We start from the raw sequence: 114,219 nt of genomic DNA, 5'->3' as shown, positions 1-114,219 counted from the left end.
CCCGGTCGACGATCGTGACGAAGCCGTCCGCGGAGACCGTGGCGATGTCGCCGGTGCGGAGCCAGCCGTCGGGCAGGAGCGTCGCCGCCGTGTCCTCGGGGCGCTTCCAGTAGCCCTGGAACACCTGCGGGCCCCGCAGCAGCAGCTCGCCCGACTCGCCGGGGCCGCGGTCGACGGAGGGGTCGTCGGGGTCGACCAGACGGATCCGCGTGCTCGGGAACGGGACCCCGACGGTGCCGGGACGGCGGCTCGGGCCCACCGGATTGCCCAGCGCGACGGGTGAGCTCTCGGTCATCCCGTAGCCCTCGACCAGGAGTCCGCGGCTCGCGCGCTCCCAGCGGTCGACGGTCGCGACGGGCAGGCTCATCGCTCCTGAGATCGCGAAGCGGATGCCGCGCAGGTCGAGCTCGTGCCGCTCGGAGGCGCGGGCCAGCGCGTCGTAGACCGGCGGCACGGCGGGCAGGAAGGTGGGCGGCGACTTCTTCGCGGCGGCCTTCACCAGGCCCACGTCGAAGGTCGGGAAGAGCACGACCTTCGCGCCGATGCTGATCGCGAAGGTGAGGCAGAGCGTCAGCCCGTAGGCGTGGAACAGGGGGAGGACCGCGTAGAAGGTCTCGTCGCCCTCGCGGAGCCCGGGTACCCAGGCCTGGCCCTGCAGCGCGTTGGCGCGGAGGTTGGCGTGCGAGAGGATCGCGCCCTTCGGCGTGCCCGTGGTGCCGCTCGTGTACTGGAGCAGGGCCGTGTCGGTGAGCGCCGGTCGCGGGTGCGAGCGGGCGATCCTGCGGCCGCCGAGGAGGCGGTCGAAGGGGATCAGCGAGCGGGTGCGCGGAGCCGTGGTCAGCTTGGCGCGCGCCTCGCGGATCTTCGGCAGTGGCAGCCGCAGGGCGAGGCGCTTGCCGAGCGGGAACGACGCGGTGAGGTCGACCGAGACGACCCGCTCGACGCGGAGGTCGGCGGGCAGGGCGGCGATGACGTCGGCCGTCTTGTTCCAGACCACCGCGACGCGGGCGCCGTGGTCCTCGAACTGCCGGCGGAGCTCGCGGGGCGTGTAGAGCGGATTGTGCTCGACGACGATCGCGCCCAGGCGCAGCACCGCGTAGAACGCGATCACGTGCTCGGGGCAGTTCGGCAGCACGAGGGCGACGCGGTCGCCGGCCTGCACGCCGAGGCGGCGCAGGCCCTCGGCGGCTCGAGCGACCTTCTCGCCCAGCTCGGCGTAGCTCGTCTCGGCGCCGAAGAACTCGAGCGCGATACCGCGCTTGTAGCGGGCCACCGAGTCCTCGAGCAGATCGACGAGGGTCTGCGTGGGCGGGTCGATCTCGGCCGGGACGCCCTCCGCGTAGGAGGTCAGCCAGGGCTTCATCGCCAGGTTCGGGGTTCCGGGGGTCACGCTGCGAGTATCCGGCACCTGCCTCCGGGGATGCTCTGAGCGCTCTCAGGGGGTGCCGCTCGACGAGTGCGACGACGAGACTGGCGGGATGACTGCAGCCATCGACCTCCTCCGCGACGCCTTCGACCGAGTGCACGGGACGGTGCACGCCGTCCTCGAGGACAGCACCCCCGAGCGGCTCGGGTTCCGCGCCGACGCGCAGGCCAACTCCGCCGCCTGGCTCGTCTGGCACCTGACCCGGGTGCAGGACGACCACCTCGCCCCGCTCGCCGACCGTGAGCAGATCTGGATCTCCGGCGGCTTCCACGAGCGCTCCGGGCTGCCGTTCCCGGCCGAGACCAACGGCTACGGGATGGAGCCGGCCGAGGTGGCGGCGCTCGCCGCGGTGCCGGCCGAGCTGCTCGCCGAGTACTACGACGCGGTGCACGAGCAGACGCTCGCCTACCTCGACACGCTCGAGGACGCCGATCTCGCCCGGGTGGTCGACGAGGACTGGGACCCGCCGGTGACGCTCGCGGTCCGGCTCGTCTCGGTGATCGACGACGACACCCAGCACGCGGGGCAGGCCGCGTTCTCAGCCGGCCTCGCGGAGCGCGCCGGGCTCTGAGCCGGCCGGGCCGCCCCTACGGTGGGACGGTGCGGTGGGTGAGGGACATCAGGGCGGAGTCGATCCCGGCGAGCGCGTTCCTCGTCGCCGCGACGCTGCTGACCCTGGTCGGCTCCTGGATCCCCTCCTACTGGAACGACGAGGCCGCCACCCTGCGCCTCGCCCGGCTGCCGCTGCCCGAGCTGCTCGCCTTCGCGCAGCAGAAGGACGCCGTGCACGTCGTGTACGCGCTGCTGATGCACGGCTGGATCGCGATCGCGGGGGAGTCGGAGCTCGCGGTGCGGGCGCCGTCCGCCCTCGCGGCGGGGGCGGGTGCCGCGGGCGTGCTGGTGCTCCTGCGCGCGCTGGGACGGCCGCGGGCCGCGCTGCCCGCCGCGATCGTGTTCGTTCTGCTGCCCAGGACGTCGTTCAACGGGACGGAGGCGCGCTCCTCCGCTCTCGCCACCGCCCTGGTCGTGTGGGCGGCGGTGCTCGTGGTGCGCGCCGCGCGGGACGGCGGGGCACTGCGCTGGGTCGCGTTCGTCGCGGTCGCGGGGCTCGCGAACGCCGTCTTCCTCTACTGCGTCCTCGTGCTGCCCGCCCTCGTCCTGCTCGCCGCGAGTGCCGCCCCGCGGCGCTCCCGGGGCTCCGGTGCCGGCGTGCTCGGCGCGGTGCTGTCGGTCGGCGTCGCGAGTCCGGTGATCCTCACGGCGGCGGGCCAGAGCGGGCAGATCGGCTGGCTCCGCTCGCAGCCGGTCAACGCCTACACGGTGGTCGTCGAGTCGTTCTTCGGCGCGGCGTGGTGGCTGGCGGCGCTCGCCGTGGGGCTGCTGGTCGTCGCGGCGGTGCGCGCGCGGGCGATCCGGCCTCGAGCGACCGAAGCGCGGGCGGACTCGCCGCTCGTCCTCGTGCTGGCCGTCTGGCTGCTCCTGCCGGCCGCGGTGCTGCTCCTGGGCACCGCGCTGATCGAGCCGATGTTCACCCCGCGCTACCTCAGTCTCAGCTCGCCAGCACTGGCGATGGCGCTCGGGCTGGCGCTCGCCTCGTGGCGCCCGGTGACGGCGGGGGTCCTCGTCGGTGCCCTCGCCGTCGCGGCGCTGCCGGCCCTCGTCCTGATGCGCACGGAGACCGGGAAGCCGGCCGGTCAGGATCTCCGCGCCCTCGCGCAGACGGTTCGCGACGGCGCTCTCCCGGGAGACGCGTTCCTGCTCGGCGACAGCGGGACCGTGTCGCTGCGGCCGCGGATCGCCCTCGCGGCCTACCCGAAGGCGTTCGCCGGACTCGACGACGTCGCCCTCGAGCGCTCGTACGCCGAGACGGGCACCTACTCCGACGTCCTGCTCGAGGACGACGCGCTGCGCACCGCCCTCGCCGGCGAGCAGCGGGTCTGGACCGCCGCCCCCGCCGCCGACCCGGGAGCCTTCGACTGGCTCGCGGCGGAGGGCTTCGAGGCCGCCCGGAGCTCGACCGTGCCGACCGCGACGATCACGCTGTGGGAGCGGCGCTGACACGTCCGCGCCGCACCGAGCCGTTACCCTGGTCCCCGGCACCGTCGCTGAGCGGCGGGGCTCGCGGTGCGAAGACCGCGCCACCGGAAGGACCTGCTCACGTGACGCTGCCCACCACCCCCGCCACCTCCGGCGAGACCGGCCTCAAGCGGAAGGGGCGCGACGTCGCCCCCGAGATCGCCCGCTCCTGGCTCCTCGTCAACGCGACCCGCACCGACACCTTCGACGCCGCGCACGCCTCGCGCGCCGACCAGGTCGTCCTCGACATCGAGGACGCGGTCGACCCGAAGGCCAAGCCCGAGGCCCGTGCCGACGTCGCCGCCTGGCTCAGCGGCGAGAAGCGCGCCTGGGTCCGCATCAACGACCACTCCACCCCGTTCTGGTCGGACGACGTCGACGCGCTGAAGGGCCTGCCCGGCCTGGCCGGCGTCATGCTCGCCAAGACCGAGGCCGGCGAGCACGTCACCGAGACCTTCGACCGCCTCGGCGGCGCGACTCCGGTGCTCGCCCTGGTCGAGTCGGCCCTCGGCATCGAGGAGGCGGTCTCGATCGCCCGCGCCCGCGGCACCTTCCGCCTCGCCTTCGGCAGCGGCGACTACCGCCGCGACACCGGCACCAGCGCCGACGACCTGGCGATGGCCTACCCGCGCTCGCGCCTCGTCGTCGCCTCGCGCATCGGCGACCTGCCCGGCCCGATCGACGGCCCGACCGTCTCGAACAGCCACCCCGTGCTGCGCGAGCAGTCGGCGCTCACCGTGTCGCTGGGCCTCACCGGCAAGCTCTGCCTCGACACCGAGCAGCTCGCGGTCATCAACGAGGTCATCAGCCCGACCCCGTCCGACGTGGCGTGGGCGCGCGACTTCCTCGACGACTTCGAGGCCCGCGGCCGGGTCATCCGCGACGGCAGCGACCTGCCGCGCCTGGGCCGGGCGAAGAAGATCGACAAGCTCGCGACCGCGTTCGGCGTCAACCCGCTCTGACCGCTCCGGCCCGCGGCACGGCACACTGGGGATCGACGAGGAGGCCGGCATGGGTGCAGTCAGCACGTTCCTGTGGTTCGACGACCAGGCGAAGGAGGCGGCGGAGTTCTACACCGAGCTCGTGCCGAACTCGCGGATCCTGAGCACCGAGGTGCTGCCCGAGGGCTCGCCCGCGCCGGGCACCGTCACCGTCGTGACCTTCGAGCTCGACGGGCAGCTCTTCCGGGCGATGAACGCCGGCCCGCGCTTCCCGTTCACGGAGGCGGTCTCGATCGAGGTCTCGGTCGAGGACCAGGCCGAGGTCGACCGGCTCTGGGACGCGCTGATCGCCGACGGCGGCGAGGAGAGCCGCTGCGGCTGGCTCCGCGACCGCTGGGGACTGTCCTGGCAGATCGTGCCGACCGCGCTCGCGACCGTGCTCGGCGGTGCGGACGCGGAGGGAGCTGCCCGGGCGCTCCAGGCGATGCTCACGATGACGAAGCTCGACATCGCCGCGCTCGAGGCCGCCTATGCCGGCGAGTGAGCGGGGGCGCCTGCGGCGCTCCTCCGCCTCGCTGCGCGCGGCCTACCTGCGCGACTACCGCTACGCCTACGGGTCGCGCTTCACCCATCTGCGCGAGGGCTGGGACGTCTCGCGCTACGCCTCGGGCGACGGCGCACCTGTCCTGCTGATCCCCGGGATCTACGAGACCTGGCAGTTCCTGCGGCCGATCGCCGACCGGCTGCACGCGGCCGGGCACCCGATCCACGTGCTGCCCGCGCTCGGCTACAACACCCGGCCGATCGTCGCCTCCGCCGCGCTCGGCCAGGAGTACCTGCGCGAGCACGACCTGCGCGGGGTCGTCGTCGTCGCGCACAGCAAGGGCGGCCTGATCGGCAAGCACATGATGGTCGTCGACGACCGCGACGAGGGCCGGATCGACCGGATGATCGCCGTCTCGACGCCGTTCAACGGCTCCCCGCTCGCCCGCATCGCGCCGGCCCGCGCGCTGCGCGAGTTCGGCCCGCACCGCGCCGTGATCCGGACGCTGCTGGCCGAGCGCGACGCCGACCGTCGCATCGTCTCGATCTACGGGATGCGCGACCAGTACATCCCGGGCGGCAGCCGGCTCGCCGGGGCGCACGAGAACATCGCTGTCTCGGTGGTGGGGCACTTCGTGCTGCTGTCGCACCCGCGGGTGCTGGCGCTCATCGCGGCGCGGGTGGATCCGGAGGACGCTCCGGAGACGGACGACGGCACTCCGGAGACGACCGTCGTCGCTCCGGAGTGACGGGCGGCCGGGTCAGGACCAGGGCGTGAGCAGAACGAGCGGGATCTGCCGGTCGGTCTTGGTCTGGTACTCCGCGTAGTCGGGCCAGGCCGCGACCGCGCGCTCCCACCAGGCGGCGCGCTCGTCGCCCTCGAGGACGCTCGCGGTGTAGTCCTTCTTCACAGGACCGTCCTGCAGCTCGACGTGCGGCTCCTTGACCATGTTCAGGTACCAGACCGGGTGCTCGGGCGCGCCGCCCTTCGAGGCGACGACGACGTAGGAGCCGTCGTGCTCGACGCGCATCAGTGCGGTCTTGCGCAGCTTGCCGCTGCGGGCGCCGACCGTGGTCAGGACGATGATCGGCTTGCCGCGGAGGAGGTTGCCCTCCGCGCCGCCGGTGGCCTCGTAGAGCTCCGCCTGCTCGCGGGCCCAGGCGGACGTGCTCGGTTCGTATTCTCCGGTGAGGGGCATGCCTCGATCGTATTGCGCGCAGAACATCAGCTGGGGAGGTCCTTCCTCGGCGATGAGCGATGAGCCCGGCTCTCGGCTGATGTTCTGCAGGGCCGCCGCGTCGTGCGCGCTCGAGGCGTGCACGAGGATGGAGCGGTGCAGCCAGCAGACCAGCTCGACCGAGCCCGCATCGCGCTCCTCGGCGACGACCTCTCCCGTGCCCGCTATCGCGTCGACGCCGTCCGCGAGCTCTGGGGCGAGGCCGCGGGCGAGGCGCTGCACCGCGGCGACCGCGTCCCCGCCCGGCGCGCCCTCGAGCGGGGCGGCGACGGCGGGCCCCTGGCCGCGCTCGCCCGGCTCTTTCTCCTCGCGGATCCCGTCTCGACCGAGCAGGCTGAGGCGGCGTTCCCGTCGCTCGGTCTCGACGGCGCCCTCGAGCTGGGGCTCGTGCGCTCCGAGGCGGGCGCGGTCGTCACCGCCGCGCTCGACCTGCGGCCCTACGACCTCGTCGACCTGCACGGCGCCGCCTCCTGGTGGATCGCCTCCGACCTCGGTGAGCTCGCACTCGGTCGGCCGCTCGACGATGACCACGTGCTCGGCGTCGGCGGCGCGAGCCTCACCCTGGCCGGGCTGATGATCCAGCGGCGGGTCGGCAGCGTGCTCGATCTCGGCACCGGCTGCGGGATCCAGGCGCTGCACGCCTCCCGGCACGCCGACCGCGTCGTCGCGACCGACATCTCGCACCGCGCGCTGGCGATCGCCGCCTTCAACGCGGCGCTCAACGGGATCGACTCGATCGAGTTCCGGCACGGCAGCCTCTACGAGCCGGTCGCGGGGGAGCGGTTCGACCAGATCGTCACCAATCCGCCGTTCGTGATCACCCCGCGCAGCGCGGGCGTCCCCTCCTACGAGTACCGCGACGGCGGCCTCGAGGGCGATGAGATCGTCCGCCGGGTGATCGTCGGCGCCGCCGAGCACCTGGTGCCGGGCGGCGTCGCGCAGCTGCTCGGCAACTGGGAGTACCGGGCCGACGCCGACGCGTTCGACCGGGTCCGCGCCTGGCTGGCCGACGGCCGCAGCCCGCTGGAGCAGGCCCTCGAGCCCGGGCACGCCGGGCTCGCCGCGTGGATGGACGGGACCGCCTCGCCGCTCGACGTCTGGATCGTGGAGCGCGAGCAGCAGGACCCGGCGATCTACGCCGAGACCTGGATCCGCGACGGCGGGACCACCCGCGGCGCCGAGTCCGACGCGCTCGTCGACGCCTGGCTCGAGGACTTCGAGCGGCGCGGCGTGACCGGGGTCGGCTTCGGCTACGTGACCCTGCGGCTCCCCGCCTCGCCCCGGCCGCCGATCCGGCGCCTCGAGCGGCTGGACGGCGCGGTCGCGACGGCCGGGCTGGGCGGGCACCTGGCGCACTGCCTCGAGGCGCTCGACGCACTGTCGGTGCTCGACGACGCCGACCTCGCGCGGCAGGCGCTCGTCGTCGCCGGCGACGTGACGGAGGAGCGGCACTACTGGCCGGGCAACGACGACCCGACCGTGCTCCGGCTGCGCCAGGGCGGCGGCTTCGCCCGGGTGGAGGAGGCGGACACGGCTCTCGCCGCGGTCGTCGGGGCCTGCGACGGCGAGCTGTCGATCGCGGCGATCACGGCCGCGGTGGCCTCGCTCCTGCACGTCGAGGAGGCCGCCGTACTGGACTCCGTGCTGCCGCGCGTGCGCGAGCTCGTCGCGACCGGGATGCTGCGGCTGCCCTGAGCGCGGGGTGCGCCCCCTCGGGTCAGAACAGGGTCGCGGGGGCGTCCTCGGTGTCGACGGCGGGGGTCACGGCGGGGGCGGCTCCCGGCCAGCCCGGACCGGCGTCGACGGCCGTGCGGCGCTGGTAGGCCGTCGCGGCGGCGCGGGCGCGCACGTCGGCGGCCTCGTTCATCCGGTGATTGGCGTGCCCCTTGACCCACTCGAAGGTGACGGCTCGGCCCTGCAGCTCCTCGTCGAGCGCCTTGATGATCTCGACGTTCATCACCGGCTTGCCGTCGGCCTTCCGCCAGCCCTTCCGCTTCCAGCCCGGCAGCCACTCGGTGCAGGCCTTGATCGCGTACTGGCTGTCGCAGAGGATGTGCACGGGCTCGCTCTCCTGCGCCGTGGCGCGGAGCAGCTCGAGCACCGCGGTGAGCTCGCCGATGTTGTTGGTGCCGTGCGACCAGCCGCCGGCCGCCCAGCGCTCGTCGTCGACGTACCAGGCCCAGCCTGCGGGGCCGGGGTTGCCCAGCGCTGATCCGTCTGCGGCGGCGATGATGCTCACGTGCGGTCCTCCTCGAATCGGTGCGCCCTCGCGAGCGCCCTTCGAGGGTAGTCGCCCGCACCGACGCCGGTCGTCGGGCGCAACCGGGTACCCGGTGTCGGGGGCCGCTGGCAGGGTGGAGGGATGATCAGCATCCCCACCCTCACCCTCAACGACGGCACGAGCATCCCGCAGCTCGGGTTCGGCGTCTTCCAGGTCGACCCCGCCGAGACGGAGCGCATCGTCTCCGAGGCGCTCGAGGCCGGCTACCGGCACATCGACACCGCGGCGATCTACGGCAACGAGGAGGGCGTCGGGCGGGCACTCGCCTCCTCCGGGATCGCGCGCGACGAGCTGTACGTGACGACGAAGCTGTGGAACGACGACCAGGGCCGCGACACCGCCGCCGGTGCGCTCGACGCCAGCCTCGAGAAGCTCGGTCTCGACGCCGTCGACCTCTACCTCATCCACTGGCCCAAGCCCCAGCAGGACCGCTACGTCGAGAGCTGGGAGGCGATGCAGGAGCTGCAGGCCGCCGGCCGCACCCGCTCGATCGGCGTCTCGAACTTCCTCGTGCCGCACCTGGAGCGGCTGCTCGGCGCGACCGAGGTCGTCCCCGCCGTCAACCAGATCGAGCTGCACCCGTACCACCAGCAGCCGACGGTCACCGCGTTCGGCGCGCAGCACGGCATCGCGACGGAGGCGTGGGGCCCGCTCGGGCAGAACAAGTACCCGCTGCTCGAGCTGCCGGTGATCACCGGCGCGGCGGAGGCACACGGAGTGACGCCCGCGCAGGTCGTGCTCCGCTGGCACCTCGACCGCGGCCACATCGTCTTCCCGAAGTCGTCGACGAAGGCGCGCATCGTGGAGAACATCGACGTCTTCGGCTTCGAGCTCACCTCCGACGAGCGCGACGCGATCACCGCGCTGGAGCGGGCCGGCCGCGTCGGCGGCGACCCGAACGAGGTCTGACGCGCGGTCTCGACACGCCGCGTCCCCTGCTGATCGAGCAGCCCGCGAAGCGGGCGCATCGAGATCCACGTCGTCCGGAGTGGTGGGTCTCGATACGTCGCTGTCGCGGCTACTCGACCAGCATGTTCTGCGCCCCCTGCCACGCGCGGCTCAGCATGTCCCCCGCCTGCTGCGACGCCCGGCAAAGCAGGAGCGGCATCCCGCTAGGAGGCGCGGCGGGCCATCGTCACGCGGGTCGCGTAGGGCATCGCGACGCGGTCGCCGGGGAGCGCGTCGACGACCTCGGCGACGGCGGCGAGCACCGCGGCGCGCTCCTCCTCGGGCATCGCGATCACGTAGCTGCGGGAGGCGAACATGTCGAGCAGCGCCGGCCGGTCGAGTTCGTACTCCCAGTCGAACTCGGCGTAGGCGACGCGCTCCAGCGCCGAGCCCAGCGGCGGCTGCACCGTCTCGAAGCGCTCGGCGGTGGAGGAGCCGGCGACCTCGCCGAGGCGCCGCACCCACGGCACCGACTCGTCGCGGATGTTCCAGACCAGCGCGAGCACGCCGCCCGGGACCAGCACCCGCGCGACATCCGCACTCGCGCGCTCGGGGTCGACCCAGTGCCAGGACTGCGCCGCGGTGACCAGCTCGACGGAGGCGTCGGGCAGCGGGATCTCCTCGGCCGTTCCCGCGAGTGCCCGCACGGTCGGCAGCTGCGCTACCAGTCGCTCGAGCATCGCCGCGTCCGGCTCCACGGCCGCCACATCGAGACCGCGGGCCACCAGCGATGAGGTGAACTTGCCCGTGCCGGCCCCGAGGTCCGCGACGCGCACTCGGTCGGAGGCGTCCGCGCCGGCCGCCCGTGCGCGCTCGGGCACGAAGGCGCCGGCCACCCGGGCGGGCGCATGCCCGACGAGCCAGTCCACCGCGTCGTCGGGGTAGCCCGGTCGGCCGCGATCGTAGGCGTCGACAGCGGAGCCGAAGGAGCGGCCGAGCTCGGCGGGAGAGGCGGAGGGTGTCGCGTCGGAGGGCGTCATGCACCCGACGGTACGCCCCGGCGACTCGCCCCGGCGCTACGCGTCCGGCGCCGTCGCCCCCAGGGTCCGCGCGAGGACGTCCACCGCGTAGCCGTAGCCCGCGATGCCGGCGCCGACGATCACGGCGACCGCGATGTCCGACAGGTAGGAGTGCCGGCGGAACTCCTCGCGCCGGTGCACATTGCTCACGTGCACCTCCACCAGCGGCAGCTCGGTCGCGAGCACGGCGTCGCGGATCGCGATCGAGGTGTGGGTGTAGGCGCCGACGTTGAGCAGCAGACCGGCGGCCGTGCCGCGCGCCTCGTGCAGGCGGTCGATGATCGCGCCCTCCGAGTTGCTCTGGAAGAACTCGATGTCGACGCCGAGCCGCTCCGCCGCGCGGGTGGCGAGCGCCTCCGCGTCGGCGAGCGTGTCGGAGCCGTAGACCGCGGGCTCGCGGGTGCCGAGGAGGTTCAGGTTCGGGCCGTTCACGACGAGGATCTTCACGCTCCGACCCTAGCGACCCGGGAGTGCCGACCGGTCAGGCGAGCGTCGCCGCGATGCCGACCGGCAGCGCCGGCAGCTCGGCGCGCAGCCGGATCAGCTCGCGCGCGTGCTCGTCCAGCCGGCGGTCCTCGTCGCTCCGCGGCTGCAGCGCCGGCACCGCCTCGGCCGCTCCGTCGTCGCCGCGCACGACGAACACGCTCATGCACTGCGTGGTCAGCTCGAGGGCGCCCGTCCGCGGGTCGCCGGAGCGCACGTGGATCGCGAGGTGCATCGAGCGCGGTCCGGTGTGGATCAGCCGCGCCTCCACCTCGACGAGGTGCCCGATCCGCACCGGCCGGTAGAAGTGGATGCCGCCGGAGTAGACGGCGACCGCGTCGCGCCCGCTCCAGCCCTGCGCGACGGCGTTCGCGGCCTCGTCGATCCAGCGCATCACGATGCCGCCGTGCGCGTTGCCGCCCCAGTTGACGTCGCCGGGCGCGGCGAGGAAGCGGAAGACGATCCGCGGGCCGGTCCCCGCCTCCGTGTACTCCTGCGCGCGCATCACCTCGTGCAGCGCGCGCCGGCCGTCGATGCGGGCCGCGGCGCCCTCGGCCAGGGCGAGGTCCTCGATCGTGCGCGGGGTCCACTCCGGCACCGGGCGCGGCCGCTTCTGCTCGTCGACCGCGACGAAGATGAGGAGGCAGTGCGTCGCGTCCTCGTAGCGCCCGGTGCGCGGGTCGGCCTGAGCGACGCGCACCAGCACGTGCATGCTCGTGCGGCCGGTGTGGATGACCTGCGCGGTCGCCTCGATCAGGTTGCCGACGGCGATCGGCCGGGTGAAGTGCACGTTGCCGACGTAGGCGGTGACGCAGTAGCCGCCGCTCCAGCCGACGGCGCAGGCGTAGCCGGCCTTGTCGATCCACTCGAGCACGCGGCCGGCCTGGGCGCTGCGGCCGTCGGCGGTGGCGTCCTGCGGAGCGGCGAGGAAGCGGAGGGTGATGCGGTCGTCCATGGTGCCCGTCTGGTCGTGCGGTAGGTGAGGATCTCGATACGCCCCTTCGGGGCTACTCGATCAGCATGAGGGTGCGGCGGTCTCTGTTGGTCGAGTCGCCGCGTCAGCGGTCCTCACATGCTGGTCGAGCAGCCGCGGCAGCGGCGTATCGAGACCCACCCGCCCGGAGGGGGAGTGGACCCGCGGAGGGGGATGCGAAGAAGGGGATGATCCCCTCCGCGGGCCACAGGGGGCGCCGGCGCGGGGCCGGCGGGATCGGGGGTCAGGCCGCGTGCGCGGCCGGCAGCTCCTCGGCGAGCAGCCGGAGCCGCAGCGCCCGCAGCTCGGCGGTCAGCTCGGGCGGCAGCCGGTCGCCGAAGCGGGCGAAGAACGCCTCCGTCAGCGCGCACTCGTCGAGCCACGCCTCCACCGGGACCGAGAACAGCTCCTCCTTCACCGCGGCGGAGAGGTTCAGCCCGTGCGTGTCGATCGACAGCGGCAGGTCGCCGATCGCGCTGGGTCGCGCCTGCGCCGACCCCTCCAGCCGCCGGACCAGCCACTGCAGCACCCGGGCGTTGTCGCCGAAGCCGGGCCAGAGGAAGGAGCCGTCGGCGCCCTTGCGGAACCAGTTCACCTGGAAGATCGCGGGCGCCTTCTCGCCGAGATCCGCGCCGACCGCGAGCCAGTGCGCGAAGTAGTCGGCCATGTTGTAGCCGCAGAAGGGCAGCATCGCGAACGGGTCGCGGCGCAGCTCGCCGACCGTCCCCTCCGCCGCGGCCGTCTTCTCGGAGGCGATGGTCGCGCCGAGGAAGACTCCGTGCTGCCACGAGGTGGCCTGGGTGACCAGCGGCACGTTGCTCGCCCGGCGCCCGCCGAAGACGATCGCGTCCAGCGGCACGCCCTCGAAGGCGTCCCACTCCCGCGAGAGCGTCGGGCACTGCTCAGCCGGCGCGGTGAAGCGCGCGTTCGGGTGCGCGGCCGGGGTCCCGGAGGCGGGTGTCCACGGCTCGCCGCGCCAGTCGGTCAGCCGCTCGGGCACCTCGTCGGTGAGTCCCTCCCACCAGACGTCACCGTCGTCGCGGAGCGCGACGTTGGTGAAGATCGTGTTGCCCCAGAGGGTGTGCACGGCGTTCGGGTTGCTGCTCTGCCCGGTGCCGGGGGCGACGCCGAAGAAGCCGGTCTCGGGGTTCATCGCCCAGAGGCGGCCGTCCTCGCCCTTCTTCATCCAGGTGATGTCGTCGCCGAGCGTCTCGACGCGCCAGCCGGGGATGGTCGGCTGCAGCATCGCGAGATTCGTCTTGCCGCAGGCGCTCGGGAAGGCGGCGGCCACGTGGTAGCTGCGGCCCTCGGGCGAGACGATCCGGATCAGGAGCATGTGCTCGGCGAGCCAGCCCTCCTCCCGCCCCATCGTCGACGCGATCCGCAGGGCGAAGCACTTCTTCGCCAGCAGAGCGTTGCCGCCGTAGCCGGAGCCGAACGACCAGATCTCGCGCGTCTCGGGGAACTGGGTGATGTACTTCGTCGGGTTGCACGGCCAGGCGACGTCCTCCCGGGTCGCGCCGTCGGCGTCGCGGAGCGGGAAGCCGACCGAGTGCACGCCGCGGACGAAGGCGGTCTCCTCGGTGAAGGCGGCGAGCGGCTCGGCGCCGACGCGGGCCATGATCCGCATGTTGAGCACCGCGTAGGCGGAGTCGGTCAGCTGCACGCCGAGCTGCGAGAGCGGACCGCCGACCGGGCCCATCGAGAACGGGACGACGTACAGCGTGCGCCCGCGCATCGAGCCGGCGAAGTGCGGCGCGAGCTCGGCCTTCATCGCGGAGGCCTCGCGCCAGTTGTTGGTCGGGCCGGCGTCGGCCTCGTCGGTGGTGCAGATGAAGGTGCGGTCCTCGACGCGGGCGACGTCGTCGGGGTCGGTGCGGGCCAGGAACGAGCCGGGCCGCCACTCCGGGTTGAGCGCGATCAGCTTCCCCTCGTCCACCATCCGGGCGGTGAGGCGGTACCACTCGGCGGGGGAGCCGTCGCACCACTCGATCGCGTCGGGCTGGAGGATCGCGGCCGTCTCGCGCACCCAGCGGCGCAGCGCGAGGGGAGCGGGCGGGACGACCGGTGCGTCGACCGGGGTCGGGGCGGTCATCGTGGTCGTCTCGAGGAGGAGGGTGTTGCTGTAGATGCTCATGCTGGCTCCGCTTTCAGTGCAGTCGTCGTCGACGGGGTGGGGAGTCGGTCCTCGCGGCGGTCGTGTCCGGACTCTCGAGGGGCGCTCTCTGGCGCCTGAAGCCAGGATGGAGGAGGATCGAGGGGTATTCGCGAGGCCAGAGCCGTCAAGAAGTGCGGTTTTTGCGTCTCCGTCACAACCGATCGCTGGAGCTCGCCGTGACCGACACCACCGTCCCCGCCGCCGTCCCTGCTTCCGGGACCGATGCCGCCCTGCTCGGGCAGCGCATCCGCCACTTCCGGACGCGCCGCGGGCTGACCCTGGGGCAGCTCGCCGAGCGCGTGGGCGTCTCGGGCAGCCAGCTCTCGCTGATCGAGACGGGCCGCCGCGAGCCGCGGCTCTCGCTGATGCAGGCCCTCGCCACGGCGCTGGGCGTCGAGCTCGCCGCGCTGCTCTCGGACGAGCCGCCGAGCGAGCGCGCCGCCCTCGAGATCGAGCTGGCGCGCGTGCAGAAGGGGTCGCTCTACCGCTCGCTCGGGCTGCCGGAGTTCAAGGTCAACAAGAGCCTGACCACTCCCGTGCTCGAGGCGTTCCTCGGCGTCTACCGCGAGCTGGCGCGCCGCAAGAGCGAGGCCAGCGCGACACCGGAGGAGGCGCGGCGCGCCAACACGGCCCAGCGGCTCCAGCTGCGCGAGCGCCACGCCTATCTCCCCGAGATCGAGGCGGTCGCCGGCGAGATGCTCCGCACGGTCGGGCACCGCGGGGGAGCGCTGACCCACAGCTCGGTCTCGAAGATGGCGCGGCACCTCGGCTTCGAGATCATCCACGTCGGCGACCTGCCGCACTCGGCCCGCTCGGTGATCGACCTCGCGAACGGGCGGATCTACCTCCCGCCCGCCTCGATCCCCGGCGGGCACGGGCTGCGGGCGCTCGCCCTGCAGGCGATGGCGCACCGGCTGCTCGGCCACGAGCGCCCGGTCACCTACGCCGACTTCCTCCGGCAGCGGCTCGAGATCAACTACTTCGCGGCCGCCTGCCTGATGCCGCTGGAGCCGGCGGTCGCGTTCCTCGAGGAGGCCAAGCGCGAGCGCGACATCACCGTGGAGGACTTCCGCGACGGCTTCGGCGTCACGCACGAGGCGGCGGCGCTGCGCTTCACCAACCTGCTGACCTCGCACCTCGACATCCGGATGCACTTCCTCCGCGTGCTCGGCGACGGCTCGATCCAGAAGGCCTACGAGAACGACGGCCTGCCGCTGCCGACCGACGTCACCGGCGCGGTGGAGGGGCAGATCGTCTGCCGCTACTGGTCGGCGCGCTCGGCCTTCAGCCGCACCAACCGCACGACGGAGTACTACCAGTACGTGGACACTCCGGCCGGCACCTTCTGGTCGGCCTCGCAGACCGGCACCACCGCGACGGAGGAGTTCTCGATCACGGTCGGCGTCCCCTTCGCCGAGGCGCGCTTCTTCCGCGGGCGCGACACCGACCGCCGCGAGCAGTCCCGCTGCCCCGACGAGTCCTGCTGCCGCCGCGCCCCCGCCGAGCTCGCCCAGCGCTGGGACGGCAACGCCTGGCCGAGCGCCCGCCTGCACGCGCACGTCCTCGCCCCGCTGCCCTCCGGCACCTTCCCCGGCATCGACGACGCCGAGGTCTACGCCTTCCTCGACACCCACGCCCGCGAGTCCTGACCCTCCTCCCCAGCCCTGCCCCCTCTCCGCGAGATGCCACTTGGGTACGCCTCCATCGGCGTGTCGCGTACCCAAGTGGCATCTCGCGGAGGGGGCTGTGGACAACGGGAGCGGGGAGGGTGGGGGAGCGGGCACCCTACCGGCATGGAAGAGGAACCCGGCAAGGTCATCGCATCGAGGGACGGCGTGTCGCGTCGGCGACTCGCCGCCGACTATCCCGTCGTCGCCTTCCGCGGGGCTCGCGCGACGGTCGAGCCGATCACCTACGGGGAGCGGATCGCGGCGTTCTCCGCGGTGATGAGGCCGGGCGAGTTCTTCTCGCACGACACCGCTGCGCATCTGCTCGGCCTTCCCGGCCGCACGCCGACGGAGGTCACGCCGCTGCACGTGTCCGTCGCACCGCCGCTGCGGGCGGCACGGCGGGTCGGCGTGCGCTCGCACCACCTCTGGGACGAGGCGGTGACGGTCGTCGACGCGGGGTTCCCGGTCGCGGATCCGGCGTCCACGTTCTGCCACCTCAGCTCCTCGCGGTCGGTCGACGAGCTCATCGTTCTCGGCGACGCCCTCGTCCTTCCCGACGCGGAGGGGCGACGGCGCGGACTGCGCGTCGATCTGGCTCTGCTGTCCGGCCGGGTCGCCGGCTACCGTGGGCGAGGTGGGAAGCGCGCTCGCGAGGCGATCGGCTGGGTGCGCGAGGGGTCGGAGTCTCCGATGGAGACTCTGCTCCGACTGCTGCTGATCCGAGCGGGGCTGCCGGAGCCGGAGCTGAACGTCGAGCTCTACGACGCCGACGGCCGCTTCGTCGCACGCGTGGATCTGCTCTACCGGGACCAGCGGGTCGTCGTGGAGTACGACGGCGATCAGCACCGCACGGACACCCGGCAGTACGAGCGCGATATCGCGCGCAGCGAGGCGATCCAGGCTCTCGGCTACCGCCACCTCCGCATCCGGGCTTCAGGCGTGTACGACCAGCCCGAGGAGACGATCACCCGAGTCCGCCGCGCCTTGACCCACTGACCCCGGTGAAAGCCGCCTCCGCGAGATGCCACTTCGGTACGCGACACGCCGTGGAGGGCGTACCCAAGTGGCATCTCGCGGGAGGGGAAGGGGAGGGCGGGGTCAGCCGGAGATCAGGGCGCGGGCCGTGCCCTCGTCGAGGATGAGGTCGGTGAGGAGGCCGGCGGCGAGGGCGCCGCGCAGGCCCGGGAGCTTCGAGGCGCCCGAGACGACGCAGATGCGGCGGGAGGCGCGGCGCACTGTGGAGAGGTCCGGGCCGCTTGCACGTTCGTTCATGGGGATGTCGTCCCAGGTCCCGTCGGCACGGTAGAACACGGTGGCGACGTCGCCGACGACGCCGGACGCGCTGAGCGAGGTGAAGTCGCTCGGCTCCAGGTAGCCGCCGATGTAGACCTTCGAGGGCACCGCCGCGAACGGCGAGCCGAGGCCGAAGAGCGCGACGTCCATCCGCTGCTGCAGCTCGAGCACCCGCTTGGTCGACCGCTCGCGCCAGACCGCCTTCTTGGTCATCGGGTCGTCGAAGAACGCCGGCACCGGGAACTGCTGCACCTTCGCGGCGTACGCGTCGCCGAAGCGGCGCAGGATCTCGCTCGAGTAGTTGATGCCGGTGGTCTCGGTGTTGCCCGCGCCGTTGAGCTGCACGATCTGGGTGTTGTGGGTCTCCTTGGCGATGAGGTGCCGGCTCATCGCGCTCATCGTCGAGCCCCAGGCGATGCCGACGATCATGTTCGAGTCGATGAACGGACCGAGGATCCGCGCGGCCGACAGGGCGACGCGCTCGAGCCGGTCGATCTCGCTGGTGTGGTCGGGCACCGGGACGATGTGCGCGGTGATGTCGAAGTGCGCGCGCACCTCGGCAGACAGCGCGCTCGCCCGGTCGAGCGGCGAGCGGATCTGGATGTCGACCAGCCCCGTCGCCCGGGCGTGCGAGAGCAGCCGCGAGACCGAGGAGCGCGAGGTGTGCAGCTCGTGCGCGATGGCGTCCATCGTCAGGTCCTGCATGTAGTACAGCTGCGCGGCCCGGAGCGCATCGCGCGTCTTGTCGGGGTGGGTCGCGTGCGTCGTCTCGTCCAGTTCGACGACCGGTCGGACAGGGGTCATAGCCACTCCTTGCACGTATTTCCACCCGTCTTGACCGGATGTGTTGTCGGGTCAAGGATGGCTGTATTCCCTCGCGATATCAACCGTCCATCTGGGGCGGCCACACTCGCACGAGGCACTCGACGCAACACCTACGACACGAAGGCGAGTACGAAGTGGCACAGTCTGTCGGAACTCCCGGAAGCTCCTCTCTCCGCGAGAGCGTCTCCGCCCTGCGGGACACCCCCCGCGCGACCGTCCTGGTGATCGGCGGTGGGATCAACGGCATCGGGACCTTCCGCGAACTCGCGCTCAACGGCGTCGACGTCGTCCTCGTCGAGCGCGGCGATTACGTGTCCGGCGCCTCCAGCGCGTCGAGCCACATGATCCACGGCGGCATCCGCTACCTCGAGAACGGCGAGTTCCGCCTCGTCAACGAGGGCGTGCACGAGCGCAACGGCCTGCTCAAGATCGCTCCGCATTACGTGAAGCCGCTGCAGACCACGATCCCGATCTACTCGACGTTCTCGGGCATCTTGGCCGCGCCGCTGCGCTTCCTCACGCACAAGTCGGGCAAGCCCCAGGAGCGCGGTGCGCTGCTGATCAAGGTCGGCCTCACCCTGTACGACTTCTTCTCCCGCGACGGCGGCGTCGTCCCGCGCCACCAGTTCCACGGCCGCAAGCGCTCGCTGAACGAGCTGCCGAAGCTCGACCCGAAGATCAAGTACACCGCCACCTACTTCGACGCCTCCGTGCACGAGCCGGAGCGCCTGGCGCTCGACGTGCTGCGCGACGCACTCGTCGGCGGGAAGAAGGCCCGCGCGGCCAACTACGTCGAGGCCGTCGGCACCTCGGAGGGCGGCGTGCTGCTGCGCGACCGCGAGAGCGGCGAGGAGTTCGCCTTCCAGGCGGACGTCGTCGTCAACGTCTCCGGACCGTGGACCGACTTCACCAACACGGCGCTCGGCACCACCACGAAATTCATGGGCGGCACCAAGGGCTCGCACATCGTGCTCGACAACCCGGAGCTGGTCGAGGCCTGCGAGGGCCGCGAGATGTTCTTCGAGCACAGCGACGGCCGCATCGTCCTGATCTACCCGCTCAAGGGCCGGGTCATGGTCGGCACCACCGACATCGAGGCCGACCCGAACGAGCCGGCCGTCTGCACCGAGGAGGAGATCGACTACTTCTTCGAGCTGGTGAACCACGTGTTCCCCTCCATCCCGGTGACCCGCGAGCAGATCGTCTTCAAGTTCTCCGGCATCCGCCCGCTGCCCCGTCACGACGACGAGACCCCCGGCTTCGTCTCCCGCGACTACCGCATCGAGCCCTCGACCCTGCCCGGCGGGAAGACCCCGGTGCTGAGCCTGGTCGGCGGCAAGTGGACGACCTTCCGCGCCCTCTCGGAGCACCTCTCCAACGAGGTCTTCAAGCGGATCGGCGTGACCCGCCGCGTCTCGACGGTCAAGACCGCGATCGGCGGCGGCAAGGGCTTCCCCCGCACGGACGCCTCGCGCGCCCAGTGGATCAGCCAGCACCGCTCCGGTCTGTCCTCGGCCCGCACCGGCCAGCTGCTCGAGCGCTACGGCACCCGTGCGCAGGAGGTCATCGAGGCCCTGGCCGACGGCCACGACGAGGCGCTCGACTTCGACAAGGACTTCACCACCGGTGAGATCCGCTACCTCGCCCAGCGCGAGAGCGTCGTGCACCTGATCGACCTGGTCATGCGCCGCACCAACCACGCCTTCACCGGCGGCCTCAGCCGCGAGCTGCTCGAGGAGCTCGCGCAGCACACCGGAGAGGTCCTCGGCTGGGACGAGGCCAAGCGCGCTCAGGAGGTCGACGCGACGATCGAGCACCTCAAGACGTACAACGGCGTCGATGTCGGCGGCACCGCGGTGCAGGCGCCGACGGCGGTCGCAGCCTCCTAGGCGGCAGGCGCGGATCGACGGGAGTCCCGGTTCGAGGAGAGATCTCGAGCCGGGACTTCCGTCGTGACAACGCACAAACGTGCACGCGGCGTTCCTTGTCGCCGGGACAGGGCGCCGATAACTTCACACTCGTCGGGCATCGATGCCCGACGCGGACGCGCTCGCGCGTCCGTCTGACGAAAAGGAAATGGTCAACGTGGACAATCTCGGAGTGGTGTTCCTCGCGGAAGTCGTGGGAACGGCGATGCTCGTGCTCCTCGGCTGCGGCGTGGTCGCCAACGTCGCGCTCGTGAAGAGCAAGGGTCTCAACGGCGGGACCCTGATGGTCAACATCGGCTGGGGCTTCGCCGTCTTCGCCGGTGTGATCGTCTCCTACAACTCGGGTGCGCACCTCAACCCGGCCGTCACGCTCGGCCTCGCGGCCAGCGGAGCGACGGAGTTCGGCTCGGGCGTCCCGGTCAACATCGTCTCGATCCTGATGTACATCCTCGCCCAGATGATCGGTGCCATCCTCGGCGCCGTCTTCTGCTGGCTCGCCTACAAGCAGCACTTCGACCAGGAGCCCGACCCGGCCAATAAGCTCGGCGTCTTCTCCACAGGTCCTGCGATCCGCAGCTACGGCTGGAACTTCGTCACCGAGGTCATCGGCACCTTCGTCCTCGTCTTCGTCGTCATCGGCTTCGGCGGCGGACGCCAGGGCGACGGCGGCCTCGCGGCGCTCGGCGCCCTGCCCGTCGCCATCCTGGTGATCGCGATCGGCGCCTCGCTCGGCGGCCCGACCGGATACGCCATCAACCCCGCCCGTGACCTCGGCCCCCGCATCGCCCACGCGCTGCTGCCGATCAAGGGCAAGGGCTCCAGCGACTGGAGCTACGCCTGGGTGCCCGTCGCGGGCCCGATCGTCGGCGGTGTGCTGGCCGGCCTCCTGTCGACCGCGCTGCTGCCGATCCTCTAGCCGCCGATCCTCCGGGCTCCGGCCCGGGTCGCACTCCACTTCACCCCGTTACGAAGGAGTAATCATTCATGGCTGACTACGTCATCGCTATCGACCAGGGGACCACGTCGTCCCGCGCGATCATCTTCGACAAGAAGGGCTCGATCGTCTCGACCGGGCAGAAGGAGCACGAGCAGATCTTCCCGCGCGCGGGCTGGGTCGAGCACGACCCGATCGAGATCTGGAACAACGTCCGCGAGGTCATCGGCCAGGCGCTCAGCCGCGCCGACCTGACCCGTCACGACATCGCCTCCGTCGGCATCACCAACCAGCGCGAGACCGCCGTGGTCTGGGACAAGACCACCGGCAAGCCCGTCTACAACGCGATCGTCTGGCAGGACACCCGCACGCAGTCGATCGTCGACCGGCTCGCCGGCGACGAGGGCGCGGACCGCTTCAAGTCGATCGTCGGGCTCCCGCTCGCGACCTACTTCTCCGGCACCAAGATCGTCTGGATCCTCGAGAACGTCGAGGGCGCCCGCGAGAAGGCGGAGGCCGGCGACCTGATCTTCGGCACCACCGACACCTGGGTCCTCTGGAACCTGACCGGCGGCGTCGACGGCGGCGTGCACAAGACGGACGTCACGAACGCCTCGCGCACCCTGTTCCTCGACCTCGAGACGCTCGAGTGGCGCGACGACATCCTCGAGGCCTTCGGGGTGCCGAAGTCGATGCTCCCCGAGGTGTGCTCCTCCTCCGAGGTCTACGGGCAGGTCGAGTCCTCCTCGCTGCTGCGCGAGGTCCCGATCGCCGGCATCCTGGGCGACCAGCAGGCCGCGACCTTCGGCCAGGCGGCGTTCGATCCGGGCGAGGCCAAGAACACCTACGGCACCGGCAACTTCCTGATCTTCAACACCGGCACCGAGATCGTGCACTCCAAGAACGGGCTGCTGACGACCATCGGCTACAAGCTCGGCGACGGCGAGGTGCACTACGCGCTCGAGGGCTCGATCGCGGTCTCCGGCTCGCTGATCCAGTGGCTGCGCGACAACCTGGGCCTCATCGGCTCGGCCCCCGAGGTCGAGGCGCTGGCCGCGACGGTCGAGGACAACGGCGGCGCGTATTTCGTCCCCGCGTTCTCCGGCCTCTTCGCGCCGTACTGGCGGGCGGACGCGCGCGGTGCGCTCGTCGGCCTCACCCGTTACGTCAACAAGGGCCACATCGCCCGCGCCGCCCTCGAGGCGACCGCCTTCCAGACCCGCGAGGTCCTGGACGCGGTCAACGCCGACTCCGGCGTCCCGCTGCAGGAGCTCAAGGTCGACGGCGGCATGATCGCCAACAACCTGCTGATGCAGTTCCAGGCCGACATCCTCGGCGTCCCGGTCGTCCGGCCGGTCGTCGCGGAGACCACCGCCCTCGGCGCCGCCTACGCCGCGGGCCTCGCGGTCGGCTTCTGGGAGAACCTCGACGACCTGCGCCAGAACTGGCAGGAGGACTCGCGCTGGACCCCGCAGATGGACCAGGACGAGGCCGCGCGCCAGTACCGCCTCTGGAAGAAGGCCGTCACGAAGACCTTCGACTGGGTCGACGAGGACGTGCAGTAGCACCGCACCACTGAACGACGAGGGCCCGCGCACGCGACGTGCGCGGGCCCTCGTGCGTGGACCTCGTACGACCACTGCGTGGGCTGCTTGATCGACAGGCACGAGGAGCGGCCGCTTCCATGCTGGTCGAGTAGCGCGTAGCGCGTATAGAGACCCGCCCCCGGCGGAGCTCCGTCAGAGCAGCGGGCGCCGACGCCCCGTCGCGACCGCGACGATCGCGAGGGCCAGCAGCCAGGCCGGGCCCGCCAGCACGGCCGCGACCGTGGGCGGCGCGGACGCCGACAGCGCAGCGAGGGGCGCGACATCCGCGAGGGCGGTGCCGCTCGTGAAGGTCGCGGCGCCCAGCGGCACCAGGGCCGCGAAGAGCACGAAGAGCGGTGCCCGGACGATCGTGCCGACCAGCGCGCCCCAGATCGCGCCTCCGATCCCGGCCACGGGCACGAGGGCCACGACGCCGACGTCCGGGGTGACCCTCCCCGCCGAGACGACCGCGACGTCGGCGACTCCGATCGCGACCGCCGCCGTCGCGAGCACCGCACCGGCACCGGCCGCTACCAGGAACCGTGCCACGAGTACGGGGCGGAGCCCCGATGAGAGCACGTCGCGCGCGAGGATCCCCTCCTCGAAGGCGCTCGCCGTCCGCAGTGCTCCGAAGGCCGCCGCCCCGACCCCGCCGCCCTGCAGCAGTGCCGCCGTGATCGCGTGCTCGAGCGAGGCCGCTTCTCCGGGCGGGAGCGCGCCGAGATCGACCTGCGTCACGGCGAGCAGGAGGGGGAGCACGGGCAGCAGTCCGAAGACCAGTCCCCAGAGCGGTGTCCTGCTCGCGACCACGCGCCGGAACTCCGCGGTGACGGCGCGGGTGAGCGGTCCCTCCGTGGCCGCGTCCGTCACCGCGCCCGCCGCTGCTCGAGGATCCGTGCGCCGCCGATCGCCAGGAGTGCCCAGGCGGCCAGGACGACCAGCGCGAGTGGCGCCGGAAGCATCCCGTCGACCGGCGCCCCGGTCGCTCCGGCGACGGCCCCGATCGGGAGCAGCCGCCCGACGTCGCGGGCCACGCCGAGGAGCGGCATGGCGAGGGCGGCCGGCAGGACCAGCACGATCGGGATGCAGGCGTAGTAGTTCCGCACCGCGTAGCCGACGCCCACGCCCAGCACGCCGCTGAGGGCGCAGGCGAGGACGACGCCGAGCGAGGCGGACATCAGAGTGACGTCCGGCGTCAGGCGGCGGCCGGCTGTCGTCAGCACCACCGCGGTGATCGGCCACCAGCCCACGACCGCCACGACCCCGAAGACCGCGCCCGAGACCGCGCCGGCCAGCGCCTTCGCCACCAGGATCGCGTCCCGGCTGCCGAGCAGCAGTGTCCGGTCGAGCGAGTGGTAGTACGTCTCCCGGGTGTAGGCGTAGGACCCGTAGAAGCATGCGCTCAGGGCGGCGCAGGCCGCGAAGCCGAAGACGAAGCGGCTCGCCGGAGCGTCGTCGAGGCCGCTGAGCCGATCCGTGGTGCCCGGCATGTTCAGGGCGAAGACGGGGATCAGGATCGCGTAGGCGAGGAGGACCGGGAACGACGAGCCGCTGCGGGAGCGCAGGATCTCGGCCCGCGCGAGCGCGCCGACTCCGCTCATCGACCGGCCTCGCCGTCGACGAGGTCGAAGTAGCCGTCCTCGAGGCTCCGCCCTCCCGAGCGGGTGAGGTCCTCGAGCGGTCCGTGGAAGAGCATCCGCCGTCGCAGGACGACGACCTCGTCGACGGTGTGCTCGAGCTCGGCGAGCTGGTGACTGGAGACCAGGACCGTCCGCCCGCGCTCGGCCTCGGCGCGGATCAGGCGCCGCAGCCAGCGGATGCCCTCCGGGTCGAGCCCGTTCGCCGGCTCGTCGAGGACGAGGATCTCCGGGTCACCCGCCAGGGCCGTGGCCAGGCCGAGGCGCTGGCGCATCCCTGTCGAATAGCCGCGGACCGGCCGTCGCGCCGCTTCGCCGAGGCCGACCGTCTCCAGGAGCTCGTCGACCCGCGAGAGCGGCGCGCCGACCGCGCGGCAGACGATCGCGAGGTGCCGGCGGCCGGTGATCCCGTTCTCGAAGCCGAGGCCGTCGAGGTGCACGCCGACGACCCGGGCGGGCGCGCGCAGCTCCGCGAACCGGTGGCCGCCGATCCGCGCCTCACCCGAATCGGGACGCAGCAGCCCGACCAGCCCGCGGAGCGCCGTGCTCTTGCCGGCGCCGTTCGGGCCGAGGAGCCCGACGACCGTCCCCCGCCGCACGGAGAAGCTGAGGTCGTCCACGACGCGGCGGCCGCGGAAGGACTTGGTGAAGTGCAGGAAGTCGAGCGCGGTCGGAGACTGGGTACCCATACCGGGACGGTAGCCGGAGTGCGACCACGTCCACGTGATCCGTCGCGGTGGACCGGCGGGGTGGCGCCGGGAGCATGCCATCGTCCTTCCGCCCGAGCGGAGACGGGCGGAGTCGGCTCGATCTGCGGGATCAGCCCGTCAGCTCGTGAGCCCCGCGACCGCGTCCAGCTCGTCCAGCGAGCCGATGCGCCGCACGCCGAGCTCGACGGCCTCGAAGGGCAGCTCGCGCCCGTGCTCAGGCCCGCCGATGCGGTCGAGCCACACCCCGCGCAGCCCGGCGCGCGCCGCACCGATCGCGTCGGTGCCCAGCCGGTCGCCCACGTACAGCGCGTCAGCCGGTGCGACGCCGAAGCGCTCGCACGCCACGTGGAAGATCCGCGCGTCCGGCTTCGTCACGCCGACCTCGCCCGACGCGACGAGATGCTCGACCCGCTCCGTGAGTCCGATCGCGTCCGTCTTGCTCGTCTGGAAGTCCACATCGCCGTTGGTGATGACACCGATCCGGACACCCGCCGCGTCGAGCCGATCGAGCACCGGCAGGGCGTCGTCGTGCAGCGTCCACGCCGCGACGTAGTGCCCCAGGTAGGCGGCGAACCACGCGCTCGCCTGCTCCGGCGTCAGCTCGACGCCGGCGTCCGCGGCGAAGGCGATGGCGCGCGCACGCCGCTGCCCCTCGTAGTCCAGCTCGCCGGCGAGGTAGCGGTGGTAGTGCTCCTCCTCCAGCCCGTACCAGCGGCGCTGCAGCGCGCCCGCCTCGCCCGCGTACTCGTCGCCGAGGGACGCCGCGTACGCGACGATGCCCTCGCGCACCGCGCGGGCGTGCGCGAAGAGCGTGTCGTCGAGATCGAAGAGGGCGAGTCGCAGCACGGTCGGCTCAGCGGCCGCGGCGCAGCAGGCCGACGCGCTCGTACACGGTCGCGAGCGTGCGCTCGGCCGTCTCGGAGGCGCGGTCAGCCGCTCGGCCGAGCATCCGGTCGAGCTCGGCCGGGTCGGCCAGCAGCTCGGCGGTGCGCGCGCGGATCGGATCGAAGGTCGCCGCGACGACCTCGACCAGGCCCTTCTTCAGGTCGCCGTAGCCGCGGCCCGCGTACTCCTGCTCGAGCGACTCGACCGTGCGGCCGGCCAGGACGGAGTAGATCGTCAGCAGGTTCGAGACGCCCGGCTTGGACGCGCGGTCGAAGCGCACCTCCGACTCGGTGTCGGTGACGGCGCGCATGATCTTCTTCGCGGTGACCTTCGGCTCGTCGAGCACGCTGAGCAGGCCGGCGTCCGACTCCGCGGACTTCGACATCTTCGCGCCGGGGTTCTGCAGGTCGTAGATCTTCGCGGTCTCCTTGGCGATGTACGGCTCCGGCATCGCGAAGGTCCCGCCGAAGCGGGTGTTGAACCGGCCCGCGAGGTCGCGGGTCAGCTCGAGGTGCTGGCGCTGGTCCTCGCCGACCGGCACGGCGTCGGTCTGGTAGAGCAGGATGTCGGCGGCCATCAGGATCGGGTAGGTGAAGAGGCCGACCGAGGCCGCCTCCGTGCCCTGCTTCGCCGACTTGTCCTTGAACTGCGTCATCCGGCTGGCCTCGCCGAAGCCGGTGACCGTGTTGAGGATCCAGGCCAGCTCGGCGTGTGCCGGGACGTGCGACTGGATGAACAGCGTCGAGCGCTCGGGGTCGATGCCGGACGCGATGTACTGCGCGGCGGTCGCGCGGGTGCGCTCGCGCAGCTCGGCGGGCTCCTGCGGCACGGTGATCGCGTGCAGGTCGACGACGCAGAAGTACGCGTCGAAGTCGTCCTGCATCGCGACCCACTGCGTGAGGGCGCCGATGTAGTTGCCCAAGTGCAGCGAGCCCGAGGAGGGCTGCATGCCGGAGAAGATGACGGGCTTGGCGCCCGGAGTGCTGGGGGTCATGGTGAGGCCTCGTGTGCGATGGCGGCGCGGTCGGCGCCGGGGGAGGAGGGGGTCAGAGCTCGTAGTCGACGACGACGGGCGCGTGGTCGGACCAGCGGGTGTCCCAGGCGCTGGCGCGGTCGATCTCGTAGCTGCGGGCCAGCGCGGCAAGCTGCGGCGTCGCCAGCTGGTAGTCGATCCTCCAGCCGGTGTCGGTGTCGAAGGCCTGGCCGCGCTGCGACCACCAGGTGTAGGGCCCGGGCACCTCGCCGGCGAAGCGGCGGCCGAGGTCGACCCAGCCCATCCCCGCTCCGGCGTTGTAGCCCTCCTCGCCCTCGGCGCCGACGAAGCGGTCGAAGTAGGCGCGCTCCTCGGGGAGGAAGCCGGCTTTCTTGACGTTGCCCTTCCAGTTCTTGATGTCGAGGGTGCGGTGGCCGACGTTGAGGTCGCCCATCACGACGGCGAGCGGGTTGTGGGCTTGGAGCTGGGGGAGGCGCTCGATCATCGCGTCGAGGAAGCGCATCTTCTCGTCCTGCTTCGGCGTGCCCACGCCGCCCGAGTGCACATAGGTGGAGACGACGGTGACGGTGCGGCCCTCGTCGACCTCGTAGTCGGCCTCGAGCCAGCGGCCCGCGGAGTCGAAGTCGTCGGCGCCGAGCGCGACGCGGTGGATCGTGGCCCGCTTGCGCGAGGCGAGCGCGACCCCGGCGCGGCCCTTGGCGGTCGCCTCGTCGTGCAGCACGTCCCACTCGTCGCCGAGCAGGCCGGTGAGATCGTCGGTGGAGGCGCGGACCTCCTGCAGGGCGAGGATGTCGACGTCGCGGGCAGCGAGCCAGTCGCCCATGCCCTTGCGGAAGGCGGCGCGGACGCCGTTGACGTTGACGGAGGCGATGCGGAGCGGCTTTCGAGTCACCGGAGCAGTCTACGGAGGACCGCCGACAGCGCGCGGCGCACGGGGAGCGGCGGATCGGCGCACCCCGGACACGCGGAAGCCGGCGGCCCCGCCCCGCGCCGCCCCCTCGGAGGAGAGGGGCGACGCGGAGACAGGACCGCCGGCGGGACCGCTCAGGACGGTCGATCGGTGCGGGTCAGACGGCGACGGGGCGGGCCGTGGCCGGCTCCGGGACCTCGGCGACGACCGGCGCGCGCTTGATGCTCTTCGCGATGATGACGCAGACGGCGGTGACCACCATGCCGACCAGGATCGCGACCAGGTAGAGCAGCGGCTGCCCCACCAGTCCGGTCACCCAGACACCGCCGTGCGGGGCGCGGAGCGTGGAGCCGAACAGCGCGACGAGCGCGCCGGTGACGGCCGAGCCGACCATGGCGGAGGGGATCACGCGCAGCGGGTCGACCGCGGCGAACGGGATCGCTCCCTCCGAGATGAACGAGGCGCCCAGCAGGTAGGCCGCCTTGCCGTTCTGGCGCTCGGCATCGGTGAACAGGCGCTTGCGGAGCGACGTGGCGAGGGCGAGGCCCAGCGGCGGCGTCATGCCGGCCGCCATCACGATCGCCATCACCTTGAACTGCACCGAGTTCGGGTCGCCGTCGGCGGGCACGGAGGCGAGCCCCGTGGTCGCGAAGGCGTAGGCCACCTTGTTGACCGGGCCGCCCATGTCGAACGCCATCATCAGGCCCAGGATGATCCCGAGGATGATCAGGTTGCCGCCGGTGAGACCCGAGAGCCAGGCCGACAGTCCCTCGCTCAGCGCACGCAGCGGAGCGCCGAGGACGACGAACATCAGGAAGCCCGTGATGAAGGTCGCGATCAGCGGGATGATGACCACCGGCATCAGCGACTTGAAGGCCGCCGGCAGCTTGATCCGCGAGATGTAGAGCGCCGCGTAGCCGGCGATGAAGCCGGACGCGAGGCCGCCGAGGAAGCCGGCGCCGACGGTGACCGCCACGGCGCCGCCGAGGAAGCCGGGCGCGATGCCGGGGCGGTCCGCGATGCCGAAGGCGATGAAGCCCGAGAGCACCGGCACCAGGAAGGCGAAGGTCGCGCCTCCGATCAGGAACATCACTCCGGCCCAGTCGGTGATGTTCGCGATGTTGAAGCCGTTGTCGATGATCTGCTGCGGCGTGTAGCTGACGATCTGGTAGCCGCCGAAGAGGAACGACAGCGCGATCAGCAGACCGCCCGCCGCGACGAACGGGATCATGTACGAGACGCCGGTCATCAGGTTCTGGCGGATGCGGGTGCCGACGCCGACCTTCTTCGGGGCGGCGGGCGCCGCGGCCGGAGTCGAGCGGGCGGCGGACGGAGCCGTGCCGGTGCCGCGCAGGGCGAGCGCCCGGTCGAGCACCTCGTCCGGCTTCGAGAGCGCCTCGGCGACGCCGACCTGGAGGACCGGCTTGCCGGCGAAGCGGTCCTTGCCGCGGACCTCGAGGTCGGCGGCGAGGATGACGACGTCCGCGGCGGCGATGTCGCCCGCGGTCATCTCGTCCGAGCCGGCGGCGCCCTGGGTCTCGACGTGGATCGGGTAGCCGCGCTTCTTCGCGGCCTGCTCCAGCGCCTCGGCCGCCATGTAGGTGTGCGCGATGCCGGCGATGCAGCTCGTCACCGCGACGAAGCGCGGGGCGCCCGTCGAGGCGGCGGCAGGAGCGTCCTGGACCTTCGCGGCGGCGCGGTCGATGACGTCCGCGGCCTTGGCGAGCGCCTCCGAGGTGCCGACCTCGAGGGTCGGCTTGCCGGCGAAGCGGTCCTTGCCGCGGACCTCGAGGTCGGCGGCGAGGATCACGACGTCGGCGTCGGCGATCGTCTGGTCGGACATCGGGTCGGAGCCGGCCGCGCCCTGGGTCTCGACCTGGATCTCGTACCCCTTCTTCTTGGCGGCCTGCTCGAGGGCCTCGGCCGCCATGTAGGTGTGCGCGATGCCGGCGATGCAGCTGGTGACGGCGACGATCTTCACGAGACGACGACCTCTCGGGCGATGATGTCCGCGACCTCCTGGCCGCTGGAGGCGGCGCGGAGCGAACCGGTGAAGGACTCGTGGATCAGCTTGCGGGCGAGCTGGGCGAGGATCTTGAGGTGGGCCTGGTCAGCGCCGTCGGGGGCGGCGATGAGGAAGATCAGGTCTGCGGGGCCGTCCGGGGCGCCGAAGTCCACGCCGGACTTCGCGATGCCGACGGCGACGCTGGGGGAGACGACGTGGGACGAGCGGGCGTGGGGGATCCCGATGCCGCCGGGCATGCCGGTGGCCATCTGCGACTCGCGGTCGCGGACGTCGGCGAGGAAGCCGTCGAGGTCGGTGACGCGGCCGGCGTCGGCGAGCGTCTTCGCGAGCTGCGCGGTGGCGTCGTCCTTCGTGGCGGCGGTGAGGTCGACGATGACCGTCGACGCCTCGGTGAGAGCAGTCATGCGCTCAGTTCTCCAATCGGGAGGGTGGGGTCGGGGTTCTCGACGACGGAGACGTCGTCGAGGCGGAGGGAATCGGGACCCGGGGCTTCACTGCCCGGGAGGGTGACGGCGGCGGTGCCCCAGGCGACGGCCGTCCGCAGACGCTCCGCCTCCGAGGCGTCGGTCGCCGACAGGTAGCCCGCGAGGGTGCTGTCGCCGGCGCCGACGGTGCTGAGGGGCACGACGGGGGGCGCGCCCGCCCACCACGACGAGGTCGCCGTGACGAGGAGGGCGCCGTGCTCTCCGAGGCTCACGAGCGCTCGCGCGTCCGAGAGGCGGAGGAGTGTGCGGGCTCCGTCGACGACGTCGCCGACGGTCGCGAGGGAGCGGCCGAGGAGCTCCTCGAGCTCCTCGAGGTTGGGCTTCACCAGCGTCGCAGTGCCGGCCGCGATGATCGCGGTCAGCGGTGCTCCGGAGGTGTCGACGGCGAGGGGGACGCCGAAGTGGGTGGCGAGGCGGCCGAGCGCCGGGTAGAAGTCGTCGCCGAGCCCGGGCGGGACGCTGCCGCAGGCGACGAGCCAGCGCGGGGCGGAGACGACGTGGTCGCAGATCAGATCGGAGAGCGCCTTCGCCTCCTCCGGGGTGACGGCCGGGCCGGGCTCGTTGATCTTGGTGGTCCGGCCGGTCGCGTCGTCGACGACGGTGATGTTGGTGCGGATCGGCTCCGCGATCGCGGCGCTGGCCGAGGCGACTCCGGCCGCCTCGAGCATGGTGCGCAGGTCGAGGCCGGTGGAGGCGTCGGCCGGGTAGATCGCCGTGGCCTCGACGCCGTTGCGGGCGAGGGCCCTGGCGACGTTGACGCCCTTGCCGGCCGGGTCGCGCCGCACACCGTGGGCGCGGTTGACCTCGCCGACGGCGAAGCCGCTCGTCGAGAGGGTGACGTCGATGCTGGGGTTGGCAGTGACGGTGACGATCATGCGCGGACGACCTCCGGGCCGGCGGACTCGATGTCGTCGGCGAGCTCGTCGTCGACATCGGTATCGGTGATGACGGTGTCGATCGCGGACAGCGGGGCGACGTGCCCGAAGTCCTGGCGGCCGAACTTGGAGTGGTCGGCGAGGACGACGACCCGGCGCGCGGCGGCGATGAGCGCGGTCTTGACGACGGCCTCGTCGAGGTCGGGGGTGGTGAGACCCCGCTCCCGGCTGATGCCGTTCGTGCCGATGAAGGCGACGTCCACCGAGACGGTGGGGATGACCTGGGCGACCCAGGGCCCGACGGCGGCCTGCGTGACTCCGCGCAGATGCCCGCCGAGCAGGTGGAGGTCGATGTTGGGCCGGCCGACGAGCGCCACCGCGACAGGGAGGGAATGGGTGACGACCGTCAGCCGGCGGTCCAGGGGGAGCAGCTCCGCGAGGCGGACCGTGGTGGTCCCGGCGTCGATGGCGATCGAGCCGCCGTCGGGGACCTCGGCGAGTGCCGCGGTCGCGATGCGGTCCTTCTCGGCCGCGAGGTGGCCCTCGCGGGCAGCGACCTCGGGCTCGATGCCCAGGCGCTCGACCGGGATGGCCCCGCCGTGGGCCCTGCGCAGCAGGCCGCGCTTCTCGAGGCTGGTGAGATCGCGGCGGATCGTCTCGGGCGTGACCGCGAGGGACTGCGCGAGGTCGCGGACCTCGACCCGCCCGTCGGTGCGGGCGCGATCCAGGATCGCCTGGTGCCGCTCCGGTGCGTACATGTGGACTCCGTCGTCTCGCGAGATGCTACGCCTCGTCCGCGGTGTCGGTGCCGACCTCGGATCTGCGTTTACATCTTTTTAGCCCCGTTCGTGTCCGATGTCAACAGAAACGGACATGTTCGACAGTCGTCGTTCCGCCTCGCGCCCGTCGGGGCGCGGGCAGGCTCGACTCGGGAGCGCCGCCGCGTCAGGCGGCGGACTCCTCCAGCTCGTCCTCGAGGCGGGAGAGCTGCTTCTCCAGACGCCGGCGCTTGAGCAGCGAGGCGTCCGGCAGGGCGGCGCGCAGGCGCTCGCGCTCCGCCTCGGCGAGCGTGCGGCGGGCGCGGCGCAGCTGCTCCTCGCGCTCCTTCTCCAGCTCGTCCGGCGTGAGCTTCCGCGCCGAGATGCCCGCGTCGCTCATGCCCACCGAGATCCAGGAGGCGACGATCAGGATCACCTGGCAGACCAGGTTGAACCAGATCAGCAGTCCGATCAGGACGGCGAAGGAGGCCAGCAGCGGGTTGCGCGAGGCGCCGCCGAGCAGCTGCGTCCCGAGCACCTTCAGCGCCCCGAGGGCGATGCCGCCCATCAGCGCGCCGACCCAGAGGTTCTTCCACGGGATCGGGATGCCGCTGAGGATCCGGAACGAGCCGGCGAGCGTCGCGGTGTCGAGCGCGAGCATGATCAGCAGGCCGACCACGGTTCCGGTGACGCGAGCGAGGGTGGAATCGCTGCCGATCCCGAGGACGTCGAACGCGACGTCGACGAACGAGGTCGAGAAGACCGAGAGCGCCGCCGAGACGACCAGAACGGCGCCGAAGACGAGGGCCAGCCCCGCGTCCTTGAGCTTGAGCAGCACGAACAGGACGGTCGGTCCCGGCAGGGAGAACAGGATCCGGACGGCCTGGCGGAGGCTGCCGAGGAAGTTGAGCGCCGTCCAGAGCAGTCCCGCCGCGGCGATCGCTCCGGTCCAGCCGAGGATCGAGGAGTCGAGCAGCGTGTCGATCGAGACCAGCGAGTTCTTCTCGCCGATCAGCCCCGGCACCGAGCTGGTGAGCAGCTGCAGCAGCGAGTCGCGCAGCGCCGCGTTGTCCCGCAGCACGAACCCGAAGACCGCGAAGAACACGAACAGCGCCGCGAAGATCGCGAACAGCGCCTGGAACGCGAGCCCCGACGCGAACAGCGGCCCGCCGCTCTCGGAGTAGTGCAGCATCACCCGCACCGGCCGCGTCCGCATGATCCGCTCGAACAGCGCCGGGATGCCGCGCGGAGCCTCGGTCGCCGCCTCCGTCATGCCCTCCAGCGTAGAGGCGCCGGGCGGCCGTCGTGCCCACCCCTTCCCGCCTCGACGGCCCCGGGGACGACGAACGGCCCGCCGGATCCGAGGATCCGACGGGCCGAACAGGGGAAGAAGGGTCAGGCGCGGCCGCGGATGACGGCCTGCTTCACCTCGGCGATCGCCTGGGTGATCTGGATGCCGCGCGGGCAGGCCTCGGTGCAGTTGAAGGTCGTGCGGCAGCGCCAGACGCCCTCCTTGTCATTGAGGATGTCCAGGCGGGCTCCGCCGGCGTCGTCGCGCGAGTCGAAGATGAAGCGGTGCGCGTTCACGATCGCGGCGGGGCCGAAGTACTGCCCGTCGGTCCAGAACACGGGGCAGGACGACGTGCACGCGGCGCAGAGGATGCACTTCGTGGTGTCGTCGAAGCGGGCGCGGTCGGCGACCGACTGCACGCGCTCCTTGCCCTTGGTGGGCGGCGTGTTCGCGATCAGGAACGGCTGCACTTCGCGGTAGGAGGCGAAGAACGGCTCCATGTCCACGACGAGGTCCTTCTCGAGGGGCAGGCCCTTGATCGCCTCGATGTAGATCGGCTGCGAGATGTCGAGATCCTTGATCAGCGTCTTGCAGGCCAGACGGTTGCGGCCGTTGATCCGCATCGCGTCGGAGCCGCAGATGCCGTGCGCGCAGGAGCGGCGGAAGGTCAGCGAGCCGTCCTGGTCCCACTTGATCCGGTGCAGCGCGTCGAGGACCCGGTCGGTCGAGAACATCTCGACGTCGAAGTCCTGCCAGCGCGGCTCGGTGTCCTGCTCGGGGTCGAAGCGGCGGATGATGAACGTGACGGTGAACGCCTCCGGGGCCGCGGGGGCGGCGGGGGGCTGCTCGAGAGTGGCGGTCGACACGGCTAGTACTTCCTCTCCATCGGCTGGTACCGGGTGATCACGACGGGCTTCCAATCGAGGCGGATGTGATCGCCCGCGTCGGAGGAGTGGGCGTCTCCGGAGAGGTACGCCATCGTGTGCTGCATGTAGTTCTCGTCGTCGCGCTTGGGGAAGTCGTCGCGCATGTGGCCGCCGCGGCTCTCCTTGCGGTTCCGGGCGGAGTAGACGACGACCTCGGCGAGGTCGAGGAGGAAGCCGAGCTCGACGGCCTCCAGGAGATCGGTGTTGAAGCGCTTGCCCTTGTCCTGCACCGAGATGTTGCGGAACCGGTCGCGCAGGCGCTGGATGGTGCCGGTGACCTGCTCGAGCGACTCGTCGGTGCGGAACACCTGGGCGTTCTTGTCCATCTCGTCCTGCAGCTCCTTGCGGATCGAGGCGATCCGCTCGGTGCCGGTCGCGCCGCGGAGCGAGGCGAGCATGTCGCGGATCGCGCCGGCGGGGTTCTCGGGCAGGGGGGTGAAGTCGACGGTCTGCGAGTAGTCGGCGGCGTTGTTGCCGCTGCGCTTCCCGAACACGTTGATGTCAAGGAGCGAGTTGGTGCCGAGGCGGTTCGAGCCGTGCACCGAGACGCAGGCGCATTCGCCGGCGGCGTAGAGGCCGGGGACCACGGTGCTGTTGTCCGAGAGGACCTCGGCCTTGACGTTGGTCGGGATGCCGCCCATCGCGTAGTGCGCGGTCGGCATGACCGGCACCGGCTCGACGACCGGGTCGACGCCGAGATAGGTGCGGGCGAACTCGGTGATGTCGGGGAGCTTCGTCTCGAGCACCTCGGCGCCGAGGTGGGTGCAGTCCAGCAGCACGTAGTCCTTGTGCGGGCCGGCGCCGCGGCCCTCCGCCACCTCCTGGACCATGCAGCGGGCGACGATGTCGCGCGGCGCGAGGTCCTTGATGGTGGGCGCGTAGCGCTCCATGAAGCGCTCGCCCGAGGCGTTGCGGAGGATCGCTCCCTCTCCTCGCGCTCCCTCGGTGAGGAGGATGCCGAGACCGGCGAGGCCGGTCGGGTGGAACTGGAAGAACTCCATGTCCTCGAGGGGGAGGCCCTTGCGCCAGATGATGCCGACGCCGTCGCCCGTGAGGGTGTGCGCGTTCGACGTCGTCTTGTAGATCTTGCCGAAGCCGCCGGTCGCGAAGATGATCGCCTTGGCCTGGAAGACGTGCAGCTCGCCGGTGGCGAGCTCGTAAGCCACCACTCCGGAGGGCTTGTTCACGCCGTCGACCTCGGTCATCACCAGGTCGAGCACGTAGAACTCGTTGTAGAAGTTGATGCCGAGGCGGACGCAGTTCTGGAACAGCGTCTGCAGGATCATGTGGCCGGTGCGGTCGGCCGCGTAGCAGGCCCGGCGCACGGGCGCCTTGCCGTGGTCACGCGTGTGACCGCCGAAGCGGCGCTGGTCGATCTTGCCGTCCTCGGTGCGGTTGAACGGGAGGCCCATGTTCTCGAGGTCGATGACCGCGTCGATGGCCTCCTTCGCGAGGATCTCCGCCGCGTCCTGGTCGACGAGGTAGTCGCCGCCCTTGACCGTGTCGAAGGTGTGCCACTCCCAGCTGTCCTCCTCGACGTTCGCGAGGGCGGCTGCCATGCCGCCCTGTGCTGCACCGGTGTGCGAGCGCGTCGGGTAGAGCTTCGAGATCACGGCGGTCCTCGCCTTGGGCCCGGCCTCGATCGCGGCGCGCATGCCCGCTCCGCCGGCTCCCACGATCACCACGTCGAACTGGTGGTAGTGGACGCCGTCGTCTCCGACGGTCTTGGTGAAGGCGCTCTGTTCTGCGCCGCCGCTGTGGACGTGGCCTGGTGTGCTCACTGGGTGACTGCTCCGTTGAACGGGGTGGAAGGGCGGGAGTGGGGAGGGGCGCTCCCGGGGGCACGACGGTGCCGCGCGGCGGGACCGCGCGGCACCGTCGTGCCTAGGCGGCGCAGAAGGAGGGCAGCAGACTCGGGTCCGCGTCGGTGGGGCACGGGTTGAAGCCGAAGACCACGTAGGTGCCGAGGGCGATCAGCGCGACGACCGAGACGAGGATGCCGCCTTTGAACACGCGGGCCAGCAGCGGCGAGGTCGCGTAGTCGTTGACGAGCGTCCGCATGCCGTTGCCGCCGTGGATGAGCGCGAGCCAGAGCATCGCGACGTCCCACCACTGCCAGAACGGGTTGGCGAGCTTGCCGCCGACGAAGCCGAAGTCGATGGCCTTGATGCCCTCGCCGAGCAGCAGGTTGAAGATCAGGTGCCCGAAGATCAGGACGATCAGCACGACGCCGGAGGCGCGCATGTAGATCCAGCCCCACTTCTCCCAGTTGGTGCCGGAGGAGCGGGTCGGGACGAGCGGAGTCCGCGGTGCGGCGACGGTGCTCAATGGGCACCTCCCTCGCTGAAGACGTTGATCAGGTGGCGGGGCGCGAAGCCGAGCATCAGCACGACCCACAGGCCGATGACGACCCAGAAGAGCACGCGCTGGTTGCGGGTGGCCCAGCTCCAGAAGTCGACCAGGATGATGCGCAGGCCGTTCAGGGCGTGGAACGCGATCGCGCCCACCAGACCCGTCTCGCCGAGGCCCATGATCGGGTTCTTGTACGTGCCGATGACCGCGTTGTACGCCTCGGGGCTCACCGCGATGAGCGCCGAGTCGAGGACGTGCACGAGGAGGAAGAAGAAGATGGCGACACCGGTGATCCGGTGCAGCACCCACGACCACATGCCTTCGCGACCGCGGTAGAGGGTTCCGGCCGGACGGCGGATCTTCCCCTGCTTCCGGGGTGCGAGGGTTTGAGCAGTTGAAACTGACACGAACAACCCTCCCTGGTTGACTGCTCCGTCGGCCTGACCTGACCCGCGACTCGTGGACGCGGGCGGGGCGGAGGAGCGGCGAGAACACTCGCTCGACGATTCTAGGCACCGGGCGGGATCGCCGCGGCTTAGGCGAGCCTTAGCTGCCGCGGGCCATCGAGACGGGTGCGCCGACCGTCGCGTAGTGGGCGAGGAGCTCGTCGGTGAGCGCGCTCCAGGTGCGGTGCAGCACGCGGCGCCGGCCCGCCTCGCCCAGCCGGGAGCGCAGTCCCGGATCGTCCAGCAGCCGCTCGACCTGGCGGCGCAGGTCGGAGTCGCTCTCCGGCGCGTAGAGCAGTCCGTCGACGCCGTGCTCGATCAGATCCGTCGGTCCGCCGGCATGCGGGGCGACGACGGCGGTGCCGGACGCCTGCGCCTCCTGCACGGTCTGCCCGAAGGTCTCCTCGGTGCCGGTGTGCACGAAGACGTCGAGCGCGGCGAAGACCGCGGGCAGGCGCTCGCCGTCGAGTCGCCCGAGCATCCGCGCCCGGGAGCCGAGCGCCGCTGCGACCCGGGAGGAGGAGGGGCCGTAGCCGCCGACGACCAGGTCCACCCCGGGCAGAGAGGAGAGGGCGCCGAGGCGCTCGACCCGCTTCTCGGGCGAGACGCGGCCGATGTAGCCGACGAGCGCGTCGCCGTTGCCGAGCGGCGCCCGCACCTCGGCGGCGTAGGGGGAGGAGCGCATCCGCGGGTGGAAGCGGTCGCTCTGCACGCCGCGCCCCCAGAGCGCGGTGCGCTCGATCCCGGCTGCGGCGAGGTCGTCGAGCGCGCTGGACGAGGGGGCGAGCGTGAGGTCGGCGCCCGCGTGGATCTGGCGGATCACCCGCCAGGCGAGGGCGCGAGCCCCGCGGATGCCGTAGCGGGCGGCGAAGCGGGCGACGTCGGTCTGGTAGATCGCGACGCTCGGCACCCCGAGCCGGCTCGCCGAGGCGATGGCCCGCGCCCCCAGAAGGAAGGGCGAGGCGACGTGCACGACGTCGGGCTCGAAGGCGGCCAGCTCTCGGGTGAGGGCCAGCGTCGGGATCCCGACGGGGAAGTCGCGGTAGGCGATCGCCGGATGCTCCACGACGCGGTGGCCGGCGTAGTGCCCGGGCGCACCCGCGGCGGGGCAGACGACGATGGCCTCGATCCCCCGCGCCGCGAACTCGTCGAGGACCCGGAGGACGCTCGTGGTGACACCGTTCAACGACGGGAGGAAGCTCTCCGTGACGACCGCGACTCTCACCCTCCGGACGCTACGGGCGCCGTGTGAACGCGGGAGCCCACCCGGGTGAACGGACGGACACGTGCGGGCTCCCTTGTATCCTGCGGACATGACATCACCTGAGACCGATGGCCGCGCCCCGCTCGACCGCTTCTACAGCGTGATCCCGGCAGGCGGGATCGGCTCGCGGCTGTGGCCGCTCTCGCGGGCGGACGCCCCGAAGTTCCTGCACGACCTGACCGGCTCGGGCCAGACCCTGCTCCGCGACACCTGGGACCGGCTCGCGCCGATCTCGGGCGCCGACCGCATCATGGTCGTCACCGGTCGCGCGCACCGCGCCGCCGTCGAGCGCCAGCTGGAGAGCCTCGAGGACCTCAACGTCGTCCTCGAGAGCGAGCCGCGCGACTCCTCCGCCGCGATCGGCCTCGCCGCCGCGATCCTCGAGCGCCGCGAGCCCGGCGTGATCATCGGCTCGTTCGCCGCCGACCACGTGATCAGCGGTCAGCACCTCTTCCACGACGCCGTCGCCGAGGCGGTCGTCGCCGCCGACGCCGGCTACATCGCGACCATCGGCATCACGCCGACCGAGCCCGCGGTCGGCTTCGGCTACATCCGCACCGGCGCCCACCTCGGCATCGAGGGCGCCGCGCACACGCTCGCCGTCGACTCCTTCGTCGAGAAGCCCGACGCCGACACCGCTCGCACCTACGTGCAGAGCGGTCAGTACCTCTGGAACGCCGGCATGTTCATCGCCCGCGCCGACCGCCTGCTCGAGGAGCTCGGCCGCTCGAAGCCGAAGCTGCTCGCGGGTCTGCTCGAGCTCGCGGAGGCGTGGGACACTCCGGAGCGCGGCGCGGTCGTCGACCGCATCTGGCCGGGCCTCGAGAAGATCGCGATCGACTACTCGGTCGCCGAGCCGGCCGCCGCGGAGGGCAAGCTCGCCGTCGTCCCCGGCCACTTCTCCTGGGACGACGTCGGCGACTTCGCCTCGATCGCGAAGCTGCACGCGAGCGGCCTGCGCTCCGACCTGGCGATCCTCGGCGAGGACGCCCGCGTCCTAGCCGACTCCGCCACCGGCATCGTCGTCAGCGGCGGCAATCGCACCATCGCGTTGATCGGCGTGAAGGACATCGTCGTCGTCGACACCCCCGACGCCCTCCTCGTCACCACCACGGAGAACGCCCAGAAGGTCAAGGGCGTCGTCGACGCCCTCCGCCTCTCGGGCCGCACCGACGTCCTCTAGCCGATCGTCGAGAGATCCGTCCTCCTGGGACAGGAGGATCTCGAGACGCCCTCTGCGAGGGCCCCTCGATCAGCATGCCGAAAGGCCCTGCGGACCCCGTCATGCCGATCGAGTAGCCGCGCAGCGGCCCATCGAGACCGCCGTCCCCAGCGGGGGAGCTCTGCAGACTGAGGTTCTGGAGCGGGTGGATCTCGATACGCGCGCTCCGCGCGCTGCTCGGTCAGCATGTGGTGGGTGCGCGCCCGAGGGAGTCGTGCCCTCACCTGCTGGTCGCGGAGCCGTCCGGGGGCGCCGCCCCCCCCCGGACGCCCTCGCCCGAAGGGTCGAGGGCCGCGAGCCGGAATCGCGAGCCAGCGATTCCGGTCAGCCCGACGCGACACGCTCTGCGGAACGCACCACTCCTGGTGGCCGACCGCGGGGGAGGAGCCGCTCGCGGCTCCTCCCCAAGATCAACACTGTGTAACGCTTCCTGACCTCGACCCTCTGGGCGGCTGAGGGTTCCGACACCTTGGGTAACGTGAGGTCATCGATGCCCTGCAGTGCCGATCGTGCGCGCGGGGCCGAATCTTGGAGGACGAATCTTGACTATCACCACGCGTAAGGCCGCGTTCGGCGGTCTCGCCGCTCTGGGCGTCACCGCGCTTCTCGCCGGTTGCGCCTCCGCCCCCGAGGAGGGCGGCTCTTCCGCCGCCGCCGGTGGCGACTTCCTGCCCTGCATGGTGTCCGACGCGGGCGGGTTCGACGACAAGTCGTTCAACGAGCTGGGCTACAACGGTCTCGTGAAGGCGTCCGAGGACCTCGGCGTCACCCCGAAGACCGTGACCTCGGAGTCCGAGACGGACTACGCCCCCAACCTGACGAGCCTCGTCGACCAGGGCTGCAACCTGATCATCACCGTCGGCTTCGCCCTCGCCGAGGCCACCTCGGCCGCGGCGGAGGAGAACACCGACATCGACTTCGCCATCATCGACGACGCGTCGATCGACCTGCCGAACGTCAAGCCGATCACCTTCGACACCTCGCAGTCGGCGTTCCTCGCGGGCTACGCGGCCGCGTCGTACTCGAAGACCGGTGTCGTGGGCACCTACGGCGGCCAGCAGTTCCCGACCGTCACCATCTTCATGGACGGCTTCGCGGACGGTGTGGCGTACCACAACGAGCAGAAGGGCACCGACGTCAAGGTCGTCGGCTGGGACGTCGCGGCGCAGACCGGCTCGTTCACCGGAGGCTTCGCGGCCGGTGTCGAGGCCAAGTCGGCCGCGCAGTCGCTGATCGACCAGAACGCCGACGTCATCCTCCCGGTCGGCGGCCCGATCTTCCAGTCGGCCATCGAGGCCATCCGCGACTCCGGCAAGGACATCGCGATGGTGGGCGTCGACGCCGACCTGTACGAGACCTACCCCGACGGCGGCGACCTGTACCTGACCTCGATCCTCAAGGGCATCGAGGCCGGAACGACCGACGTCACCGCCACTGCGGGCGCCGACGCGTTCGACGCGACCCCGTACGTGGGCACGCTCGAGAACGACGGTGTCGGCATCGCGCCGTTCCACGACTTCGAGTCGAAGGTCTCGGCCGACCTGCAGGGCGAGCTGGACACCATCACGGAGGGCATCATCGACGGCTCGATCACCGTCGAGTCGCCGTCCGCTCCCGCCGCGTCCTGATCTCCGGATCGATCGCAGCGCACTGACGAAGAGGCCGGTGGGCCCGAGTTCTGCTCGGGCCCACCGGCCTCTCGTCCGCTGTCCCGCCGGTCCTCGCGCGCTGGCACGCCGCACCGAAAGTTAGATTGGACCCATGAAGCTCGAACTGCGGGGCATCACGAAGCGCTTCGGCGCTCTCGTGGCCAACGATCACATCGACCTCACCGTCGAACCCGGTGAGATCCACTGCCTTCTCGGCGAGAACGGCGCGGGCAAGTCCACGCTGATGAACGTGCTGTACGGCCTCTACCAGGCGGAGGAGGGCGACATCCTGCTGGACGACGTGGTCCAGCGCTTCTCCGGCCCCGGCGACGCCATGAAGGCGGGCATCGGGATGGTGCACCAGCACTTCATGCTCGTCCCGGTCTTCTCGGTCGCCGAGAACGTCATGCTCGGCCACGAGGAGACGAAGTCGGGCGGCCGACTCGACCTGGCCGCCGCGCGCGCCCGCGTCCGCGACATCTCCGACCGCTTCGGCTTCGACGTCGACCCGGACGCGATCGTCGAGGACCTGCCCGTCGGCGTGCAGCAGCGGGTCGAGATCATCAAGGCGCTCTCCCGCGACGCGAAGGTCCTCGTCTTCGACGAGCCGACCGCGGTGCTGACCCCGCAGGAGACCGACGAGCTGATCGCGATCATGCGGCAGCTGCGCGCCTCCGGGACCGCGATCGTCTTCATCACCCACAAGCTCCGCGAGGTCCGCGAGGTCGGTGACCGCATCACCGTCATCCGCCTCGGCCAGGTCGTGGGCGAGGCGGCGCCGACGGCGAGCAACGCCGAGCTGGCCTCGCTGATGGTCGGCCGCGCCGTGGAGCTCACCGTGCAGAAGGAGCCGGCGCGCGCGGGCGACGAGGCCCTCGTCGTCAGCAACCTCACGGTCAGGGACGCGAACGGCCAGGCCGTCGTCGACGACGTCTCGTTCGAGGTCCGCCGCGGCGAGATCCTCGCGATCGCCGGCGTGCAGGGCAACGGCCAGACCGAGCTGACCGAGGCGATCATGGGGCTGCAGGAGCGCGTGGAGGGCACGGTGACCCTCGACGGCCGCCGGCTCGACGGCCTCTCCGTCCGCCGGGTGCTCGAGGCCGGCGTCGGCTTCGTCCCCGAGGACCGCACCGAGGACGGCCTCGTCGCCGAGTTCACGATCGCCGAGAACCTGATGCTCGACCGCAGCGACAGCGGCCCCTTCGTCAAGGGCCTCGGCCTGCAGCTGAAGGCGCTGGAGACGTTCGCCGAGGAGCGGGTGCGCGAGTTCGACGTGCGCGCCCAGGGCATCACCACGCACGTCGGCCGGCTCTCCGGCGGCAACCAGCAGAAGGTCGTCCTGGCCCGGGAGCTCAGCCGCGAGCTGCGGCTGTTCATCGCCGCCCAGCCGACCCGCGGCATCGACGTCGGCTCGATCGAGTTCGTGCACAAGCGCATCGTCGAGACCCGCGACACGGGCGTGCCCGTCATCGTCGTCTCCACCGAGCTCGACGAGGTCGCCGCGCTCGCCGATCGCATCGCGGTCATGTACAAGGGCGGCATCATCGGGATCGTCCCCGCCGACACGCCCCGGGAGGTCCTGGGGCTCATGATGGCCGGGCAGTCGCCCGCCGAGAAGGGTGCGGCCGCATGAGCGACGCGCAGTTGCCCGCCGTCGATCCGGACGCCGAGTCCGAGAGGGCGACCGGCCTGGAGCCGGGCCAGAAGCCGGGTCAGGAGGCGCGGCCCGGTCCGATCGAGAGCGGGGCGTCCCGCGTCCTCCGCGAGATCCTCTCCGGCACCGCTCTGATGTCGGTGCTCGCCGTGCTGCTCTCGCTGATCGCGGGCGGCGTGCTGATCGCCGCGACCGATCCCGAGGTGCAGTCGGCGGCGGGCTACTTCTTCGCGCGGCCGCTGGACACGCTGCAGGCGATCTGGCAGTCGGTCGCGGGCGCGTACTCCTCGCTCTTCCAGGGCTCGGTCTACAACTTCCGCCGCGAGGGCTTCGCGAACGGCATCAAGCCGCTGACCGACACCCTCGCCTTCGCGACGCCGCTGATCGCGGGCGGCCTCGGCGTCGCCCTGGCGTTCCGGGTCGGGCTCTTCAACATCGGCGGCCGCGGCCAGATGCTGATCGCCGCCGCCTGCGCCGGCTGGGTCGGCTTCTCCTTCGACCTGCCGTTCGGCGTGCACCTGATCATCACGCTCGCCGCGGGGATCCTCGGCGGTGCGCTCTGGGGCGGGCTCGTCGGCCTGCTCAAGGCGCGGACCGGCGCGCACGAGGTGATCCTCACGATCATGCTCAACTACGTGGCGTTCTACTTCGTCTCCTACCTGCTGCGGACGCCGGGCGCGCTCCAGGCGCCGGGCTCGAACAACCCCAAGTCACCCGGGATGAAGGACACGGCGGTCTTCCCCGACCTCCTCGGCTCCGGCTACTCGCTCAACCTCGGCTTCGTCTTCGCGATCCTCGCGACCGTCTTCGTCTGGTGGCTGCTCAACCGCTCGAGCATCGGCTTCAAGTTCCGCGCGGTGGGCGAGAACCCGCACGCGGCCCGGGTCGCCGGCATCGACGTCAAGAACAGCTACGTCTCCGCCATGCTGCTCTCCGGCGGTCTGCTCGGCCTCGCCGGCAGCGCCCAGGTGATGGGCACCGTCACCACCGGCTTCACCGCCGGGATCGACGCCGGCATCGGCTTCGACGCGATCACCGTCGCGCTGCTGGGCCGCTCGCGGCCGTGGGGCGTCTTCTTCGCCGGCATCCTCTTCGGCGCGTTCAAGGCCGGCGGCTACTCGATGCAGGCGGCCGAGGGCGTGCCGATCGACGTGGTCCTCGTCGTCCAGTCGCTGATCGTCCTCTTCATCGCCGCGCCGCCCCTGGTGCGCGCGATCTTCCGCCTCCCGACGCCCGGGGTCGCCCCGAAGCGCCGCACGCGCCGCACCACGGAGGTGTCCGCATGACCACCGCAGTCTCCCGTGCCCCCGGGACGGCGTCCCGGGTCGCCGTCCGCAGCTGGAAGGCCCCGATCGCGTTCGGGATCTTCGCGCTGCTGGCCGTGATCCTGTTCGTCGCCCTCGGCCGCGACGGCACCAGCTCGTTCCGCCTCGCCTCCGGCAGCGACTTCTTCGCCCTGCCGGACCTGCCGTTCCCGACCCGCGCCACCGGCGTGGTCGTGGCCGTGGTCCTGGTCGGCCTCACAGCGGTCGCCGTCGCGTTCACCCGCTCGGCCCGGCGACTGCCGCTCTGGCTCTCGGCGCTCTTCGCGCTCGTCTTCCTGGTCGGCTTCCTGGTCTGGGCGTCCGCGGGCGCGACGCTGCCGCTGCCGGGTCTGCTGCTGGGCACCGTCGGCCTCGCGACCCCGCTGATCTTCGGCTCGCTCGGCGGGGTCATCTCGGAGCGGGTCGGCGTGGTCAACGTCGCGATCGAGGGCCAGCTGCTCGCCGGCGCCTTCACCGCGGCGATGGTGGGCTCGCTCACCCGCCAGCCCGTGCTCGGCCTGCTCGCGGCGATGATCGCGAGCGTGCTGGTGTCGTTCGTGCTCGCCGCCTTCGCGATCAAGTACCTGGTCGACCAGGTGATCGTCGGCGTGGTCCTCAACGTCCTCGTCACGGGGCTGACGAGCTTCCTCTACTCGCAGGTGCTCACGAGCGACGCCGCCGTCTTCAACTCGCCGGTCAAGTTCGAGCGGCTGCCGATCCCGGGGCTCAGCCAGGTGCCGATCCTCGGCCCGGTGCTGTTCAACCAGACGGTCATCGTCTACCTCATGTACCTCGCGATCTTCGCCGTGTGGTGGGGGCTGTTCAAGACCAAGTGGGGCCTGCGGCTCCGTGCGGTCGGCGAGCACCCGCAGGCGGCCGACACGGTCGGCATCAACGTCGCCAGGACGCGCTTCTGGAACGTCTCGCTCGCCGGTGCGATCGCCGGCATGGGCGGTGCCTACTACACGCTCGACGCGGTCGGCGCGTTCGGCAAGGAGATGACGGCGGGCGCGGGCTTCATCGCTCTGGCAGCGGTCATCTTCGGCCGCTGGGACCCGATCAAGGCGACCCTCGCGTCGCTCCTGTTCGGCTTCGCGACGAACCTGCAGAACGTGCTCGGCGTCATCGGCTCGCCGGTGCCGAGCGAGTTCATGCTGATGCTGCCCTACGTGGTGACGATCTTCGCGGTCGCCGGCCTGGTCGGGCAGTCGCGCGGGCCGGCCGCTGCCGGCAAGCCCTATCTCAAATCGTGAATGCAGTCTGAAATCGTGAGGACGGATCCGATGACCGACATCGACTGGGACGCGCTGCGCACCGCCGCGCTCGAGGCCATGGGCAAGGCTTACGTGCCGTACTCGAAGTTCCCCGTGGGGGTGGCCGCGCTCGTCGACGACGGCCGGGTGATCTCGGGCTGCAACGTCGAGAACGCCTCCTACGGGCTGACCCTCTGCGCCGAGTGCGCGCTGGTCTCGTCGCTGCACATGACGGGCGGCGGCCGGCTCGTCGCCTTCACCTGCGTCGACGGCAGGGGCGGCGTGCTGATGCCCTGCGGGCGCTGCCGCCAGCTGCTGTTCGAGCACTCGGCCGACGGGATGCTCCTGCAGACGGTGTCGGGCGTGAAGACGATCGACGAGGTCATCCCCGACGCGTTCGGCCCGCGCACCCTCGAGGCCTACGCGGCCGAGTAGCCCCGACCGTGCGCTCTCGCCCCGCCGCCCCCCGCTCCCACTCCTGAACCGAGGACCCCGCATGACCCCGTCCACTCCCGTCGAGGCGTTCGACGCCGTCGACGTCATCCGCACCAAGCGCGACCGCGGCACGCTCTCGACCGCGCAGATCGACTGGCTGATCGACGCCTACACCCGGGGCTACGTCCAGGGCGAGCAGATGGCCGCGTTCGCGATGGCCGTGCTGCTCAACGGCATGGACCGCGACGAGATCCGCGATCTGACGCTGGCGATGATCGCGAGCGGCGAGCGGATGAGCTTCGACGGCCTCGGCAAGCGGACGGTCGACAAGCACTCCACCGGCGGGGTCGGCGACAAGATCACGCTGCCGCTGATGCCGCTGGTCGCCTCCTTCGGCGTCGCGGTGCCGCAGCTCTCGGGCCGCGGCCTCGGCCACACCGGCGGCACGCTCGACAAGCTCGAGGCGATCCCCGGCTGGCGCGCGGACCTCAGCAACGAGGAGATGTTCGAGCAATTGCGGACCGTCGGCGGCGTGATCTGCGCGGCGGGCTCCGGGCTCGCCCCCGCGGACAAGAAGCTCTACGCCCTGCGCGACATCACCGGCACCGTCGAGGCGATCCCGCTGATCGCCTCCTCGATCATGTCGAAGAAGATCGCGGAGGGGACCGACGCCCTGGTGCTCGACGTCAAGTTCGGCTCCGGTGCGTTCATGACCGACATCGAGCGCTCGCGCGAGCTGGCGCGGGCGATGGTCGACCTCGGCAACGACGCCGGCGTGCGCACCACGGCACTGCTGACCAACATGAACGTGCCGCTCGGCCTCGCGATCGGCAACGCGAACGAGGTCCGCGAATCGGTCGAGGTGCTCGCCGGCGGCGGACCCGCGGACGTGCGCGAGCTGACCCTCGCGCTCGCTCGCGAGATGCTCGCGCTGGCCGGGCTGCCCGACGCCGACGTCGAGGGCGCGCTCGACGGCGGCGCGGCGATGGACACCTGGCGCGCGGTGATCCGGGCGCAGGACGGCGACCCGGACGGCGCCCTCCCCGTCGCCCGCGAGACGCACGTCGTCGTGGCCGCGCGCGACGGCGTCCTGGTCGAGCAGCAGGCGCTGCCCTTCGGCATCGCGGCCTGGCGCCTGGGCGCGGGGCGCGCGCGCCAGCAGGACGCGGTGCAGCACGCGGCCGGCATCGACCTGCACGCGAAGCCCGGCGACCGGGTCCGCGCCGGGCAGCCGCTGTTCACGCTCTCCGCCGACGAGCCGTCGCGCTTCGACCGTGCGCTCGAGTCGCTCGAGGGCGCCTACCGGATCGGCGACGAGGGCGACGCCGTCCTCGACGGCGGCCCGCTGGTGGCGGAGCGCATCGCCTGACCCGTGCCGGGGCTGTTCCCACGTGCCGGAGGCCGGCCGCCCGTCGCCCGTCCACCGCGCGACCCGGACGGGGTGGTGGACGCGGCCGAGGGCGGCGCGGGCGGCACCGTAAGGTGGTCGGCGAACCGTCGTCCGACCCGAGGAGCACCGTGACCGACAGCACCGAGTTCGGCAGCAGCCACGAGGAGTACCTCCTCCCGGGCGAGGGGATCCTCATCGACGACCTGCCCAAGGTGTCGCTGCACGATCACCTCGACGGCGGTCTCCGCCCCGCGACGATCGTCGAGATCGCCGGGCAGACGGGCGTCGCCCTCCCCGCCGAGGACCCCGAGGCCCTCGAGCGGTGGTTCACGAGCACCGCCGACTCCGGCTCGCTCGAGGACTACCTCGCGACCTTCGAGACCACGATCGCGGTCATGCAGACCGCCGCGTCGCTCGAGCGCGTCGCCCGCGAGTTCGTGCTCGACCTCGCCGCCGACGGCGTCGTGCACGGCGAGATCCGCTGGGCGCCCGAGCAGCACCTCCGCTCCGGTCTCACCCTCGACGCGGCCGTCGAGGCCGTGCAGGAGGGACTCGAGCAGGGCGTCCAGGAGGCGGCCGCGCACGGCTCGCGCCTCGGCGTCGGCCAGCTGATCACCGCGATGCGGCACACCGACCGCTCGCTCGAGATCGCCGAGCTCGCCCTCCGCCACCGCGAGCGCGGCGCGATCGGCTTCGACATCGCCGGTGCGGAGGCGGGCTTCCCCGCGTCGCGGCACCGCCCCGCGTTCGAGCTCCTCGCCGCCGCGCACTTTCCGACGACCGTGCACGCGGGCGAGGCCGACGGCCTCGACAGCATCCGCTCGGCGCTCCTGGACGGCCGCGCGCTGCGCCTCGGCCACGGCGTCCGGCTCGCGGAGGACATCCGCGTCGAGCGCCAGGACGACGACGCCAGCTACGTCACCCTCGGCGAGCTCGCCGAGTGGGTGAAGGACCGGCGGATCGCGCTCGAGCTCAGCCCGTCCTCGAATCTGCAGACCGGAGCGGTCGCCGCGTGGGGCACCGAGCTCGCCGACCACCCGTTCGACCTGCTCTACCAGCTCGGCTTCCGCGTCACCGTCAACACCGACAACCGCCTGATGAGCGGCACGACGCTCAGCCGCGAGCTGGCACTGCTCTCGGACGCGTTCGGCTACGACCTCGACGACCTCGAGGCGTTCCAGATCAACGCCGCCGAGGCGAGCTTCCTGCCGCTCGACGAGCGCCGCGAGCTGATCGACACGATCAGCGCCGGCTTCGAGGCGGCCTGAGCATGCCCCTCGACCCGCTCTCCGACGCCGCGGTGGCCCTGCGCCACCCCGCCGCCAGCTGGCGCGAGGCCGTCATGGAGGCGGGACGCGCCCTCGAGCGCAGCGGCGCGGTGGACCCCGCCTACTCCCGCCGGATGGTCGAGCAGGTCGACGTGCTCGGTCCCTACATCGTGATCGCCCCCGGCCTCGCCCTCGCCCATGCCCGACCGGGCAACGACGTCCTCGCGGACGGGATCTCGGTGGTCACCCTCGCCGACCCCGTCGCCTTCGGCCACAGCACCAACGACCCGGTCTCCGTGGTCATCGGCATCGCCGCCACCCAGGCGCACGGCCACGTCGGCTTCGTCTCCGGCCTCGCCGACGTCCTCAGCAAGCCGGACGCGGTCGCGGCCCTCGCCGCCGCCCGCACCGTCCGCAGCATCAACGCCGTCCTCACCGACGACACCCCGCACCACGGAAGAAGCGCATGAAGATCGTCACCCTCTGCGGCGCCGGAATCGGCACCTCCGCCATCCTCAAGCTCGGCGCCGAGCGCGCCCTCGAGGCCCTCGACCTCGAAGCCGACGTCGTCGCCTCCGACCTCGCCTCCGTCGACGCCCTCGCCGCCGACGCGCAGGTCATCCTCACCTCCAGCGAGCTGATCGACAAGATCGGCAAGACCTTCGCCGAGGTCGTCGTCATCGACAACTACCTCGACCAGACCGAGATCACGGCGAAGATCGAGCGGGCGCTGGGTTGATCCGCCGATAGGCGGATCAACCGAGTGCCGTTTTCTGAGCCGCTCCCCGCGCGGCTCAGCGCGGTCGGCTTCTCGAGGTGGTGCGTTCCGTAGAGCGTGTCGCGTCGCGCTGTCTCGAATCGCTGGCACGCGATTCTCGATCGCGCGCTCTGCCCTGAGGGTGCTCGAGCACGTGTGGGTGGTTGTCCGGTTCAGGTCGCGAGATGCCTGTCGGGTACGCGACACGCCGGGGGAGGCGGGCGCACGTGGCATCTCGCGAGGAGGGGCGGTGGGTCAGGGCGCCAGGAGGGTGAGAGTCCGGGTGATCAGCGCGCGGGCGCGGGTGGGGGAGAGGCGGGGCGACTGCTCGGCGGCGCGGGCGACGGCGATGCCGTCGAGGACGGCGAGGAGGAGCGCGGCGTCGTCGGGGGAGAGCGACGCCGAGGGACGGGCGGCACGCAGCAGCTCCAGGACGACGTCCTCGGTGTGCGACCAGGCGGCGGTGTGCAGCGCGCGGATCTCCGGATCGGTGCCGGCCCGCGAAGCGAAGGCGGTCCAGACGACGGCGTCGGCGACGTCGGCGTCCTCGACGCAGGCGATCGCCTCGCAGAAGACGCGCAGCCGCGCCTCGGGTGACGGCTCCTGCTCGAACCGGGCCTGCAGGCGCAGTCGGAACCGCTCCTCCACTCGCGCCATCGCGCCCGTCAGCAGCGCCTGCTTGGTCGGGAAGTGGTGCTGCACCGCGCCCACCGAGACGCCCGCCTCGGCGGCGACGGTCCGGATGCTCAGCTGATCGGCGCCGCGGGTGGACAGCACCGTGACGACCGCCGAGAGGATGTCGCTCCTGCTCTCGCGCCGATCGGCCATCCGCGCTCCTTCCGATCCGCCCCTCGAGCAGGCTACGCTCTCGAGCATGACCAATACGACCGTATTGCCCGATCGATCGGAGGCCGGTCCGCGCATCGACTCCCTGGACGTCATCAGGGGCGTCGCGATCATCGGGACCCTCGGGACGAACATCTGGCTGTTCTCGCACCCGTGGGGGCTGCTCGGGCTGCTGACGGAGCCGGTGACCGCCGGGACCTCGCCGGGGGAGCGGACTGCGCAGCTCCTCCTGATGGCGCTGGCGCAGGGGAAGTTCCTCGCCCTGCTCTCGCTCACGTTCGGCATCGGCCTGGCGATCCAGCACGCGTCCGCCGTCCGCCGGGGGCGGCGCTGGCCCGGCCGCTATCTCTGGCGGGCGACCCTGCTCCTGCTCGACGGCGCGGTCAACTACGTGCTGATCGCCGAGTTCGACGTGCTGATGGGCTACGCGGTGACCGGGGCGGTGGTGGCCGGGCTGCTGCTCACCCGCCCGCGGGTGCAGTGCCGGACCGTGATCCTCCTCGGAGCGCTGCACGTCCTGCTGATCTCGGCGCTCGTGGCGCTCGTCGCGACTCAGCCGGACTCGACCGGACAGGGCCCCACCGGTCGCAGCCCCTACGCGGACGCCTCCTTCCTCGGCCTCTCGCTGTTCCGCCTGCAGAACGCGGGCCCCTTCCGGGCGGAGCCGGTGCTGATCGGGTTCCTGAGCCTGGCGATGTTCCTCCTCGGCGCCCAGCTCCTGCGCGCGGGCCTGTTCGCGCGGGAGGGGTGGTCGCTGCGGCGGCGGCTCATGATCCTCGGCGCGGTGGCCGCTCCGGCCGACCTGGCGCTCGGACTCACCGGGAGCGCGGCCGGCCTGCTGGCCGAGCGCTACCTCGTCGCTCCGCTGGTGGCGCTCGGCCTGCTCGCGCTCCTCGCCGAGCTGGGGCGGCGCCGGGGCGGCACGAGCTGGATCTCGCGACGCGCTCGCGAGGTGGGCCGCGTCGCCCTGAGCTCCTACCTGCTGCAGAACCTCCTCGCCGGCGCGCTCTTCTACGGCTGGGGACTCGGGCTCGCGGAGACCGCGGCTCCGTGGCGAGTGCCGGTCACGATCGGCGCCTTCGTCCTCGTCGCGGCGGTCGTCGTGCTCGCCGCGCACCTCTGGCTCCGCCGGTTCCCGCTCGGCCCGGTCGAGTGGCTGTGGCGGCGCGGCGAGCGCATCGGGGGCGATCACTCCCGCTGACGACGTCCGACGCCAGGCTCTGCGTCACGACCGCGTGCTCGTCTCTCTCGTGCGATTCTCCGATCCGGCTCCGATGAGGAGCCTGTTTTCCGAATCGATTGGATTGACATGCGCACTCGAATCCGCTGCACCATCGCCGGGCTCACCGCCCTCGGCCTCCTCTCGGGAGGCGCGGTCCTCGGAGCAGGGCCGGCCTCCGCCCGCGAGACCCCTTCGGCCGCCTCGTCGTCCTCCTCCGCGCCGCCGGCGTGGAGTGCGACGGCGACCCGCACCGCATCGGATCCCTTCCCCGGAGTCGCGGAGTGGAGCGCGACCGCGACGTACACGGGTGGCCAGCAGGTGGTGCGCGACGGGAGGCTCTACACCGCCGGTTGGTGGACCCGCGGCGCTGATCCCCGCGAGAACTCCGGGGCGATCGGCTCCGGCAGGGTGTGGCAGCCCGCGACCGCGGTGACGCCGACGCCGGCCTCCACGATCACTCCGGCCCCGGCGAGGACGGCGGTCCCGACCCCGGCACCCACGCCGGTTCCCGCCACGGACCCCGCCCGGGCCCCATGGACCACGACACCCGACACCGGAACGGCACCCGCCGTCCTCCGCTCGGGCTACAAGGACATCACGATCAACATGGACTGGAACACCCACCAGCTGCGCACGATGCTCGACGGGAAGATCGTCCCGCTCGCGGGGCCCGACTCCTGGGCCAGCCGGACGGGCAGCGGCGCGGTCACCCTCGCGTTCGCCTCCGGCACCGGAGACGCCCCGAGCTGGGCGGGCGTGACGGCGGACGAGTTCCGCCACTCGATCGACCAGCTCGTCGACGCGGACGTCGACTACGTGCTCGCCACCGGCGGCGCCTCGGCGACGTTCACCGCGAACGCCGCTCAGCTCGACTCGTTCATCAGCCGGTACGCCTCGAAGAACCTGATCGGCATCGACTTCGACATCGAGCAGGGGCAGACTCCCGCGCAGATCCGGGAGCTCGCGGAGGCGGCCGCTGTCGCCGAGGGGAAGTACCCCGGCCTCCGCTTCTCCTTCACCCTCCCCACCTCGGCGGGATCGGACGGCCGGAAGGCCAGCCTGAACGCGACCGGCGTGGAGACCGTCGCCGCGATCGAGGCCGCGAAGCTCCGGAACTACACGGTCAACCTGATGGCGATGGACTACGGCCGGTCCGCCTCCGACGTCGCGGTCCTCGGGCCGGACGGCGCACCCGACATGGGCGCGTCCGCCGTGCAGGCCGCGCGCAACGTCCACGAGACCTTCGGCATCCCCTACTCGAAGCTCGAGCTGACGGTGATGATCGGCGTCAACGACACCCCGGGTGAGGTCACCACGGTCGCGGACCTCGAGCACGTCGCGGAGTTCGTCAAGACCCAGGGCCTCGCCGGTCTCCACCTCTGGTCCGTCGACCGCGACACCCCCTCGGCGACAGGGACGCTGTCCCCGTCGAGCTCGGGGACGAGCAACGCCTCGGGCGCCTACTCCGCGGTCGTCAACCGAGCCGGCTGACCCTCGCCCTGACGACACGGCCCCGGTCGCGGCGATCACGGCGACCGGGGCCGTGCTCCGCGCCGAGGCCGCACCCGGCCCGCACTCGGCGGGTCGACCGCGGCGCTGCCTCCCTGTGCGCCCGGCCGCGACGGCACGAGTCCGTCCGCCCGTGCACGGCACCGCCCTTCCCTCACCACCCACCTCGCCTCACATCCCCTTTCAGGAGTCCTCCCCGCCATGCCCGAGAACCCGCCCGTCCTCTCCACCCCGGATCTCCCCGCCCGCCCGTCACGCCCGAAGCGGGTCCTCCACCGCGTGCTGACGGCGCTCGCGTCCGCGGCCGCCGTCCTCCTCGGCCTCGCCGGCTCGACGATCGCGGCGGCGTTCGCGCTGACCGTGTCGCTGCCGTTCGCGATCGCCGTCTGGATCGTCCTCTCCCTGCTCCTCGTCCTCCTGCTCGTCGCCGGGGTGCAGCGACTTCTCCCGCGCCGGCTGCGGCCGGTCCGGCGGTCGGTGCGGTGGCGCACCCCGCTGATCGTCGCCGCAGTCTCGACGGCCGTCGTCGGCGCGCTCGCCGGCGGGACCGTCCTCGCTCCGGTCGGCGGATCGTCCGTCGGCTCCACCCCCGTCGCTCCGCAGTTCTGGGACCTCTCCACCGGCTCGCACGTCGCGTACTGGAAGACCGCCGCGCCCGCCCCCGGCGGGTCCGACGTCCCGATCGTGTACCTCCACGGCGGTCCGGGCGCGTTCGTCGGCCCCACGGACTTCGACTCGCTGCCCACCCTCGCGGAGACCGGTCACGACGTGTACATGTTCGACCAGGCGGGCGCCGGCTACTCCTCCGACCTGCCCCTGCGCGAGTACACCTTCGAACGGTCCCTCGCGGACATCGACGCCGTCCGGGAGCAGACCGGTGCGGACCGGGTGATCCTCGTCGGCCACTCCGCGGGTGGCTTCCTCGCGGCCGCCTACGCTGCGCAGCACCCCGAGCACGTCGAGAAGGCGATTCTCATCGCCGCTGGCACCTTCGACCCGTCCGAGGACGGGCATCGCGCGGCCGACGCGGCGCGGGCGGTGGCCGACGCGCGCATGAGCGAGGACCCGAGCGCCGATCGGGCGACCCCTCTCTCCCTCGGCACTCAGCTGAGAATGACCGCCGGCCTGGGGCTCCTGCAGACGGTCGGCCCCGACGCGGCCGCGAACCTGCTCTCCCAGGACGACGGCAGACGGGCGACGGCGACGCTGACGGGCGGCCCCAGCGGTCTCAACATCTTCTCGAACACGCTGCTGAACGCCGACTTCGAATCCCACTGGGAGACGACGCTCGCCGAGCTCGGTGCTGTCCACGTGCCCACGCTGCTCGTCCGACCGCAGTACGACCACGTCGACTGGCGCGGCCAGCATCTGCTCGCTCGGGCGATCCCGGGTTCGCAAACGGTCTACGTCGCGGGCGCCGACCACGACCCGTGGGCCGCGGCGTTCGAGCGGACGCACGCCGCCGTGTCCGACTTCCTCCTCGACCGGGAGCAGCCGCTCTACACCGGAGACGCCGACCCGGGGCTCGGCGTGGCTCCCGACAACGGCTGACCTCGGTCAGCGCAGCAGCTCGGCGGCTCCCGTTCGCAGCGCATCGAGGCGGGCGGCCACCGCCGACCGCCGGGCGTCGGCGTCCGCCTCGTGCGACCACGCGTCGAGGTAGAGCTTCACCTTCGGCTCGGTGCCGCTCGGCCGGGCGATCAGCCGGGCACCGTCGAGGGTGAACCGCAGCGCGTCCGTCGGCGGGAGCGCCCCGTCCGCCGCGAGCAGGTCCTCCGTGCGCTCCACGGCGAGACCGCCGATCGTGGCGGGCGGGGCGCTGCGCAGCCCCGCCATGATCCGGCCGATCTCCGAGAGGTCGGTCACCCGGAGCGAGATCTGCTCGGAGCCGAAGAGGCCGAAGCGCTCGGCGAAGGCGTCGAGCTGGTCGGCGATCGTGCGGCCGTCGCCGGCGAGCGACGAGGCCAGGTCGAGGAAGGCGAGCGCCGCCGAGATCCCGTCCTTGTCGCGGACCGTCTCCGGGTTCACGAGGTAGCCGAGCGCCTCCTCGTAGCCGAAGACGAGGTCCGGGACGCGGGAGATCCACTTGAAGCCGGTCAGCGTCTCGGCGAAGTCCAGCCCGTAGTCGCGGGCGACCGCGCCCAGGGCGGGGGAGGAGACGATCGAGCAGGCCAGCGCGCCGCCCGTCCGTCCCGCGGTGCGGGCGCGCTCGGCGGCGCGCCAGCCGAGCAGCGCGCCCACCTCGTTGCCGGAGAGGCGGCGGAAGCCCTCCTCGAGAGACGCGTCCGGGATCGCGGCGGCGAATCGGTCGGCGTCGGGGTCGTTGGCGACGATCAGCTGGGCGCGACCCGAGCGGGCCGTCGCGAAGGCGAGATCGAGGGCGCCGGCCTCCTCCGGGTTCGGGAAGGCCACCGTCGGGAATGCGGGATCGGGATCGATCTGCTCGACGACCACGGCCGGCTCGTCGAAGTCGGCGGCCGAGAGGACCCGGTGCGCCGTCTCCCAGCCCACGCCGTGCATCGCCGTGTAGACGACGCGCAGCGGCTCCGACTGCCGGCCGACGGCGGCCGTCGCGGCGATGTAGGCGTCGACGACCGACTCGTCGGCGACGCGGTACTCGCCGCGGGGCAGCTCGGTGACGCGGCGCTCCTCGGCGACCGCGAGGATCCGCTCGGCGATCGCGGAGTCGACCGGCGGCACGATCTGCGAGCCGTCGTCGTCGCCGCCGAGGTAGACCTTGTAGCCGTTGTCCTGCGGCGGGTTGTGGCTCGCCGTCACCATCACGCCGGCGGCCGCGCCGAGGTGGCGGACCGCGAAGGCGAGCACCGGGGTCGGCAGCAGCCGGGGGAGCAGCACGGCGTCGGCGCCCGCACCGGCCATCAGCGCGGCCGAGTCCTCGGCGAAGACGCGCGAGTTCTTCCGTCCGTCGTAGCCGATGACGATCAGCGGGCGCTCGAGGCCCTGCGCGCGCAGGTGGTCGGCGAGCCCGACGGCGGCCTGCGAGACGAGGACGCGGTTCATCCGGTTCGATCCGGCCGCGATCGCCCCGCGGAGCCCCGCCGTGCCGAAGGCGAGCCGCTCGCGGAATCGGTCCGCCAGCTCGGCCGAGGCGGCGGGATCGCCGGCCGCGTCGGCGGTGAGCAGGTCGACGAGCTCCTGCCGGGTCTCCGGGTCGGGGTCCTGGGCGAGCCAGTCCTCGGCGCGCGCGCGGACGTCCGCGGTCACAGGGTGCCCGTGATCCCGGTGAGGAGGCGGGCGAGGTCGTCCTCCGCGTTCCGCCCCGCCTCGAGGACCTCCTCGTGGCTCAGCGGCGTCTTCTGGATGCCGGCCGCCAGGTTCGTGATGAGCGACATGCCGAGCACCTCCATGCCCGCCTCGCGCGCGGCGATCGCCTCGAGGGCGGTCGACATGCCGACGATGTGGCCGCCGATGATCCGCGCCATCTGCACCTCGGCCGGGCTCTCGTAGTGCGGGCCGCGGAACTGCACGTAGACGCCGTCGTCGAGGTCCGCGCGGGTCTCGCGGGCCAGCGCGCGCAGCCGGGCGGAGTAGAGATCGGTGAGGTCGACGAATGTCGCGCCCTCGAGCGGGGAGTCGGCGGTGAGGTTGATGTGGTCGCTGATCAGGACCGGAGTGCCGGGGGTCCAGTGCTCCTTGATGCCGCCCGCGCCGTTGGTGAGGATCATCACCGAGGCGCCGGTCGCCGCGGCGACCCGGACGCTGTGCGCGACCCGGCGCACGCCGTAGCCCTCGTAGTAGTGGGTGCGGGCGCCGATGATCAGCGCGCGCTTCCCGGTCGGCAGCAGCACCGAGCGGAGGCTCCCGCCGTGGCCGTGCACGGCCGACTTCGTGAAGCCGACGATGTCGGTCGCCGGGACCGTGGCCGTCGTCTCGCCGATCGCGTCGGCGGCCTTGCCCCAGCCGCTGCCGAGGGTGAGGGCGATGTCGTGCTTCTCGACGCCGGTCGCCTCGGCGATCTGGGCGGCGGCCTCGGCGGCGATCGCGAACGGATCGGCGTCGGCGGAGTCGAGCGGATTGGGGGTCTGGTCAGCCATTCCCCCACCCTATCCACGCGCGGTGCGAGGCCGGGCGAGGGCCGCCGACCCTCCCGGACGGCCGTCGATTGGGCGAACTCCCAGCACAGGGGGACAATGGAGGAATGCCTTACGAGTTCGAGCGCACGCAGCGGATCGCCGTCCTCGGAGGGGGACCGGGCGGCTACGAGGCCGCCCTCGCCGGAGCCCAGCTGGGCGCCGAGGTCACCCTCGTCGAGCGGGTCGGCGTCGGCGGCTCGGCCGTCATCACCGATGTCGTGCCGTCGAAGTCGCTGATCGCGACCGCCGAGGCCACCAACGCCATCGGCGAGGCCGCCGACCTGGGCGTGCAGTTCTTCACCCGCCACGAGCAGACCAACAAGCCGGTCCGGCCCGAGGTCGCGGTCAACCTCGCCACCGTGAACAAGCGCCTCCTCGGACTCGCCCGCCAGCAGTCGGAGGACATGCGCGCGAACCTCGTGCACCACGGCGTGCGCATCGTGCAGGGCGACGGACGCCTCGACGGCTCGAACGCGCTGATCGTCGCGACCGCCCCGGGCGACGAGGGCATGGACTTCGACCGGATCGAGGCCGACACCATCGTCGTGTCCGTCGGCGCCAGCCCCCGCGTCCTGCCGTCCGCCGCGCCCGACGGCGAGCGGATCATGAGCTGGACGCAGCTCTACAACCTCAAGACCGTGCCCGAGCACCTGATCGTGGTCGGCTCCGGCGTCACCGGCGCGGAGTTCGCCTCCGCCTACCGCGCCCTCGGCGCCAAGGTCACGCTGATCTCCTCCCGCGACCAGGTCCTCCCCGGCGAGGACGCCGACGCCGCCGCCGTGATCGAGAACGTCTTCAAGCGCAACGGCATGGTCGTGCTGTCGAAGTCGCGCGCCGACCGCGTCGAGCGCACCGAGACCGGCGTCCGCGCCGTCCTCTCCGACGGCCGCGTCGTCGAGGGCTCGCACTGCCTGATGGCCGTCGGCTCGATCCCCAACACGGCCGGCATCGGCCTCGAGGAGGCGGGCGTGCAGCTCACCGAGTCGGGGCACATCCGCGTCAACCGCGTCGCCCGCACCAGCGTCCCCTCGATCTACGCGGCCGGCGACTGCACCACCTTCCTGCCGCTCGCCTCCGTCGCCGCCATGCAGGGCCGCACCGGCGTCTTCCACGCCATGGGCGACGCGGTGAACCCCACCGAGGTCCGCAACGTCGCCGCCAACATCTTCACCCAGCCCGAGATCGCGACCGTCGGCTGGAGCCAGAAGGAGATCGAGGAGGGTCTCGCGCAGGGCGAGATCTACAAGCTCCCCCTCGCTGCCAACCCGCGCGCCAAGATGATGGGCATCCGCGACGGCTTCGTGAAGGTCTTCGCCCGCACCGGCTCCGGCACCGTCATCGGCGGCGTCATCGTCGCCCCCAAGGCCAGCGAGCTGATCTTCCCGCTCGCCCTCGCCGTCGAGCACCGCCTCACCGTCGACCAGGTCGCCCGCGCCTTCACCGTCTACCCCAGCCTCACCGGCTCCATCTCGGAGGCGGCGCGCGCCATGCACATCGTCGGCTGAAAGCCGACGATGTGCATGCCTTTTTCTGAGCCGCTCCCTGCGCGGCTCAGCGCGGTCGGCTTCGCGACGTGGTGCGTTCCCGAGAGCGTGTTGCGTCGCGCTGCCGAGAAACGCTGGCACGCGTTTCTCGGTCGCGGCGCTATGCCCTGCGGGCGAGCGGCTCCGGCGGGTGCCCGTCCCATGCTGATCGAGTAGCGCGCGGAGCGCGCGTATCGAGATCCGCCCGAGCAGGGGACTGGAGCCATCAGGGTGTGCGGTGGTGGCGGGGCAGATCGGTGGGTGGGTCTCGATACGCCGCTGCGCGGCTACTCGACCAGCATGGGGTGGCAGCGACGCGGGTTCCTGCTGAGGCGCATCGGCCGATCATGCTGATCGAGTAGCGCGTGGAGCGCGCGTATCGAGATCCGGCGATGCCCGAGGCGCGGTATCAGCTTTAGTGACGGGAGCGGCATTCAACTGCACTGCTGATCGAGGGAGGGTCTCGATACGCCGCTGTGCGGCTACTCGACCAGCATGAACCCGCCGAGCCCGCCCGCGAGCGGCGGCCCAGCCAGCCTGCGTGGAGCGGCCGAGCTCGCCCACGAGCAGACTCAGGCAGAGCGCGTGAGCGAGAAACGCGTGTCAGCGTTTCGAGGCAGCGCGACGCGACCCGCTCTATGGAACGCACCACGCAAACGGGCCGACTGCGCTGAGCCGCGCAGGGAGCGGCTCAGACATGAGCACAGTAGCCGCGCGGGGAGCGGCTCAGGATATGGACAGCAGCACGTGGCCCGAGGAGACCGTGGTGCCGGCTTCCGCGTTCAGGGAGCGGACGACGCCGTCCTTGTGGGCGGTGAGGGGCTGCTCCATCTTCATGGCCTCGAGGACGACGACGAGGTCGCCGGTGACGACGGTGTCGCCCTCGGCGACGGCGACCTTGACGATCGTCGCCTGCATCGGCGCGGTGACGGAGTCGCCGGTGACGGTGCTGACGGAGGCGGAGCCGCGGCGCTTGGGGGCGGCGGCGGCGGGACCGCGGGAGGGACCGGAGCCGACGAGGTCGCCCGGCAGGGTGACCTCGACGCGGCGGCCGTCGACCTCGACCACGACGCTCTGGCGCGCGGCCGGGCCGTCGATCGCGCCGGGCTCGCCGCTCCAGGCCTCGATGGTGTTGTCGAACTCGGTCTCGATCCAGCGGGTGTAGATGGAGAACGGCTCGTCGCCGGCGGGCGCGAACGCCGGGTCGTCGACGATGGCGCGGTGGAACGGCAGCACGGTGGGCAGGCCGGTGACCTCGAACTCGGCGAGGGCGCGGCGCGAGCGCTCGAGCGCCTCGGCGCGAGTGGCACCGGTGACGATCAGCTTCGCCAGCAGGGAGTCGAACGAGCCCGAGATCACGTCGCCGGCGACGACGCCGGAGTCGACGCGGACGCCCGGTCCGCCGGGCGCCTTGAAGACGTGCACGGGGCCGGGGGCGGGCAGGAAGCCGCGGCCGGCGTCCTCGCCGTTGATGCGGAACTCGAAGGAGTGGCCGCGAGGCTGCGGGTCCTCGTAGTCGAGCAGGCCGCCCTCGGCGAGACGGAACTGCTCGCGGACGAGGTCGATGCCGGTGACCTCCTCGGAGACGGGGTGCTCGACCTGCAGGCGGGTGTTCACCTCGAGGAAGGAGACGGTGCCGTCCTTGCCGATCAGGAACTCGCAGGTGCCGGCGCCGACGTAGCCGACCTCGCGGAGGATCGCCTTCGACGCCCGGTAGAGCTCGGTGTTCTGCTCGTCGGTGAGGAAGGGCGCGGGCGCCTCCTCGACCAGCTTCTGGTGGCGGCGCTGGAGCGAGCAGTCGCGGGTGGAGACGACGACGACGTTCCCGCTCGAGTCGGCGAGGCACTGGGTCTCGACGTGGCGCGGCTGGTCGAGGTACTTCTCGACGAAGCACTCGCCGCGGCCGAAGGCGGCGATCGCCTCGCGGGTGGCGGAGGCGAACATCTCCTCGACCTCGTCGCGCTCGCGGGCGACCTTGAGGCCGCGGCCGCCTCCGCCGAAGGCCGCCTTGATGGCGACGGGGAGTCCGTGCTGGTCGACGAACTCGAGCACCTCGGCGGCGCCCGAGACGGGGTTGAGGGTGCCGGGGGCGAGCGGAGCGCCGACCTTCTCGGCGACGTGGCGGGCCGAGACCTTGTCGCCGAGGCGCTCGATGGCCTCGGGCGACGGGCCGATCCAGATCAGCCCGGCGTCGATGACGGCGCGGGCGAAGTCGGCGTTCTCGGCGAGGAAGCCGTAGCCGGGGTGCACGGCGTCCGCGCCGGAGCGGCGGGCGACCGAGAGCAGCTTCTCGATGACGAGGTACGTCTCGGCGCTGGTCGTCCCGCCGAGGGAGTAGGCCTCGTCGGCGAGGCGGCTGTGCACGGCGTCGCGGTCCTGGTCGGCATAGACGGCGACGGAGGCGATGCCGCTGTCGCGGGCGGCCCGGACGACGCGGACGGCGATCTCGCCTCGGTTGGCGATGAGCACCTTCGTGATACCTGGCATGGTCCCCAACCCTAGAGGGCGGCCCGCGGATGCCCGGCGCGGCTCACCACAAAGAAGAGCGAGCGCTTCGTCGGTTCCGCACAAGCCGGCGTCACCGCGCCGCCAGCACCGCGGGGCGCGAGGACGGCGTCAGCGGTTCCAGAGCGACGGCCAGGCGACCCCGAGCTCGCGCACCAGCGAGCGCAGCGCCGGCACGGACATCCCGATCACCGTCGACGGATCGCCCTCGATCGCCGTGATGAAGCCGGCGCCCCGCCCGTCGATCGTGAACGCGCCCGCCACCTCGAGCGGCTCGCCGGTGGCCACATAGGCGTCGATCTCGTCGTCGTCGATGTCGGCGGCGAAGGAGACGGCGGCGGAGGTAACCACCCCGGTCTCGGTGACGATCCGCCCGCCGCGGTGGTCGATCAGCCAGTGGCCGGAGTGCAGGCGCCCGGTGCGGCCGCGCTGCGCCCGCCAGCGCGCGCGGGCCCGCTCGGGCTCGTGCGGCTTGCCGTGCACGACGCCGTCGAGCACGAAGGCGGAGTCGCCGCCGAGGACGAGGCCGTCGACGTCCGGCCCGAGGACGGCCGTCGCCTTCGCGCGGGCGAGCAGCGCCACGGTCGCGTCGGCGTCCAGCGCCGCTCCGCGCTCCTGCTCGGCCCGGGCGACGGCGGCGGGCTCGTCGACCGACGAGGGGACGACGACGGGCTCGATCCCGGTGGCCCGCAGCAGCGCGAGGCGGGCGGGGGAGGTGGAGGCGAGGTAGAGGCGCACGAGGGCTCCCTGCGATCGGGCCCACGCTGTGGGATGCTCGACGGATGGCACAGACCCCGCCCCGCGCATCCGACCCGGCCGCGGAGTCCGGCGGAGCACTCGGGACCGAGATCGAGCTCGACATTAGCAACGTGGCCCACGGCGGCGTCTTCGTCGCCCGGCACGAGGGCCGCGTCGTCTTCGTCCCGGACGTCCTCCCCGGCGAGCGGGTCCGCGTGCGGATCAGCGAGGTCCGCCACGACAGCTTCTGGCGGGGCGAGGCGCTCGAGGTCCTCCAGGCCTCGCCGCACCGCGTCGAGCACGTCTGGGCGCAGGCCGGCATCGACCGGCGGCCCGAGGAGCGCGTCGGCGGCGCCGAGTTCGGTCACGCCGCGCTCGCCTACCAGCGCGAGCTCAAGCGCGACGTGCTCGTCGACTCCTTCTCCCGCTTCGCCCGCCGCGAGGTCGACGTCGTCGTCGCGCCGGTCGCGGGCGACGACCAGTCCGGCGGCCTCGGCTGGCGCACGCGCAACCGCCTGCACGTGGACGACTCCGGCCGCGTCGGGCCGTACGCCGCGCGCAGTCACCACGTCGTCGACGTGGAGGGACTGCCGCTCGCGACCGCCGCCTCCTCGGCCGCGGCCCCGCTCGACCAGCGGCTGGCCCCGGGTTCCGTCGTCGACCTCGTCGACGCCGCCGGCTCGGACGGCGCGGCCGTGCTCGTGCACGACCCCTCCGACAAGCGGGCCAGGAGGGACCGCACGGTCGTCTCCGAGTTCGTCGCCGACCGCACCTTCCGCGTCGACCGCTCCGGCTTCTGGCAGGTGCACCGCGGAGCCGCCGCGACGCTGTTCGACGCGGTCCAGACCGCCGTCGACCCGTCGCTCGCCGACGTCCGCGCCGCGAACCACGACCTCTACGGCGGAGTGGGGCTGCTCGCCGCCGCGCTGGCCGACCGCCTCGGCGCCGGCGTCCGCGTCACCAGCGTCGAGAGCGACTCCCGCGCGACCGAGCACGCCCTGGAGAACCTCGCCGACCAGGTCGGTGCCCGCGCGGTCACCGCCCGGGTCGACCGCTACCTCCGCGACGCGCTCGCCCAGGCCGACGCCCGCGAGCGCGGACGCTGGCGGGCCGCGACGGTCGTCCTCGACCCGCCCCGGGCAGGAGCCGGCCGCGCGGTCACCGACGCCCTGATCGAGCTGGCACCTGCGCAGCTGGTCTACGTCGCCTGCGATCCGGTCGCGCTCGCCCGCGACGTCGGCGCCCTCACTGCGGGCGGCTACGAGCTCGAGCGGCTCGACGGCTTCGACCTCTTCCCGCACACCTCGCACGTGGAGGCCGTCGCCCGGCTCGTGCGCCGAGACACCTGAGCGCGGCGTCGCCAGCATGAGCCCGAGGGAGACCACCGATGACCGCTGAGTCCGCTGCCGCGCCGAAAGTGCGGGTCGCCATCGTCGACGACCACGAGTCCGTCCGGCTCGGCGTCGCCGCCGCGATCGAGGCCGCAGGGATGCAGGTGGTCGCCGCGGCCGAGACGGTGCGCGCGCTCGAGCAGGTCCTCGACGGCACCGAGATCGAGGTGCTCGTGCTCGACCTCTCCCTCAACGACGGGTCGAGCATCACCGCGAACGTCAAGTGGGGCCAGGTGCACGGCTCCGCCGTCCTGGTCCACAGCATCGCCGACCGCGTCGTGGCCGTGCGCGAGGCGCTCGCCGCCGGAGCGGCCGGCGTCATCCCCAAGTCCTCGCCGATGTCGACCGTGATCGCCGCCATCCGCACCGTCGCCCGCGGCGAGGTGCTAAACAATCTGGAGTGGGCCTCGGCGATCGACGCCGACGACGACTTCGCCCGGGCGGTGCTCGGCCGGCGCGAGCGCGACGTCCTGCACCTCTACGCCTCCGGTCTGCCGCTCAAGCTGGTCGCTGACCGCCTGCAGATCTCGGTCTCGACGGCCAAGGAGTACCTCGACCGGATCCGCGACAAGTACGTCGAGATCGGGCGGCCGGCGCCGACGAAGGTCGACCTGCTGCGGCGCGCCGTCGAGGACGGCATCCTCCCGGGCATCGATCCGGACGACGGCGATGCCGGCCGCTGAGATCGTCCCGGCCCGCGCCCCCGCGAACCGCGAGCGCATCGACCGGATCATCAGCACGGTCGTCTCCTTCTTCGGCTTCGGCTTCGCACTGCAGACCGTCCCGCCGATCCTCGGCCAGCTGCCGGTCCTGCGGCCCGAGGTCGCGTGGCCCGTGCTGGCCGTCGTCTTCGGAGCACTCGGGGCCTCGGTGGTCACGGCGGTGCTCCGCCGCGGCACGCAGGTCAGCGGGGCCGTCGTGGCCGCGTCGCTCCTGCTCGCGCTGCTCACCTGGCCGCTGACGATCCGCACCGGCGCCGCCCCCGAGGAGACGCCGTGGATCTGGTACCTGCTGACCATCGGCACGGCCTTCTGCACGATCGTCGCGCCGCTGCGGCTCGCCATCGCCTACGCCGCTGTCACCACCCTCCTGTTCGGCGTCCTCCGCGTGCTGCCCTCGGGCGGCGGCGCCTCGCCGACCCGCGCGGCCCTCGACGCCGTCTACGTGGGCATCGTCGGCTTCGTGATGCTGGTGCTGATCACCGTGCTCCGGCAGTCGGCGGACCGGGTGGACCGCGCGCAGCGCACGGCGATGGAGCAGTACGAGGGGGCGATGCGCCAGCACGCCGGCGAGGTCGAGCGCGTCGAGGTGGACGCCCTCGTGCACGACAACGTCCTGGCGACCCTGCTGGCCGCGGCGACGGCCGAGTCCGGCGCCGAGCGCGCGCTGGTGTCCTCGATGGCGCGGAAGACGCTCTCGGTGCTTCTCCCGGACGAGGAGTCCGACCTCGACGCGGGCGAGGTGCCGCTGGAGCTGCTCGAGCGCCAGCTGTCGCACGCGGCCTCGACGTTCGTCGCGGACTTCGAGGTGGTCGTCGACGAGGCGGCGGATCCGCGGACCACCACGATGCCGCGGCCGGTCGCCGAAGCGGTCCTCGGCGCGGTCTGGCAGGCCCTGACCAACAGCGTCCAGCACGCCGGGCCGAGCGACGCCGTCCGCCGGTCCGTCCACGGTCGCCTCTCCGCCTGCTCCGTCGAGGTGGTCGTCGAGGACGACGGCCGCGGCTTCCTCCTCGCCGACGTCCCGCGCGAGCGGCTCGGCATCCGGCTCTCGATCCTCGACCGCGTGCATCAGGTCCAGGGCTCGGCGCAGGTCCACACGGTCCCGGGCGAGGGCACCCGGGTCGTCGTCGTCTGGCCGGCCCCGCGGGGCGCCTCGTGATCACCTACCCGCGACCGCTCCTCTACGCCCTGGGCGGCGGATTCTCGCTCTACCACGTCGTCCTCGCCTTCTTCTCCTACCGCCTCGCGCCCGCGACGCCCGCCGATCTGCTCGCCGTCGGCCTCTACGTCGTCGCCACCGTGATCGCGCTCCTGCCGGGCTCGGCCGCGCGGATGAACGCGGTGACCGCCTGGGCGATGGCGGGAGTGGCGGTGGCACTGCCGCTGCTCGTCTCGCCGTCGCTGGACCCCGGCGCCTCCAACGGCTACTCCACCTGGTACATCGCGGCCGTCGGCACGCTGATGACGATCGTCTGCGCGTGCCGGCGTCCGCTGGCGGCGTGGACAGGGATGGCGTTCCTGATCGTGCACACCAGCGTCTGGGCGGGCCCGGTCGCCCTCGCCACCCTCGGCGTCGTCGGCGGCATCGCCTGGGTCGGCATCGCGCAGCTCCTGATCATCGAGCTCGGCCGCGCCGGCTCCGAGGCGCGCGTGCTCGAGGCCGCCGAGCGGGCCGCCGCGTCCTGGCGGGCGGCGGAGGAGGCGCATCTCTCGGAGCGCGAGGTCCGGCTCGAGCAGACCCGTGCCATCGCCTCCGAGATGCTGCTGCGGATCGCCACGAGCCCGGTCGGCCTCAGCGACGAGGAGCGCCGCGAGTGCGCCCTGCTGGAGGCGTCGGTCCGCGACGAGATCCGGGGCAGGCGGCTGCTCGACGACGACGTCCGCCGGATCGTGCTCGAGGCGCGCCGCCGCGGCGTGACCGTGTCGGTGCTGGACGACGGCGGCCTCGACCGGACCACGGAGGCGGAGAGCCGCCGGGTCCTGGGCGAGCTCGCCCACGCGCTCAGCGGCATCGGCGAGGGAGTCGACCGGGTCGTCGTCCGCACCGCCTCGCCCGACTCGCCGTCCGCGGTGACGGTCGTGGGGCTGCGGACCGCCGGCGACGGCAGCGCGGGCGCCCTCGGCTCGGACGACGCGGGCGACGAGGTGGACGCCTGGGTCGAGATCCGCCGCGACGAGCAGCGCGTCCTCGAGGACTGAGCGTCCCCGGCCGAGTGGTGTGCGGGCGACCGCGAGCCGGACCGGTCGGACACGTCCGATCGTCCGGTGACACCGGACCTGGCACACACAGCAGATCGACCGGTTAAAAGAGTGCGGCGGGCTGTCCACTCCTCCGAAGAGGGGGCCCAGCCCGCCGTCAAACCCCGAGTGAGGGTGACAACCCGAATGTCACCCTCACTCGCCCCCAAAACACCCGCCTGCTTACCCTGGTCGGCGAGTGATTGGCGATGCCCCCTCCGAGGAGTGAACACCTAACACGGATAATCATGCCCAGGACCGGGAGTGGCAGGTAGTCGGCACTTTAGGGGACTAATCGGGGGACAAAATCCGCGTTCCGGTGGATCGTTCCCGGTGCGGCCCGCCCGGAGGGGTGGAAGCGCTCTCAGCCGGAGAACGAGCGCCAGGCCCCGGGCGCCGGCTGCAGGGGCGCACGCACGGCCGCGACGCGGTCGCTCCAGCCGCCGCTGGGCATCACCGGCACCTCGGCGACGGGATGCGACTGCGCGGCGAGGGCGGTCACGACCGCGGTCACCGCGGCGATCTCGCGCGCGTCGAGTCCCGGGGTGCCGATGACGACGGCGGGCGAGGTGACGACGGAGGGGGCGGAGTCGGCTGCGCTCATCCCGCGACGGTACCGCATGCCGTTCACGGTCCCGCGCCCGAGCCGGTGACTATGCTGACGCCGGACGCCGCCGGAGCGACGCCCGTCCCGTCCCGAACAGGAGTGTTCCCGCATGCCGTCGTGGTCCCTCAAGCGCGGCCGCGCCTCCGTCCACCGCGTCGCCGCGGTGGTGCGCTCCTCGCCCGCGGCCTTCGCGACGACACTGGTCATCCTGCTCGCGAGCGCGGTCGCCGGCACCCTCGCCGGCCCGGCGAGCGGGGAGACCGGCTCGTGGTGGGCGGCGAGCGCCGGCACGATCCTCGGCGGCCGCCCCTGGGCCGCGGTCACCGGTCTGCTGATCGCGTCGGGACCGCCCGCGCTCCTGCTCGTCCTGCTCCTGCTGCTGCCGCTGCTGATCGCCGCCGAGCACCGGCTGGGCGCGCGCCGGCTGGTCGTCGCCTTCCTGCTCACCGGGGCGATCGGCACGGCCCTGGGCGCCGCCCTGCAGAGCATCGGCGCGTCGGTGGGCGAGTGGTGGGCGGGTGACACGGTGGGCGACCTCACCTTCGACCCGCTGATCGGCGGCGTCGGCGCACTCCTGGCCGCGACGGCCTTCATGGGCGGTCTCTGGCGCCGCCGGCTCCGGGTCACCGTGTTCGCGGTGGTGCTGATGTTCGTCCTCTACGCGGGCGACTCCGCGGACGTCTACCGCCTCCTCGCGGGCGCGGCGGGCCTCGCGATCGGCGCGGTGATGGCGCACGGGGTGAGCGGCCTGCGCCCGCGGCGTCCTGCGCCGAGCTCGCACCGGGAGTCGCGCGCCCTGCTCGCCTCGGTGGTCGCGGTGACCGCCCTCGGTCCGCTCGTCGCCGTGCTCTCGGACTCGGGCTACGGGCCGTTCTCCTTCCTCGGGCGGCTGCTGCAGAGCGCCTTCACCGGAGGCGGGGATCTCGACGATCCCTGCGGTGCGACGGTGCGGCACTGCGCGCACCACGTGCGGCTCAACCTGATCTCGCCCGGACCGATCCTGCTCACCTTCGTCCCGATGATCCTGCTCCTCGTCGCGGCCTCCGGGCTGCGCTCCGGGCGCCGCCTCGGCCTGCTGCTCGCGATCGGCGTGAACGCCGCCATCGCGATCCTCGACGTGGTGCTGCTGCAGCGCGCGGCACGGCACCCGGACTTCCAGTACTACGCCGAGTACCTGCTCTGGGTCGCCACCACGGTGATCGTGCCGGTCGGGGTGATCGTCCTCCTGGCGGTCAGCAGCCGGCACTTCACGATCCGGGCGCCGCGGGCGTCGGCGCGCCGCTGGTCGCTGGTGGTGGCGATCGGCTTCGTCGTCTCGCTCGGCGGCTACCTCGCGCTCTCCGCCTCGACGCGGACCAGCTTCGAGCCGGTGCTCGGGATCGGCCGGCTCCTGCTCGACGGGCTGCTGCGCTTCGTGCCGTCGAGCTTCCTCGGCGGTCACGGCCTGCTGGCGGTGCCGCGCGAGCCGCTCGCCAGGATCGGCTTCGAGTGGGTCGGGCCGGTCTTCTGGCTCCTGGTCGTCGTCGCGGTGATCTCGCTCCTGCGGGCGACCGACGTGCAGGGCGTGCGCGGCGACGAGGCCGTGTACCGCCGCCTGCTGGTGCGCCACGGCGCCGGCAGCCTCGGCCACCAGGGCACCTGGCAGGGCAACGAGCACTGGATCGCCCCCGACGGCGAGGGCGGCGTCGCCTACCGAGTCGTCGGCGGCGTCGCCATCACGCTCTCCGACCCGGCCTGCGCGCCCGAGCGGCGCGAGGAGGTCGTGGCGGGGTTCGTCGCGTTCTGCGACGAGCGCAGCTGGACGCCGGTGTTCTACAGCGTCCACGACGAGCTGCTGCCGGTCTTCGACGGCCTCGGCTGGTCGCGGATCTCGGTGGGCGAGGAGACGATCATCGAGCTCGGCGGCTTCGAGCTGACCGGGAAGCGCTGGCAGAAGGTGCGCTATCCGCTCACCCGTGCGATCAAGCTCGGCATCGAGCCGGTCTGGACGACCTGGCCGGAGCTGTCGCTCGGCATGGCCAGCCAGATCGTCGACCTGTCCGAGAAGTGGGTGTCCGAGAAGGCGCTGCCCGAGATGGGGTTCACGCTGGGCGGCATCGACGAGGCGCGCGACCCCGACGTCGCGCTGCTGCTGGCCGTCGGTCCGGACGGCGTGCTGCAGGGGGTGACCAGCTGGCTGCCCGTGCACCGCGACGGCCGGATCATCGGCTGGACGCTCGACTTCATGCGCCGCTCCGACGAGGCGATGCCCGGGATCATGGAGTTCCTGATCGCCTCCGCCGCTCTGCGCGCGCAGGAGCAGGGCGCGGAGTTCGTCTCGCTGTCAGGCGCACCGCTCGCGACGGCGCCGGTGCCGGAGGGGGAGCAGCCGCCCGAGCCGACCGCGCTCTCGGGCCTGCTCGAGTTCCTGGCGCGGACGCTGGAGCCGGCCTACGGCTTCACCTCGCTGTTCCGCTTCAAGGCCAAGTTCCACCCGCGCTACGAGGGGCTCTGGATGGCGTACCCGGACGCGCTGCAGCTGCCGCGGATCGGCGCGGCGATCGGTCGCGCCTACCTGCCGGACGTGTCCCCGCGCGAGGCGCTCGCCTTCGCGCGGGCACTGGGCGCCCGGCCGGAGGAGAAGGCGCCGCCCGCCGGGAAGCCGGCGGTGCAGGAGAAGCCGGCGCCGAGCGAGCCGACGGCGCCGGCGCACGAGAAGGCGCCGACGGCTCGCTGAGCGCGGCTCAGAGCGGGATGTTGCCGTGCTTCTTGGCCGGCAGGTTCGCGCGCTTGGTCCGCAGCGCGCGCAGGGCCTTGATCACCGACACGCGGGTCGCCGACGGCTCGATGACCCCGTCCAGCTCGCCGCGCTCGGCGGCCAGGAACGGGCTCGCCACGTTGTAGGTGTACTCGTTCGCCAGCCGGGTGCGGACGGCGGCGACGTCCTCGCCCGCCTCCTCGGCCTTGCGGATCTCGTTGCGGTAGAGGATGTTGACCGCGCCCTGGCCGCCCATCACCGCGATCTCGGCCGTCGGCCAGGCGAGGTTGATGTCGGCGCCGAGCTGCTTGGAGCCCATCACGATGTAGGCGCCGCCGTAGGCCTTGCGCAGGATGACGGTGACCAGCGGCACGGTCGCCTCCGCGTAGGCGTAGAGCAGCTTCGCGCCGCGGCGGATGACGCCCGTCCACTCCTGGTCGGTGCCGGGCAGGTAGCCGGGGACGTCGACCAGGGTGAGGATCGGCAGCGAGAACGCGTCGCAGAAGCGGACGAAGCGCGAGGCCTTCTCGCCGGCCTCGATGTTCAGGGTGCCCGCCATCGCGCTGGGCTGGTTGGCGATGATGCCGACCGAGCGGCCCTCGACCCGGCCGAAGCCGATGACGATGTTGGGCGCGAACAGCGGCTGCACCTCGAGGAAGTCGCCCTCGTCGACGATGTGCTCGATCACGGCGCGCATGTCGTACGGCTGGTTCGGGCTGTCGGGGATGACGGTGTCGAGGAAGCGGTCGGAGTCCGTGGTCTCCAGGTCGACCTCGTTGTCGAACACCGGTGCCGGGGAGAGGTTGTTGTCCGGCAGGAAGGAGAGCAGGGTGCGGGCGTAGTCGAGCGCGTCGTTCTCGTCGCTGGCGAGGTAGTGCGAGACGCCGGAGATCTTGTTGTGGGTGAGCGCGCCGCCGAGCTCCTCCATGCCGACGTCCTCGCCGGTGACGGTCTTGATCACGTCGGGGCCGGTGACGAACATCTGGCTGGTCTTGTCGACCATGATCACGAAGTCGGTGAGGGCGGGGGAGTAGACCGCGCCGCCGGCCGCCGGGCCGCAGATGATCGAGATCTGCGGGATGACGCCGCTGGCCGCGGTGTTGCGGCGGAAGATCTCGCCGTACTTGCCCAGGGCGACGACGCCCTCCTGGATCCGCGCTCCGCCGGAGTCGAGGATGCCGATGATCGGGACGCCGGTCTTCAGCGCCAGGTCCATCACCTTGATGATCTTCTCGCCGGCGACCTCGCCGAGCGAGCCGCCGAAGATCGTGAAGTCCTGCGAGTAGACGGCGACCTGGCGGCCGTGGATGGTGCCGGTGCCGGTCACGACGGCGTCGCCGTAGGGGCGCTTCTTCTCCATGCCGAAGGCGTGGGTGCGGTGGCGCACGAACTCGTCGAGCTCGACGAACGAGCCGGGGTCGAGCAGCGTGTCGATCCGCTCGCGGGCGGTCATCTTGCCCTTGGCGTGCTGCTTCTCGATCGCGGCCTCGCCGCTGGCGGTGACCGCCTCGTGGTAGCGGGCCTTCAGGTCCGCGATCTTCCCCGCGGTCGTGAAGAGATCGGGCGCGGGACGTTCGATGTTCGCGGTCACCCGCCCACCCTATCGGCGCGGATGGACCCCTCCGTTGTCGCACCCGTACAGGGAGCGGGCGCTGCGGTGGGAGGGTCCGCACAAGCCGCGGCGCTCGCGTGCCGCCCCGGGTCTTCTCGCGGGGCCCGCCGGTAGCGTGGCCCCCATGCAGCTCCCGCTCTCCCTCTCCGTGTCGCCGCAGGTCCTCTGGCTCGAGAGCGCCGGCTCGACGAACGACGAGCTCCGCGAGCGGGCGACGGCCGAGCCCGCGGCTTGGCCGCACCTCTCCGTCGTGGCGACCGACGACCAGCGCGCGGGCCGGGGACGCCTCGGGCGCGTCTGGCAGGCGCCGGCCGGCCGGACGCTCGCCGCCTCGACGCTCGTGGCCGCGGCGGCTCTGCCCGCCGGCGCGGTGGGCTGGCTGCCCCTGCTCGCCGGTGCGGCCCTGGCCCGGTCGCTCGCCCCGCTGGTGGACGGCTCCGTCGAGGTCAAGTGGCCCAACGACGTGCTGATCGAGGGGTGCAAGACGGCGGGGATCCTCGCCGAGCGCCTCCCGGACGGCCGCGTGATCGTGGGCACCGGGATCAACCTCCTGCTCGCAGAGGAGGAGCTGCCCGTGCCGACCGCGACCTCCCTCGCCCTCGCCGGCGCGTCGACGACGGGCGCCGACGCCGTGCTCGCCGGCTTCCTCACCGAGTTCTCGGCGCTGCTCGCGCCGCTCCTCGCTCTCGGCGACGCCGAGTCCTCCGGGACCGCCGCCGTGGTGCGGGCGCACTGCGGCACGCTGGGCCGCACGGTCCGGGTCGAGCTGCCGGACGGCTCCGTGGCGGAGGGCACCGCGGTCGCGCTCGACGCCGGCGGCTCGCTCGTGCTCGAGCAGGACGGCGCCCGGCGCTCGTTCTCGGCGGGCGACGTCACCCACCTCCGCCAGTGAGAGCAGGGGCCCGGGACCGGCTCGCGGACGGGGACCGGGAGCTCGCCCGGCTCACGCCGCGCGCTCGACGCGCCGTCGCCCCGGTCGCCGGGTTCCTGCTGCTCACCTGGGCGGGCTTCTACTTCGCGGCCCAGTTCGAGCTGGAGCTGCAGCGCTGGATCATCGCCCTCGGCACCGCGGTGCTCGTGCTCCTGCTCTGCGTCCCCGGCGTCGCGGGCTGGGCGAGCATCCGCTACCGGATCACGCAGCGCGGGCTGCACGCCCGCCGCGGCGTCCTATCGGTGCGCCACGCCGACCTCGACTTCGACCGGCGGATGGCCGTCAGCGTCTCGCGGAGCCTCGGCCAGCGCATCGCCCGCTGCGGCGACGTGCGGATCACCCTGGACGGCGCCGAGTCGTTCGTGCTGCGCGACGTCGAGGACCCGGAGCTCGTCGCCGAGCTTCTGCAGGACGCGATCGCGTCGGCTCCGCTGCCGGAGTGGCCCGCGCCCGATCCGCTCTGAGCACGTCGTCACGGCTCTGAGCGCCCCCGCCGCGCCACCCGAGCGCCCCGCCGCGCCACCCGAGCCCCGCCGCGTCGGCGCCCCTCGCTACCATGGAGCCGCCCCGCGCCCGCGGGCGGAACCAGGAGGAGCGCCATGCGCGTCGGTGTGATCGGAGGCGGCCAGCTCGCCCGGATGATGATCCCCGCGGCGGTCGAGCTCGGTCTCGAGATCGCCGTGCTCGCCGAGACCGAGGGCGCCCCGGCGGGCCTCGCCGCGACGCGCGTCGGCGACTACCGCGACGAGGAGACGGTGCTCGGGTTCGCCCGCACCGTCGACGTCGTCACCTTCGACCACGAGCACGTGCCCCAGGCGATCCTGCGCCGGCTCGTCGCCGAGGGCGTGGCGGTGCACCCGGGTCCGGACGCGCTCCTCTACGCGCAGGACAAGCTGATGATGCGGCAGCGCCTCACCGAGCTCGGCGTCCCCGTCCCCGACTGGGCCGCGGTCTCCTCCTCCGCCGAGCTGGCCGCGTTCCTCGACGAGCACGGCGGCCGCGGCGTGGTCAAGACCGCGCGCGGCGGCTACGACGGCAAGGGGGTCCGCGTCGTCAGCGGCGCGCACGAGGCCGACGACTGGTTCGCGGCGCTCGCCGAGGACGGCCGCGGCGGCGCGCTGCTCGTCGAGGAGCTGGTCGGCTTCCGCCGCGAGCTGGCGCAGCTCGTGGCGCGGCGGCCCTCCGGCGAGAGCATCCTGTGGCCGGTGGTCGAGTCGATCCAGCGCGACGGGGTCTGCGCCGAGGTGCTCGCACCGGCGCCCGCGTCGGCGGGCCGCCTGGCCGCCGCCGCCGCCGACATCGCCGAGACCATCGCCGAGAGCCTGGGCGTGACCGGCGTGCTGGCCGTCGAGCTGTTCGAGACGACGGACGACCGGCTGCTCGTCAACGAGCTGGCGATGCGCCCGCACAACAGCGGCCACTGGACGATGGACGGCTCCACCACCTCGCAGTTCGAGCAGCACCTGCGCGCGGTGCTCGACCTGCCGCTCGGCGCCACCGGCTGCCGCGATCCGTGGACCGTGATGGTGAACGTGCTGGGCGGCCCCGTGGGGGAGTCGCTGACCGACCGCTACCCGCTCGTGCTCGCCGCGCACCCCGCGGTGAAGGTGCACAACTACGGCAAGGAGCCGCGGCCGGGGCGCAAGGTCGGGCACGTGAACGCGACCGGCGACGACCTCGAGCTCGTGGTCTACGAGGCGCGTGCCGCGGCGGCCGTTCTCACGGACTGAGACGTACCATGGTGGCCGTGACCCGCCCCACGCCCTCCGCCACCCCCGCCGGTACCGCCCCGTGAGCGCCGACGCGCTCGTCAACGGACCGTCCCCGCTCGTCGGTGTCGTCATGGGCTCGGACTCCGACTGGACGGTCATGCAGGCCGCGTCGACGACCCTCTCGGAGTTCGGAGTGGCCCACGAGGTGCGCGTCGTCTCGGCGCACCGCACCCCGCAGGCGATGATCGACTACGGTCGCGGGGCCCGCGCGCGCGGTCTGCGCGTCGTGATCGCCGGTGCCGGCGGCGCGGCCCATCTGCCCGGGATGCTGGCCGCGGTCACCTCCCTCCCCGTCGTCGGCGTGCCGGTGCCGCTCGCGCGCCTCGACGGCCTCGACTCCCTGCTCTCGATCGTGCAGATGCCGGCCGGCGTCCCCGTCGCGACCGTCTCGATCGGCGGCGCCCGCAACGCGGGGCTGCTCGCGGTGAAGATGCTCGCGATCGGCGACGACGCGCTGTCCGAGCGCCTCGACGCGTTCGCGGCCGATCTCGAGGCGCAGGTCGCCGCCAAGAACGAGGCCCTGGTGGCCGGCCTGTGACGACGATGACCCTGCCGCTGCGGCACCCCGATGTCCGCTCGAGCACGGTGATGACCCGCCGCGCCTGGTGGCTCCTCATCGGAAACCTGCTCGTGCCCGGCTCCGCGCAGGTGCTCGCGGGCAACCGCCGTCTCGGCCGCCTCGGTCTCGGCTTCACCCTCGGGCTGTGGACGGCGCTGCTCGTCGGCGTGATCCTGTACTTCGTCTTCCCGACCGGGCTGTACACGCTCGCGACCTTCGACCTCTCGATGCTCGCCCTGCAGGCGGCACTGGTGGTCTACGGCGTGGTCTGGCTCGTGCTCACCCTGGACACGCTCCGGCTGATCCGCCTGGTGCGGGCGCGGCCGAGGATGCGGGCGGTGCTCGCCTTCGCGACCATCGCCCTGATGGCGGTCTCGGTCGGCTCCACCGCCTACGGCACGTACCTCATCGGGATCACCCGCGGCACGCTGTCGTCGATCTTCGGCGGCGGGGCGATGGAGCAGCCGATCGACGGCCGCTACAACATCATGCTGCTGGGCGGCGACGCGGGCGAGGACCGCGACGGCCTGCGCCCCGACAGCATCTCGGTCGTGAGCATCGACGCCTCCACCGGCGCGGCCACCACCATCGGCGTCTCGCGGGAGTTCGTGAACATCCCGTTCCCCGAGGACAGCCCGATGCACGAGCTGTACCCGGACGGGTACACGACCGACAACTGCGCCGTCGACGTCTGCAAGCTCAACTCGATCTACACCGAGGTCGAGCTGAAGCACCCGGAGCTCTACCCGGACGCGGTCGCCGAGGGCAGCGAGCCCGGCATCGAGGCGACCCGCGACGCGGTGGAGGGGATGCTCGGCCTGCCCATCCAGTACTACGCGCTGATCGACATGGAGGGCTTCGCCCAGCTGATCGACTCGCTCGGCGGCATCGACGTCGACTACCAGGGCACCGAGCCGCTGCCGCTCGGCGGGCTCCCCGGCGCGGACGGCACGATGCAGGGCGTCAACCAGTGGATCGATCCCGGGCCCTGGCACTTCAACGGCGAGCAGGCGCTCGCCTATGCCCGCTCTCGCTACACGACGAGCGACTACGACCGGATGGCGCGCCAGCGCCAGGTGCAGACCGCGCTGCTCGAGCAGTTCGAGCCGGCGAACGTCCTCTCGAAGTTCCAGGACGTGGCGGCGGCCGGCTCGCAGGTGATCAAGACCGACGTCCCGCAAGGCATGCTCGGCTACTTCGTGCAGCTGGGGCTGAAGACGAAGGCCCAGCCGGTCGGCGTCGTCGAGCTCGTCCCGCCCGCGGTCGACGTGGACCGCGACCCGGACTACGACGTCGTCCGCTCCCTCGTGCAGCAGGGCCTGTTCCCCGACGCCGCGGCGCAGTAGCGGGCAGTCCCTGCTGATCGAGTGGCCCGCGGAGCGGCCGTATCGAGATCCACCGGCATCAGGAGACGGGTCTGCCGACCCCCCCCGCGGCTCAGAGGTCGGCGTGCAGCGCCCAGACGCGCTCGGCGGAGTCGCGCCAGCTGAAGGCGCGGGAGCGGTCGCGGCCGGCGACGGAGAGGCGCTCGCGGAGCCCGGTGTCGGAGAGGACGCTGCTCATCGCGAGCGCGAGCCGCTCCGGGTAGTGCTTCGCGTCGCCGCGCTCGACGGCGACGCCCGCGTCGGCCGCGACCTCGAGCAGCGCCGGGTCGTCCGAGTGCACGACCGGCACGCCGAAGTGCATGGCCTCGAGCACCGGGAGGCCGAAGCCCTCGGCGATGCTCGGGTAGACGAACAGCGTCGCTCGGCTGAGCACGAGCGCGAGGTCGGAGTCGCTGAGGACGCCGAGCGCGCGGACCCGCTCCTCGCCGAGGCCCTGCTCGTCCGCAACGGAGGCGATGTCGAGCTCGCCCCAGCCGGTCGGCCCGACGATCAGGAGCGGGATCTCCGGGGCGGACGCCTCGCCGAAGGCGGCGATCAGCGAGACCAGGCCCTTGCGGGGCTCCAGCGTGCCGACGCTGAGGACGTACTCGGCGGGCAGCCCCAGGGCCTCCGCCCGCTCGTCCGCGTCGTCGGGCAGGACGAGTCCCGAGCCGACGGCCCCGCCGATCACGCGGATCCGGTCGCCGAAGTCGAGCACCTGCGAGAGCTGCTGCGCGACCGCGTGCGTCGGGACGACGACCGCATCGGCGAACTTCTGCGCGCGCTTCGCCATCGCCCGGTGCCACTTGGCGCCGTGCGGGGTGAGGGTCTCGGGGTGCGTCCACGGCACCGTGTCGTGGATCGTGACGGCGATCTGCTCGCCCTCGCGGCCCTCGTGGTTGCGCAGCGGAGCGAACAGGCTGGGGGCGTGCATCATGCCGCCGCCGGAGGGGATGCCGATGCCGTACTGCCAGGCGCGGGAGAGCTCGCGGCGGCCCAGGTGCAGGCGGTGCAGGCGCGCGAGGCCGGGCAGCCGCTGCCGCAGCTCCTCCTCCTTCTCGGGCGGGTGCGCCGAGAGGACGGCCTCGACCTCGCAGTCGCGCGGGGCGGTGCGGATCAGCTCGCGGGTGAGCTCCTCGGTGTAGCGGCCGATGCCGCCCGGGACGCGGGCGAGCATCTGGTCGACGACCACCCGGAGCGTGGTCGTCACGGCGTGACCGCCTCGAGCGGAGCGGCGGCCAGCGCGTCCTCCCAGGAGCGCATCGGCGCGAGGCCGGCCGCGGCCCAGGCGTCGTGGGCGAGCACGGAGTAGGCGGGCCGCGGCGCCGGGCGGACGAAGCTGCCGCTGTCGGTCGGCCGGATGCGCTCGGGATCGAGGCCGGCTTTCTCGAACACCGCGCGGGCGAAGCCGAACCAGGTCGTCTCGCCGGCGTTCGTGCCGTGGTAAACCCCGGCCGGAGCTGCGGCGTCCACGAGCTCGACCAGGCGGGCGGCGAGATCGCCGGTCCAGGTCGGCTGGCCGCGCTGGTCGTCGACGACGGTGAGGGTGAGGTGCGACCCGGCGAGGCGGACCATCGTCTTGGCGAAGTTGCCGCCGTGCGCGCCGTAGAGCCAGGCGGTGCGGACGACGTAGCCCCGTCCGGGGTTCGCGGCCAGGACGAGCTCCTCACCCTCCGCCTTGGTCCGGCCGTAGGCCGAGATCGGCCGGCGGGGGTGCGACTCGGCGTAGGGGCTCGTCGCCGAGCCGTCGAAGACGTAGTCGGTGGAGACCTGGACGATCGCGGCGCCGATCTCGGCGGTGGCGATCGCGAGGTTCTGCGCGCCGAGAGCGTTGACGCGGCGCGCCTCCTCCTCGTCGCTCTCCGCGTCGTCGACGCGGGTGTAGGCGGCGCAGTTGAGCACCGCGTCGTGGCCGGCGACGGCCGCGCGGACGGCGTCGAGATCGGTCACGTCGAGGTCGCCGCGGCCGAGCGCCGTGACGGCTCGATCGCCGAGGGAGGAGCGGAGGTCGGTGCCGAGCATGCCGGAGGCGCCCGTGAGGAGGAAGGTCACCCGCTCATCATGCCGGAGGCCCCCGGCGCGCGGCCCCCGGCGCACCGGCGGCGACGGCGGGCCGCCGCACGCTCAGTACACTCGTGACCGTGCAGATCAGAGAGCTCGAGATCCCCGACGCCTACGAGGTCACGCCGCGGCAGTTCCCCGACGACCGGGGGGTGTTCTACGAGTTCTACCGCTTCGACCGCCTCGCGGAGACGGTCGGGCACCCGCTGTCGCTGCAGCAGGGCAACACCTCGGTCTCCAAGCGCGGCACCGTCCGCGGCATCCACTTCGCGCAGATCCCGCCGTCGCAGGCGAAGTACGTCTCCTGCTTCTCCGGTGCGGTGCTCGACTACATCATCGACGTCCGGGTCGGCTCGCCGACCTTCGGCCGGTGGGACTCGGTGCTGCTCGACGGCGTCGACCGCCGCTCGGTCTACATCGGCGAGGGCCTCGCCCACGCCTTCGTCGCGCTGACGGAGGGGGCGGTCGTCTCCTACCTCGTCTCCTCGACCTACGACCCCATCCGCGAGAAGGGCATCGACCCGCTCGACGAGCAGATCGGCCTCCGCTTCCCGGCCGAGGCGGGCGAGCCGCTGCTGTCGCCGAAGGACACGGACGCGCCGACCCTCGCCGAGGCCGAGGCGCAGGGGATCCTGCCCACCTGGGCCGAGGCGAAGGCGCTCTACGCCCAGCTGGACGGAGCGCACTCGTGAAGGGCATCATCCTGGCCGGCGGCTCCGGCTCGCGGCTCTGGCCGATCACCAAGGGCATCTCGAAGCAGCTGATGCCGATCTACGACAAGCCGATGGTCTACTACCCGCTGTCGACGCTGATGATGGCCGGGATCGACGAGGTCCTGATCATCACGACCCCCGAGTACAACGACCAGTTCCGCGCGCTGCTCGGCGACGGCTCGAGCCTGGGGATGACCCTCTCCTACGCGGTGCAGGAGTCGCCCGACGGGCTGGCGCAGGCGTTCCTGATCGGCGAGGAGTTCATCGGCGACGACTCCGTCGCGCTGGTGCTCGGCGACAACATCTTCCACGGCACGGCGCTGGGCACGGCCCTCGCGTCGAACACCGCCATCGAGGGTGCGGTGATCTTCGCCTACCAGGTGGCGGATCCGCGCGCCTACGGCGTCGTCGAGTTCGACGACGCGTTCCACGCGCTCTCGATCGAGGAGAAGCCGGCGAAGCCCAAGAGCAACTACGCGGTGCCGGGGCTCTACTTCTACGACAACTCCGTCGTCGGCATCGCGAAGACGATCGAGCCCTCCGCCCGCGGTGAGCTCGAGATCTCGACCGTGAACGAGCGCTACCTCGAGGCGGGGACGCTGAACGTGCAGGTGCTGGACCGCGGCACCGCCTGGCTCGACACCGGGACGTTCGACTCGATGATCGAGGCGACCGAGTTCGTCCGCGTGATCGAGCAGCGCCAGGGCTTCAAGATCGGCTGCATCGAGGAGATCGCCTGGCGCAACGGCTGGATCGACGACGCGGCGCTGGCGGAGCTCGCCGCCCCGCTCGTCAAGAGCGGCTACGGCGCCTACCTGCAGCGCCTGCTCGAGCTCGGTCGCTGACGCGGCGGGTCTCGAGACGCCGCTCCGCGGCTACTCGACCAGCATGTTCTCCTTGCTGATCGAGTAGCCCGCGCAGCGGGCGTCTCGAGACCCCGGCGTCAGCGGCTGGGCCGCAGGCGCATCAGCGCGACGCGCACGCCCAGGCCGAGGCGGACCGCCAGGCGGACGGGCGCCTGGTACCAGGCGTCGTACTTCTGCGCGAGGTAGAGGTAGGCGCTGCGGTGGTGCACCGCGAGCATCCGCGCCGAGGCCAGCCGCGTCGAGTGCCCGCCCAGGTGCGACACCACGGCGTCGGCGAGGTAGACGTTCGACCAGCCGCGCTGCCCGAGCGAGTCGCCGAGCTGCACGTCCTCGAAGTACATGAAGTAGCGCTCGTCGAAGCCGCCGATCTGCTCGAACGCCGTGCGCCGCACCATCACGCAGGCGCCGGAGAGCCAGCCGGCCGTCATGCTGCCGTGCTGCATCGTCTCGACGGCGCGGGAGCGGCGGTAGCGGCGGGACCAGGGATTGCCGGGCCAGACGTGCGCGAGCAGCGCGTGGCCGACGCCCGTCCCTAGCGAGGGCAGCGCGCGGGCGGAGGGGTAGATCGTGCCGTCCGAGTCGAGGATGCGCGGGCCGATCGAGCCGATGCCGGAGTCGGCGGTGGCCGCGGCGTAGAGCGCGTCGATCGAGCCGGGCAGGAACACCGTGTCCGGGTTCGTCACCAGGATCCACTCGATCTCGGGGCCGAGCCGGTCGACGGCGTAGTTGATCGCCCTGCCGTAGCCGAGGTTCTCGCCGGTCTCGTGGAAGAGCACCTCGGGCCGGCGCTCGACGACGCGGCGGACGGAGTCGTCGGTGGTCGCGTTGTCGACGACGACGACGCTCACGTCGTGCTCGGTCGCCTCGGGGATCGACTCGAGGCAGGCGCGGAGGACCTCACCCGAGAAGTGGGTGACGACGACGACCGCGATGGGCAACGTCGAACGGGCGATGAGAGCCTCCGGGGGAGCGGCGTCGACGGGCGGGGGCACCGTCGGAAGAACTCGACGAGGCTAGCACGGGCCCCAAGCGGGGCTCCGGCGCTCAGCGCGCGGCGGACTCCACCTCGTCGACGACCTCGCCCAGCTCCGGGGCGATCGCCGCGGACGGCGCGCGGAACACGACGAACTTGTAGAGGCAGAAGTTCCAGACCAGGCCGACCATCACGGCGACGGCCTTCGCGGCGTTGATGGCGAGGAACGCCTTCTCGCCCGCACTGGGGAGGAAGAGGAGGGAGGTGCCGAAGCGGGTGTCGAAGAAGACCTCGAAGCCGTAGATGATCAGCGACTGCAGCACCAGCGAGCTGAAGCCGGTCACCAGGAAGAACTGCGCGAAGGTGCGCACCGTCGGCCGGTCGGGGTGCCGGAACACGAAGAAGTGGTTCAGGAAGTACGAGATCGAGATGCCGACGGTCACCGAGGCGACGTTCGCGACCAGGGTGGGCAGGCCGACGAGCAGGGCGAGCGCGTTGAGGATGAGGAAGTCGAGCGCCGTGTTCAGCGACCCCGCGACGAGGAACCGCACCTTCTGCGACTCCAGCCAGCGCGACGACCGCCACGGCGACGACGCCGGCGGGGCCGTCCTCGACGGGGACGACGTCGACCGGGCCGTCTTCGACGCGGACGAGCTCGACGGACGCGACACGGTGCTCCTCGGGGTCCTCGCGGCCCGGGCGGGAGCGATGAGGGCGACGGTACGCGACCGATCTGAACTCCAGCCCCTCATCGGGGGAACTGAATCTGAGAACGACGACGCGATGTCCCGGTTCCTCTCACACAGGACGGCATGGTGCACGCTGATACTGTTCCACCGCCTCCGCCCCGGCGGACCGTCCACGTCCCCGCCCGAATCGGAACCAGATGCTCTCGCTCACCATCGTCACCCCCACGTACAACGAAGCGGACAACATCGGCGAGCTGCTGCGCCGGGTCGCCGCCGCCGTGGCCCGCGAGTCCGACGTCGTCGTCCGCTCGGTCGTCGTGGACGACTCGTCCCCGGACGGGACGGCGGAGAAGGCGCGCGCTCTGGCGGCCGAGCTGGAGACCCCGGCGTTCTCCGTGCAGGTGCTCGAGCGCGCGACGAAGGAGGGTCTGGGCGCGGCCTACCTCTGGGCGTTCGAGCGGATCCTCGAGGCCGAGGACGCCCCGGACTGCATCCTGCAGATGGACGCCGACCTCTCGCACGACCCGAAGTACCTCGCCGACTTCCTCCGCGAGGTGCGCGCGGGCGCCGACCTCGTCGTCGCGTCCCGCTACATCCCCGGCGGCGGCACCCCGGACTGGACACTGGACCGCAAGATCCTCAGCCGTGGCGGCAACGTCTACGCCCGCGCGATCCTCGGCTCGCGCCTCACCGACTGGACCGGTGGATTCAACCTCTTCAGCCGCGAGCTGCTCGAGCGCATCCACTTCGAGACGGTGGACGCCACCGGCTACGGGTTCCAGATCGCGCTGAAGCACCGCGCCCTGACCGCCGCGCGGCAGGTGCGCGAGATCCCCATCGTCTTCCTCGACCGCACCGAGGGGACCTCGAAGATCCCGGGCAACACCCTCCTGCGCAGCCTGCTGCTCGTCCTGCGCATCCGCCTCGGACGCGACGGGTCGCGATGACGGCTGCCGCCACCGTCCCCTCCCGCCGCTGGGCCGTCGTCCTCGAGGCGTCGGGACTGCTGCTCGTCCTCGCGGCGACGCTGCTCGTGCTCGGCCGGCTCTCCTCGACGCCGTGGTGGGAGTACCTGCTCTCGGACGGCGACTCGCTCGCGCTGCCGCTCCTGGTGCGCTCGGTCGCCGAGGGTGAGCCGTTCCAGTGGGTGATGACGAGTCAGCTCCTGCTGTTCCCGGAGCTCCCGCTCTACCTGGTGAGTCTCGCGCTGGCCGGCGGGTCGGTCGTCGGCGCGCTCGTGGTGAACGCGTTCGTCAACGCCGCCGCGCTCTACGGCTGCGTCCGCTGGCTCGCCGCCCGCGTGCTGGCCGGGCGCACCCGGCCGTGGCGGGTGAGCGCCGCCGCGCTGGCGACGGGCGTCGTCGTCGTGCTCGCGGCCACCGAGGGCCGGGGCCTGATCAACTCGGGCGCCTTCGCGAGCGGGATCCTGCTGACCACCTACTACTCCGGCGTCGCGCTGGCCGCCGTGCTCGCGCTCGCCCTGATGGCGGAGGCCAGCGGCGGCTTCGATCCTGCGCGGCCCCCGTCGCGGGTCCGCACGACGGGAGCGCTGATCGGGGCCGTCCTGGTGTCGGCGGCGACGACGCTCTCCAATCCGCTGTTCGCGCTCCAGTTCACCGCGCCGGCCGTCGTCTCGCTGCTGGCGGTGGTCGTGCTGCGGCGGATGTCCTGGCGGCGGGCGCTGCTGATCTCGGCCGTGCTGGTCGCCGGAGCGGGGATCGGCTACGCGGCGCGGGACGCGGTGGCGCGGTTCGTCGCCGTCGACGCCGCGACCTATCTGCACCTCGAGCGCGCGGGCGCCGCGGTGGACGGGTTCGTCCTGCAGCTGCGCGACGTCGGATCGGCTCCCACCGGCAAGCTCGAGATCCTGATCGTCGGCGTGCTCCTGCTGGCCGCGCTGCTCACTCTGGTCCTCGCGGTCGCGACCCAGGTGCGGCCGGAGACGCCGTGGGCGGTCGCCGACTCGAGCGTGGTCCTGGCGACCTTCGTGCTCGTCGCCTCCGCCTCGCTGGTCCTCGGGCAGATCCTCACCGGCAGCCTGGTCAGCCGCTACCTGCTGCCGCTCGCGGTCTTCCCCGCACTGATGCTGCTGCCCGCCTCGCAGGACTGGATCCCGCGCAGGATCGCCGCACGCGTCCGCCTGCTCCGGCCGCGGACGTTCTCGACCCCCGTGCGCGCGGTGCTCGCCGGGGCCGTGGCCCTCGTGGTCCTCTCCTCGGCCGTCGTCGCCGGCCCGGCGGTCGGCGCGGCCGCGGCGCGGGCCGGCAGCACGCCGGAGCGCGCCTGCCTCGAGCAGTGGATCGACGGGCGGGACGTCTCGGGCGTCGGCTCGTTCTGGAGCACCCGGCCGCTCGAGCTGTACGGGGACGCCTCCGTCGACGTGCAGCAGGTGAACTTCGACTTCACCGCGCAGCTCTGGATGAACAACGCCGCCTCCTACCGCGACCGCGACTTCAGCTACGTGCTCGCCGACCGGGAGCCGGACTGGGCGGAGCTCGCCCTCGGCCACCTCGGCGAGCCCGCGGGGATCACCGCGTGCCCGACCTTCGACGTCTACGACTACGCGGGCACCCCCGGCGAGACCGAGCTGAACCGCATCGTCGGCGCGAGCATCGAGAAGGCGAGCGCCGAGCGTGGCTTCTGAGAACCGCGAGGCGGAGCGCCCCCGCCTGCGCCGGATCGGCCGTGAGCTCGCCTGGGCGGTGGCGGCCTCGCTCGTCAGCGTGCTCGCGGCGATGGTCGCCCTCGGCGCGACGCCCGGCTCGCTCGCCGAGCGCTGGCGGGCGGGCGGCGACGACCAGATCCTGCACTACCTGCTGTTCCGGAGTGCGACCCAGGTCTTCCCGTTCGCCGAGAACGGCGCGCTCGGCTTCCCCTCCGGCTACAACTCCTTCTACACCGCGCAGTTCGACGTCGCGTCGGCGCTGACCGCGTCGGCCCTCGCGCTGGTGATCCACGACGGCTTCGCGCTGCTCAACGTGTTCTACCTGCTCACCTTCGCCTTCGTCGCGCTCACCGGCTACGCCTTCTTCCGCTGCCTGCGGGTGCCGGCCTGGTCGGCCGCCCTCGTCGCCGTCGTCTTCAGCCTCGCGCCGTACCACTTCCAGCGGATCGGGGCCGGGCACGCCTTCCTCGCGAACTACTGGGCGATCCCGCTGCTGGGCATCCTGATCCTGGTCGTCGCGGGCGAGCGCACCGATCCGTTCCTGGCCTGGCGGCGGCGCGGGGCGACCCGCCGGGCCCGCCTGCTGCGCGGCGCCGTCCCCGTCATCGTCCTGCCGCTGCTGGTCGCGACGACCGGCGGCTACTACTACGTCTTCAGTGTGCTGGTGCTCGGCGGCGTCTGGCTGCTCGGCGCCCTGGCCGGGCTCGCGAGTCGCGTCCCCCTGCGCGCGGTCCTCGCGCGCGTCCTCCCGCTCGGGGTGCTCGGCGTGCTCGTGGCGGGGGAGCTGGTCCTGCTCGGCGGCGACTGGGGGGAGCGCTACGCGCCCTACTTCGAGAGCCGCGGGGTGGGGGAGTCGGAGGACTTCGCCGGCAAGATCCTCTCGCTCTTCCTGCCGTGGCAGGGCACCGAGGTGCCGAAGATCGGCGCGCTGACGAACATCTACCAGGTGACCACGGCGGTGGCGGTGAACACCGAGCCGCCCGGGCTGCCGCTGATCGCGATCGCGGGGCTCTGCCTCCTGCTGGTCAGCCTGCCGATGCTCGGGCTGGTCGGGGGGCGCGCGCTCCGGGTCACCGCCTTCGGCCGCTTCGCCTCGGACGAGCACGTGCGGCTGCTCGCGGTGGCGGCGCTGTGGACGCTGCTGTTCTACGTGGTCACCGGGTTCGGGATGGCGGTCGCGCTGATCGCGGGCTCGACCATCCGGGCCTGGTCGCGGCTGTCCATCGTGCTGGCGCTGCTCGCGCTCGGCGTCGTGGCGATCGGGCTCGCGCGGATCGGCCGGCGCTGGATCCGGATCGCGGCGGTCGCCCTGATCGTGGTCGTCGGCGTGCTCGACCAGCTCGCGGGCGTGGCGCGGATGGTCCCGATCGCGCCGACCGAGGACGCCGAGATGACCTCGTTCGTCGCGCAGGCCGACGCCGCGCTGCCGGACGGCTGCGGCGTGGTGCAGCTGCCGATCAAGAGCTTCCCCGACAGCGGGTCGGTCGGGCGGATGGCCGACTACGACGAGGCGCTGCCGTACCTCTACACCGAGGGGGAGAACCTGGAGTGGAGCTACGGCGCGGTGCGCGGCACGACCGGCTTCGACGTCTTCGGCGGGGTCTCCACCCCCGAGGAGTTCGCCGCCGCCGTCGAGGCCAGCGGCGCGTGCGCCGTGTACGTCGACACGGCGGCCTACGTCGGCCGCGAGGGCGCCTGGTACGGCGACGTGCTGGCGGCGAGCGGCTCGCTCACGCCGGTCGCGCAGTCCTCGTCGGGGCGCTGGCTGGTCTTCGCGGTCGCGGGCTGACGGGGCGGGTCTCGAGACGCCGCTGCGCGGCTGCTCGACCAGCAGGAGAGGGGCGGGCATGCGCCTGCGTGCTGATCGAGCAGCCCGCGGAGCGGGCGTATCGAGATGATCCGCCGTCGTCAGGACTAGTACAGGCCCCAGGGCTGCGACGTGACGGCGAAGGGCTCGTCGTAGAAGTAGACGGTGTAGCCGCCGCGGACGATCCGCTCGTGCGGGGGCAGCAGGGTCGAGGTCCGCAGCTCCTGGTCGTTGTAGTCGCCGGTCGTGACGACGATCACCGGCGGGCCGTCGGCCTGCGCCAGGGCGTCGTAGCCCGGGTAGCGGCGGGTGACGAGGGCGGCGACGGTGACCTCCTCGTTCGTCGAGGCGGTCATCGCGTAGCTGAGCCAGTAGTCGCCCCAGACGTGCTCGGCGCCGCGGCGCTCGAGCAGCTCGACCACCGCGCGGTAGCCGCCGTCGAAGCGGTTCGAGGTGTCGCTCCGGAATCCCTCCGACCGGTCCCAGACCCCGGAGACGGTCAGCGCCGCCGCGACGAGCACCGCGACCAGGGCGACCGGTCGCCAGCGCGCGAGCAGCCAGGCGCCCGCGAGAGCGAACGCGGGCATCAGGAAGACGCTGTAGCGCACCGAGTCGTAGTCGAGGTCGAGTCCGGCGCCGAGGATCAGCACGGCGCAGAGCAGCATCGTGCCGGTGCCGACCAGCACCGGTGCGAGCCGCCGGCGGACGGCCCCGAGGACGACGAGTCCGGCGAGCAGGACGACCGCGGTCCAGCCGACGATCGAGTCGGCCGGCTCACCCGGGGCGACCGCGAACGCGACGGGGAGCATGTCGTGGAAGAGCGCGGTGACGCTGTCGATCGTCGGCTCCCAGTCGCTGGTGCCGGCGCCGAGCGGCGCGGTCGCACTCGAGCTGCGCAGCGCCTCCAGGAGCCACGGCGAGCCGGCGACGACCGCCGTGCCGATGCCCAGCAGCCAGTGCAGCGGCCGGCGGATGTCGCGGACCACCAGCGCGAGGACGGCCGGAGCGGCGAGCGCGACGCTCATCGGCGAGGTCCAGAGCGCGAGGCCGCTGAGCGCGCCCGCGGCGATCCAGGAGAGGAGCGGTCGCCGCAGCGACGCGGTGGCGACGGCGACGACGCCGAACGCGACCACGATGCTCGGCCCGTAGAAGCCCGGGTCCCTCGTCGACACCTGGAGCAGGACGACGCCGGGGAACCAGAACAGCAGCCCGGCCGTCGCACCCGCCACCGGACCGGCGAGCCGCCGGGCGATCACCCGCAGCAGGACGGCCGCGGCCAGGAACCACAGCGAGGACACGATCGCGAGCACCTCGATGTGCGCGCCGAAGACGAGCATCACGATCCCCGCCGTGGTCTGCAGCAGGGTGCCGCCGTAGGACTGGCCCCAGAAGAAGGCCGGGAGCTCCCCGTCCGCGACGTGCTTGGCCATCAGGTAGACCACCGCGTGGTCCGCGTCGAAGGTGTGCGCGGGGCTGAGGATGAAGAGGACGCGCAGGGCGAGTCCGACGGCCGCCAGGATCCAGAAGGCGAGGCCCGCCGAGTGGGCGCCGATCCACCGCAGCGTCCGGGTGCCGCGACCGGGAGACGGCGTGTCCTCGGTCGTCATCGTCAGCTCCCTGGGCGCCCGGGCCGACGGATCGCAGCCGCAGAGAATCTAGTGCATCCGGGTGAGCGGCACCCTCGCCGGGCGCCGGCCTCAGGGCCCCCGGACCGGCCCCGTGCTAACCTCTCCGATTGCCCGGCAGACGGGCGACATCCCCCTCCCCCTCATCGAAAGGCAGCCGTGCCCGCATCGCGTCGCTTCCTCCTGGCCGGCGGGGCGGGCTTCCTCGGCTCGAACCTCGCCGCCGAGATCCTCCGCCGGGGCGACGAGGTCGTCGTGATCGACGACCTGATCACCGGCTCCACCCGCAACATCGGCTCGCTGCTGGCCCACCCGTGCTTCAGCTTCGTCCAGGACGACGCCGCGAACGCGCTCGCCGTGCCCGGGTCGTTCGACGTGGTGCTGCACTTCGCGTCGCCGGCCTCGCCGCCGCGGTACCTGGCGCACCCGATCGAGACGCTGCACGCCGGCTCGACCGTGACCGAGGCGCTGCTCGAGGTGGCCAAGCGCGACGGCGCCCGCTTCGTCGTCTCCTCCACCTCGGAGGTCTACGGCGACCCGCACGTGCACCCGCAGCACGAGGAGTACTGGGGGAACGTCAACCCGAACGGGCCGCGCAGCGTCTACGACGAGGCCAAGCGCTACGCCGAGGCGATCACGTTCGCCTACCGCCGCTACTTCGACGTCGACACCGGCGTGGTGCGGATCTTCAACACCTACGGCCCGAACATGGACATCGACGACGGCCGCGCCGTCCCCGCGTTCGTGAAGGCCGCTCTGGCCGGCACGTCGATCCCGATGCACGGCGACGGCACCCAGACCCGCTCGCTGCTCTTCGTCGACGACCTCGTCGACGGGATCCTGCGGATGGCCGACTCGAAGGACGCGGGCCCGATCAACCTCGGCAGCGTCGACGAGCTCGAGCTGGGCGAGATCGCCCGCCGCATCGTCGCGCTCGTCGGCAGCGACTCGGAGATCCACTACGAGCCGCGCCCGATCGACGACCCGGAGCGCCGCAAGCCCGACATCACCAAGGCGCGCGAGATCCTCGGCTGGCAGCCGACGGTGCCCCTCGAGGACGGACTGGCGCGGACCATCGCCTGGTTCCAGGCCACCGTCGTCGCCGCGCCGTAGCCCGAGAGCCCGCCGCACCCCGCACCCCACCGCGCGCCGCAGCCCGCCGGGCGCCGTACGAGAGAGAATCCCGACGTGAAGCTTTCCATCCTCATGCCCGTCTACAACGAGCAGGCGACCCTCCAGAAGGCGGTCGACCGCGTCCTCGCGATCGAGTTCCAGGACGGCGTCGAGATCGAGTTCGTCGTCGTGAACGACGGCAGCCGCGACCGCACGAAGCAGATCCTCGACGCCCTGGAGGACCCGCGCATCCGCGTCTTCCACCAGAGCGTCAACCAGGGCAAGGGCGCCGCGATCAGCCGGGCCGTCCAGGAGGCCACCGGCGACTACGTCATCATCTGCGACGCCGACGAGGAGTACCGGCCCAGCGAGATCCCGACGCTGCTGCAGCCCGTCCTCGACGGCGAGGCGCAGCTGGTCTACGGCAGCCGCACCTTCGGCAGCCACACCTCGTTCTCCTACTGGTACGTCATCGGCAACAAGGGCGTGAACCTGATCACGAACGTCCTCTTCAACGCCTACGTCTCCGACGTCGAGACCTGCTTCAAGCTGATGCCGCTGAGCCTGTACCGCTCGCTCGAGATCAAGGAGAAGGGCTTCGGCATGGAGGCGGAGGTCACCGCGAAGCTCCTCGCCCGCGGCTACCGCCCCTACGAGGTCGGCATCAGCTACAAGGCCCGCACCCGCGAGGAGGGCAAGAAGATCACCGTCAAGGACGGCTTCGAGGCTCTCTGGATCCTCCTCAAGATCCGCGTCCGCGAGGGCTCCCGCACCCGCCCGCCGCAGCCCGCGGGGATCTGACCCCATGGCAGGCAAGGGCCCCGTCGCTCTCGCGAGGGCGCTCTACAGCGGCCTGATCTCGTACGTGCTGAAGTTCGGCGTCGTCGGGATCCTCGGCCTCGTCGTCGACGTCACCGTCTTCAACCTGCTGCGCGTCGGCGGGATCGGCGGGGAGCACGTCCTCTCCGGGCCGATCGGGGCCAAGGTCGTGGCGGTGGCCGCGGCGACCGTCGTCACCTGGTTCGGCAACCGCTACTGGACCTTCCGCGAGCACCGCCGGGCGAACTACCTGCTCGAGCTCGCCGAGTTCAGCGTGGTCGCGGTCGCCGGCATGCTGGTCAATCTGCTGCCGCTCTACATCTCGCACTACGTGCTCGGCTTCGACAACCTCGTCGCCGACAACATCTCGGCCAACGTGATCGGCCTCCTGCTCGCCACCGCGTTCCGCTTCGTGCTCTACCGCTTCTGGGTCTTCGGCCACCACCGCTCCGGCGGTGTCGTCGAGAAGCGCGAGGCCGAGATGGCGGCGGCGGCGCTGTTCGAGGACGACGCCGCGGCGGCGAGCGACACCGCGGCGATCAAGCTCCGCTGACGTGCCCGCCTACAATGGCGGGGTGCCTGAAGAGACGACTGCCCTCACGCCCGCCGGCGACGGTCCGGACACCGCGACCGCGGACGCCGCGACCGCGGCCGCCACGACTCCGGACGCCGCGACTCCGGACGCCCGGACCGCCGAGACGCGGACCCCGGAGACCGTCGAGGAGCTCCGCGCCCGCCTCGACGAGCTGCTGAACGACCCGCTCGACGAGTGGGCCGCGAACATGCACTTCGGCGGTGGCGCCCACTACGTCGCCGACTTCGAGAGCACGCTCTCCTGGCGGGTCACCCGCCCGCTGCGCGCGGCGCGCACCTTCCAGATCCGCGTGGGCCAGCTCGGTCTCCCGGGAGCGGTGCAGCACTCGATCCGCTACGCCCAGCGCCGTTTCGGCGGTCGCAGCCGGTGAACGCCGCCGACCTCGCGGGCCGTGACGCCCGCCGCGCCTTCGTGGTGCAGCGACTCGAGCAGATCGCGCCGTTCGTGCTCGAGGACCCCGAGCAGGCGGCCGACCTCGCTCTGCGCGGGCCCGGCCCCTTCCTCGACGAGATCGCGCGCACCGTCCAGCGGCGCGACTCCGACGACCTGACCTGGCTGTCGCTCACCGCCTTCCTCGGCGTCTACCCGGTGCCGCACCTGTTCAGCTGGTTCAAGCGCTCGCTGCAGCTCGCGAAGCCGCACGAGGCGATGCGGGTGTTCCTCGTCGCCGGCACACGCGCCTCCACGGGGTACCACGACCTCTCGACCACGCTCTCCGTCGTCACCGGCGCCGTCGTCGTCGACGTCGACTTCTGCGCGCGCAACTCGCACGCCACCGGCATCCAGCGCGTCGTCCGCCAGACGATGAAGCGCTGGCACCGCGACTACGACCCGATCCTCACCGCCTGGGAGCACGGGTCGATGGCCCTGCGCCGCCTCGGCGAGGGCGAGCTCGAGCGCGTGATCGACTTCGAGAAGAGCAGCACCCGGGAGTGGGATCCGGGCCGCCCCGAGCAGGTCGACTTCATCGTGCCGTTCCGCTCCACGCTCGTCCTGCCCGAGGTGCCGGTGATGGGGATCTGCGCGCCCCTCGCCGCGCTCGCCGAGTTCTCCGGCAACACGGTCAGCCTGATCGGCTACGACGCCATCCCCGTCGTCAGCGCGGACACCGTGCCGCCGCAGGAGAGCCTGCGCTTCGTCAACTACCTCACGGTCGTCAAGCACTCCAGCCGCGTCGCGGGCATCAGCGAGGCCGCGACGCAGGAGTTCGAGGGCTTCAACGCCGCGCTCCCCGCGCAGGGCCTCGAGGGCCCCGAGCTCTCGACGGTGTCCCTCCCGGTCGAGGCGCCCCCGCTGGACGGCGAGCACATCGAGGAGGAGGACGACCTCCCGCTCGTGCTCTCGGTCGGCAGCCACGAGCCGCGGAAGAACCACCTCGCGATCCTCTTCGCCGCCGAGGTGCTCTGGCGCGAGGGCAGGAGGTTCCGTCTGCGCTTCATCGGCGGCGGCAACCCGTGGGCGACGCAGGTCTTCGACGTGCGGATCCGCGAGGCCCAGCGCCGCGGTCGCACCGTGGAGGTCGTCCGCGGGGCCGGCGACGACGTGCTGCTCTCGTCCTACCGCAACGCGCGGTTCTTCGTCTTCCCCTCGACCCACGAGGGCTACGGGCTCCCGGTCGCCGAGGCGCTCGCCCTGGGGATCCCCGCCATCACCTCCGACCGCGGCTCGCTGGCCGAGATCGCGGCCGACGGCGGCTGCATCACCGTCGACCCGTACGACGACGACCAGCTCACCGCCGCTATGCGCGAGCTGCTCGACTCCGACGAGCGGGTCGCCGAGCTCACCGCCGAGGCGCACGCGCGCCCGAAGCGGACCTGGAACGACTACTCCGCCGAGCTGTGGACGGCCCTCGTGCCGTCCGCCTCGAGCGAGCAGGAGGAGAACGATGCGTGAGTCCACCGCCCTGGAGCGCCTGACGCTGCTGCTCGAGACGCTCGAGCCCACCACCGCGCCCGCGCGCGAGGTGCCGGCGCTCGTCCAGCAGGTCGCCGACGCGGTCGGCGAGCCGAGCTTCGCGCAGACCTGGCTGCTGCTCGCCGTGGTGAGCGCCGAGCTGCCGGTCCGCGAGCAGGTCGTCGAGTCGCGCCGCAGCGCCCGTCTCGACGGCGTCGCCGCGCTGCTGACCGGTCTGGTCAAGCCGACGCCTGCCTCCCGAGTGCTGGACGCCGTCCGCGCGCCGAGCACCGTCGTCATCGCCCGGCACGCCGTGCTGGTCGACGTGCACCACACCGCGCGCACGGGACTCGCGACCGGCATCCAGCGGGTCGTCCGCAACACGATCGTCGAGTGGAACAGCCGGCACGACATCGGCCTGATCGTCTGGGACGACGCGATGACGGGCTTCCGCGAGGTCGGCAACGAGCTCCGGACCAACGCCCTCTACGGCTCCGCGCCGGACGCCAAGCTCGACGCCCACGCACCCGTGGTCGTCCCGTGGGAGTCGCTCTACGTCCTCCCCGAGCTCGCGATCGAGGACGAGCGCAGCGGCCGTCTCGCCGCCTTCACGGAGTTCAGCGGCAACGCGACCACGATGATCGGCCACGACTGCGTGCCGCTGACCACCGCCGAGACCGCGCACGGCGGCATCAGCGGCCAGTTCCCGCGGACTCTCGTCGCCGTCTCGCACATGGACCGGGTCACCACCGTCTCCCGCGCCTCCGAGACCGAGTACCGCGGCTGGCGCGGCATGCTCGAGGGCGAGAAGGGGCCGGAGATCGACGCGATCCCGCTGCCCGCCTCGGCCGGCGGCGACGACGACTTCGACGAGGCCGCGACCCGCCTGACCCTCGGGGCCGTGGGTGACGAGCCGCTGGTGGTCTGCATCGGCAGCCACGAGCCGCGCAAGAACCACCTCGCCGTGCTGCACGCGGCCGAGCTGGCCTGGCGCTCAGGCGTCGAGTTCACGCTGGCCTTCATCGGCGGCAACGCCTGGAGCAGCGAGGAGTTCCAGGGGCGGATGCACGCCCTGCAGGACGAGGGCCGCCACGTCGACTCCTTCTCGGCGATCACCGACGAGCTGCTCTGGAGCGCCTACCGCAGCGCGACCTGCACGGTCTTCCCCTCGCTGAACGAGGGCTTCGGACTGCCCGTCGCCGAGTCGCTCGCCGTCGGCACGCCGGTGATCACCTCGGGCTTCGGCAGCATGAGGGACATCGCGGAGCAGGGCGGCGCGCTGCTCGTCGATCCGCGCGACGACCACTCGATCCGCGACGCGCTCGTCTCGCTCCTCACGGACGACGAGGTGCACGCCCGGCTCAGCGCCGAGGCGCGCGCCCGGGTCAACCGCACCTGGACCGAGTACGCCGACGAGGTCTGGACGTATGTCACGGCCGTCGCACCGGCGGGCGTCTCCACCCTCTGAACGCGGGCTCGCGGGCGCTGGGCCGTCCGCGGGCTCAGCGGTCCTCGAGCTCCCGGGCGGCGCGCATCAGCGCCTCCGCGGCGTCGCTCCACGGGGCGATCGGGCCGGGCTCGATCCGCCGGGGCCGCGCGAGAGCGGTCTCGATCGCCCCTCGGAGGGCGTCCTCGTCGCCGACCGGGACGAAGGTCGCTGCCGCCTCGTGACCGCGCAGTGCGTCGTGGATCCCCGGGATGTCGGAGACGAGGACGGGCGTCCCGGTGGCGACCGCCTCGAGGGCGGGCAGACCGAAGCCCTCGTGCAGCGAGACCAGCGCGAGGGCGTCCGCGCCGGTCATCAGCGCCGGCATCTCCTCGTCCTCGACGAACACCGGGGAGAGCCGCACGTCGGCTCCCGCTGCGCGGGCCTGCGCGACCGCCTCGCGGACGTCGTCGTCGTCCCAGGCCGTCGCGCCGACGATCAGCAGCGTGCAGCCGGCCGGGCGCTCGGCGGCCGCGAACGCGCGGATCAGCGCCGCGACGTTCTTCCGCGGCTCGACGGCGCCCACGTAGAGCAGGTAGCGCTCGGCGCCGACGCGCGCGGTGACCGCGGCCACCTCGTCGGCCGGCCGCGGGCGGAAGTCGGCCGAGTCCACCGTCGTCGGCAGGATGCGGAGCCGCTCGGCCGCGACACCGAGGTGCCGCTCGATCTCACCGGCGGCCGAGGGGGTCCCGGTGGCGACCAGGTCGGAGCGGGCGAGCCAGCCCGGCATCCGGGCGGACAGCAGCGCGCGACGGGCCGCGGGGACGAGGTCGGGGCGGACGGCGAAGCACGCGTCGTGGACGAAGGTGATCGCCCTCGAGCGGGAGCTGAGGGCCCAGTTGCGGTAGTTGGGGAAGAAGTACACCCCGCGGCCGAGCAGCGGGTCGATCGGCAGCCGCGTCCGGGTCAGCAGGCCGACCAGGCGCCGGGGGAGCGGGATCCCGCGCACCCGGAAGCCGAGTCCGTGCCGGGCGATCACCGCGGTCTCGGACGCGGGGGCGAAGAGCACCACCTCGACCTCGCGGCGGAACCGCTCCTCGCCGAGGGCGCGGAGCGTCTCGAGCAGCACGTGCCCGACCCCGGTGAGCCGCCCGGCCGCGAGCGGGCTCGCGTCGACGAGCAGCCGCACCCGGCGCGCGGTCACGCCCGGGTGACGCCGTCGACGGTGGCCGAGGCGGCGACGCTCACGAGGCCGACGCGCTTGTCGCTGCGCTCGACGGTGAAGCGGGCGCCGACCGGCACGCGGACGAACTCGCCGTTGCCGAGCGTCGATGCGGAGGCGTGCACCGCGTAGGTGCCGCCGCCGAAGCGGATGTCCGGGAGGGAGAACGTGATCGTGGTCTCCCCCGTCAGCGGCGGGTGCTCGAAGCCGAGGCGCATGGTGTTGGTGCCGAAGACCACCTGGCCGAGCGGGGTGTCGACGCCCATGCCCACGAACCAGTTCTCGACCGGGGCGCCGCTGAGCGGCCGCAGCGTGACCGACACCGTCAGGTCGTCGCCGGGGCGGAGGGTGCGGTTGCCCTCCTCGAGCGTCCCGCCCTCGAGCTCGACGCTGACGATCTCGGCGGCGGGCAGCGGCTCGGGCTCCTCGCCGGCCTCCTCGGCCTCGACGATCGCCTCGGCCGTCTCGCGCTCGACGCGCTCCTGGCGGGAGTTCTCGAAGCCGTTGCGCAGCACCTCGAGGCCGCGCGCGGTCTCGCCGTCGTAGATGACGTTGCCGTGCTGGAGGACGACGGTGCGGTCGCAGAGCTCGCCGACCTGCTCGAGCGAGTGGGTGACCAGCACGATGGTCTTGCCCGCGCGCTGGAAGGCGCGGATGCGGTCCATGCACTTGCGCTGGAACGGCTCGTCGCCGACCGCGAGGACCTCGTCGACGAGGAGGAGGTCCGGGTCGGTGTGGATGGCGATCGCGAAGGCGAGCCGCACGTACATGCCGGAGGAGTAGAACTTCACCTGGGTGTCGATGAAGTCGACGATCTCGGAGAACTCGACGATGGAGTCGAACTTGTCCTCGAGCTCCTTGCGGGAGAGGCCGAGGATCGCGCCGTTGAGGAACACGTTCTCGCGCCCGGTGAGGTCGGGGTGGAAGCCCGCGCCGAGCTCGAGCAGCGCCGCGAGCCGGCCGCGGCGCTCGACGGTGCCGGTGGTGGGCTGGATGATGCCGCCGATGAGCTTGAGCAGCGTGCTCTTGCCCGAGCCGTTCGCGCCGATCAGGCCGACCGTCGAGCCGAGCGGGATCTCGAGGTCGATGTCGCGCAGCGCCCAGAAGTCGTCACGGTGCTGCTTGCCGCGCCCGAAGTTGACGATGCGCTCCTTGACGCTCTTGTCCTTGCGGATGACGAAGCGCTTGGAGGCGTTCTGGACGCGGATGATCGTCGGCATCTCGACCGACTCGGGAAGGGCGACCTCGGACTCGAGCGTCATGGGATCAGATCTCCTGTGCGAAGTTGCCCTCGAGGCGGCGGAAGACGCGGTGGGCGAGCCACACGAGCACGACCCCGACGAGGAAGACGATGAAGAGGTGGAGGGCCATGTCGGCCGGCCACGGCTGACCGGCGACGGTGTTGAAGCTGCCGTCGGCCTGCTCGACCTGGGTCTCGCGCGAGCCCGGACCCCAGATCGCCCGCTGGAAGGCGAGCATCGCGTTGGTCATCGGGTTGAGCAGGTAGATCTGCTCGAGCCAGCCCGGAACGGTCTGCACGACGAAGGACCACGCGTAGGTGATCGGCGAGAGCCAGAAGAAGATCAGGAGGCCGACCTCGACGAGGAACTGGACGTCGCGGAGGTAGACGTTGAGCGCCGAGAGCGCGAGGGCGAGCGCCAGGCCGTAGACCAGGGTGACCGCGAGCGCCGGGATGATGAAGAGCAGCTGCCAGCTGACGTTGAGCGCCCCGAGCGCGACGGCCCCGACGATCAGCACCAGGAACTGCACGGCGAAGTTGAACAGCGCGGCGCCGATGGTGGCGACCGGGAAGATCTCGCGCGGCAGGTAGACCTTCTTGATCAGTCCCGCGTTGGCGAGGATCGAGGTCGTGCCGGTCGCGACGATCTCGCTGAAGAGGTTCCACAGCGTCAGGCCGCAGAAGACGAAGATCGCGAAGACCGGGATGCCGCGGGCCGCGCCGAGGAACTGGCCGATCGCCACGTAGTAGATCATCAGCATCACGAGCGGGCGGATGAGGGTCCAGACGAAGCCGAGGCTCGAGTCCTTGTAGCGCGCCTTCAGCTCGCGGTTGACGAGCAGGCGGAGCAGCTCGCGGTGCCGGAAGATGTCGATCAGCGACGAGACGAAGCCGCCGGAGCGCTGACCCGGCTGGGTCCCGCTCTGGTGGAACGGCTCCTGTGCGATCGCGTCGACGCGGTCGGCCGCGCGCGTGATCGTCGTTTTCCTGCTGCTCATCGGACTCCCAGCCCTAGCACTGCCGGGGCGGCAGCCAGATCATTGTACGTAACCCCTGCGCCGCCGTACCTCGACGGGCGCGGGACGGGTCGAGGTGCTCAGCCCGCGGCGCGGGCGAGCTCGAGGTCGTGCTCGACCATGCGGGCGACGATCTCCTCGAAGGCGACCGTCGGCGCCCAGCCGAGCTCGGTCCGGGCCTTCGACGCGTCGCCGCGCATCTCGGGGGCGTCGACGGGGCGGGCGAAGCGCGGATCGATGCGGATCCGGTCCTCCCACTCGTCGATGCCGGCGGCCGCGAAGGCGGCGGCGACGAACTCGCGGACCGAGTGCGCGACGCCGGTCGCGACGACGTAGTCGCCGCTCGCCTCGGCGCGCGAGGCGCGGACGAGCGCGTCGACGTAGTCGGGCGCCCAGCCCCAGTCGCGGCGGGCGTCGAGGTTGCCGAGCGAGAGCTCCGTGGCGGTGCCGGCGGCGATCGCGGCGGCTCCGGCCGTGATCTTCCGGGTGACGAAGCCCTCGGGTCGGCGGGGCGACTCGTGGTTGTAGAGGATCGCGGACGACGCGTGCAGCCCGCGGCCGCGGTAGACGCCGACGAGGAGGTGCGCGAACGCCTTCGCTGCGCCGTAGGGGGAGACGGGGCGGATCGGCGTCGACTCCGTCTGCGGGTTGTCGGTCGCCGCTCCGAAGATCTCCGAGGAGGAGGCCTGCACGAAGCGCACCTCGCGGCCCGCCGAGTCCTGCAGGGCCAGCGAGGCCTCGAGCAGCGCGGCGACGGCCGTGCCGGTCACCTCGGCGGTCAGCACCGGCTCCTGCCAGGACTGCGCCACCGAGGAGATCCCCGCGAGGTGGAAGACCACGTCGGGTCGCGCCTCGGCGACCACCCGGCCGAGGCCGGCGGCGTCGCGGAGGTCGCCCTGGAACGGGCGGACGGCGGCGGGCAGGGACGCGTCCTCGTCGCGGACGAGCGCGGAGACCTCCCAGCCGTCGGCGAGCAGACGCTCGACGAGGTAGCCCCCGTCCTGTCCGCTCGCCCCGGTGACGAACGCTGCGGGCACGGCGGCTACTTGATCAGCGCGGACTGCTCGGCGAGGTCGTTCTCGACCATCATCGAGACCAGCTCCGGGAAGGAGACCTTGGGCTGCCAGCCGAGCACGTCGCGCGCCTTCGCCGGGTCGCCGATGAGCAGGTCGACCTCGGCCGGGCGCATGAACGCGGGGTTCTGCGTGACGTAGGGGGTCCAGTCCTCGATGCCGACGTGGTTGAAGGCGATGTCGAGGTACTCGCGGATTTCGTGGGTCTCGCCGGTGGCGACCACGTAGTCGTCGCCCTCGGGCTGCTGCAGCATCCGCCACATCGCGTCGACGTAGTCGCCGGCGAAGCCCCAGTCGCGCTTGGCGTCCAGGTTGCCGAGCTCCAGCGTCTCCTGGAGGCCGAGCTTGATGCGGGCCACCGCGAGGCTGATCTTGCGGGTGACGAACTCCGGGCCGCGGCGGGGCGACTCGTGGTTGAAGAGGATGCCCGACGAGGCGTGCATGCCGTAGGACTCGCGGTAGTTGATGGTCATGTAGTGACCGAAGACCTTGGCGACGCCGTAGGGCGAGCGCGGCCAGAGGAGCGTCTCCTCGCTCTGGGGGACCTGCTGGACCTTGCCGAACATCTCGGACGAGGACGCCTGGTAGAACTTCACGCGCGACATGTCGTCGCCGGCGTAGAGGCGGACGGCCTCGAGGATGTTGAGCACGCCCTTGCCGGTCACGTCGGTCGTGAGCGACGCGTTCTCCCACGAGTAGGCGACGAACGAGATCGCGCCGAGGTTGTAGACCTCGTCGGGCTGCGAGGCGGCGAGCACGCGCACGAGGCTCGACACGTCGGTCAGGTCACCGGTGAGCAGCGTCACCTCGGGGACGGTGCGGCGGACGAGCTCGTACTTGGGGTTGTTCTGCCCTCGGACGAGCCCGAAGACCTCGTAGCCCTTCTCGAGCAGCAGCTCGGCGAGGTAGAGGCCGTCCTGGCCGGTGATTCCGGTGATCAAAGCGCGGGGCACGTGGTGGTCCGTTTCGTCGGGGTCGGTGACAGCGGGCTACATACTACCCACCGGCCTCCGCCGGGCCGGGGAGCGACGCCGCCGAGGGTCCGCGGGACGGCACCCGGGCGCGGGTATCCTGACCCGGCCCGCACCTCGACAGTGCCTCGACCCGATCGGACGCCATGCCGGAACGCCTCGCCGTCACGCTCGCCGTGCTCACCGTCGACCCCGGGGGGATGGGCGGCGGCGAGACCTACGCCCGCGCGCTGACCCGGCTGCTCGTCCCGAGGCCGGGGGAGGAGGGGCTGCGCGTGCAGGCGCTCGTCCCGGAGAACGCCCGCGGCTTCAGCGAGGGCGTGCCCGAGATCGTCGCCGAGGGCGTCGTCAGCGGGGCCGGCCACCGCCGCCGCGCGACCGGCATGCTGCAGGCGCTCGCCCGCACCGTCCGGCTCCGTCGGCTGCTCGGGCCGGACGAGATCCTCTACTTCCCCTTCACCGTCCCGCTGCCCTGGCCCTCGCGCCGGCAGGGGCACGTGCAGATGGTCTTCGACCTGCAGCACCGCGATCTGCCGCAGCTCTTCCCGCGCGTCGAGCGCGTCTTCCGGCGGATCGCCTACGAGGCCACCGCCCGCCGCGCCGACGCGATCATCACCATCAGCGCCTTCACCAAGGGGCGGATCGTCGAGCTGCTCGGGATCCCGGAGGAGCGGATCCACGTGTCGCACCTCGGTGTCGACACCGAGCGGTTCCGCCCGCACCTGGGCGAGCGCGAGGACTTCGTCTTCTACCCGGCGCGCGCCTGGCCGCACAAGAACCACCCCCGGCTGTTCGAGGCGATGCGGCTGCTCCGCGCCGACGGCCACGACCTGCGCCTGGTGCTCACCGGCGGCGACCTGGACAGGCTCGGCCCGCTGCCCGACTTCGTCGAGTGGCGCGGGCACGTGGGCGCCGAGGAGCTGGCGGAGATCTACCGGCGCGCCGCGGTCCTCGCCTTCCCGAGCCTCTACGAGGGGTTCGGCTTCCCGCCGATCGAGGCGATGGCCTCGGGCTGCCCGGTGGCGGCCGCCGACTCCGGATCGCTGCCCGAGATCTGCGGCGACGCCGCCGTGCTCGTCGATCCGCTCGAGCCGCGCTCGATCGCGGACGGGATCCTCGAGGCGATCGAGCGCTCCGCCGAGCTGGGCGCGAAGGGCGTCGAGCGAGCGGCCCGGTTCAGCTGGGAGCGCTGCCGCGAGGAGCACCTGGCGGTGCTGCGGGCTGTCGGGGCAGCCCGCCGGGCCGGTCGCCGGGGTGCAGGAGCCGCCGCCAGCTGAGACCCTGCGCGGCCCGCATCGCGCAGATCACCAGCAGCAGCCAGCCGGCGTCGACCAGGAGCGCGCTCTCGGCGAGTGAGGTGACGACGAGGACGCTCAGCACCATCACGGGCCAGACGTGCACGACGGCCTTGCGCTCGGAGGCGATGATCCACGAGCGCCAGAGGGCGAGGCCGACGAGCACGAGGAAGAGCGCGACCCCGACGACGCCCACCTGCAGCGCGAGGTCGAAGAGCGCGTTGAGGCTCGAGGAGTGCGGCCGGCCGGAGAGGAAGTCGATCGCGTTGAACGGGTAGAGGTCGGTCCGCCAGTAGCCGACCCAGCCCCAGCCGATGATCGGGGCGAGATCGGTGAAGCGCCAGACCTGCTGCCAGAGGGTGATCCGGAACTCGAACTCGCTGCCGGCGTTGAGCAGGTCGACGATCCGGAAGCGGAAGAGCCAGGCGGTGAGCGCGGAGGCGGTGACCACCGCGAGCGTCGTGTACTGCCGGCGCCGGCGCTGGTCGCCGGTGCCCCGGCGCACCCAGCGGAGGATGAGCGCCACGACCGCCGCGACGACGAGGACGCCGGCGCTGACCGCCGAGCGGGTGAGCACCAGCGTGACCACCGCGAGGGCCAGGGAGGCGAGCGCCGGGCCGCGCGCGACCGACCGGGTCATCAGCTCGACCGAGAAGGTGACGATCGCCAGGAGGCAGACCAGCCCGAGCTGGTTGCGGGTCCCGACGAGGCCCTGGATCGGGCCACCGGCGGCGAGCAGGCCCTCGACGCCGAGGAAGCGCAGCGGCCGGTCGATCAGGACTCCGGAGAGCACCTCGACCGCCAGCGAGCCGATCAGCACGACGCGCATCACGTCGCCGACCGCGCGGATCACCTGGATGATGTCGCGGGTGAGCCCGATCGCGATCGCGAGGAAGGCGAGGGCGAGCTGGTAGAGCACGCTCGAGGCGGTCGCCCACTGATAGCCGCTCCAGAGCGTGCTGAGGGCGATCCAGCCGAGGAAGACCAGGATGCTGGTCGGCAGCAGCCCCTCCCAGTCGAGCAGCTCGCGCCGCAGCACGAGCATGACGGCGGCGAGGGCGGTGAGCGTGGCGATCGCGGCGATGTAGCCGGGCCAGCCGATCATCCCCCGCACCGCGGGGGCGCAGAGCACGACGACGAGGGACGTCTGCGCGAGGGCCGCCGCGAACTGCGGGGACGCCAGCGCGTCCGCCAGGGCGGCGGGCAGAGCGGACAGCCGTCCGCCCGTCATCGGGCCGTGCGCTGGCCGGCGAGGGGGATGGGCTCGGCGGCGAGCGCGTCCTCCTCCTCGTTGGCGGGCTGCTTGGTCAGGACCGCCAGGGCCACCAGGAGGAGCCAGCCGCTCTCGATCAGGAGCCGGCTCTCGAACAGCGCCTGCGCGAGCAGGGCGACGATCAGCAGGAGCGGGGCGAGCGAGACGGCCGAGTAGGGCAGCGCGGCCGTCGCGCTGCGGCGGGGGCGGTCGACGGCGCGGAACCAGGCGCGCCAGAGGGTGGAGACGACGAGGGCGCTGAAGAGCACCAGCCCGACGATCCCGAGCTGGAACCAGACGTCGAGCCAGGCGTCGTGCGCCTGCAGGTACAGGACGCCCTTGCGCTCGGCGAGGGTGTCGAACGGCGCGGCCCAGGGCGCCCAGTAGCTGACCCAGCCCCAGCCGAGGACGGGCCGCTCGGCGGCCAGGGCCGAGACCGAGCGCCAGATGTCGAGGCGGCCCGTCGCGTCCTCGCTCTTGCCGAGCAGTCCCAGCAGGGTGCCCCAGCCGGCGAGCGCGCCGCCGGCGAGGACGACGGCGGTCGCTGCGGCCGTGACGTAGACGGGCCGCCGCTCCGACTCGCCGCGGCGCCGCGCCCAGAGCGCGAAGGCCGCCGCGGCCGCCACGGCGACGACGCAGAGCAGCACGGTGGCGGAGCGGGTGAGCAGGAGCGCCGCCGCGAACAGGACGATCCAGACGACGCCCCAGCGAGGACGGAGGCTGCGGGCGGCGAGCTCGATCAGCGCGACGATCAGGCCGAGCAGGGCGAGGAAGCCGAGCAGGTTGCGGTTGCCGACGAGGCCCTGGATCGGCTCGCCGGTGAAGAGGGCGGCCTGCGACCAGTAGAAGGCGTCCGGGATGCGGCCGGCCGGCAGATCGATGACGAACGGCAGCACGGGCGCGCGGACCACGACGGCGACGACGAGCTCGAACAGGAGCGAGGCGCCGACGGTGATCCGCAGCGCGCGGCCGAGAGCGCTCACGAACTGCGCCGTGCTGAGCGTCAGGGCCAGCGCGACCGCGCCGAGGGACGTGGCGAGCTGCGCGACGACGCCGATGGCGCTCGCTCCGGGGTAGGCCGACCAGAGCAGCGAGAGCACGGCGAGGGCGAGGAACCCGAGGAGCGCCTTCGGGGTGCGGCTCCAGCGCAGGCGCGGCCGGACGCGGACCAGCACGACGACGACCCCGACGAGCAGCGCCGCGACGACGACGCCCCAGCCCCACCAGCCGGCGAGATTCCGCAGCGCCTGACCGCCGAGCATCACGGTGAGCACGGCCACCGCGAGCGCTCGGGGAGCGGCGGGCGCGGCGCGTCGGATCATGGCGAACAGTCTAGGGAGCGGGGGGCCGGCGAGCGGGCGGGCCGCCGCTCAGACGAACGCCGCGCTGCCCGTGATCGCGCGGCCCACGATCAGCGTGTTCATCTCCCGGGTGCCCTCGTAGGAGTAGAGCGCCTCGGCGTCGGCGAAGAACCGCGCCACCCCGTAGTCGAGGACGATGCCGTTGCCGCCCATCACCTCGCGGCACCAGGCGACCGTCTCGCGCATCCGCGCCGTCGTGTACGCCTTCGCGAGCGCGGAGTGCTCGTCGCGCTGCTCGCCGGCGTCGAGCATCTCGGACACCCGCGTGGCCAGGGCGATGCTCGCGGTGATGTTGCCGATGCTCTTGACCAGCAGGTCCTGCACCAGCTGGTGGCCGACCAGCGGCTTGCCGAACTGCACCCGCTCGCGGGCGTAGCGCAGGGCGGCGTCGTAGGCGCCGATCGCGACGCCGATCGCCTGCCAGGCGACCTCGGCGCGGGTCAGCCGCAGGACCTTCGCGGTGTCGCGGAACGAGTTCGCGCCCTGCAGGCGCAGCGACTCCGGCACGCGGACCCCCTCGAGCACGATGTCGGCGTTCTGCACGGTGCGCAGGCTCTGCTTGCGGGCGATGGCCGTGGCGCGGTAGCCCGGCGTGGAGGTGGGGACGAGGAAGCCCTTCACCTGGCCGTCGGCGACGTCCTTCGCCCAGATGACGGTGACGTCGCTGAAGGTCGCGTTGCCGATCCAGCGCTTCTCGCCGTCGAGGATCCAGGTGCCGCCCTCGCGGCGGGCCGTGGTGCGCAGGCCCTGCGCGGAGTCGGAGCCGGAGTGCGGCTCGGTCAGCCCGAAGGCGCCGATCACGTCGCCCGAGGCGAGCTTGGGCAGCCACTCGGCGCGCTGCTCCTCGGAGCCGGCGACGCCGACCGTCCCCATCACGAGGCCGTTCTGCACGCCGACGTAGGTGGCGATGCTCGCGTCGACCCGGCCGAACTCGAGCGCGACCCAGCCGCGGAACACCGACGAGTTCTCGATCGCCCGGGTCTCGGGCCAGGAGAGGCCGATCACTCCGGTGGCGTGGATCCCGGGGATCAGCTGGCGCGGGAACTCCGCGCGCTCCCAGTACTCGTCGGCGATCGGCCGGACCTGCTCCTCGAGGAACGCGCGCACGCCGACCAGGAGCTCCTTCTCGGCGGGGGTGAGCCGCGCCTCGAAGCCGTAGAAGTCGGCGTCGAGCAGTTCGAAGGTCGTGCTGTCCATGGTTCATCGCTCCATCGCTCGGGCGCGCAGCGACTCGGCCCGCAGGAGCGGCGGCGGTGCGGCTCCTCCCAGCGTACGAAGGGGGTGCCCGGGCGGCACGGACGCTGGCGATCGGCGCCAAGCGGCGGCCGCTCCTCCGGGGCCGCTCTTGTAGATCCTGCTAGCGTCGGGCCCGGCCCGCCCCGGCAGGATCCGGACGGTGCCGCCTCGCACACCGCCCCCGGAACGGAAGGCCCTCGCCGTGTTCATCCCGATCGGCAACACCCCCCGCGACTACGCCTGGGGCTCGCTCACCGGCATCTCGGACGCCCTCGGCACCGCGGCGTCCGGCCGTCCCGAGGCGGAGCTCTGGCTGGGGGCGCACCCGGGCTCGCCGGCCCGCATCCTCGACCCCGCCTCGGTCGGCGCGTCGACCCTCGCCGAGTGGATCGCCCGCGAGCCCGAGACGGCGCTCGCCGGAGTGGCGGGGTCGGTCGACCCCGTGTCCGGCGCCCCGCGGCTGCCGTTCCTGCTGAAGATCCTCGCGGCCGGTGCGCCGCTCTCGCTGCAGGCGCACCCGTCGTCGGAGACGGCGCAGCGCCGCTTCGTCGAGGAGGACGAGGCCGGCGTCCCGCGCGACGCGGCCGAGCGCAACTACAAGGACCCGTTCCACAAGCCGGAGCTGATCTACGCGCTGACGGAGAGCTTCGACGCGCTCTGCGGCTTCCGCGAGCTCGTCGGCACGCGGGCCCTCCTGGCCGAGCTGGCCGGCCGTGCGACGGGGGAGCAGGCGGCGGCGATCGAGCGGTTCTCCGCGGAGCTCGACGGCGAGCCGGCGGTCGTCCTGCGCCGGGCGGTCTCGTGGCTGCTCGCCGACGGCGACCGCGACGAGGTCGCGGCGCTGATCGCAGCGGTGGTGGCGGCGTCCGAGGGTGACGACCGGCTCGAGACCGCGACGGTGCGCTCGCTCGCCGAGGCCTACCCGGGCGACCCGGGCGTCGTGCTCTCGCTGCTGCTCAACCGCGTGCGTCTCGCCCGCGGCGAGGTGCTGTACCTGCCCGCCGGCAACATCCACGCCTACCTCGCGGGCACCGGGGTCGAGCTGATGGCCGCCTCCGACAACGTCCTGCGCGGCGGGCTGACCCCCAAGCACATCGACGTGCCCGAGCTGGTCGACGTGCTCGAGTTCTCGCCGCTGCCGGTGCCCTACCTGCAGGCCGAGGAGCCGGCGCCGGGCCTGCGCGTCTACCGGCCGGACGTGCCGGACTTCCTCCTCGCCGTCGTCGAGCCGGCCACGGACGAGCCGGTGCGCGTCGAGCTCGACGGGCCGGCGATCGCGATCGCCACCGCCGGGTCGTTCACCGTGCAGGGCGCGGAGGGCTCCGTCACCGTCGAGCGCGGCGGCAGCGTCTACATCACACCGGCCGAGCGCGCCCTCTCGGTCGCCGGCAGCGGCACCCTCTTCGTCGCCACGGTCTGACCGGCGGCGGTCAGGAGGCGGCGGCGGCCGCCGGCGCGAAGGTGCGGCGGTAGGCGGCCGGCGTCGTCTGCAGCACGCGGGTGAAGTGGTGGCGGAGGACGGCGGCGGTGCCGAAGCCGACGCGGACGGCGATCGCCTCGAGCGTCAGGTCGGACTCCTCCAGCAGATGCTGTGCGCGGAGGAGGCGCTGGCGGTTCAGCCACGCGAGCGGCGTCGTGCCCAGGTCGGCGCGGAAGCGGCGGGCGAACGTGCGGGGCGACATCAGCGCGCGCCGCGCCAGGACGTCGATGTTCAGCTCCTCGTCGAGGTGGCGCAGCATCCACTCGGTGACCTCGGCGAGCGAGTCCGCGCGCGCCTCCGGCATCGGCGTCGGGATGAACTGCGCCTGGCCGCCGTGGCGCTGCGGCGGCACCACCATGCGGCGTGCGACGACGTTCGCGGCCGCGGCGCCGAGCTCCTCCCGGACGACGTGCAGGCAGGCGTCGATCCCCGCCGCGGTGCCGGCGCCGGTGACGATCCGGCCCTCCTGCACGAACAGGACGTCCGGGTCGACGTCGACGGCCGGGTAGCGCCGGGCGAGCTCGTCGGCGTGCATCCAGTGCGTCGTGGCCCGCCGCCCCTCGAGCAGACCGGCCTCGGCGAGCACGAAGGCGCCGCTGCACACGCTCAGGATCCACGCTCCCCGCTCGTGGGCGCGCCGCAGGAGGGCGAGCACCCGCTCGTCGACCTGGCCGAGCGGATGCGCGGGCACGGCGATCAGGTCGGCGTCCTCGGCCGCGTCGAGTCCCTCGGAGATCACCAGGTCGAAGCCGAGGGAGGTGCGCACCGGCCCCGGATCCGCGGTCGCGATCCGGAAGTCGAAGACCGGTCCGCCGTGGTCGCGACGATCGATCCCGAAGACCTCGCAGACCACGCCGAACTCGAACGGGGCGACACCGGGCAGGGCGAGGACGGCGACGGAGCGGAGCATGGCGGCAGGATATCCCCGCACCGCGAGATCCCGCCACCTGTGCGCCTCCGCCCCGCCGCTAGGGTTGCGTCGGTGCGCGCGCGGCGCCCCGTCATCGAGGAGGATCCACATGGCATGGCTGGTCACCGGCGGCGCCGGGTACATCGGAGCGCACGTGGTGCGCGCGTTCGCCGAGCAGGGCATCGACCCCGTCGTCCTCGACGATCTGTCGTCCGGCCACGAGGGGTTCGTCCCCGAGGGTGTGCCGTTCCACCGCGGCTCGATCCTCGACGAGGCGCTGCTGGACGAGGTCTTCGCGCAGCACGACATCGAGGGCGTCGTCCACGTCGCCGGCTTCAAGTACGCGGGGGTCTCGGTGCAGCGCCCGCTGCACACCTACGAGCAGAACGTCACCGGCACGATGCGCGTGCTCGCCGCGATGGAGCGCGCCGGCGTCCGCTCGATCGTCTTCTCCTCCAGCGCCGCGGTCTACGGTGCGGTCGACGTCGAGCTCGTCACGGAGAGCACCCCGAAGAGCCCGGAGTCGCCCTACGGCGAGTCGAAGCTGATCGGCGAGTGGCTGCTCGCCGACGCCGGCCGGGCGCACGGGGTGCGCCACGCCTCCCTCCGCTACTTCAACGTCGTCGGCTCCGGCTACCCCGACGTCTACGACACCAGCCCGCACAACCTCTTCCCCCTCGTCTTCGAGGCGCTCCTGGCCGGCCGCACGCCGCGGATCAACGGCGACGACTACCCGACCCCGGACGGCACCTGCGTCCGCGACTACATCCACGTCGCCGATCTCGCCCTCGCCCACGTCGCGGCCGCCCGCCGGCTCTCCGCCGGCGAGCCGATCGACCCCGTCTACAACCTGGGCAGCGGCTCCGGCGCCTCGGTCGGCGAGATCATGACGGCGATCGCCGACAGCACCGGCATCGCCTTCACCCCCGAGGTGGCTCCGCGCCGCCCGGGCGACCCGCCCCGCATCGTCGCGTCGGGGGAGACCGCCGCCCGCGACCTCGGCTGGGAGATGCGCCACACGGTCGCCGAGATGGTCGAGAGCGCCTGGCGCGCCCGCAGCGCCGCGACGTCCTGACGCCCGCCGGGAGCTTCGACACGGTCGCGACACGCCGGTGTGTCGTGAACCCTCCACGGCGGGTTGAGGGTTTATGGTCCGCGACTTGACCTCAGCGAATGACACCGATGTAATTACTGAGGCAGCCGCTCCGGGAGGAGCCGGTCGCCGATCATGTTCGCGGGCGGGGTAGGAGACGGTATGGCGATTCCCGACAGCGTCTCCGGACGTGACATCGGCGGCGGCAGCGGCTCCGAGATGCGGGCGGTCCCCGAGGACTGGTTCGTCGATCCGGTCCGGCTCGGCGTGCCCGGTGTCCGCCAGGGCATCGACTCCGACAGCCAGGCGCCCGGCGGCGTGCTGTCGTGGCAGGTCGACTCGCTCTGCGCCCAGACCGACCCCGAGGCGTTCTTCCCCGAGAAGGGCGGATCGACGCGCGACGCGAAGAAGATCTGCACCTCCTGCGAGGTCCGGGCCCAGTGCCTCGAGTACGCCCTGGAGAACGACGAGCGCTTCGGCATCTGGGGCGGTCTCTCCGAGCGCGAGCGTCGCAAGCTGCGCCGTCGGGCGTGACGACCGCCGCTCGCCGGGTGCGGCGAGCCGCCGCGGGGCGCCGCGCGCCCATCGCTTAGGGTGGTCCGCGATGTATCCACGAGTCACCGCCGTCCTGGTCGCGCACAACGGCGCGGCCTACCTGGAGCGAACCCTCGCGGCGCTGCGGGCCCAGACCCGTCAGCCCGATGCGACCGTGTTCGTCGACGGCGGCTCGAAGGACGCGACCGGCGAGCTCCTCTCCGGCTGGGGTCCGACGCAGTTCGTGCAGGTCGCCGAGAACCTCCCGTTCGGCCAGGCCGTCGCCCGCGCCGTGCGCGTGATGCAGGCGCCGACGGGCGAGGACGAGTGGCTGTGGCTGCTCGCCGCCGACTCGGCTCCGGAGCCGGGCGCGCTCGCCGCGCTCCTCGGCGCGGTCGAGGTCGCTCCCTCCGTGGCGGTCGCCGGGCCGAAGGTGATGGACTGGACCCGCTCCGGCTACATCCGCAGCTACGGCGAGTCGATCACCAACTACGGCACCACCGTCCACCTCGTCGAGGACGAGCTCGACCAGGGCCAGCACGACGCCACGCCCGACGTGCTCGCCGTCGCGGCCGGCGGCATGCTCGTCCGGCACGCGCTCTGGGAGGAGCTCGGCGGCTTCGACCCCGGGCTGCCCGTCGTCGACGACGCCCTCGACTTCTCGATCCGCACCCGCCTCGCCGGGCACCGGGTGAGCCGCGTCCCGGACGCCCGGGTGACCACTGCCCGCATCGGCCTGCAGCGCCCCGACGGCCGCCGGATCGACAGCGGGGAGCGCCGGCGCGCGCGTCAGCACCGCACCGCGCAGCTGCACCGCCGCCTGGCCTACGCCCCGGTCGCCCTGCTCGTCGTGCACTGGCTGTCGCTCGTGCCGCTGGCCGTCGGCCGCGCCGCCGTCCGGCTCCTGCGCAAGCAGCCGGGGCTGGTGGGCGGCGAGCTGCTGGCCGCGTTCGTGGTCGCGTTCGGCGGCACGAAGGTCCTCCACGCCAGGAAGGTCCTGCGCTCGTCGAAGAACGTGGGCTGGAAGGCGATCGCCCCGCTGCGCATCCCGCTCGACGTCGTCCGACAGCTCCGCTCGGTCCGGCACGACGCCGTCCGGGTCCAGGCCAGCCGCGAGCGGCACCCGCTGCACTTCTTCCAGGGCGGTGGAGTCTGGATCGTGCTGGTCGCGGCCCTCGCCGGCCTGATCGTCTACACGCGCCTCCTCGCGGCCACGGCGATGGGCGGCGGCGGTCTGCTCACCCTCTCGCCCACGGTCGGCGAGCTGTGGCGCAACGCCGCCTACGGCTGGCGCGATCTCGGCTCCGGCTTCATCGGCGCGGCGGACCCGTTCGCCGCGGTGCTCGCCGTGCTCGGCTCGCTCACCTTCTGGGCGCCGAGCTTCTCGATCGTCCTGCTCTACCTGACCGCGCTGCCGCTGGCGACGATGGGCGCCTGGATGATGATCGCCCGCCTCACCGCGCGGCCGATCGCGCGCGGCGCCGGCGCCTTCGTCTACCTGCTGGCCCCCGCCTTCTTCGCCGCGCAGTCCGAGGGCCGCCCGGCCGCGATCCTCGTGCACGTCCTGCTGCCCTGGCTCTTCTTCGCCGGGTTCGGCGCCTACCGCTCCTGGTCCTCCTCGGCGACCGCGTCGATCCTCGCGGCGGCGATCATCGCCTGCGGCCCCGTGCTGGCCGTGCCCCTCGCGCTGATCTGGATCGTCGTGCTGGCCACCTCGGGTCGCCGCATCGGCCGCTTCGCCGGTCTGTCGATCCCGGCGCTCGCGCTGCTCTTCCCGATCATCGTCGCGCACGCCCAGCGCGGCGACTTGTTCGCGATCCTCGCCGATCCCGGGGTGCCGCTGCCCTCCGCCCGTGCGGACTTCTTCTCGCTCGTGGCGGGCTTCCCGTCCGGCTTCACGACGGATTGGCTCGGGTTCCTCAGCGGTCTCGGCATCCCCGCCTCGGCGGCGGGCCTCGCCACCGCGGTGCTCGTCCTGCCGCTGGTCGTCTCGGCGCTCGCGGCGCTGCTGCTGCCGAACAACCTCCCGGCACTCGGGGGAGTCGGCGTCGCGGCGGCCGGTCTGCTCACCGCCGCGCTCGCCCAGGGCCTGCAGGTCACCACGGCCGGCTCGGAGACCGTCGCGGTCTGGAGCGGGACCGGTCTGAGCCTCTACTGGCTCGGCCTCGTCGTCGGCTTCTCGCTCTCAGTCGCCGCCCTGCCCTCCTACCGGACCGTGCCCGCGCTGGTCGTCACGGCCGCCGCGGTCGTCCTCGTCGCCCCGCTGGCCGTCCTCTTCCCGACGGACGCGAGCTCCGTCACCACCGCGGGCTCCGACCGCTCGCTGCCCGCCTACGTCGCCGCGGAGGCGCTCAACGAGCCGCGCGTGGGGACGATCGTCCTGGTGCCGCAGTCCGACGGCGGGATCCTCGCGCGCCTCGAGCGCGGCGCCGGAGCGACCCTCGATCAGCAGTCGACGCTCGCGGCCACCGGCACCGAGCAGACGGACGCGATCGACGAGCTCGCCGGCAACCTCGTCTCCCGCACCGGCTACGACGTCCCCGCGGCGCTGCAGGAGCTCGGCGTGCGCTTCGTCGTGCTCGCTCCGCCGGCCGGCGACGACGCGGGCGACGCCGCCTCGGCCGTCAGCGCCCGCGCCGCGGTGTCGCTCGACGGCAACGCCGCCTTCTCCGCGGTCGGCGACACCCAGTACGGCCTGCTCTGGACCGCGGTGGACGCCGAGGGCACCCGGATCGACGCCGCGCCTCGGGGCGTGGTCGGACCGTTCGGCGTCGCCTACACGATCGCCCTGCTCATCGTCTTCCTGGTCGCGCTCCTGCTGGCCGTCCCGACCGGCCTCTCGCTCGAGCGGTCCCGCTCGGGTGCCGCCGTCGCGGGGATCGACGACGAGCCCGGCGAGGCCACCGGCCAGTTCGACGACGGGACCGACGATGCCTGACCCCGTGGAGCCCGGATCCGCGACGCCTGATCCCGCCGACCAGGAGACGCGCATGACGCAGCCCCCGCCCCGCCCCTCGCGCGCCGATCGGCGTGCCGAGCGCGCCACTGCGGCAGCTGCTCCGGCCCGGCAGCCGGCGACGCGCGACCGCACCGTCTCGGCCGCCCGCCGGCGCCGCAGCGCACTCCGCGGTGCGGCCGGTGCCGCGGGACTAGCTCTGGCCGCCGCCGCCGTCGTGCTGCCCCAGCTCCTGCCGTCGCCGCTCGCGAGCCGCGCCGCCGACGGCGTCGTCGTCACCCCGGTGGCGGCCGACAGCGCGCTGGTCTGCGCCGGCAGCCTGATCGACGCGAGCGACCCCGAGGAGCTCCGCGCCCTCGCCGACTCCGGCACCTCGCTCTGGCCCCGGGACGCGACGGGCGACCAGTCGGTCCTCGACGAGGCCGACGTGGCGGCCCCGGGGACCGGGATCACCCGCCTCGACGTCCCCGCGGAGTCCGACCCGACACCGGGCGGCGTGACGACGCAGTCGATCGCGACCGAGCAGCTGTCCGGGCTCTCCGCGCTCGGCTGCGCGGAGCCGTCGGCCGACAGCTGGCTCGTCGCCGGGTCGACCGACGTCGGCCGCACCTCGGTGCTCGTCCTCGCCAACCCGAGCGAGGTGGCCGCCACCGTCGACCTCTCGCTCTACGGCGAGAACGGCGTCGTCCCGGCGACCGGCGCCACCGGCATCGTCGTCCCCGCGGGCACCGTCCGCGCCCTCCCGCTCGCCGGGCTCGCCCCCGACGTCGTCCAGCCCGTCGTCCGGATGACCGCGCGCGGCGGCGAGATCGCGGCGAGCCTGCAGAGCAGCGCCATCTCCGGGCTCACCCCGCAGGGCGTCGAGACCACCGGACCCGCGGCCGCCCCGTCGACGCTCACCGTGATCTCCGGCTTCACCGTCGCGTCGCCTCCGGCGGACACCGCCGGCGACGACGGCACCGGCGGCGAGGGCACCCCTGTCCTGCGGATCCTCGCGCCCGGCGAGGCGGACAGCACCGTCTCGATCGAGGTCGCCAACGAGGACCCGAGCGGCATCGGCACCTCGACCCAGGTCGTCGTCCCCGCCGGCCGCGTCGGCGAGGTCCCGCTCTCCGGCCTCGCGGTCGGCTCCTACCGGGTCACGCTCACCTCGGACCAGCCCGTCGTCGCAGCGGGCCGCACGACGTCGACCGGCCCCGCCGGGACCGACTTCGCCTGGTTCGTCTCGGGGACCGCCACCGAGGTGCCGTTCGGGGTCGGCAACACCGGCGAGGCCGGGGCCGTCCTGCACCTGGCCAACGGCAGCGACACCTCGGCGTCGGTGCAGCTCGAGTCGGAGGCGGGCAGCCGCACCCTCGACATCGGTCCGTTCGCGTCGGTGTCGGCCGAGCTGGGCGTCGACGCCGTGGTCGTCACGAGCGACCAGCCCGTGCAGGCGTCCGTCTCGATCGCGAACGAGGGTCGGATCGCGGGCTACGCGATCGTGCCGCCCGGGCCGCTGTCCTCGCCGGTCACCGTCTACTCGCACTGAGCGGCTCGCCCACGGCCCGCCGTGCGGGGCGGGTCAGTGGTGCCGGAACCGGTCCGGGGAGATGTCCCACGGGTCGCGGCCGAGCAGCTCGGCGACGGCGCGGAAGACGTAGCTCTCGATCATCATCCGCTGGTGCCACTCGTCGCGGCGGTGCAGCTTCGCCAGCCGCTCGATGGGGACGCGGTAGAGCGTGATGCGCCGGGCCGCGTGGTCCACGCGCCAGCGGGCGATCCCCGTGCCCTGCAGCCGCGCCGGATCGACGTCCGGCGTGGAGGCGAGGTCGACGCGGATGCCGGCCAGCTCGTCCGGCCAGGCGCCGCGGAGGTAGTCGAAGGCCGAGCCGATCGTGGTCTCGAAGAAGTCCGCCCGGGTCTGCAGCGGCGGCAGGTGCGGACCGGTGACCGCTCCGCGGATGCCGCGGCCGTGCCGGTCGCGCGACCCGCCGCGCACCGAGCTCGACTGACGAGCGGTGGAACGGCGTGCGCGGGGCATTGGACCAGCTTATTGCCCCGGAGCCTGTTGCTACTGTGGCGCGATGGACCGACGGCAGTGCTCGCGCACCGGGTGCAGCCTCCCCGCGGTCGTGACGCTGACCTACGACTACCGCGACTCGCTCGTCGCCGTCGGGCCGCTCAGTCCGCAGCCCGATCCGCACGGCTACGACCTGTGCGCCGAGCACGACCGGCGGCTGCTGGTGCCCCGGGGCTGGGAGACGGTCCGCTACCTCGAGCCGCCGCTGTCCTGAGCGGGCCGAGCGGGCTGAGCCCGCCGCGCCTCCTCGCGCACGGGGAAGCCCCGCGGCGCGTCCGCGAGCACCGGCGCGAGCCGGGTGATGTGCCGGTCGACGAGCTGCAGCGCGCGCTCCTCGCGCCGCCGGCGGAGTGCCGCGACGGCGAGCAGGAACTCCTCGGCGGGGGCGGCCGGCAGCGGCGAGACGAACGGCGCGGCCTCCTGCGCGAGCGCGGCGGCGAGCTGCGACCGCGAGGGCTCGGTCATCCCGGAGCGCTGGCGGAGGAACTGCGCGAGGCGCCGCGCGAGGGCGTCCGGCAGGCGCGCCGCGTCCGCGGTCGCGGCCCAGCCCGCGAGCGGTGCGGGGACCTCGACGACCAGCGGAGGAGCGGCGGGCACGCGCTCGAGCCGGCTGTGGGTGCCGGCGAGCACGTCGCCGAGGCGGCGGGAGCGGCTCGACAGCAGACCGACCACCGCGGCGAGCCCGCCCGCCGTCATCACGATCTCGAGCACCCCGGTCAGCCCGCGGACGAGCGCGTGCCGGAAGCCGATCGACCCGCCGTCGTCGCGGACCACGCGGGCGCCGACGGCGAGCTTGCCGAGCGAGCGCCCGCGCGTGGCGGTCTCGACGGCGACGGGGACGAGCACGATCGAGACGACGAGGGCGGCGATCGCGACGGCGGCCCAGGCGGCGGGGTCGAGCCCGCCGTCGCCCGAGAGGACGGCGACGAGGTAGAAGAGGCCGAAGGCGAGCAGGACCTCGGCGGCGAGGTCGATGATCGCGCCGGCGGCCCGCAGGACGAAGGAGGTGACGGGGATCTCGAGGGCGATCGCCTCGCCGGTCACGAGGCCGGCGCTGTCGAAGGCGGCGTCGTCGCGGTCGTCGGACATGCAGCAGCTCCCTCGATCGTCGGCCCCGGCTATCATCTCAGCAGATGGACATCGACGCTCTCTCGGCCGCGCGCAGCGCCCAGTGGACCCGCCTCGACGAGCTCGCCCGGAAGCGCCGGCTGACCGGCGGCGAGGCCGACGAGCTCGTCGAGCGCTACCAGGCCGCCTCCGCCGACCTCGCCGCGATCTCCTCCACCGCGGGCTCGACCGCCGTCGGCACCCGCCTCGCCGTCTCGCTCTCGCGGGCGCGGGGCAGGCTCACCGGCACGCGGGAGGAGCCGCTCGCGGCCGTCGCCCGCTTCGCGGTCGTCTCGCTCCCCGCCGCCCTGTACCGGATCCGCTGGCTGACCCTGGCCGTCGCACTCGCCACCGTGCTGGTCGCCGGCCTCTACGCGGTGTGGATCCTCGGCGATCCGCGCCTGCTGGCCGCGCTGGGCGACGACGAGCAGCTGCGCCGCTTCGCCCAGGAGGACTTCGTCGACTACTACTCGGAGAACCCGGCGGCGTCCTTCGCCGGCCAGGTCTGGACGAACAACGCCTGGATCGCGGCGCAGTGCGTCGCCTTCGGCATCGTCGGCGTCTACGTGCCGTACATCCTGCTGCAGAACGCGCAGAACCTCGGCACCTCGGTCGCGGTGATGTTCCACGTCGGCGAGGGCGACACGTTCTTCCTCTACATCCTCCCGCACGGCCTGCTCGAGCTGACCGCGGTGTTCGTCGCGGCGGCGGCCGGTCTGCGGATCTTCTGGGCGTGGATCGCGCCGGGTCCGCGCACCCGCGGGCAGGCGCTCGCGGAGGACGCGCGGAGTCTGTTCACCGTCGCGATCGGGCTGGTCTTCGTCCTGCTCGTCTCGGGCGTGATCGAGGGCTTCGTGACGCCGGCGCCGTGGCCGTGGTGGCTGAAGATCGGCATCGGCGCGCTCGCGCTCGGCGGCTTCCTCGCCTACGTCCTGGTGCTCGGCCGCCGGGCCGTTCAGGCGGGCGAGACGGGCGACCTCGGC

The 114,219-nt window shown here is 72.6% G+C and carries 102 protein-coding genes (2 of these 102 cut by a window edge); 55 read left to right on the top strand and 47 right to left on the bottom strand.

What is annotated here, in order from left to right; all coding sequences use genetic code 11:
- Positions 1-1,363, bottom strand: the 5' portion of a protein-coding gene (locus HRK28_RS03880; protein WP_173250981.1) for a long-chain-fatty-acid--CoA ligase. Its footprint begins 311 nt before the window's first position; only the first 1,363 of its 1,674 coding nucleotides appear in the window; it begins with the start codon at positions 1,361-1,363; its stop codon lies off the left edge, out of view.
- Between the two features lie 115 nt (positions 1,364-1,478).
- Here HRK28_RS03880 and HRK28_RS03875 point away from each other — a divergent pair, with 115 nt between their 5' ends.
- The 5 genes from HRK28_RS03875 to HRK28_RS03855 all read left to right on the top strand — a co-directional run bounded on the left by HRK28_RS03875 (position 1,479) and on the right by HRK28_RS03855 (position 5,735).
- The gene (locus HRK28_RS03875; RefSeq protein WP_173250467.1) at positions 1,479-1,997 is read left to right on the top strand and encodes a DUF664 domain-containing protein; all 519 of its coding nucleotides are present in this window, start codon (positions 1,479-1,481) and stop codon (positions 1,995-1,997) included.
- Between the two features lie 38 nt (positions 1,998-2,035).
- Entirely contained in the window at positions 2,036-3,484 is a 1,449-nt protein-coding gene (locus HRK28_RS03870; RefSeq protein WP_173250466.1) for a glycosyltransferase family 39 protein, read from the top strand.
- A 101-nt stretch (positions 3,485-3,585) separates the two neighbouring features.
- Positions 3,586-4,464 (top strand): CoA ester lyase, encoded by an 879-nt coding sequence (locus HRK28_RS03865; RefSeq protein WP_208543743.1) that lies wholly within the window; start codon positions 3,586-3,588, stop codon positions 4,462-4,464.
- Positions 4,465-4,513: 49 nt separating this feature from the next.
- Positions 4,514-4,987: a VOC family protein gene (locus HRK28_RS03860; RefSeq protein WP_160087973.1), complete on the top strand. Its 474-nt coding sequence runs from the start codon at positions 4,514-4,516 to the stop codon at positions 4,985-4,987.
- Positions 4,974-5,735: a triacylglycerol lipase gene (locus HRK28_RS03855; RefSeq protein WP_173250465.1), complete on the top strand. Its 762-nt coding sequence runs from the start codon at positions 4,974-4,976 to the stop codon at positions 5,733-5,735. The genes HRK28_RS03860 and HRK28_RS03855 overlap by 14 nt, the downstream gene beginning before the upstream one ends.
- Positions 5,736-5,747: 12 nt before the next feature.
- Here the strand turns inward: HRK28_RS03855 and HRK28_RS03850 are convergent, their stop codons facing one another.
- Positions 5,748-6,185, bottom strand: coding sequence for a nitroreductase family deazaflavin-dependent oxidoreductase (locus HRK28_RS03850; RefSeq protein WP_123445252.1), 438 nt, complete (start codon positions 6,183-6,185; stop codon positions 5,748-5,750).
- 135 nt (positions 6,186-6,320) lie between these two features.
- On the opposite strand from HRK28_RS03850, the gene HRK28_RS03845 reads away from it, so the two are divergent.
- A complete protein-coding gene (locus HRK28_RS03845) occupies positions 6,321-7,919 on the top strand; it encodes a methyltransferase (RefSeq protein ID WP_173250464.1) in 1,599 nt (532 codons plus the stop codon).
- Between the two features lie 22 nt (positions 7,920-7,941).
- Here HRK28_RS03845 and HRK28_RS03840 read toward each other — a convergent pair whose 3' ends face one another.
- A complete protein-coding gene (locus tag HRK28_RS03840; protein WP_123445254.1) occupies positions 7,942-8,463 on the bottom strand; it encodes a ribonuclease H in 522 nt (173 codons plus the stop codon).
- A 123-nt stretch (positions 8,464-8,586) separates the two neighbouring features.
- On the opposite strand from HRK28_RS03840, the gene HRK28_RS03835 reads away from it, so the two are divergent.
- Positions 8,587-9,414, top strand: a complete 828-nt coding sequence (locus tag HRK28_RS03835; protein ID WP_173250463.1) for an aldo/keto reductase — start codon at positions 8,587-8,589, stop codon at positions 9,412-9,414.
- A 203-nt stretch (positions 9,415-9,617) separates the two neighbouring features.
- On the opposite strand, the gene HRK28_RS03830 is transcribed toward HRK28_RS03835, so the two are convergent.
- The 4 genes from HRK28_RS03830 to HRK28_RS03815 all read right to left on the bottom strand — a co-directional run bounded on the left by HRK28_RS03830 (position 9,618) and on the right by HRK28_RS03815 (position 14,023).
- Positions 9,618-10,433, bottom strand: coding sequence for a class I SAM-dependent methyltransferase (locus HRK28_RS03830; protein WP_173250462.1), 816 nt, complete (start codon positions 10,431-10,433; stop codon positions 9,618-9,620).
- Between the two features lie 36 nt (positions 10,434-10,469).
- The gene (gene aroQ, locus HRK28_RS03825) at positions 10,470-10,919 is read right to left on the bottom strand and encodes a type II 3-dehydroquinate dehydratase (RefSeq protein WP_173250461.1); all 450 of its coding nucleotides are present in this window, start codon (positions 10,917-10,919) and stop codon (positions 10,470-10,472) included.
- A gap of 34 nt (positions 10,920-10,953) precedes the next feature.
- Entirely contained in the window at positions 10,954-11,910 is a 957-nt protein-coding gene (locus HRK28_RS03820) for an acyl-CoA thioesterase (protein WP_173250460.1), read from the bottom strand.
- Between the two features lie 262 nt (positions 11,911-12,172).
- A complete protein-coding gene (locus HRK28_RS03815; protein WP_173250980.1) occupies positions 12,173-14,023 on the bottom strand; it encodes a phosphoenolpyruvate carboxykinase (GTP) in 1,851 nt (616 codons plus the stop codon).
- Positions 14,024-14,262: 239 nt separating this feature from the next.
- Between HRK28_RS03815 and HRK28_RS03810 the strand changes: the two genes are divergently transcribed.
- Entirely contained in the window at positions 14,263-15,735 is a 1,473-nt protein-coding gene (locus HRK28_RS03810; protein ID WP_160087987.1) for a helix-turn-helix domain-containing protein, read from the top strand.
- A gap of 144 nt (positions 15,736-15,879) precedes the next feature.
- The gene (locus HRK28_RS03805; RefSeq protein ID WP_173250459.1) at positions 15,880-16,752 is read left to right on the top strand and encodes an endonuclease domain-containing protein; all 873 of its coding nucleotides are present in this window, start codon (positions 15,880-15,882) and stop codon (positions 16,750-16,752) included.
- Between the two features lie 102 nt (positions 16,753-16,854).
- Here HRK28_RS03805 and HRK28_RS03800 read toward each other — a convergent pair whose 3' ends face one another.
- Positions 16,855-17,853: a sugar-binding transcriptional regulator gene (locus tag HRK28_RS03800; protein ID WP_123445261.1), complete on the bottom strand. Its 999-nt coding sequence runs from the start codon at positions 17,851-17,853 to the stop codon at positions 16,855-16,857.
- A 155-nt stretch (positions 17,854-18,008) separates the two neighbouring features.
- Here HRK28_RS03800 and HRK28_RS03795 point away from each other — a divergent pair, with 155 nt between their 5' ends.
- From HRK28_RS03795 to glpK, 3 genes are all read left to right on the top strand, one after another.
- Entirely contained in the window at positions 18,009-19,763 is a 1,755-nt protein-coding gene (locus HRK28_RS03795) for a glycerol-3-phosphate dehydrogenase/oxidase (protein ID WP_367948336.1), read from the top strand.
- Positions 19,764-19,950: 187 nt separating this feature from the next.
- Positions 19,951-20,718: an MIP/aquaporin family protein gene (locus HRK28_RS03790; protein WP_160087993.1), complete on the top strand. Its 768-nt coding sequence runs from the start codon at positions 19,951-19,953 to the stop codon at positions 20,716-20,718.
- A 68-nt stretch (positions 20,719-20,786) separates the two neighbouring features.
- Positions 20,787-22,301, top strand: a complete 1,515-nt coding sequence (gene glpK, locus HRK28_RS03785; RefSeq protein ID WP_123445264.1) for a glycerol kinase GlpK — start codon at positions 20,787-20,789, stop codon at positions 22,299-22,301.
- 174 nt (positions 22,302-22,475) lie between these two features.
- On the opposite strand, the gene HRK28_RS03780 is transcribed toward glpK, so the two are convergent.
- The 16 genes from HRK28_RS03780 to HRK28_RS03705 all read right to left on the bottom strand — a co-directional run bounded on the left by HRK28_RS03780 (position 22,476) and on the right by HRK28_RS03705 (position 37,842).
- Entirely contained in the window at positions 22,476-23,192 is a 717-nt protein-coding gene (locus HRK28_RS03780) for a hypothetical protein (protein WP_173250458.1), read from the bottom strand.
- Positions 23,189-23,923, bottom strand: a complete 735-nt coding sequence (locus HRK28_RS03775) for a hypothetical protein (protein WP_173250457.1) — start codon at positions 23,921-23,923, stop codon at positions 23,189-23,191. The genes HRK28_RS03780 and HRK28_RS03775 overlap by 4 nt, the downstream gene beginning before the upstream one ends.
- A complete protein-coding gene (locus HRK28_RS03770) occupies positions 23,920-24,648 on the bottom strand; it encodes an ABC transporter ATP-binding protein (protein ID WP_173250456.1) in 729 nt (242 codons plus the stop codon). The genes HRK28_RS03775 and HRK28_RS03770 overlap by 4 nt, the downstream gene beginning before the upstream one ends.
- A gap of 138 nt (positions 24,649-24,786) precedes the next feature.
- Positions 24,787-25,515 carry an HAD family hydrolase gene (locus HRK28_RS03765; RefSeq protein ID WP_173250455.1) on the bottom strand — a complete coding sequence of 243 codons (729 nt, stop codon included), beginning with the start codon at positions 25,513-25,515 and terminating at the stop codon, positions 24,787-24,789.
- A 7-nt stretch (positions 25,516-25,522) separates the two neighbouring features.
- Positions 25,523-26,548 carry a tryptophan--tRNA ligase gene (gene trpS, locus HRK28_RS03760; protein ID WP_173250454.1) on the bottom strand — a complete coding sequence of 342 codons (1,026 nt, stop codon included), beginning with the start codon at positions 26,546-26,548 and terminating at the stop codon, positions 25,523-25,525.
- Between the two features lie 52 nt (positions 26,549-26,600).
- Positions 26,601-27,440, bottom strand: coding sequence for an exodeoxyribonuclease III (locus HRK28_RS03755; RefSeq protein ID WP_173250453.1), 840 nt, complete (start codon positions 27,438-27,440; stop codon positions 26,601-26,603).
- Positions 27,441-27,615: 175 nt separating this feature from the next.
- Positions 27,616-29,439, bottom strand: coding sequence for a PTS fructose-like transporter subunit IIB (locus HRK28_RS03750; protein ID WP_217274391.1), 1,824 nt, complete (start codon positions 29,437-29,439; stop codon positions 27,616-27,618).
- A complete protein-coding gene (locus HRK28_RS03745) occupies positions 29,436-29,888 on the bottom strand; it encodes a PTS sugar transporter subunit IIA (RefSeq protein WP_123733891.1) in 453 nt (150 codons plus the stop codon). Before HRK28_RS03745 ends, HRK28_RS03750 begins: the two co-directional genes overlap by 4 nt.
- A complete protein-coding gene (locus tag HRK28_RS03740) occupies positions 29,885-30,844 on the bottom strand; it encodes a 1-phosphofructokinase family hexose kinase (RefSeq protein ID WP_173250452.1) in 960 nt (319 codons plus the stop codon). The genes HRK28_RS03745 and HRK28_RS03740 overlap by 4 nt, the downstream gene beginning before the upstream one ends.
- Entirely contained in the window at positions 30,841-31,602 is a 762-nt protein-coding gene (locus HRK28_RS03735; RefSeq protein WP_160088009.1) for a DeoR/GlpR family DNA-binding transcription regulator, read from the bottom strand. The genes HRK28_RS03740 and HRK28_RS03735 overlap by 4 nt, the downstream gene beginning before the upstream one ends.
- A gap of 187 nt (positions 31,603-31,789) precedes the next feature.
- On the bottom strand, positions 31,790-32,875 hold the full coding sequence (locus HRK28_RS03730; RefSeq protein WP_160088011.1) for a YihY/virulence factor BrkB family protein: 1,086 nt from the start codon (positions 32,873-32,875) through the stop codon (positions 31,790-31,792).
- Between the two features lie 122 nt (positions 32,876-32,997).
- Complete coding sequence (locus tag HRK28_RS03725) at positions 32,998-33,759, bottom strand: succinate dehydrogenase iron-sulfur subunit (RefSeq protein ID WP_160088013.1); 762 nt, start codon at positions 33,757-33,759, stop codon at positions 32,998-33,000.
- 2 nt (positions 33,760-33,761) lie between these two features.
- Positions 33,762-35,504 (bottom strand): succinate dehydrogenase flavoprotein subunit, encoded by a 1,743-nt coding sequence (gene sdhA, locus HRK28_RS03720; RefSeq protein WP_244231903.1) that lies wholly within the window; start codon positions 35,502-35,504, stop codon positions 33,762-33,764.
- A 199-nt stretch (positions 35,505-35,703) separates the two neighbouring features.
- On the bottom strand, positions 35,704-36,147 hold the full coding sequence (locus HRK28_RS03715) for a succinate dehydrogenase hydrophobic membrane anchor subunit (RefSeq protein ID WP_160088017.1): 444 nt from the start codon (positions 36,145-36,147) through the stop codon (positions 35,704-35,706).
- A complete protein-coding gene (gene sdhC / locus HRK28_RS03710; RefSeq protein ID WP_268788348.1) occupies positions 36,144-36,530 on the bottom strand; it encodes a succinate dehydrogenase, cytochrome b556 subunit in 387 nt (128 codons plus the stop codon). The genes HRK28_RS03715 and sdhC overlap by 4 nt, the downstream gene beginning before the upstream one ends.
- A 187-nt stretch (positions 36,531-36,717) precedes the next feature.
- Positions 36,718-37,842 (bottom strand): glycosyltransferase family 1 protein, encoded by a 1,125-nt coding sequence (locus HRK28_RS03705; RefSeq protein ID WP_173250451.1) that lies wholly within the window; start codon positions 37,840-37,842, stop codon positions 36,718-36,720.
- 88 nt (positions 37,843-37,930) lie between these two features.
- Here HRK28_RS03705 and HRK28_RS03700 point away from each other — a divergent pair, with 88 nt between their 5' ends.
- The 10 genes from HRK28_RS03700 (at position 37,931) to HRK28_RS03655 (ending at position 48,795) form a co-directional block, all read left to right on the top strand.
- Positions 37,931-39,064 (top strand): mannose-1-phosphate guanylyltransferase, encoded by a 1,134-nt coding sequence (locus HRK28_RS03700; protein ID WP_160088021.1) that lies wholly within the window; start codon positions 37,931-37,933, stop codon positions 39,062-39,064.
- A gap of 581 nt (positions 39,065-39,645) precedes the next feature.
- Positions 39,646-40,731 (top strand): BMP family protein, encoded by a 1,086-nt coding sequence (locus tag HRK28_RS03695; RefSeq protein ID WP_160088023.1) that lies wholly within the window; start codon positions 39,646-39,648, stop codon positions 40,729-40,731.
- A gap of 133 nt (positions 40,732-40,864) precedes the next feature.
- Entirely contained in the window at positions 40,865-42,385 is a 1,521-nt protein-coding gene (locus tag HRK28_RS03690; RefSeq protein WP_173250450.1) for an ABC transporter ATP-binding protein, read from the top strand.
- Complete coding sequence (locus tag HRK28_RS03685) at positions 42,382-43,692, top strand: ABC transporter permease (protein ID WP_160088027.1); 1,311 nt, start codon at positions 42,382-42,384, stop codon at positions 43,690-43,692. The genes HRK28_RS03690 and HRK28_RS03685 overlap by 4 nt, the downstream gene beginning before the upstream one ends.
- A complete protein-coding gene (locus HRK28_RS03680) occupies positions 43,689-44,963 on the top strand; it encodes an ABC transporter permease (protein WP_173250449.1) in 1,275 nt (424 codons plus the stop codon). The genes HRK28_RS03685 and HRK28_RS03680 overlap by 4 nt, the downstream gene beginning before the upstream one ends.
- 30 nt (positions 44,964-44,993) lie before the next feature.
- Complete coding sequence (locus HRK28_RS03675; RefSeq protein WP_160088031.1) at positions 44,994-45,398, top strand: cytidine deaminase; 405 nt, start codon at positions 44,994-44,996, stop codon at positions 45,396-45,398.
- A gap of 61 nt (positions 45,399-45,459) precedes the next feature.
- Positions 45,460-46,767 (top strand): thymidine phosphorylase, encoded by a 1,308-nt coding sequence (locus tag HRK28_RS03670; protein ID WP_173250448.1) that lies wholly within the window; start codon positions 45,460-45,462, stop codon positions 46,765-46,767.
- Between the two features lie 209 nt (positions 46,768-46,976).
- Positions 46,977-48,056: an adenosine deaminase gene (locus HRK28_RS03665; RefSeq protein WP_367948364.1), complete on the top strand. Its 1,080-nt coding sequence runs from the start codon at positions 46,977-46,979 to the stop codon at positions 48,054-48,056.
- Positions 48,057-48,058: 2 nt separating this feature from the next.
- On the top strand, positions 48,059-48,526 hold the full coding sequence (locus HRK28_RS03660) for a PTS sugar transporter subunit IIA (protein ID WP_123735202.1): 468 nt from the start codon (positions 48,059-48,061) through the stop codon (positions 48,524-48,526).
- Positions 48,523-48,795, top strand: a complete 273-nt coding sequence (locus tag HRK28_RS03655; RefSeq protein ID WP_160088035.1) for a PTS sugar transporter subunit IIB — start codon at positions 48,523-48,525, stop codon at positions 48,793-48,795. Before HRK28_RS03660 ends, HRK28_RS03655 begins: the two co-directional genes overlap by 4 nt.
- A gap of 273 nt (positions 48,796-49,068) precedes the next feature.
- On the opposite strand, the gene HRK28_RS03650 is transcribed toward HRK28_RS03655, so the two are convergent.
- Positions 49,069-49,641 (bottom strand): TetR/AcrR family transcriptional regulator, encoded by a 573-nt coding sequence (locus HRK28_RS03650; RefSeq protein WP_160088037.1) that lies wholly within the window; start codon positions 49,639-49,641, stop codon positions 49,069-49,071.
- A gap of 46 nt (positions 49,642-49,687) precedes the next feature.
- Between HRK28_RS03650 and HRK28_RS03645 the strand changes: the two genes are divergently transcribed.
- The 3 genes from HRK28_RS03645 (at position 49,688) to HRK28_RS03635 (ending at position 53,941) form a co-directional block, all read left to right on the top strand.
- Positions 49,688-50,860: a DUF418 domain-containing protein gene (locus HRK28_RS03645; protein ID WP_173250446.1), complete on the top strand. Its 1,173-nt coding sequence runs from the start codon at positions 49,688-49,690 to the stop codon at positions 50,858-50,860.
- Between the two features lie 108 nt (positions 50,861-50,968).
- On the top strand, positions 50,969-52,372 hold the full coding sequence (locus HRK28_RS20425) for a carbohydrate-binding protein (RefSeq protein WP_173250445.1): 1,404 nt from the start codon (positions 50,969-50,971) through the stop codon (positions 52,370-52,372).
- Positions 52,373-52,591: 219 nt separating this feature from the next.
- The gene (locus HRK28_RS03635) at positions 52,592-53,941 is read left to right on the top strand and encodes an alpha/beta hydrolase (RefSeq protein ID WP_173250444.1); all 1,350 of its coding nucleotides are present in this window, start codon (positions 52,592-52,594) and stop codon (positions 53,939-53,941) included.
- Between the two features lie 6 nt (positions 53,942-53,947).
- Here HRK28_RS03635 and HRK28_RS03630 read toward each other — a convergent pair whose 3' ends face one another.
- The gene (locus HRK28_RS03630; RefSeq protein ID WP_160088045.1) at positions 53,948-55,615 is read right to left on the bottom strand and encodes a phospho-sugar mutase; all 1,668 of its coding nucleotides are present in this window, start codon (positions 55,613-55,615) and stop codon (positions 53,948-53,950) included.
- Positions 55,612-56,445, bottom strand: a complete 834-nt coding sequence (locus HRK28_RS03625; protein ID WP_173250443.1) for a purine-nucleoside phosphorylase — start codon at positions 56,443-56,445, stop codon at positions 55,612-55,614. Before HRK28_RS03625 ends, HRK28_RS03630 begins: the two co-directional genes overlap by 4 nt.
- A 104-nt stretch (positions 56,446-56,549) precedes the next feature.
- Here HRK28_RS03625 and HRK28_RS03620 point away from each other — a divergent pair, with 104 nt between their 5' ends.
- Positions 56,550-57,989: an NAD(P)H-quinone dehydrogenase gene (locus HRK28_RS03620; RefSeq protein ID WP_160088049.1), complete on the top strand. Its 1,440-nt coding sequence runs from the start codon at positions 56,550-56,552 to the stop codon at positions 57,987-57,989.
- A 744-nt stretch (positions 57,990-58,733) separates the two neighbouring features.
- Here HRK28_RS03620 and HRK28_RS03615 read toward each other — a convergent pair.
- Both HRK28_RS03615 and HRK28_RS03610 read right to left on the bottom strand, forming a co-directional pair.
- On the bottom strand, positions 58,734-60,494 hold the full coding sequence (locus tag HRK28_RS03615) for a biotin carboxylase N-terminal domain-containing protein (RefSeq protein WP_173250442.1): 1,761 nt from the start codon (positions 60,492-60,494) through the stop codon (positions 58,734-58,736).
- Positions 60,495-60,623: 129 nt separating this feature from the next.
- Positions 60,624-61,250 carry a nucleoside triphosphate pyrophosphatase gene (locus HRK28_RS03610; RefSeq protein WP_367948335.1) on the bottom strand — a complete coding sequence of 209 codons (627 nt, stop codon included), beginning with the start codon at positions 61,248-61,250 and terminating at the stop codon, positions 60,624-60,626.
- Between the two features lie 44 nt (positions 61,251-61,294).
- On the opposite strand from HRK28_RS03610, the gene HRK28_RS03605 reads away from it, so the two are divergent.
- The 4 genes from HRK28_RS03605 to HRK28_RS03590 are packed head-to-tail and all read left to right on the top strand — an operon-like array spanning position 61,295 to position 65,562.
- Complete coding sequence (locus HRK28_RS03605; RefSeq protein WP_173250440.1) at positions 61,295-62,599, top strand: class I SAM-dependent RNA methyltransferase; 1,305 nt, start codon at positions 61,295-61,297, stop codon at positions 62,597-62,599.
- A 38-nt stretch (positions 62,600-62,637) separates the two neighbouring features.
- On the top strand, positions 62,638-63,324 hold the full coding sequence (locus HRK28_RS03600; protein WP_160088057.1) for a response regulator transcription factor: 687 nt from the start codon (positions 62,638-62,640) through the stop codon (positions 63,322-63,324).
- Positions 63,311-64,522 carry a sensor histidine kinase gene (locus HRK28_RS03595; RefSeq protein ID WP_160088059.1) on the top strand — a complete coding sequence of 404 codons (1,212 nt, stop codon included), beginning with the start codon at positions 63,311-63,313 and terminating at the stop codon, positions 64,520-64,522. Before HRK28_RS03600 ends, HRK28_RS03595 begins: the two co-directional genes overlap by 14 nt.
- Entirely contained in the window at positions 64,519-65,562 is a 1,044-nt protein-coding gene (locus tag HRK28_RS03590; RefSeq protein ID WP_173250439.1) for a hypothetical protein, read from the top strand. The genes HRK28_RS03595 and HRK28_RS03590 overlap by 4 nt, the downstream gene beginning before the upstream one ends.
- A gap of 403 nt (positions 65,563-65,965) precedes the next feature.
- Here the strand turns inward: HRK28_RS03590 and HRK28_RS03585 are convergent, their stop codons facing one another.
- Positions 65,966-66,205, bottom strand: a complete 240-nt coding sequence (locus HRK28_RS03585) for an acyl-CoA carboxylase subunit epsilon (protein ID WP_173250438.1) — start codon at positions 66,203-66,205, stop codon at positions 65,966-65,968.
- Positions 66,206-66,317: 112 nt separating this feature from the next.
- Between HRK28_RS03585 and HRK28_RS03580 the strand changes: the two genes are divergently transcribed.
- A complete protein-coding gene (locus HRK28_RS03580; RefSeq protein WP_160088065.1) occupies positions 66,318-68,924 on the top strand; it encodes a bifunctional lysylphosphatidylglycerol flippase/synthetase MprF in 2,607 nt (868 codons plus the stop codon).
- Positions 68,925-68,931: 7 nt separating this feature from the next.
- Here HRK28_RS03580 and HRK28_RS03575 read toward each other — a convergent pair whose 3' ends face one another.
- The gene (locus HRK28_RS03575) at positions 68,932-70,536 is read right to left on the bottom strand and encodes an acyl-CoA carboxylase subunit beta (RefSeq protein WP_243582397.1); all 1,605 of its coding nucleotides are present in this window, start codon (positions 70,534-70,536) and stop codon (positions 68,932-68,934) included.
- Between the two features lie 145 nt (positions 70,537-70,681).
- Here HRK28_RS03575 and HRK28_RS03570 point away from each other — a divergent pair, with 145 nt between their 5' ends.
- From HRK28_RS03570 to HRK28_RS03550, 5 genes are all read left to right on the top strand, one after another.
- On the top strand, positions 70,682-71,449 hold the full coding sequence (locus tag HRK28_RS03570) for a biotin--[acetyl-CoA-carboxylase] ligase (RefSeq protein ID WP_173250437.1): 768 nt from the start codon (positions 70,682-70,684) through the stop codon (positions 71,447-71,449).
- Positions 71,446-71,952 carry a PH domain-containing protein gene (locus HRK28_RS03565; RefSeq protein ID WP_173250436.1) on the top strand — a complete coding sequence of 169 codons (507 nt, stop codon included), beginning with the start codon at positions 71,446-71,448 and terminating at the stop codon, positions 71,950-71,952. Before HRK28_RS03570 ends, HRK28_RS03565 begins: the two co-directional genes overlap by 4 nt.
- 135 nt (positions 71,953-72,087) lie before the next feature.
- Complete coding sequence (locus HRK28_RS03560; RefSeq protein WP_160088071.1) at positions 72,088-73,218, top strand: 5-(carboxyamino)imidazole ribonucleotide synthase; 1,131 nt, start codon at positions 72,088-72,090, stop codon at positions 73,216-73,218.
- Between the two features lie 112 nt (positions 73,219-73,330).
- Positions 73,331-73,798 carry a 5-(carboxyamino)imidazole ribonucleotide mutase gene (gene purE / locus HRK28_RS03555; RefSeq protein ID WP_160091252.1) on the top strand — a complete coding sequence of 156 codons (468 nt, stop codon included), beginning with the start codon at positions 73,331-73,333 and terminating at the stop codon, positions 73,796-73,798.
- A gap of 5 nt (positions 73,799-73,803) precedes the next feature.
- A complete protein-coding gene (locus HRK28_RS03550; RefSeq protein ID WP_254304591.1) occupies positions 73,804-75,165 on the top strand; it encodes an LCP family protein in 1,362 nt (453 codons plus the stop codon).
- A 91-nt stretch (positions 75,166-75,256) separates the two neighbouring features.
- Here HRK28_RS03550 and HRK28_RS03545 read toward each other — a convergent pair whose 3' ends face one another.
- Positions 75,257-76,393 carry a glycosyltransferase family 1 protein gene (locus HRK28_RS03545; RefSeq protein WP_244231796.1) on the bottom strand — a complete coding sequence of 379 codons (1,137 nt, stop codon included), beginning with the start codon at positions 76,391-76,393 and terminating at the stop codon, positions 75,257-75,259.
- Positions 76,390-77,235: a dTDP-4-dehydrorhamnose reductase gene (rfbD, locus tag HRK28_RS03540; RefSeq protein WP_173250435.1), complete on the bottom strand. Its 846-nt coding sequence runs from the start codon at positions 77,233-77,235 to the stop codon at positions 76,390-76,392. Before rfbD ends, HRK28_RS03545 begins: the two co-directional genes overlap by 4 nt.
- Positions 77,236-77,324: 89 nt before the next feature.
- Here rfbD and HRK28_RS03535 point away from each other — a divergent pair, with 89 nt between their 5' ends.
- Both HRK28_RS03535 and rfbA read left to right on the top strand, forming a co-directional pair.
- Positions 77,325-77,936, top strand: a complete 612-nt coding sequence (locus tag HRK28_RS03535) for a dTDP-4-dehydrorhamnose 3,5-epimerase family protein (protein WP_160088075.1) — start codon at positions 77,325-77,327, stop codon at positions 77,934-77,936.
- Entirely contained in the window at positions 77,933-78,802 is an 870-nt protein-coding gene (gene rfbA / locus HRK28_RS03530) for a glucose-1-phosphate thymidylyltransferase RfbA (RefSeq protein ID WP_160088077.1), read from the top strand. Before HRK28_RS03535 ends, rfbA begins: the two co-directional genes overlap by 4 nt.
- A gap of 98 nt (positions 78,803-78,900) precedes the next feature.
- On the opposite strand, the gene HRK28_RS03525 is transcribed toward rfbA, so the two are convergent.
- Positions 78,901-79,761 (bottom strand): glycosyltransferase family 2 protein, encoded by an 861-nt coding sequence (locus tag HRK28_RS03525; RefSeq protein WP_217274389.1) that lies wholly within the window; start codon positions 79,759-79,761, stop codon positions 78,901-78,903.
- Positions 79,762-79,867: 106 nt separating this feature from the next.
- A complete protein-coding gene (locus HRK28_RS03520; protein ID WP_367948334.1) occupies positions 79,868-80,347 on the bottom strand; it encodes a GtrA family protein in 480 nt (159 codons plus the stop codon).
- A 335-nt stretch (positions 80,348-80,682) separates the two neighbouring features.
- Here HRK28_RS03520 and HRK28_RS03515 point away from each other — a divergent pair, with 335 nt between their 5' ends.
- The 3 genes from HRK28_RS03515 to HRK28_RS03505 are packed head-to-tail and all read left to right on the top strand — an operon-like array spanning position 80,683 to position 84,939.
- The gene (locus tag HRK28_RS03515) at positions 80,683-81,432 is read left to right on the top strand and encodes a polyprenol monophosphomannose synthase (protein ID WP_173250433.1); all 750 of its coding nucleotides are present in this window, start codon (positions 80,683-80,685) and stop codon (positions 81,430-81,432) included.
- Positions 81,429-83,129 (top strand): hypothetical protein, encoded by a 1,701-nt coding sequence (locus tag HRK28_RS03510; protein WP_173250432.1) that lies wholly within the window; start codon positions 81,429-81,431, stop codon positions 83,127-83,129. The genes HRK28_RS03515 and HRK28_RS03510 overlap by 4 nt, the downstream gene beginning before the upstream one ends.
- The gene (locus HRK28_RS03505; RefSeq protein ID WP_173250431.1) at positions 83,119-84,939 is read left to right on the top strand and encodes a hypothetical protein; all 1,821 of its coding nucleotides are present in this window, start codon (positions 83,119-83,121) and stop codon (positions 84,937-84,939) included. The genes HRK28_RS03510 and HRK28_RS03505 overlap by 11 nt, the downstream gene beginning before the upstream one ends.
- Before the next feature lie 125 nt (positions 84,940-85,064).
- Here the strand turns inward: HRK28_RS03505 and HRK28_RS03500 are convergent, their stop codons facing one another.
- Positions 85,065-86,564 carry a glycosyltransferase family 39 protein gene (locus tag HRK28_RS03500; protein ID WP_173250430.1) on the bottom strand — a complete coding sequence of 500 codons (1,500 nt, stop codon included), beginning with the start codon at positions 86,562-86,564 and terminating at the stop codon, positions 85,065-85,067.
- 177 nt (positions 86,565-86,741) lie between these two features.
- Between HRK28_RS03500 and HRK28_RS03495 the strand changes: the two genes are divergently transcribed.
- The 6 genes from HRK28_RS03495 to HRK28_RS03470 all read left to right on the top strand — a co-directional run bounded on the left by HRK28_RS03495 (position 86,742) and on the right by HRK28_RS03470 (position 92,470).
- A complete protein-coding gene (locus HRK28_RS03495) occupies positions 86,742-87,695 on the top strand; it encodes an NAD-dependent epimerase/dehydratase family protein (RefSeq protein WP_173250429.1) in 954 nt (317 codons plus the stop codon).
- 75 nt (positions 87,696-87,770) lie between these two features.
- The gene (locus tag HRK28_RS03490) at positions 87,771-88,496 is read left to right on the top strand and encodes a glycosyltransferase family 2 protein (protein ID WP_217274388.1); all 726 of its coding nucleotides are present in this window, start codon (positions 87,771-87,773) and stop codon (positions 88,494-88,496) included.
- A gap of 4 nt (positions 88,497-88,500) precedes the next feature.
- Complete coding sequence (locus HRK28_RS03485; RefSeq protein ID WP_160088092.1) at positions 88,501-89,067, top strand: GtrA family protein; 567 nt, start codon at positions 88,501-88,503, stop codon at positions 89,065-89,067.
- Between the two features lie 22 nt (positions 89,068-89,089).
- Complete coding sequence (locus HRK28_RS03480) at positions 89,090-89,479, top strand: hypothetical protein (RefSeq protein ID WP_173250428.1); 390 nt, start codon at positions 89,090-89,092, stop codon at positions 89,477-89,479.
- Positions 89,476-91,002 (top strand): glycosyltransferase family 1 protein, encoded by a 1,527-nt coding sequence (locus HRK28_RS20715; protein ID WP_160088096.1) that lies wholly within the window; start codon positions 89,476-89,478, stop codon positions 91,000-91,002. The genes HRK28_RS03480 and HRK28_RS20715 overlap by 4 nt, the downstream gene beginning before the upstream one ends.
- Positions 90,995-92,470 (top strand): glycosyltransferase family 1 protein, encoded by a 1,476-nt coding sequence (locus HRK28_RS03470; protein WP_173250427.1) that lies wholly within the window; start codon positions 90,995-90,997, stop codon positions 92,468-92,470. Before HRK28_RS20715 ends, HRK28_RS03470 begins: the two co-directional genes overlap by 8 nt.
- 34 nt (positions 92,471-92,504) lie before the next feature.
- Here HRK28_RS03470 and HRK28_RS20710 read toward each other — a convergent pair whose 3' ends face one another.
- The 5 genes from HRK28_RS20710 to HRK28_RS03445 all read right to left on the bottom strand — a co-directional run bounded on the left by HRK28_RS20710 (position 92,505) and on the right by HRK28_RS03445 (position 97,932).
- Positions 92,505-93,632: a glycosyltransferase family 1 protein gene (locus tag HRK28_RS20710; RefSeq protein ID WP_173250426.1), complete on the bottom strand. Its 1,128-nt coding sequence runs from the start codon at positions 93,630-93,632 to the stop codon at positions 92,505-92,507.
- Complete coding sequence (locus HRK28_RS03460; RefSeq protein WP_254304492.1) at positions 93,629-94,912, bottom strand: ABC transporter ATP-binding protein; 1,284 nt, start codon at positions 94,910-94,912, stop codon at positions 93,629-93,631. Before HRK28_RS03460 ends, HRK28_RS20710 begins: the two co-directional genes overlap by 4 nt.
- Before the next feature lie 4 nt (positions 94,913-94,916).
- Positions 94,917-95,888, bottom strand: coding sequence for an ABC transporter permease (locus tag HRK28_RS03455; RefSeq protein WP_160088102.1), 972 nt, complete (start codon positions 95,886-95,888; stop codon positions 94,917-94,919).
- Between the two features lie 98 nt (positions 95,889-95,986).
- Positions 95,987-96,943 (bottom strand): GDP-mannose 4,6-dehydratase, encoded by a 957-nt coding sequence (locus HRK28_RS03450; RefSeq protein WP_173250425.1) that lies wholly within the window; start codon positions 96,941-96,943, stop codon positions 95,987-95,989.
- A 5-nt stretch (positions 96,944-96,948) separates the two neighbouring features.
- The gene (locus HRK28_RS03445) at positions 96,949-97,932 is read right to left on the bottom strand and encodes a GDP-mannose 4,6-dehydratase (protein ID WP_160088106.1); all 984 of its coding nucleotides are present in this window, start codon (positions 97,930-97,932) and stop codon (positions 96,949-96,951) included.
- A 164-nt stretch (positions 97,933-98,096) separates the two neighbouring features.
- Here HRK28_RS03445 and HRK28_RS03440 point away from each other — a divergent pair, with 164 nt between their 5' ends.
- The gene (locus HRK28_RS03440) at positions 98,097-99,227 is read left to right on the top strand and encodes a glycosyltransferase family 1 protein (protein WP_173250424.1); all 1,131 of its coding nucleotides are present in this window, start codon (positions 98,097-98,099) and stop codon (positions 99,225-99,227) included.
- Here the strand turns inward: HRK28_RS03440 and HRK28_RS03435 are convergent.
- Genes HRK28_RS03435 through HRK28_RS03425 form a run of 3 tightly spaced genes read right to left on the bottom strand, consistent with a single transcriptional unit; the run spans position 99,127 to position 103,055 of the window.
- Positions 99,127-100,476 (bottom strand): O-antigen ligase, encoded by a 1,350-nt coding sequence (locus HRK28_RS03435; protein ID WP_173250423.1) that lies wholly within the window; start codon positions 100,474-100,476, stop codon positions 99,127-99,129. The genes HRK28_RS03440 and HRK28_RS03435 overlap by 101 nt on opposite strands.
- On the bottom strand, positions 100,473-101,819 hold the full coding sequence (locus HRK28_RS03430) for an O-antigen ligase (RefSeq protein ID WP_173250422.1): 1,347 nt from the start codon (positions 101,817-101,819) through the stop codon (positions 100,473-100,475). Before HRK28_RS03430 ends, HRK28_RS03435 begins: the two co-directional genes overlap by 4 nt.
- Before the next feature lie 48 nt (positions 101,820-101,867).
- The gene (locus HRK28_RS03425) at positions 101,868-103,055 is read right to left on the bottom strand and encodes an acyl-CoA dehydrogenase family protein (protein WP_173250421.1); all 1,188 of its coding nucleotides are present in this window, start codon (positions 103,053-103,055) and stop codon (positions 101,868-101,870) included.
- 241 nt (positions 103,056-103,296) lie between these two features.
- Here HRK28_RS03425 and manA point away from each other — a divergent pair, with 241 nt between their 5' ends.
- A complete protein-coding gene (manA, locus tag HRK28_RS03420) occupies positions 103,297-104,514 on the top strand; it encodes a mannose-6-phosphate isomerase, class I (RefSeq protein WP_160088116.1) in 1,218 nt (405 codons plus the stop codon).
- A gap of 10 nt (positions 104,515-104,524) precedes the next feature.
- Here manA and HRK28_RS03415 read toward each other — a convergent pair whose 3' ends face one another.
- Positions 104,525-105,484 carry a GlxA family transcriptional regulator gene (locus HRK28_RS03415; RefSeq protein WP_173250420.1) on the bottom strand — a complete coding sequence of 320 codons (960 nt, stop codon included), beginning with the start codon at positions 105,482-105,484 and terminating at the stop codon, positions 104,525-104,527.
- A gap of 109 nt (positions 105,485-105,593) precedes the next feature.
- Between HRK28_RS03415 and galE the strand changes: the two genes are divergently transcribed.
- From galE to HRK28_RS03395, 4 genes are all read left to right on the top strand, one after another.
- Positions 105,594-106,559, top strand: a complete 966-nt coding sequence (gene galE, locus HRK28_RS03410) for a UDP-glucose 4-epimerase GalE (RefSeq protein WP_173250419.1) — start codon at positions 105,594-105,596, stop codon at positions 106,557-106,559.
- 237 nt (positions 106,560-106,796) lie between these two features.
- On the top strand, positions 106,797-107,111 hold the full coding sequence (locus HRK28_RS03405) for a WhiB family transcriptional regulator (RefSeq protein ID WP_173250975.1): 315 nt from the start codon (positions 106,797-106,799) through the stop codon (positions 107,109-107,111).
- A 70-nt stretch (positions 107,112-107,181) separates the two neighbouring features.
- Positions 107,182-110,049 carry a glycosyltransferase family 2 protein gene (locus tag HRK28_RS03400; RefSeq protein WP_173250418.1) on the top strand — a complete coding sequence of 956 codons (2,868 nt, stop codon included), beginning with the start codon at positions 107,182-107,184 and terminating at the stop codon, positions 110,047-110,049.
- Between the two features lie 52 nt (positions 110,050-110,101).
- The gene (locus tag HRK28_RS03395) at positions 110,102-111,598 is read left to right on the top strand and encodes a DUF5719 family protein (RefSeq protein ID WP_173250417.1); all 1,497 of its coding nucleotides are present in this window, start codon (positions 110,102-110,104) and stop codon (positions 111,596-111,598) included.
- A 33-nt stretch (positions 111,599-111,631) separates the two neighbouring features.
- Here the strand turns inward: HRK28_RS03395 and HRK28_RS03390 are convergent, their stop codons facing one another.
- Positions 111,632-112,090: a metallopeptidase family protein gene (locus HRK28_RS03390; protein ID WP_160088126.1), complete on the bottom strand. Its 459-nt coding sequence runs from the start codon at positions 112,088-112,090 to the stop codon at positions 111,632-111,634.
- Between the two features lie 43 nt (positions 112,091-112,133).
- On the opposite strand from HRK28_RS03390, the gene HRK28_RS03385 reads away from it, so the two are divergent.
- Positions 112,134-112,343, top strand: coding sequence for a DUF3499 family protein (locus HRK28_RS03385; protein ID WP_160088128.1), 210 nt, complete (start codon positions 112,134-112,136; stop codon positions 112,341-112,343).
- Here HRK28_RS03385 and HRK28_RS03380 read toward each other — a convergent pair.
- Positions 112,319-113,218: an RDD family protein gene (locus HRK28_RS03380; RefSeq protein WP_173250416.1), complete on the bottom strand. Its 900-nt coding sequence runs from the start codon at positions 113,216-113,218 to the stop codon at positions 112,319-112,321. The genes HRK28_RS03385 and HRK28_RS03380 overlap by 25 nt on opposite strands.
- A 44-nt stretch (positions 113,219-113,262) precedes the next feature.
- Here HRK28_RS03380 and HRK28_RS03375 point away from each other — a divergent pair, with 44 nt between their 5' ends.
- Positions 113,263-114,219: the 5' portion of a stage II sporulation protein M gene (locus HRK28_RS03375; RefSeq protein ID WP_173250415.1), read on the top strand. The gene runs 39 nt beyond the window's last position; the window shows 957 of its 996 coding nt (coding positions 1-957); it begins with the start codon at positions 113,263-113,265; its stop codon lies beyond the right edge, outside the window.

The organism is Rathayibacter sp. VKM Ac-2835 (assembly GCF_013266705.1).
In the GTDB taxonomy this organism is placed as follows: domain Bacteria; phylum Actinomycetota; class Actinomycetes; order Actinomycetales; family Microbacteriaceae; genus Rathayibacter.
Note: the sequence above shows the minus strand (reverse complement) of the source record. Positions and strands in the feature narration are given on the sequence as shown.

Excerpts from the sequence above, each read along its gene's own strand:
- HRK28_RS03875 (WP_173250467.1), top strand. The coding sequence starts at position 1,479 with ATGACTGCAGCCATCGACCTCCTCCGCGACGCCTTCGACCGAGTGCAC.
- HRK28_RS03860 (WP_160087973.1), top strand. The coding sequence starts at position 4,514 with ATGGGTGCAGTCAGCACGTTCCTGTGGTTCGACGACCAGGCGAAGGAG.
- HRK28_RS03855 (WP_173250465.1), top strand. The coding sequence starts at position 4,974 with ATGCCGGCGAGTGAGCGGGGGCGCCTGCGGCGCTCCTCCGCCTCGCTG.
- HRK28_RS03850 (WP_123445252.1), bottom strand. The coding sequence starts at position 6,185 with ATGCCCCTCACCGGAGAATACGAACCGAGCACGTCCGCCTGGGCCCGC.
- HRK28_RS03835 (WP_173250463.1), top strand. The coding sequence starts at position 8,587 with ATGATCAGCATCCCCACCCTCACCCTCAACGACGGCACGAGCATCCCG.
- HRK28_RS03830 (WP_173250462.1), bottom strand. The coding sequence starts at position 10,433 with ATGACGCCCTCCGACGCGACACCCTCCGCCTCTCCCGCCGAGCTCGGC.
- HRK28_RS03820 (WP_173250460.1), bottom strand. The coding sequence starts at position 11,910 with ATGGACGACCGCATCACCCTCCGCTTCCTCGCCGCTCCGCAGGACGCC.
- HRK28_RS03815 (WP_173250980.1), bottom strand. The coding sequence starts at position 14,023 with ATGACCGCCCCGACCCCGGTCGACGCACCGGTCGTCCCGCCCGCTCCC.
- HRK28_RS03805 (WP_173250459.1), top strand. The coding sequence starts at position 15,880 with ATGGAAGAGGAACCCGGCAAGGTCATCGCATCGAGGGACGGCGTGTCG.
- HRK28_RS03800 (WP_123445261.1), bottom strand. The coding sequence starts at position 17,853 with ATGACCCCTGTCCGACCGGTCGTCGAACTGGACGAGACGACGCACGCG.
- HRK28_RS03790 (WP_160087993.1), top strand. The coding sequence starts at position 19,951 with ATGGTCAACGTGGACAATCTCGGAGTGGTGTTCCTCGCGGAAGTCGTG.
- glpK (WP_123445264.1), top strand. The coding sequence starts at position 20,787 with ATGGCTGACTACGTCATCGCTATCGACCAGGGGACCACGTCGTCCCGC.
- HRK28_RS03775 (WP_173250457.1), bottom strand. The coding sequence starts at position 23,923 with ATGAGCGGAGTCGGCGCGCTCGCGCGGGCCGAGATCCTGCGCTCCCGC.
- HRK28_RS03770 (WP_173250456.1), bottom strand. The coding sequence starts at position 24,648 with ATGGGTACCCAGTCTCCGACCGCGCTCGACTTCCTGCACTTCACCAAG.
- trpS (WP_173250454.1), bottom strand. The coding sequence starts at position 26,548 with ATGACCCCCAGCACTCCGGGCGCCAAGCCCGTCATCTTCTCCGGCATG.
- HRK28_RS03745 (WP_123733891.1), bottom strand. The coding sequence starts at position 29,888 with ATGACTGCTCTCACCGAGGCGTCGACGGTCATCGTCGACCTCACCGCC.
- HRK28_RS03740 (WP_173250452.1), bottom strand. The coding sequence starts at position 30,844 with ATGATCGTCACCGTCACTGCCAACCCCAGCATCGACGTCACCCTCTCG.
- HRK28_RS03735 (WP_160088009.1), bottom strand. The coding sequence starts at position 31,602 with ATGTACGCACCGGAGCGGCACCAGGCGATCCTGGATCGCGCCCGCACC.
- HRK28_RS03730 (WP_160088011.1), bottom strand. The coding sequence starts at position 32,875 with ATGACGGAGGCGGCGACCGAGGCTCCGCGCGGCATCCCGGCGCTGTTC.
- HRK28_RS03700 (WP_160088021.1), top strand. The coding sequence starts at position 37,931 with ATGACATCACCTGAGACCGATGGCCGCGCCCCGCTCGACCGCTTCTAC.
- HRK28_RS03690 (WP_173250450.1), top strand. The coding sequence starts at position 40,865 with ATGAAGCTCGAACTGCGGGGCATCACGAAGCGCTTCGGCGCTCTCGTG.
- HRK28_RS03685 (WP_160088027.1), top strand. The coding sequence starts at position 42,382 with ATGAGCGACGCGCAGTTGCCCGCCGTCGATCCGGACGCCGAGTCCGAG.
- HRK28_RS03680 (WP_173250449.1), top strand. The coding sequence starts at position 43,689 with ATGACCACCGCAGTCTCCCGTGCCCCCGGGACGGCGTCCCGGGTCGCC.
- HRK28_RS03675 (WP_160088031.1), top strand. The coding sequence starts at position 44,994 with ATGACCGACATCGACTGGGACGCGCTGCGCACCGCCGCGCTCGAGGCC.
- HRK28_RS03670 (WP_173250448.1), top strand. The coding sequence starts at position 45,460 with ATGACCCCGTCCACTCCCGTCGAGGCGTTCGACGCCGTCGACGTCATC.
- HRK28_RS03660 (WP_123735202.1), top strand. The coding sequence starts at position 48,059 with ATGCCCCTCGACCCGCTCTCCGACGCCGCGGTGGCCCTGCGCCACCCC.
- HRK28_RS03655 (WP_160088035.1), top strand. The coding sequence starts at position 48,523 with ATGAAGATCGTCACCCTCTGCGGCGCCGGAATCGGCACCTCCGCCATC.
- HRK28_RS03650 (WP_160088037.1), bottom strand. The coding sequence starts at position 49,641 with ATGGCCGATCGGCGCGAGAGCAGGAGCGACATCCTCTCGGCGGTCGTC.
- HRK28_RS03645 (WP_173250446.1), top strand. The coding sequence starts at position 49,688 with ATGACCAATACGACCGTATTGCCCGATCGATCGGAGGCCGGTCCGCGC.
- HRK28_RS20425 (WP_173250445.1), top strand. The coding sequence starts at position 50,969 with ATGCGCACTCGAATCCGCTGCACCATCGCCGGGCTCACCGCCCTCGGC.
- HRK28_RS03635 (WP_173250444.1), top strand. The coding sequence starts at position 52,592 with ATGCCCGAGAACCCGCCCGTCCTCTCCACCCCGGATCTCCCCGCCCGC.
- HRK28_RS03625 (WP_173250443.1), bottom strand. The coding sequence starts at position 56,445 with ATGGCTGACCAGACCCCCAATCCGCTCGACTCCGCCGACGCCGATCCG.
- HRK28_RS03620 (WP_160088049.1), top strand. The coding sequence starts at position 56,550 with ATGCCTTACGAGTTCGAGCGCACGCAGCGGATCGCCGTCCTCGGAGGG.
- HRK28_RS03615 (WP_173250442.1), bottom strand. The coding sequence starts at position 60,494 with ATGCCAGGTATCACGAAGGTGCTCATCGCCAACCGAGGCGAGATCGCC.
- HRK28_RS03605 (WP_173250440.1), top strand. The coding sequence starts at position 61,295 with ATGGCACAGACCCCGCCCCGCGCATCCGACCCGGCCGCGGAGTCCGGC.
- HRK28_RS03600 (WP_160088057.1), top strand. The coding sequence starts at position 62,638 with ATGACCGCTGAGTCCGCTGCCGCGCCGAAAGTGCGGGTCGCCATCGTC.
- HRK28_RS03595 (WP_160088059.1), top strand. The coding sequence starts at position 63,311 with ATGCCGGCCGCTGAGATCGTCCCGGCCCGCGCCCCCGCGAACCGCGAG.
- HRK28_RS03585 (WP_173250438.1), bottom strand. The coding sequence starts at position 66,205 with ATGAGCGCAGCCGACTCCGCCCCCTCCGTCGTCACCTCGCCCGCCGTC.
- HRK28_RS03580 (WP_160088065.1), top strand. The coding sequence starts at position 66,318 with ATGCCGTCGTGGTCCCTCAAGCGCGGCCGCGCCTCCGTCCACCGCGTC.
- HRK28_RS03570 (WP_173250437.1), top strand. The coding sequence starts at position 70,682 with ATGCAGCTCCCGCTCTCCCTCTCCGTGTCGCCGCAGGTCCTCTGGCTC.
- HRK28_RS03560 (WP_160088071.1), top strand. The coding sequence starts at position 72,088 with ATGCGCGTCGGTGTGATCGGAGGCGGCCAGCTCGCCCGGATGATGATC.
- purE (WP_160091252.1), top strand. The coding sequence starts at position 73,331 with ATGGGCTCGGACTCCGACTGGACGGTCATGCAGGCCGCGTCGACGACC.
- HRK28_RS03550 (WP_254304591.1), top strand. The coding sequence starts at position 73,804 with ATGACCCTGCCGCTGCGGCACCCCGATGTCCGCTCGAGCACGGTGATG.
- HRK28_RS03515 (WP_173250433.1), top strand. The coding sequence starts at position 80,683 with ATGCTCTCGCTCACCATCGTCACCCCCACGTACAACGAAGCGGACAAC.
- HRK28_RS03510 (WP_173250432.1), top strand. The coding sequence starts at position 81,429 with ATGACGGCTGCCGCCACCGTCCCCTCCCGCCGCTGGGCCGTCGTCCTC.
- HRK28_RS03500 (WP_173250430.1), bottom strand. The coding sequence starts at position 86,564 with ATGACGACCGAGGACACGCCGTCTCCCGGTCGCGGCACCCGGACGCTG.
- HRK28_RS03485 (WP_160088092.1), top strand. The coding sequence starts at position 88,501 with ATGGCAGGCAAGGGCCCCGTCGCTCTCGCGAGGGCGCTCTACAGCGGC.
- HRK28_RS03470 (WP_173250427.1), top strand. The coding sequence starts at position 90,995 with ATGCGTGAGTCCACCGCCCTGGAGCGCCTGACGCTGCTGCTCGAGACG.
- HRK28_RS03460 (WP_254304492.1), bottom strand. The coding sequence starts at position 94,912 with ATGACGCTCGAGTCCGAGGTCGCCCTTCCCGAGTCGGTCGAGATGCCG.
- HRK28_RS03455 (WP_160088102.1), bottom strand. The coding sequence starts at position 95,888 with ATGAGCAGCAGGAAAACGACGATCACGCGCGCGGCCGACCGCGTCGAC.
- HRK28_RS03440 (WP_173250424.1), top strand. The coding sequence starts at position 98,097 with ATGCCGGAACGCCTCGCCGTCACGCTCGCCGTGCTCACCGTCGACCCC.
- HRK28_RS03435 (WP_173250423.1), bottom strand. The coding sequence starts at position 100,476 with ATGACGGGCGGACGGCTGTCCGCTCTGCCCGCCGCCCTGGCGGACGCG.
- HRK28_RS03430 (WP_173250422.1), bottom strand. The coding sequence starts at position 101,819 with ATGATCCGACGCGCCGCGCCCGCCGCTCCCCGAGCGCTCGCGGTGGCC.
- HRK28_RS03425 (WP_173250421.1), bottom strand. The coding sequence starts at position 103,055 with ATGGACAGCACGACCTTCGAACTGCTCGACGCCGACTTCTACGGCTTC.
- HRK28_RS03415 (WP_173250420.1), bottom strand. The coding sequence starts at position 105,484 with ATGCTCCGCTCCGTCGCCGTCCTCGCCCTGCCCGGTGTCGCCCCGTTC.
- galE (WP_173250419.1), top strand. The coding sequence starts at position 105,594 with ATGGCATGGCTGGTCACCGGCGGCGCCGGGTACATCGGAGCGCACGTG.
- HRK28_RS03405 (WP_173250975.1), top strand. The coding sequence starts at position 106,797 with ATGCGGGCGGTCCCCGAGGACTGGTTCGTCGATCCGGTCCGGCTCGGC.
- HRK28_RS03400 (WP_173250418.1), top strand. The coding sequence starts at position 107,182 with ATGTATCCACGAGTCACCGCCGTCCTGGTCGCGCACAACGGCGCGGCC.
- HRK28_RS03395 (WP_173250417.1), top strand. The coding sequence starts at position 110,102 with ATGACGCAGCCCCCGCCCCGCCCCTCGCGCGCCGATCGGCGTGCCGAG.
- HRK28_RS03390 (WP_160088126.1), bottom strand. The coding sequence starts at position 112,090 with ATGCCCCGCGCACGCCGTTCCACCGCTCGTCAGTCGAGCTCGGTGCGC.
- HRK28_RS03385 (WP_160088128.1), top strand. The coding sequence starts at position 112,134 with ATGGACCGACGGCAGTGCTCGCGCACCGGGTGCAGCCTCCCCGCGGTC.
- HRK28_RS03380 (WP_173250416.1), bottom strand. The coding sequence starts at position 113,218 with ATGTCCGACGACCGCGACGACGCCGCCTTCGACAGCGCCGGCCTCGTG.